Origin of the sequence: Bradyrhizobium sp. NBAIM18 (assembly GCF_020193825.1) — a bacterium.
GTDB lineage: Bacteria > Pseudomonadota > Alphaproteobacteria > Rhizobiales > Xanthobacteraceae > Bradyrhizobium > Bradyrhizobium yuanmingense.
The window spans coordinates 342,402-457,744 of the sequence record NZ_JADYVO010000003.1 but is presented as its reverse complement, the minus strand read 5'-3'; the positions used below and the strand labels follow the sequence as shown (position 1 = coordinate 457,744).

66 protein-coding genes, 9 pseudogenes and 1 riboswitch (1 of these 76 only partly in view) are annotated in these 115,343 nt (G+C 58.2%); of the genes and pseudogenes, 42 read left to right on the top strand and 33 right to left on the bottom strand.

Going from position 1 to position 115,343, the window contains the following annotated elements; genetic code table 11:
- The 4 genes from I6F17_RS09455 to I6F17_RS09440 all read left to right on the top strand — a co-directional run.
- A protein-coding gene (locus I6F17_RS09455) for a hypothetical protein (RefSeq protein ID WP_225131419.1) crosses the window boundary here: on the top strand, nucleotides 1-443 show its 3' portion. It extends 97 nt beyond the left edge of the window; the window shows 443 of its 540 coding nt (coding positions 98-540); its start codon lies off the left edge, out of view; the stop codon is at nucleotides 441-443.
- 130 nt (nucleotides 444-573) lie between these two features.
- A complete protein-coding gene (locus I6F17_RS09450) occupies nucleotides 574-1,002 on the top strand; it encodes a CDP-alcohol phosphatidyltransferase family protein (RefSeq protein WP_225131420.1) in 429 nt (142 codons plus the stop codon).
- Nucleotides 1,003-1,337: 335 nt separating this feature from the next.
- Nucleotides 1,338-2,123, top strand: coding sequence for a formyltransferase family protein (locus tag I6F17_RS09445; protein WP_225131421.1), 786 nt, complete (start codon nucleotides 1,338-1,340; stop codon nucleotides 2,121-2,123).
- A 382-nt stretch (nucleotides 2,124-2,505) separates the two neighbouring features.
- Entirely contained in the window at nucleotides 2,506-2,898 is a 393-nt protein-coding gene (locus I6F17_RS09440) for a GntR family transcriptional regulator (protein ID WP_225131422.1), read from the top strand.
- 135 nt (nucleotides 2,899-3,033) lie between these two features.
- Here the strand turns inward: I6F17_RS09440 and I6F17_RS09435 are convergent.
- The 3 genes from I6F17_RS09435 to aepX all read right to left on the bottom strand — a co-directional run bounded on the left by I6F17_RS09435 (nucleotide 3,034) and on the right by aepX (nucleotide 6,746).
- Nucleotides 3,034-4,187 (bottom strand): IS3 family transposase gene (locus I6F17_RS09435; RefSeq protein WP_225131423.1). Its coding sequence is split into 2 segments (ribosomal slippage): nucleotides 3,034-3,938 and nucleotides 3,938-4,187, totalling 1,155 coding nucleotides; the frame shifts between segments, so codons are not numbered across the junction.
- A gap of 609 nt (nucleotides 4,188-4,796) precedes the next feature.
- Nucleotides 4,797-5,570, bottom strand: a complete 774-nt coding sequence (locus I6F17_RS09430) for a phosphocholine cytidylyltransferase family protein (RefSeq protein ID WP_225131424.1) — start codon at nucleotides 5,568-5,570, stop codon at nucleotides 4,797-4,799.
- A gap of 321 nt (nucleotides 5,571-5,891) precedes the next feature.
- Nucleotides 5,892-6,746 (bottom strand): phosphoenolpyruvate mutase, encoded by an 855-nt coding sequence (aepX, locus tag I6F17_RS09425; RefSeq protein WP_225131442.1) that lies wholly within the window; start codon nucleotides 6,744-6,746, stop codon nucleotides 5,892-5,894.
- Between the two features lie 140 nt (nucleotides 6,747-6,886).
- On the opposite strand from aepX, the gene I6F17_RS09420 reads away from it, so the two are divergent.
- The 3 genes from I6F17_RS09420 to I6F17_RS09410 all read left to right on the top strand — a co-directional run bounded on the left by I6F17_RS09420 (nucleotide 6,887) and on the right by I6F17_RS09410 (nucleotide 12,607).
- Nucleotides 6,887-7,525 (top strand): LuxR C-terminal-related transcriptional regulator, encoded by a 639-nt coding sequence (locus tag I6F17_RS09420; protein ID WP_225131425.1) that lies wholly within the window; start codon nucleotides 6,887-6,889, stop codon nucleotides 7,523-7,525.
- A gap of 1,678 nt (nucleotides 7,526-9,203) precedes the next feature.
- Entirely contained in the window at nucleotides 9,204-9,560 is a 357-nt protein-coding gene (locus I6F17_RS09415) for a hypothetical protein (protein ID WP_225131426.1), read from the top strand.
- A gap of 1,217 nt (nucleotides 9,561-10,777) precedes the next feature.
- Nucleotides 10,778-12,607 (top strand): prolyl oligopeptidase family serine peptidase, encoded by a 1,830-nt coding sequence (locus tag I6F17_RS09410; protein ID WP_225131427.1) that lies wholly within the window; start codon nucleotides 10,778-10,780, stop codon nucleotides 12,605-12,607.
- 171 nt (nucleotides 12,608-12,778) lie between these two features.
- Here the strand turns inward: I6F17_RS09410 and I6F17_RS09405 are convergent, their stop codons facing one another.
- Nucleotides 12,779-12,949 carry a hypothetical protein gene (locus I6F17_RS09405; protein ID WP_225131429.1) on the bottom strand — a complete coding sequence of 57 codons (171 nt, stop codon included), beginning with the start codon at nucleotides 12,947-12,949 and terminating at the stop codon, nucleotides 12,779-12,781.
- Between the two features lie 801 nt (nucleotides 12,950-13,750).
- Here I6F17_RS09405 and I6F17_RS09400 point away from each other — a divergent pair.
- The 3 genes and pseudogenes from I6F17_RS09400 to I6F17_RS09390 form a co-directional block, all read left to right on the top strand.
- On the top strand, nucleotides 13,751-14,017 hold the full coding sequence (locus I6F17_RS09400) for a helix-turn-helix domain-containing protein (RefSeq protein ID WP_225131444.1): 267 nt from the start codon (nucleotides 13,751-13,753) through the stop codon (nucleotides 14,015-14,017).
- Nucleotides 13,992-15,281: a type II toxin-antitoxin system HipA family toxin gene (locus tag I6F17_RS09395; RefSeq protein ID WP_225131430.1), complete on the top strand. Its 1,290-nt coding sequence runs from the start codon at nucleotides 13,992-13,994 to the stop codon at nucleotides 15,279-15,281. The genes I6F17_RS09400 and I6F17_RS09395 overlap by 26 nt, the downstream gene beginning before the upstream one ends.
- 53 nt (nucleotides 15,282-15,334) lie before the next feature.
- Nucleotides 15,335-16,497 (top strand): annotated as a pseudogene (locus tag I6F17_RS09390) (IS701 family transposase); the annotation flags it as partial.
- Between the two features lie 248 nt (nucleotides 16,498-16,745).
- Here I6F17_RS09390 and I6F17_RS09385 read toward each other — a convergent pair.
- The 4 genes and pseudogenes from I6F17_RS09385 to I6F17_RS37720 all read right to left on the bottom strand — a co-directional run.
- The gene (locus I6F17_RS09385) at nucleotides 16,746-18,938 is read right to left on the bottom strand and encodes a hypothetical protein (protein ID WP_225131432.1); all 2,193 of its coding nucleotides are present in this window, start codon (nucleotides 18,936-18,938) and stop codon (nucleotides 16,746-16,748) included.
- Nucleotides 18,939-19,377: 439 nt separating this feature from the next.
- Nucleotides 19,378-19,752, bottom strand: a complete 375-nt coding sequence (locus I6F17_RS09380; protein ID WP_225131434.1) for a hypothetical protein — start codon at nucleotides 19,750-19,752, stop codon at nucleotides 19,378-19,380.
- Between the two features lie 385 nt (nucleotides 19,753-20,137).
- Nucleotides 20,138-20,659: pseudogene (locus I6F17_RS09375) on the bottom strand (GSU2403 family nucleotidyltransferase fold protein); the annotation flags it as partial.
- Nucleotides 20,629-20,937 (bottom strand): annotated as a pseudogene (locus I6F17_RS37720) (GSU2403 family nucleotidyltransferase fold protein); the annotation flags it as partial. The pseudogenes I6F17_RS09375 and I6F17_RS37720, both read right to left, overlap by 31 nt.
- A gap of 368 nt (nucleotides 20,938-21,305) precedes the next feature.
- Here I6F17_RS37720 and I6F17_RS09370 point away from each other — a divergent pair.
- Nucleotides 21,306-21,961, top strand: a pseudogene (locus I6F17_RS09370) (Wadjet anti-phage system protein JetA family protein).
- Here I6F17_RS09370 and I6F17_RS09365 read toward each other — a convergent pair.
- On the bottom strand, nucleotides 21,958-22,341 hold the full coding sequence (locus tag I6F17_RS09365; RefSeq protein WP_225131436.1) for an isocitrate lyase/phosphoenolpyruvate mutase family protein: 384 nt from the start codon (nucleotides 22,339-22,341) through the stop codon (nucleotides 21,958-21,960). The pseudogene I6F17_RS09370 and the gene I6F17_RS09365 sit on opposite strands and share 4 nt — an antisense overlap.
- Before the next feature lie 672 nt (nucleotides 22,342-23,013).
- Here I6F17_RS09365 and I6F17_RS09360 point away from each other — a divergent pair.
- The 5 genes from I6F17_RS09360 (at nucleotide 23,014) to I6F17_RS09340 (ending at nucleotide 32,464) form a co-directional block, all read left to right on the top strand.
- Nucleotides 23,014-23,214, top strand: coding sequence for a helix-turn-helix transcriptional regulator (locus tag I6F17_RS09360; RefSeq protein WP_225131446.1), 201 nt, complete (start codon nucleotides 23,014-23,016; stop codon nucleotides 23,212-23,214).
- 759 nt (nucleotides 23,215-23,973) lie between these two features.
- Entirely contained in the window at nucleotides 23,974-24,180 is a 207-nt protein-coding gene (locus tag I6F17_RS09355) for a cold-shock protein (protein WP_036030656.1), read from the top strand.
- Between the two features lie 4,233 nt (nucleotides 24,181-28,413).
- A complete protein-coding gene (locus I6F17_RS09350) occupies nucleotides 28,414-28,647 on the top strand; it encodes a hypothetical protein (RefSeq protein WP_225131438.1) in 234 nt (77 codons plus the stop codon).
- Nucleotides 28,648-29,907: 1,260 nt separating this feature from the next.
- A complete protein-coding gene (locus tag I6F17_RS09345; protein ID WP_225131440.1) occupies nucleotides 29,908-31,206 on the top strand; it encodes a glycosyl hydrolase family 28 protein in 1,299 nt (432 codons plus the stop codon).
- A 331-nt stretch (nucleotides 31,207-31,537) separates the two neighbouring features.
- Nucleotides 31,538-32,464: a pectinesterase family protein gene (locus I6F17_RS09340; protein ID WP_225131449.1), complete on the top strand. Its 927-nt coding sequence runs from the start codon at nucleotides 31,538-31,540 to the stop codon at nucleotides 32,462-32,464.
- 1,147 nt (nucleotides 32,465-33,611) lie between these two features.
- Here I6F17_RS09340 and I6F17_RS09335 read toward each other — a convergent pair.
- Nucleotides 33,612-35,438, bottom strand: a complete 1,827-nt coding sequence (locus tag I6F17_RS09335) for an NEL-type E3 ubiquitin ligase domain-containing protein (RefSeq protein WP_225190419.1) — start codon at nucleotides 35,436-35,438, stop codon at nucleotides 33,612-33,614.
- 704 nt (nucleotides 35,439-36,142) lie between these two features.
- On the opposite strand from I6F17_RS09335, the gene I6F17_RS09330 reads away from it, so the two are divergent.
- On the top strand, nucleotides 36,143-37,861 hold the full coding sequence (locus I6F17_RS09330) for an NEL-type E3 ubiquitin ligase domain-containing protein (protein WP_225126334.1): 1,719 nt from the start codon (nucleotides 36,143-36,145) through the stop codon (nucleotides 37,859-37,861).
- Nucleotides 37,862-39,131: 1,270 nt separating this feature from the next.
- Nucleotides 39,132-41,381 carry a hypothetical protein gene (locus tag I6F17_RS09325; protein ID WP_225126336.1) on the top strand — a complete coding sequence of 750 codons (2,250 nt, stop codon included), beginning with the start codon at nucleotides 39,132-39,134 and terminating at the stop codon, nucleotides 41,379-41,381.
- Nucleotides 41,382-42,347: 966 nt separating this feature from the next.
- Here I6F17_RS09325 and I6F17_RS09320 read toward each other — a convergent pair.
- Nucleotides 42,348-43,928, bottom strand: a complete 1,581-nt coding sequence (locus I6F17_RS09320) for a carbohydrate porin (RefSeq protein WP_225126339.1) — start codon at nucleotides 43,926-43,928, stop codon at nucleotides 42,348-42,350.
- Nucleotides 43,929-43,957: 29 nt separating this feature from the next.
- Here I6F17_RS09320 and I6F17_RS09315 point away from each other — a divergent pair, with 29 nt between their 5' ends.
- The 3 genes and pseudogenes from I6F17_RS09315 to rocF all read left to right on the top strand — a co-directional run bounded on the left by I6F17_RS09315 (nucleotide 43,958) and on the right by rocF (nucleotide 47,240).
- Nucleotides 43,958-44,386 carry a hypothetical protein gene (locus I6F17_RS09315; RefSeq protein WP_225126341.1) on the top strand — a complete coding sequence of 143 codons (429 nt, stop codon included), beginning with the start codon at nucleotides 43,958-43,960 and terminating at the stop codon, nucleotides 44,384-44,386.
- Nucleotides 44,387-44,929: 543 nt separating this feature from the next.
- Nucleotides 44,930-45,953: pseudogene (locus I6F17_RS09310) on the top strand (glycosyltransferase family 4 protein).
- A 309-nt stretch (nucleotides 45,954-46,262) separates the two neighbouring features.
- Complete coding sequence (gene rocF, locus I6F17_RS09305) at nucleotides 46,263-47,240, top strand: arginase (RefSeq protein WP_225190418.1); 978 nt, start codon at nucleotides 46,263-46,265, stop codon at nucleotides 47,238-47,240.
- A gap of 362 nt (nucleotides 47,241-47,602) precedes the next feature.
- Here the strand turns inward: rocF and hemN are convergent, their stop codons facing one another.
- From hemN to nodD2, 7 genes are all read right to left on the bottom strand, one after another.
- Nucleotides 47,603-48,940, bottom strand: a complete 1,338-nt coding sequence (gene hemN, locus I6F17_RS09300) for an oxygen-independent coproporphyrinogen III oxidase (protein WP_225126354.1) — start codon at nucleotides 48,938-48,940, stop codon at nucleotides 47,603-47,605.
- Nucleotides 48,941-50,707: 1,767 nt separating this feature from the next.
- Nucleotides 50,708-51,433: an outer membrane beta-barrel protein gene (locus tag I6F17_RS09295; RefSeq protein ID WP_225126357.1), complete on the bottom strand. Its 726-nt coding sequence runs from the start codon at nucleotides 51,431-51,433 to the stop codon at nucleotides 50,708-50,710.
- Nucleotides 51,434-51,918: 485 nt separating this feature from the next.
- Nucleotides 51,919-52,164: a hypothetical protein gene (locus I6F17_RS09290; RefSeq protein WP_225126359.1), complete on the bottom strand. Its 246-nt coding sequence runs from the start codon at nucleotides 52,162-52,164 to the stop codon at nucleotides 51,919-51,921.
- A gap of 988 nt (nucleotides 52,165-53,152) precedes the next feature.
- Entirely contained in the window at nucleotides 53,153-53,515 is a 363-nt protein-coding gene (locus tag I6F17_RS09285) for a NolY (RefSeq protein ID WP_081493935.1), read from the bottom strand.
- Nucleotides 53,516-54,917: 1,402 nt separating this feature from the next.
- Nucleotides 54,918-56,057 carry a branched-chain amino acid ABC transporter substrate-binding protein gene (locus I6F17_RS09280; protein ID WP_225126361.1) on the bottom strand — a complete coding sequence of 380 codons (1,140 nt, stop codon included), beginning with the start codon at nucleotides 56,055-56,057 and terminating at the stop codon, nucleotides 54,918-54,920.
- Nucleotides 56,058-56,347: 290 nt separating this feature from the next.
- The gene (locus I6F17_RS09275) at nucleotides 56,348-57,061 is read right to left on the bottom strand and encodes a MerR family transcriptional regulator (protein WP_338129103.1); all 714 of its coding nucleotides are present in this window, start codon (nucleotides 57,059-57,061) and stop codon (nucleotides 56,348-56,350) included.
- 992 nt (nucleotides 57,062-58,053) lie between these two features.
- Nucleotides 58,054-58,980 carry a transcriptional regulator NodD2 gene (gene nodD2 / locus I6F17_RS09270; protein ID WP_225126375.1) on the bottom strand — a complete coding sequence of 309 codons (927 nt, stop codon included), beginning with the start codon at nucleotides 58,978-58,980 and terminating at the stop codon, nucleotides 58,054-58,056.
- A gap of 741 nt (nucleotides 58,981-59,721) precedes the next feature.
- Between nodD2 and istA the strand changes: the two are divergent.
- Together istA and istB are read left to right on the top strand one after the other, a co-directional pair.
- Nucleotides 59,722-61,020: pseudogene (istA, locus tag I6F17_RS09265) on the top strand (IS21 family transposase).
- Nucleotides 61,020-61,817 (top strand): annotated as a pseudogene (gene istB, locus I6F17_RS09260) (IS21-like element helper ATPase IstB). Before istA ends, istB begins: the two co-directional pseudogenes overlap by 1 nt.
- A 130-nt stretch (nucleotides 61,818-61,947) precedes the next feature.
- On the opposite strand, the gene nodD1 reads toward istB, so the two are convergent.
- Nucleotides 61,948-62,892: a transcriptional regulator NodD1 gene (gene nodD1, locus I6F17_RS09255; protein ID WP_225126378.1), complete on the bottom strand. Its 945-nt coding sequence runs from the start codon at nucleotides 62,890-62,892 to the stop codon at nucleotides 61,948-61,950.
- Between the two features lie 831 nt (nucleotides 62,893-63,723).
- Between nodD1 and I6F17_RS09250 the strand changes: the two genes are divergently transcribed.
- The 14 genes from I6F17_RS09250 (at nucleotide 63,724) to I6F17_RS09185 (ending at nucleotide 80,439) form a co-directional block, all read left to right on the top strand.
- Nucleotides 63,724-64,356 carry a NodA family N-acyltransferase gene (locus tag I6F17_RS09250; protein WP_036015444.1) on the top strand — a complete coding sequence of 211 codons (633 nt, stop codon included), beginning with the start codon at nucleotides 63,724-63,726 and terminating at the stop codon, nucleotides 64,354-64,356.
- The gene (gene nodB, locus I6F17_RS09245; RefSeq protein WP_036015442.1) at nucleotides 64,353-65,012 is read left to right on the top strand and encodes a chitooligosaccharide deacetylase NodB; all 660 of its coding nucleotides are present in this window, start codon (nucleotides 64,353-64,355) and stop codon (nucleotides 65,010-65,012) included. Before I6F17_RS09250 ends, nodB begins: the two co-directional genes overlap by 4 nt.
- 17 nt (nucleotides 65,013-65,029) lie before the next feature.
- Complete coding sequence (gene nodC / locus I6F17_RS09240; protein WP_225126380.1) at nucleotides 65,030-66,397, top strand: chitooligosaccharide synthase NodC; 1,368 nt, start codon at nucleotides 65,030-65,032, stop codon at nucleotides 66,395-66,397.
- A 50-nt stretch (nucleotides 66,398-66,447) separates the two neighbouring features.
- A complete protein-coding gene (nodS, locus tag I6F17_RS09235; protein ID WP_346769960.1) occupies nucleotides 66,448-66,981 on the top strand; it encodes a nodulation methyltransferase NodS in 534 nt (177 codons plus the stop codon).
- Between the two features lie 69 nt (nucleotides 66,982-67,050).
- Nucleotides 67,051-68,760, top strand: a complete 1,710-nt coding sequence (nodU, locus tag I6F17_RS09230) for a nodulation protein NodU (protein ID WP_225126384.1) — start codon at nucleotides 67,051-67,053, stop codon at nucleotides 68,758-68,760.
- A gap of 1 nt (nucleotide 68,761) precedes the next feature.
- Entirely contained in the window at nucleotides 68,762-69,682 is a 921-nt protein-coding gene (nodI, locus tag I6F17_RS09225; RefSeq protein WP_225126386.1) for a nodulation factor ABC transporter ATP-binding protein NodI, read from the top strand.
- Between the two features lie 3 nt (nucleotides 69,683-69,685).
- Nucleotides 69,686-70,474, top strand: a complete 789-nt coding sequence (locus I6F17_RS09220) for an ABC transporter permease (protein WP_225126388.1) — start codon at nucleotides 69,686-69,688, stop codon at nucleotides 70,472-70,474.
- Between the two features lie 298 nt (nucleotides 70,475-70,772).
- A complete protein-coding gene (locus I6F17_RS09215; RefSeq protein WP_346657021.1) occupies nucleotides 70,773-71,348 on the top strand; it encodes a carbamoyltransferase N-terminal domain-containing protein in 576 nt (191 codons plus the stop codon).
- Nucleotides 71,345-72,457, top strand: a complete 1,113-nt coding sequence (locus tag I6F17_RS09210) for a nodulation protein NodZ (RefSeq protein ID WP_275969515.1) — start codon at nucleotides 71,345-71,347, stop codon at nucleotides 72,455-72,457. The genes I6F17_RS09215 and I6F17_RS09210 overlap by 4 nt, the downstream gene beginning before the upstream one ends.
- Nucleotides 72,458-73,180: 723 nt before the next feature.
- Nucleotides 73,181-74,017, top strand: coding sequence for an SDR family oxidoreductase (locus I6F17_RS09205; RefSeq protein ID WP_036015438.1), 837 nt, complete (start codon nucleotides 73,181-73,183; stop codon nucleotides 74,015-74,017).
- A 181-nt stretch (nucleotides 74,018-74,198) separates the two neighbouring features.
- Nucleotides 74,199-76,016 carry a nif-specific transcriptional activator NifA gene (gene nifA / locus I6F17_RS09200; protein WP_225126390.1) on the top strand — a complete coding sequence of 606 codons (1,818 nt, stop codon included), beginning with the start codon at nucleotides 74,199-74,201 and terminating at the stop codon, nucleotides 76,014-76,016.
- 508 nt (nucleotides 76,017-76,524) lie between these two features.
- Nucleotides 76,525-77,388, top strand: coding sequence for an electron transfer flavoprotein subunit beta/FixA family protein (locus I6F17_RS09195; protein WP_225126402.1), 864 nt, complete (start codon nucleotides 76,525-76,527; stop codon nucleotides 77,386-77,388).
- Between the two features lie 1,165 nt (nucleotides 77,389-78,553).
- Nucleotides 78,554-79,777, top strand: a complete 1,224-nt coding sequence (locus I6F17_RS09190; RefSeq protein WP_225126404.1) for a GFA family protein — start codon at nucleotides 78,554-78,556, stop codon at nucleotides 79,775-79,777.
- On the top strand, nucleotides 79,774-80,439 hold the full coding sequence (locus I6F17_RS09185) for a 2OG-Fe(II) oxygenase (RefSeq protein ID WP_225126406.1): 666 nt from the start codon (nucleotides 79,774-79,776) through the stop codon (nucleotides 80,437-80,439). The genes I6F17_RS09190 and I6F17_RS09185 overlap by 4 nt, the downstream gene beginning before the upstream one ends.
- 632 nt (nucleotides 80,440-81,071) lie before the next feature.
- Here I6F17_RS09185 and I6F17_RS09180 read toward each other — a convergent pair.
- From I6F17_RS09180 to I6F17_RS09155, 6 genes are all read right to left on the bottom strand, one after another.
- Nucleotides 81,072-81,269 (bottom strand): hypothetical protein, encoded by a 198-nt coding sequence (locus I6F17_RS09180; protein WP_036015433.1) that lies wholly within the window; start codon nucleotides 81,267-81,269, stop codon nucleotides 81,072-81,074.
- A 307-nt stretch (nucleotides 81,270-81,576) separates the two neighbouring features.
- A complete protein-coding gene (locus I6F17_RS09175) occupies nucleotides 81,577-82,869 on the bottom strand; it encodes a peptide ligase PGM1-related protein (RefSeq protein ID WP_225126408.1) in 1,293 nt (430 codons plus the stop codon).
- A gap of 137 nt (nucleotides 82,870-83,006) precedes the next feature.
- A complete protein-coding gene (locus I6F17_RS09170) occupies nucleotides 83,007-83,405 on the bottom strand; it encodes a hypothetical protein (protein WP_225126411.1) in 399 nt (132 codons plus the stop codon).
- Nucleotides 83,406-83,502: 97 nt separating this feature from the next.
- On the bottom strand, nucleotides 83,503-83,853 hold the full coding sequence (locus tag I6F17_RS09165) for a hypothetical protein (RefSeq protein WP_225126413.1): 351 nt from the start codon (nucleotides 83,851-83,853) through the stop codon (nucleotides 83,503-83,505).
- Between the two features lie 497 nt (nucleotides 83,854-84,350).
- The gene (trpD, locus tag I6F17_RS09160; protein ID WP_225126415.1) at nucleotides 84,351-85,364 is read right to left on the bottom strand and encodes an anthranilate phosphoribosyltransferase; all 1,014 of its coding nucleotides are present in this window, start codon (nucleotides 85,362-85,364) and stop codon (nucleotides 84,351-84,353) included.
- A gap of 3,642 nt (nucleotides 85,365-89,006) precedes the next feature.
- Nucleotides 89,007-89,246 carry a hypothetical protein gene (locus tag I6F17_RS09155; protein ID WP_225126424.1) on the bottom strand — a complete coding sequence of 80 codons (240 nt, stop codon included), beginning with the start codon at nucleotides 89,244-89,246 and terminating at the stop codon, nucleotides 89,007-89,009.
- Nucleotides 89,247-90,484: 1,238 nt separating this feature from the next.
- Between I6F17_RS09155 and I6F17_RS09150 the strand changes: the two genes are divergently transcribed.
- Nucleotides 90,485-91,318, top strand: coding sequence for a YopT-type cysteine protease domain-containing protein (locus I6F17_RS09150; RefSeq protein ID WP_225126426.1), 834 nt, complete (start codon nucleotides 90,485-90,487; stop codon nucleotides 91,316-91,318).
- Nucleotides 91,319-92,735: 1,417 nt separating this feature from the next.
- On the opposite strand, the gene I6F17_RS09145 is transcribed toward I6F17_RS09150, so the two are convergent.
- The 3 genes and pseudogenes from I6F17_RS09145 to I6F17_RS09135 form a co-directional block, all read right to left on the bottom strand.
- Nucleotides 92,736-94,316 carry an acyl-CoA dehydrogenase family protein gene (locus I6F17_RS09145; protein ID WP_225126429.1) on the bottom strand — a complete coding sequence of 527 codons (1,581 nt, stop codon included), beginning with the start codon at nucleotides 94,314-94,316 and terminating at the stop codon, nucleotides 92,736-92,738.
- Between the two features lie 724 nt (nucleotides 94,317-95,040).
- Nucleotides 95,041-96,682 (bottom strand): annotated as a pseudogene (gene groL / locus I6F17_RS09140) (chaperonin GroEL).
- A gap of 84 nt (nucleotides 96,683-96,766) precedes the next feature.
- A complete protein-coding gene (locus I6F17_RS09135) occupies nucleotides 96,767-97,081 on the bottom strand; it encodes a co-chaperone GroES (RefSeq protein ID WP_036016041.1) in 315 nt (104 codons plus the stop codon).
- A 1,027-nt stretch (nucleotides 97,082-98,108) separates the two neighbouring features.
- Here I6F17_RS09135 and I6F17_RS09130 point away from each other — a divergent pair.
- On the top strand, nucleotides 98,109-98,756 hold the full coding sequence (locus I6F17_RS09130) for an FkbM family methyltransferase (RefSeq protein ID WP_338129104.1): 648 nt from the start codon (nucleotides 98,109-98,111) through the stop codon (nucleotides 98,754-98,756).
- Nucleotides 98,757-99,774: 1,018 nt separating this feature from the next.
- On the opposite strand, the gene I6F17_RS09125 is transcribed toward I6F17_RS09130, so the two are convergent.
- The 4 genes from I6F17_RS09125 to I6F17_RS09110 form a co-directional block, all read right to left on the bottom strand.
- Complete coding sequence (locus I6F17_RS09125; protein WP_225126442.1) at nucleotides 99,775-100,941, bottom strand: acyl-CoA dehydrogenase family protein; 1,167 nt, start codon at nucleotides 100,939-100,941, stop codon at nucleotides 99,775-99,777.
- Nucleotides 100,942-102,777: 1,836 nt separating this feature from the next.
- The gene (locus I6F17_RS09120; protein ID WP_036016028.1) at nucleotides 102,778-103,497 is read right to left on the bottom strand and encodes a carbonic anhydrase; all 720 of its coding nucleotides are present in this window, start codon (nucleotides 103,495-103,497) and stop codon (nucleotides 102,778-102,780) included.
- A 31-nt stretch (nucleotides 103,498-103,528) separates the two neighbouring features.
- On the bottom strand, nucleotides 103,529-104,236 hold the full coding sequence (locus I6F17_RS09115; RefSeq protein WP_225126445.1) for a thermonuclease family protein: 708 nt from the start codon (nucleotides 104,234-104,236) through the stop codon (nucleotides 103,529-103,531).
- A 1,821-nt stretch (nucleotides 104,237-106,057) separates the two neighbouring features.
- A complete protein-coding gene (locus I6F17_RS09110) occupies nucleotides 106,058-106,762 on the bottom strand; it encodes a nodulate formation efficiency C protein (RefSeq protein ID WP_225126457.1) in 705 nt (234 codons plus the stop codon).
- Between the two features lie 980 nt (nucleotides 106,763-107,742).
- A riboswitch (cobalamin riboswitch) is annotated at nucleotides 107,743-107,947 on the top strand.
- Between the two features lie 100 nt (nucleotides 107,948-108,047).
- Between I6F17_RS09110 and metE the strand changes: the two genes are divergently transcribed.
- Nucleotides 108,048-110,393, top strand: coding sequence for a 5-methyltetrahydropteroyltriglutamate--homocysteine S-methyltransferase (metE, locus tag I6F17_RS09105; protein WP_225126458.1), 2,346 nt, complete (start codon nucleotides 108,048-108,050; stop codon nucleotides 110,391-110,393).
- Nucleotides 110,394-110,907: 514 nt separating this feature from the next.
- Here the strand turns inward: metE and I6F17_RS09100 are convergent.
- The gene (locus I6F17_RS09100; protein ID WP_225126460.1) at nucleotides 110,908-111,468 is read right to left on the bottom strand and encodes a hypothetical protein; all 561 of its coding nucleotides are present in this window, start codon (nucleotides 111,466-111,468) and stop codon (nucleotides 110,908-110,910) included.
- A 1,453-nt stretch (nucleotides 111,469-112,921) separates the two neighbouring features.
- Here I6F17_RS09100 and I6F17_RS09095 point away from each other — a divergent pair.
- Together I6F17_RS09095 and I6F17_RS09090 are read left to right on the top strand one after the other, a co-directional pair.
- A pseudogene (locus tag I6F17_RS09095) lies at nucleotides 112,922-113,180 on the top strand (IS3 family transposase); the annotation flags it as partial.
- 155 nt (nucleotides 113,181-113,335) lie between these two features.
- On the top strand, nucleotides 113,336-113,626 hold the full coding sequence (locus I6F17_RS09090; protein ID WP_225126552.1) for a hypothetical protein: 291 nt from the start codon (nucleotides 113,336-113,338) through the stop codon (nucleotides 113,624-113,626).
- Nucleotides 113,627-115,343: the final 1,717 nt, after the last annotated feature.

Below are 115,343 nucleotides of genomic sequence, written 5' to 3'. Positions count from 1 at the left end.
CCATCGGCCTGTGCGCTGGGGGTGCCTATTATTGGACTAGCGCCGAGGCACCTCCCGGGACGTCATCGGCGCGTGAAGCTGCTCAGACGACAGGCTTGTCACACGAAGAAAAGGAAGCTCTCTGGGAGATCCGATTGGGACAACAGAAGGCGAGTGATGAAATTGAGAAGGCAAGTGATGGAATTGCAGAGCTCAATCGCAACATGGGTGCGCAGCAAGCCGATTTGAAGCGGCTGGCCGACCAGATCGAGGCATTGACGGCCAAGATCGAGTCTTTGCAGAATTCACCGGTCCCTACATCTGTGCCCGAGGCTCCTTCTCCACCAGCAGCCCGTCCGGTATCGAGGCCGGTGAAGAGAATGGTCCAGCCCTCTAAGTCAGAAGGCCCAATCTCGGTCGGGGGTGCGCCGCTAATTGCTGATCCCAGCTCCGACCAGCGTTGATGCACTCCATAGTGTTGTCGCGGTCGCTTCAGCCTTCCGGCCGGTCGGCCGAGCCTCAGTCGATTTTTCTGCGTCTCTTGAGTTCGACAGATCAAAAGGTCGAGGACTGCTTCAACCAGCAGTCCGACGAATGGCTATTAGAACTGGTAGTTTGCGGACCTGGCGGACCTCGCCCAATTTAAGCGCAGTTGCGGTGCGCAAGCGGCCGCAAGGGCGTGAGATTTCGATCGCCTCGGCGGAAACAGGTGCGATGATCGCATACCTATCTGACCGCGCAAACGCCGTTACCGCCGTGGGGATCCTCTGTTCTGGTGCAGCGATGGGGTTAGTAGCCAGAGGACACCAGGAGGCGGGAGTAGCGCTCGGACTCTGGGCGATTATCGCTGATGATGTCGATGGCGAAATTGCCCGGCGTACCAAGAATCGAACGATGGCCACCAAGGCCATTGGTAAAGCTCTCGATGCGTTCCCGGACCTCATCTTTGGACAGTTATCCCGGCAATTGTCATCGCATCTTTCATCGATTTGCCAGCATCTGCGGTATTCACAGCGTTCATGATATTGATCGACGCTCTTCGCCTGGCATATTTTGACTATTTCGGATTGGACCATCGCGGTTATTCGACCGGTCTACCTCTCTCTTACGCTTTGCCAGTGCTCGCGGCGATCTTGATAGTTGACCGCACAATTGCGCCGCTCGAGCTAGGTGTCGTTCTTCCTGCCGTCTTTGTACCGCTATCGCTGCTCCACATCGCGCCGTTCAAGGTCAAAGCCTCAGGCACTCTTGTGCATGTCATCACCATCTGCGTAGCGGTCACCGGGTCCGCCGGACTGCTGATTACGAGTAGAACGGGCACATAATCGGTGTGGCCTAGAACGCGATAAGGCTGAGAAATGTCGAGCGTAATTGACGGCGTGGTATTTGCCGGAACCAGGGGACTCGCGACCCGCTGTCTTCTGTTTGTCATCGAGACCTGCGGCAAAGACCACATCGCGGGCATTCTCGGCGCTTCCCGGTACGAGAAAACATGGTGGCGGCATGAAACCAGTGAGGAGCTTTGGCAAGTCGCAGATCGCTTCGGGATACCGTTCTTCGAGTCGATAGACGATGTTCCTCCTCTCGGAAAATTTCTCGTCAGTATCATGTGGAACAAAATCTTCTCCGCCCGAATCCTCGCAGGCTTTGGTCGAGGAGGCATTAATCTTCATCCAGGCCCGCTCCCTGAATATCGCGGCAGTTTTGCGCGGACGCATGCCATACTCAATGGCGAGAAGAGCTTCGGGGTGACTGTCCACTATCTTTCAGAGCGAGTGGACAGGGGCGATATTATCGGTGAGTTGCAATTCCCAGTGCTGCCTTCAGAGACAGCTCTTTCTTTAGATACCAGAGCCCAACTTTATGGCTACGCGCTGTTCTGTCAGATGTGGCTGCGCTTGTTGGACGGATCGGCTACCCGTCGCTCCCAAGACGTGTTGATCGCTCAAGATAAGCGCAAGCCTTGCTTCTATCCCATGCGCACGATGACCGCACTCTTGGATTCGTCGGACGTTCCACGCAGCGCCGAAGAACTCGATCGGCTCTATCGCGCGCTATATCTTCCACCACGGATTGAGCCTCCGAAGTGGCTCGTGGAACGAGTCCTGACCGATGAGGTTCGGACGCTCATTCGTGGTGTTTAGCCTCTAAGGGTAATGTTTGAGCTTGGCGCGCAGCGCGGCAGGTAATCCGGAAATCCTGAGATCGCGCTTTTCGAGGAGGTCAACGAAGGCCAGTTTGTTGCCAGCACACTGCGGCTCCGCGACCTGACCCTGATCTTAGCTCTGGAGGGCGTCTGGAGCATCCAGCCTATCGAGAGGTGCCGGCGAGCCGGCGACCCGACCGCCTGGGCGCCGGCTTAGCACGCATGAGGGGGCTTGCTGTGTGTGGAATTTGCGGATTCATTGGACGGATTACCGATAAATCAGTGACCGAACGGAACCTCGCCGTCAGCAAGATCGTCTCCAGCACGTTGAAAACGCTCGGCGTGTCAGGCCGAAGCCTGAAGCACGGACCATTTGATCTATGTATCAAGGAAAGCGCTGGGAATTTGTTCGGTCGAACATCGAAGAAGCTATCGCGTCGAGCCGATTTCGGCCAGGCGAAAAACGTCCGAACGACGTCGAGCGTGCTCTCGAATATGGTGTCAACCGGCACACCGTAAGATACGCCATTCGGGCACTTGAGCAGGAAGGACTGCTTCGTGTCAAGCAGGGGAGAGGCACCTTCGTTGTCGAACATTCAACAGCCTATCTTCTCTCCTCTCAAACCCGGCTAACCGACAATCTCATCTCGCGAGGCCGCTTGGCTCGTCGTAAGATCCTGACTACTGCAACGATACCGGCAGACGAGCGGCTCGCCGGCTACCTTGACTTGCAGGCCCGTGACGATGTGCCTGCGCATCGACACGCTGAGTGATCAGGACGAGATTCCAATCGTCATTGCGCATAGCTACTTTCGGCGAAACGCACTCCCGGACTGCTGGACAAACTCTCTGGCGCCAACTCGATCTCAGCAGCTCTCTGAGCTGCTGCCGGTTTGATGGACACGGGGTTAAGCTAATCCCACCTTGCGCTCGAACTCAACCGGGCTGAGATAGCCGATGGTCGAGTGCCTGCGGATCGTGTTGTAAAATCGTTCGATGTAGTCGAACACATCGGCTCGTGCCTCGTCTCTGGTCCTGTAGGTTTTGCCTTCCGTCCGTTCGGTCTTGAGCGACGAGAAGAAGCTCTCCATCGCCGCGTTGTCCCAGACATTGCCGGAACGGCTCATGCTGCAGATAATGCCGTGGTCAGCTATCAAACGCTGGAACTGCTCGCTGGTGTACTGACTGCCCTGGTCGGAGTGGTGCAACAGTGCGTCGGGCTTGCCGCGTCGCCAGACGGCCATCAGCAGGGCATCGGTCACCAACTGAGCTGTCATGGCGGCGCTCATCGACCAACCCACCACCCGGCGTGAGAACAGGTCGATCACTGCTGCGACGTAGAGCCAGCCCTCGGCCGTCCAGAGATACGTAAAGTCGGCGATCCATTTCTGGTTCGGCCGCTCGGCAATGAACTGCCGGTCAAGGAGGTTCGCCGGCACGGCCTCGAGCTGTCGATCGCCGCTGTCCTTCGGCAAGCGCCGGCGTCGCGGCCGCGCCCGCAAGCCTTGCAGCCGCATCAGTCGTTCGATTTGGTGGAGGCCACAGTCCGCCGCATCGGCAAGCAGATCACGCCACACCCGGCGCGCACCATAGGTGCGGTCGCTCGCCATGAAGCTTGCCTTCACCTTGCCGCCGAGCTCTTCGTCGCTGCGGGATCTGGCACTGGGCGAGCGATTCAGCCAGGCATGGAAGCCCGACCGCGACACCCCCAGCGCATCGCATAGCCATGCCACCGGCCAGATCGCCCGGTGCTTCGCGATGAAGACGAACTTCATGTCGCTTCCTTCGCGAAGAAGGCTGCGGCCTTTTTTAGGATATCCCGCTCGGCCTTTAACTTGGCGACCTCACGGCGCAACCGCTCGATCTCCTGCTGCTCCGGCTTCATCTGCCCGTGGCCGGGAAAGGCCTGCACCGGATCGGCGCCGAACTCTTTCACCCATTTGCGCAGAACGTACTCATGGACATCCAGGTCGCGCCCGGCCTGCGCCACCGACACCCCACGCTCCCTAACCAGCTTGACCGCCTCGATCTTGAACTCGCGACTGAACTTCCGTCTCTTCATCGTCCACCTCCGGCTTCATGAAACACCTAATCTCGGTGTCCATCAAACCGGCAGCAGCTCACTCAGGCGCATCGGAATTGACGACTACTCGCAGCAATGGGTGACGATCAGTGCGCGTCTGCCCTCCGCCCAGGAGGCGCGCCTGCTTGAAATGTCCACTTCGGCGCCGGTCTTTGTCAAAGAGAGCCTTGATTGCTCTGGCCGTATTCCGATCAAATTTGGCGAGAACGTACTTTGCTCGCCAGAATCAGCTTCAGCGGAGCAGTCGCTTGCAGGAAGGTCTCGATCCGGAAGAGCGCAACTCAGCAAATCGAAGTCATCTATCTCCTCCAAGGTCTAGGTCTTGTCCCATTCCTGCGGTCAAAGCGGCTGGGCGCGAAATGACTGTTTCGCTAGCACCATTGCTTGGGATGTGTTTCACATTGTATGCCGGGACGAGTGCTCGCGTTCTGCTAAAACAATGGGCGGCCGCTTTGATTGCGGCCTCCGTCAAGCTTACGGTTCTGGGCCGTTCTTACCCGCCCGGCGTCAGAGGCAGCCATGAATGTCGAAGACGCGCAGCGACAAGCCTTCCGTGACCGTCTTGAACTTCATCCCTGGGCGATAGGATCAAACGTGGTCGGCTTCTGCGAAGATGCGCTCGGCGGTACGCAGATCTTCCGCGTCATCGATTTCGTACCACCTGAGGCCATCGCATCTCACCGCAGCAAGCAGTAGGCCTCGTGTTTCCACGAGATAGGAAAGAAGCTCCTCGGTGTAGGCCTGGGTAGCTCCGGCCCTGATCATATCGTCTAGGGCCGGAATGACCTCTGTCCGCAGAGTAGATGCGGACAGCCGTAAGAGATTCATCGTCTTGTAGAGAGGGGGGCCACCCGCGATAAGATCTCGCGCTGTTTGTTTCAACCGAAATTCTGAAATGAAGCCAAGATCGGACAACAGGACCGCCGATCCCTGCATCAGCTCATGGAAGGGAGCGACAGCAGCCGCGTTGGTCGCTTCAGTGATGATCAGCTGCCGCAATACATTTTCCTCGAAGAAGACGTCGCCCTCAAGAACGAAGTAATCTCCGGAAAGGAGTGCGTCACGCGCCAGCCAGAGCGAATAGGCGCTCCCAGTACGGTCGTAAACCGAGGATTCGACGTAGTTAATCGTAACACTGCCAAAGCGGCTGCCGCAGGCATCTTGGATCGCCTCTTTGCGATACCCCACAACGATCGTTACGTGTTCCACGCCAAGACACCCAAGGTTATGTAGCGCGTTGTGCAGGATGGGGGTGCCATGGATTTGGACTAGAGGTTTTGGGCTTAGCTCCGTGAGCGGCCGTAGACGAGAGCCCACTCCAGCGGCAAGAATGAGAGCGTGCTTGGGAATATTCACAGGCATTTCAATTCGCTTTCTTCATCCCGCCTATCGCTCTGCAAGCGTCGTGAACGCCTCTGTTAAGTGTCAGGTGCCGCAGACTTGTGAGACCACCCCAGAGATTGAAAGAGGCAGGCATGAATTCTGGTCGGCGTATATACTTGCATCAGCCGCTGTGTGTCCTTCCTTGAGCCATAGGCAAAGCTGTTTTGCCATGTGGAGAGCCTCTCCAGGAGTTTTACGTCGCTGCTAGTTCCATGACGCTGAGCGGGACCGACGAAAGGTGAGGGGACTCATCGGCAGATTTTGAACAAAGGAAGCTTCAGGTGACAAACCCTGCTGCCACTAGCGGGGCTGCAGATGCTTTTCGGCCACGGCGAGTTCGTCATACCTCAGGAGCTCGAATATCTCGCTGAGCGGTGCGATCTGAGGCTCAATGCTCGCAACGCTCTCTTGAGCTGCGATACTATCGCAGACGCGCCGCATCGCAGCTGCCGCAGCTCGCATGGAGTGATTGGCCCAGACGACCGTGGAGATGCGCGCATCCCGATAGGCTGAGACTGGCGTTCGATAGTATGTGGTCGGAACGATCACGACAGGTAGCCGGTTCCGCCACTCGGTGACGAACGAAAGCATCTCGTCCGCCGTACTCTTTCGTGAATGAATCAAGATAGCATCGGCTCCCGCGTCGGCATAAGCGTGAGCCCGCAAGATAGCTTCGTTCAATCCGTGCCCGGCAATGAGCGCCTCGATCCTGGCCACGAGAACGAGATTTTCGGCGACTGCATCCTTTACAGCCCGCAGACGACCGGAGAATTCATCGATATCGGCGAGCGGATGCCGCTCACCAATGAGCGAGTTCAGCTTCGGGAAGCAGCTGTCCTCAAGCGAGACGCCTGCCGCTCCAGCCTGACGAAGTTTGCGTGCGAGCAGGCGAGCATTGTTGAAATTGCCGAAGCCGCCATCCCCGTCAACGAGCACAGCTAGCTCTGTCGAGTCCACTATGCGCTCGACGCTCTGGACGAGCTGGCTCCATGAAGCTTCATTGGCATCACGATAGCCCAGGGAGCTGGCAATCGACAGACCAGACGCCCAGAGCCCCTTGAACCCTGACCGCTGTGCGATTGTGGCGGACAGGCCATCATGCGCTTCCATCAGAAACGAGAGCTCATCATTCGAGCAGACCTGGGCACGAAGCATTTCGGCAGGCGACGGCCGCGCGCATTGATGACCTGCGGTGGGCCGAACGGCTTGTGGTTGATACTGCATGCCTAAATCCTGGAAAACGAGCGATTGGCACCAATGTCACTGCTCATATCGTTTCGGCGTGATGCCGCTCAATGACCAGCATTGGTAGTTTATTTGGGACCGCAAAGGCTTGCATGCTCGCCATAGGAGGCGCGCCGAACGCAAAGCTTTCGCTATGGATTGATTGGCGTCGTGCCCAAAGGCTGGAAGAAGGGTTTTGGATGCAAATGAATGACCTTTCGTTCGCGAGCCTGGAGCTGCGGCCCCCAGAGAGAATTGCCCCCCACTCCTCGGGGGGAGCGCTTAGTGAAAGGGTGATATCCGGCTCACATAGAGTTGACGCAAATATCGAACAGCCACGATTGTCGCAAAGCTGCTGTGAGGTTGACGACATACGTTGCAGCCTGTCGGCAGGGCTGCGGCGGGATGGCAGGTTCGCGCGAATGGCGTGGCAATCGCCGAAGAATTTGTCCTGCCTCGCCGACAGTTTGCTGGCGCCACTGAGTGGTATGGCATTTGCTGATGCTTTCCTGTTCTCTGGACTACAGGAGAAATTCATGGCGGATAGGCAAGAAGTTGTGCTGTCGGAACGGGAAAGACAGTGTTTGCGATGGATCGAGGAAGGGAAGTCATCCTGGGCTATCGGAGTGATCCTGAACGTGAGCGAGAATACCGTCAACTTTCATGTCAAGAATGCGCGGCGAAAGCTGGAAACGTCCAGCCGGACTTAGTGCGTCGTCAAAGCGCGACGTCAGGGTATTATCTAAGGTAGCGGCATAGGTTCCGTTGCCCCTAATGCAGATTTGGCGAAGTGTAAGGGGCGACTTTGAGTTGCTCCGGCGGAATGCGAAGCGAATTGCGCGCCCGCAGCTGTTTAGGAAGGGTGTGCTTCTATTTCGTCGCCGATCGTCACGGGGCGCCGTGGACCACCAGGCGAGGTGAGATCGCGGCGCAAAACGCTCTTGAAAGCTCGAGGGTCTGTCGGATCCCTGTGTTAACGTTCTGATCGATCCGTCCCCGTGCTGCGGACGCGGCGGTCGTATGCGTGTGCCAAATTGGGAGGCGATCGTAGCGGTTTAGGTACTAAAGTCGTTGTCATCGGAAAGGCGGTGTAGACGGCCTAGGCCGGACACGAAGACGGTAATGATAGTCCGTGAACCCATTCGAAAGCGTGCTGCTGTTAGACTTTGCCCCATACTCTAGCGCTCTGCGCGCTACCAAGTGCGGGCAATCCTCACGAAGCGTAGCTAGCTCAATGAGCTACCTCTTCGCTGACCTCCAATGCGAATGTTGGGTTCTTCCGATGATGTAGCGGATTCGAGATAAGCTAAACATGTTTGCGGCGGAAGCCGCGATCCGGATGTTTCTGGAAAGGCAGGCGACTCCGAAGTCAAGCTGGCTGAGTTGGACCACGACCAGAGGGCGCCATCAATGATGTGCAAAATTGCAGTATCGACGGGCCTTGAGGAGGAGGCGAGGCGTGGAACGCGACTACAAATCGTTGCGCAATGTAGAGCTCATATGCATTCTCCGCGAGGTGGGTACGACAGGTGCGGAGCCATTAACGACGCACGCTCCTGCCAAACCGGTCAAACATTCGAGTTTGTAATTTCGTTCCTATCGCATAGTGGGGGGCCGCCCGCATTGTTTGTGCCGCAGGCAGAGTATCAAGCCGACCACATCGGAGTATCCTCATGACGGTATGAACACGGGCATGTAATCGAAGCGCATCGTATAACCGTGCAGGCCACACCTGATAGGGCCAAGGTTGCGGGCCGGGACAGCTTGAAGGAAGATTCTCTTAAGGTTTCTACTTGGTATTCGGATGCGCGATGATGCGCGAGGGGCGGACCACGTCAGGAGCTCTATGATGCCCGTCTATATCGTGGGGTCGAGCGAGCAAGATCTTCTGCATCCAAAGGATTGACTACTCCATAGACTCGTCATTCCGCGCTCGCGCCATTTGTGCCGATCAGAACGGTCACCTCGCCACGGCGCCTGGGTCTTTCCAGCGTCGAGGCCCATTGCGCGTCGCCGGCTACTACGGCAACGCTCCGCTTGCACTCATCAACTCGATGAAGCCAAACGTCGTCTTGCCTCAATCCGGCATCTCGTCGCCTCATCCGCCACGTCCGCCTTGAAGTCCTGGTTGAATGCAGCAATCCGACCATTTTGCTCGGCTGGTCAGCTTCCGGAAAGCTGGACCTGCAACCGTGGCGTAGTGGAGATATATCTGGGTTGATCTGCGACTGCATCGAACGCAAACATCGTCAAAGGAAGTTACGAGATGGTTCGAATCCATGACGGCTCGACACCGAAACGTTGGACTCGACCAATACATCAGGCGCGACCCAGTAAGATAAAACCTTAGGCCAAGCGGACTTTGACCTGCACCTGCACGACATGCCGTTGGAGCAGGAGCAACAAGGAGGTGCAGGTCCTTCCGATGCCGTTGGGTCGGGCGAGGTGAAGGACCGTCTCGATGCGGTCAACCAGGAGCCCGAGTCCATCATCTCGGTCTCGGCTGGACCCAACGAGGCTCAAATCCCCTTGTATCAAGATTATGCCTCGGCGCTGACCGCCTATAACGAGATCGATCCCGCTGATGCCGCTTTGAAGGAGGCTGCCTATGGAGCCGTGAAGTCGGCCTTTGGCGCTTTAGCGGCCCCACTGAAGCATACACAGGACAGACTCTGGGATCTGCCGGCGGCGACAGCTTCACGCCATGGTCATCGCGGACAAGAGGTCGGTGCCCGAGAGGACTGACCGAACGAAAAGCATAGCACAGTGGATGACAGGCTTCTGTAGCAGGACAGAGGAGCAGTCCAGGTCTTTGGCGCTGACGCGGTTCTTGCGGACGGCGCAGGCCTAGGAAATCAAGGCATCATGCGAGCGGATGATCAGGCAGCAGCGGGCATTCTCGATCGAAAATCTCGCCCTTGATCTCGTTTGTGTCATAGGGCTTCGATGAGGGCCACGGCTCGTGCGTCGGTCCCCGCCCGGTGGATCAGGATCGTTTAAGCTGGACCGTAGCTCCCTCAATTGCTGCTGATGCCCAGCTTCATTCGCCATTTTGTTGCGCAGAAGAACCTGATCTGGTGCTTGTATGTTGTTTGTTGGCTCAATCCCAAGACGTGTTGCAGCGTAGGCGTTTCTTGGGCATTTTTACTCTCCTCTTCTCGAGCGCAATTCTCCCGGCAATCAGTTAACGAATCGAGTTATCGGCGTGACTTCGTGTGTTGCGCAAGAAAAAAGCTCATCCAACTCGGCAATGCTTGCAGCCACGGGTCGGAGATCGCCGTGCATACCACCCTTAGCGTGATGTCGATCTGGCTGCTGATCAATGCGCTGATCTTGTCCTGATGATGCCCGTCGACAAGTCTGCCCGGTGACGCCAGCCAGGAGAACCTCGCATGCGGAGGTAAGCAGCATCGCTGCGTCCCAGTCTTGCCACTGAAGATCGAAAAATGCTGGCGCTGTCTCACAGGCTGTCCGCCGACACGCTGTGATGTCCGTTTGGCAACCAATGGCGGCAACGGAACATGGTCGTGCAGCCCCCGAACGCTGAAACTTGCGACTCCTTAGCCGGCACGCAGCTTGCAGTAAGCGGCGCATGACATAGCGCAAGCCGCGCTATGTCATGCGCTTGCACGGTTTCCGCCGGGTCTGCTTGACGCGCCAGGGCCGGCCAGCGTGGCCCGCCGATCTTATCGGGAAAAAGTCCATGAACACGCCATCACTCTTGTCCGCGGTGTTGCCTTCGATTGCTAGCGCTACGTCCACGGCGTTTTCGCATGAGCGAACGGATGCGGCGGTGACTGACGACCCATTCCTTTGGCTCGAGGAGATGGAAGGACCAGGCGCGTTGGCTTGGGCTCGCGGCGAGAACGAGAAGACGCTCGGGGGGCTTCAGTCAGATCCTCGCTATCGGCGCTTCTACGAACAGGCGCTCTTCATCCTGCAGGCTAAAGATCGGATCGCAGATGTTCCATCCGCAGGGCGGTTTGGAGCAGTTCTGGCGAGACGAGAATCAGGTGCGCGGCGTCTGGCGGCGCACCACGCGTGAGAGCGATCGTAGCCAACACCCAAAGTGGGAAACCATCCTCGACGTGGACGCTTTGGCCGCCGCCGAAAACAGAAATTGGGTCTTTCAAGGTCACAGCTGCCTTCCGACTGAAGGGCGCCGTTGCCTGATTAGTCTTTCCGATGGCGGAAAGGATGCCGTGTCCATACGAGAGTTCGATCGCGCGGCCAAGACCTTCGTCGCGGACGGCTTTCGTCTCCCCGAGGGCAAGCAGGACGTCAGCTGGGTCGATGGTGACACTCTCCTTGTTGCACGGGACTGGGGCGAGGGGACTTTGACGCAAGCCGGCTACGCTTTTGTGGTGAAGGAGCTCAAACGTGCTCAGCCGCTCAGTGAGGCTCGCGAGATCTTTCGGGGCGAGCCCACCGACGTTGGGGCGTCCCCCTTCGTGCTTCGTGACAGCGATGGTCATATTCATGCGACCGGCGCCGCCCGCGCAATCAGCTCTTTCGAGTCCGAGTATGTGGTCTTCCGCCCCGATGGGCCCGTCAAGCTCAATCTGCCGAAGAAGGCCGAGATCGCCACGCTCGCTTGCGGCCGCCTGCTTGTGAAACTTGATGAGGACTGGACACCGTCCGAGGGCATCCGCTTCACGGCCGGCTCGATGATCTCGTATGACCTCGATGAATGGAAACAGGATCCTTTGCGCGCCAGACCATCGCTCGTCTTTCAGCCTGGGCCCCGGCAGGCACTGAGCGAGTTCACTCACACAAGAAACTTTTTGATTCTGACGATCCTTGAGAACGTTCAGAGTAAAGCCTTCCTCTACAAGTACGACCAGGGAGCTTGGTCGGCGACACCGATCCCGCTGCCGGAAGATACAAATGTCAGCCTGTCAGCCACCTACGATGAAGCCGACCGGGTCATATTCACCGTCTCGAGCTATCTCAGACCAACCTCAGTTTGGTCTTTTGATGCCGAACGCAAAAGCTTAGAGGAATTGAAGAAGGCACCCTCTGCCTTCGATGCGTCGAACCATGTCGTGGAGCAGCTCGAAGCCATTTCGCGTGATGGCACGTCAGTTCCCTATTTTCTGGTGCGGCCCAAAAACGCAAGGTTTGACGGCACGATCCCGACACTTCTCCATGGCTATGGCGGCTTCCAGGAGTCGCAACTGCCCTCTGATCTGGGATCGATGGGGCGGATATGGCTCGAACAGGGCAATGCCTATGTCGTTGCGAACCTGCGCGGGGGCGGTGAGTTTGGTCCACAATGGCACCAAGCGGCCCAGGCGGCAACGAAGCAGACGACATGGGATGATTTCATTGCCGTTGCCGAGGACCTGATCCGTCGGAAGATCACGAGTCCACGCCGGCTGGGCGCGATTGGCGGCAGCCAGGGCGGCCTGCTCGTTGGCGCCGCGATCACCCAGCGTCCCGAGCTCTTCAACGCGGCGATCATCGAGGTGCCGCTATTCGATATGCTTCGATACACCAAGCTGGGCGCGGGCGCCTCCTGGATCGGCGAGTACGGTGACCCCGCCATTGCCGAGCAGCGTGCGTGGATCGAAGGCTACTCGCCATACCAGAAGCTGGTGGCGGGCAAGACCTATCCCGCTCCCTTAATTCTTACCTCCACCAAGGACGACCGCACGCATCCAGCGCACGGCCGCAAAGCTGCCGCGAAGCTCGCCGCGCTGGGCCAGCCTTACTTCTATTACGAGAACATCGACGGCGGACATAGCGCTGGCGGCCAATCTCGTGGAAGATGCGCGTCAACTCGCCCTTGAATACACCTATGCATCGAGGCGGCTTTGTTCTGAGTAAGATCGGCGGACGGGCTGATCGAAGCCGATAGACTAGAGACAATTGGTTATCTCAACTCCTCACGTTGCTCAGCTGAATTCATGGAACGCAAAGGCGAGAGAGCTGATGAGGGTGGGCGGACTCGATGAAGCTCGTCAGATGCACAAATTACCGGTCTGAACAGCCTCCACCGCTGTCGAGCGGATTTCCTGGCGTCCCAAGCACAACATGACGAGCTGGAAGTAAGTTGCTAGATGGGCTTCCTTGAGGATTGTCAATCCGCGCCATGCCTGCATTGAGCTACGTGACATGCCCTGATCAACCATCTATTTCTCGTACGGCGAAGTCGCTACGCAAGCGGTCACGGATGCGACCAATTGCTTATTCCTCCGCGCAGTCGCCGTCAGAGGCCACGGCGACGCAGGAACGGCAGATCCAATCGACGCACAGCGTGACGCAGCAGTCGCCTTGGCTGTCACCCCGGCTGCGAAGCGCGCGCGGCACTTAACTCAGGTAAAGTGCTATCGTTCTCACGCAGCATAGATCCAAATCGACAGCGATTGTTGATGGGTCTGGAATGATTGTCTTTCCGCGGTGAGAAAGAGTTCGCGCAGGGTTGCACAATATTGTCTGCCAACTGCACGAGCGGGCGGTATGACCCCGACACATTTATCGCGATCGTCAAAACGTCTATTAGGACGCTACCTCATTCGCCGAACGTGAGGAGGTCGCCACATCGAGTGGACGCCAAGGACCATGTTTCGATCGAGGGGATGAGCGGGGATTCCCTCGGGTCGTCATCGATTTCCAAAGAACCGAGTTGGTATTGGCAGCAGCAGAATTCCCGATCGGTAACTTTCTGGGTCGCGCCACCCGGCCTGGGTTAAAGTTCCCGTTCGGTAACTTTTTGTTCTTCAGATTGGAACCGCGCTAAAAATTCCCGCTCGGTAACTTTTCGCTGGACATCCGCGGTTTCCGCTCCTAAAGTTCCCGATCGGTAACTTTACGACGAGAGAGCTATGAACACGCCTCCAAAGGGCACTCCCCCCTCAGGCGGAAACGAAGCTCCTGGCGAGACCGGTGTCGCGCGCCAAGCCGCCGAATTCGCTGCAGCATTCGGTCGCCTCATCCAGGAAGAACGCAAACGCCAGGGCCTCCGGCAGGATGAGCTGGCCATGGTGAGCGGGACAGGAAAGCGCTTCATCGTTGACCTCGAGGCCGGAAAAAGCACCTGTCAGCTCGGGCGCAGCCTGCACGTGGCAAACGTGCTCGGGCTGCGCATCCAGGATATTCTCAAGGATGCCCAAACCCGCCGCGCGAACACTTCCGAGACACCGGACATTCCCGACAGCGACGAGGAGGAGCCTCATGGACCGTCTTCCGGTCTACTTTGAGACGCGAGAGGTCGGCTGGATCACGACCGCCGACGAAGCGTCAGGCTTCACCTATGCCGAATCCTGGCGCGGGCTGACCGGCGCCTTCCCTGTGTCGCTCACCATGCCGCTCTCGCGGGCGTCGCACGATGCCTCGGCAATTCTGCCATGGGCGGCAAATCTGCTGCCGGAGAACGCAACTCTCGGGATCGTAGGTCAGATGCTCGGCAAGTCGCCGGCCGATGTCATCGGTCTTCTTGCCGAGATGGGCCGCGACACCGCCGGCGCGCTCTCCGTCGGACAGCCTGGCACCGGGCTGATCGCCGGAAAATGGCGAGAGATCCCCGACAAGGCCGCGCTCGAGCGCATCCTCAATGAGCTACCCCACAAGCCCTTCCTCGTCGGCGAAGATGGCGTGTCGATGTCGCTTGCCGGTGTGCAGACGAAGCTCGCCGTCGCTCTGGATGGCGACACCCTGTACATACCGATCGACGGTGCGCCATCGACCCACATCATCAAGCCCGATGGCGAGCGCTTACCTGGCGCCGTCCAGAACGAGGCATTCTGCCTGACGCTCGCGCGCATGATCGGAATCCCGACGCCGAAGGTGACGACCGGGACGGCAGGCGAACGTAGCTACCTGCTGGTTGAGCGCTATGACCGCCGTCATGACGGCAAGAGGTGGCGGCGGCTGCATCAGGAGGACTTCTGCCAAGCCCTGGGCCGACCGCCAGCTGCCAAGTACCAGAACAACGATAGAGGCCTAAAAGGACCATCATTAGCCGACATGGTCGGCGTGACCCAGCGCCACATGACAGCACAGGAGACCGCCCGCTTCGTCGACCTTGCCATCTTCAATCCAATGGTGTGGAACACGGATTCCCATGCCAAAAATTACTCGCTGATGCTATCGGCGCGCGGCGCCGCCATGGCGCCAGGCTACGACATCGTCTGTGCGGCGCCATATCCGAAGATCACACGCAACATGGCGCAGAAGATCGGCGGGCAGAAGCAGGCTGATCAGCTTGGACGCAACCACTGGGAGCGCTTCGCCATCAACTGCAAGCTCTCTCCAACACAGACGATCCGTCGCGTCTCCGAGATTGCTCAGGCCGTGACGCACCATGCAATGGTGGCCAAGGCCGAGGTCGAAGCCATGCCTGCCCGCGGCGATCCCGTCCTGGACACGGTCGTCGAGGCGGTGATTTCGCGCGCACGCGGCTACCTAGAGCGCCTGAAGCAAACGGAGCCAGCGCCGAAAGGCGCAGCAGCCCTATCGCCCTAGCATTACAGTTGCTATTTTCGGTGAGTTCTGAATCCATGGGTGATCGGGATCTGATGATTGGTGGTGCGTCGGTTGAAGATACGCTGACGCTGTGGGCTTCCTCGTTGCGAGATGCCAAGCAACGCATCCGTCCGCTGTTTACGCAGGAGCGGGTGGCGGCCTCGGCGTGGCGGTTTCTCGACGGACTGTTGGGTAACTTGCCGCGCAAGACGGGTTGGATGCGGGCTGAAGCGGCCGGCGATCCAGGCCCGTGGCGCCAGCAGGCGATCCTGGGTCGGGGCAGTGGGATGCCGACGCGCTGCGCGACATTGTTGCGTGAGTACGCGCTGGAACGCTTGCCGATGAGGACGCGGTTCTGGTTATCGATGAGACCGGGTTTTTAAAACAGGGCAAGGCATGGCGCGGCGTCGCACGCCAGTACACTGGCTCGGCGGGCAAGATCACCAATTGCCAGATCGGAGTGTTCGCCTCCTATGTGTCGCGGCATGGCCATGCCTTCATCGATCGCACGCTCTACCCGCCGAAGGAATGGACGGACGCCCCCGCTCGCCTGAAGGCACCGCATGTACCGAGCGATGTGGGCTTTGCGACCAAGCCCAAGATCGCGCGTCGAATGATCGCTCGTGCGATCGCCGCAAAGGCGCCGTTCTCGTTCGTGGCGGCGGACAGCGTGTATGGCACGGGCGAGATCGAAACCCTGCTGCGCGAGACGGGCAAAGGCTATGTTTTGGGTGTTGCTTCCAATCACGTGTTCCGTTCCTGGGGCAAGCCGCAGCCTGTCGCCGGCACCGCCTCCGCGATCCCGCAGAGCCTTCCAAAGAAGGCCTGGCCCCGCCTGTCGTCCGGCAGAGGGACCAAAGGTCCGCGCTGGCACGACTGGGCCTATCTCGAGTTGGGCCGATCTCGACGTCAGTGAATACAACGACGACCTTGCCGGGGAATGGACGCGGGGTCTTCTGATCCGCCGCAACATCGCCGACGGCAGCTTGGCCTTCTTCTCCAGTTGGTGCCCCAAGGGCACCTCCATGCTGAAGCTGGTGTCGGTAGAAGGCCATCGCGGCCCATCGAGGACAGCTTCGAAACCGCCAAGAACGAGCTCGGCCTTGATCACAACGAAAGCCGCTCCTGGCATGGATGGCATCGCCATGTCTCACTCGTCATGCTGGCCTTCGCCATGATGGCCGTCATCCGTCATCGGGCCAATGCTGAGCCAGCGTTAAAAAAACGCGACGCCGGCGCACCAAATATCGTTCCTGATCCGCTGGTCGATCCAGGAATCCGTCGCATCGCTATCAAGCTCGCTCAACGGCGCATCTCGATCGACCGTGTTCTCGCATGGTCGCTCTGGCGGCGAGCTCACCAGGCCGACGCTCGCCGCGCTCACCTCAGACGAAAAATGCAACTGTAATGCTAACTTAGATGAGCCCAGAGCCTCTCTTCGCGAAAAGCCTAATCAGTCTCAAATTATCTGACGTCGGACAGGTTGCCAACTCCGTTGTTCAACAAGGACCTACAGAATGCAGGCGTGAGCTTGCCGCGGTGGATCACGACGTTTTCGTGCCCCATCGCGGCTCGCGCGCTCTGCCAGTGCCGATTGTAGCCGCGCTGTTCATTGGATTTCACATGGCAAGCGGCGAAGTCGGCGTCAGCCGCCGTCGCCAACTGCCACGCATGTACCGGCCGCTTCGTATGGATGTGCACCCACATCGGATTCGCCGCCGCACCGTTGCGCAGTGCCTTGGGCCGCAGCTTAATCTCGAACAGCGTCCCCGGATCGCCGCTCAACGCGCGCGGTGGATCCGGAGGCTCCAACTCCCCGGCCGCCCGCAACCGTTCAAGGTATTTCTGCGAGGGAAAGCCGTAGCTCTTCATGCAATCGATCATGATCGCGGCTCTTTGCCTCTTCAATGAGTTTGCCTGTCCCTGCACCTCGGAATACATCGTCTTGAGCCGGACTATCTTGTCGTGCACTTCGGGCACTTGCGCAGGCGTGAGCAAGCCACTTCGACGAGGCTCCTCCAACGCGGCTACACAGGCTTCGATCTCGGCGGCCTGTCTGTGGAGGCGCTCGACGACGATATTTAGGACGTGGTCGGCGTCCTCGGGTTTCATCTGACGCGCTTGCGAGACGGCGCTTTGCTGCGCGGGCAGATCGAACTGCAAAAGTTCGTCCAATCGCTTGAGCAGTCCCGTCAGCGCTTCTCTGGAGGGCGGAGCCTGCCACATCGTCAGGTTTCCGCTCGCCGACGATGACGCCCGCGCGCGGGCCTCCTCCGCGCTCGCGAGTTTCTTTGTACCCAAATCCGAGAGTACGATAACCTTGCGTGTTGAGCCCGTGCCAGCGTCGGACCCGGCGAGCTGCGGCTCAGCGCCCCCAGCTGTCGAGCTCCCCTCGCCTGCGGCCGCTGCGCGCCTGCCTTTGCCCTTCCTGCGCGCTGCAGTGCCTTCGGCCACCCCGGCAGTATGTTCCGGCAGCACAGCCCAAGCCGGCGGTTCAATCGTGGCTGGCGTCTTTGGCTGAAGTGCCAGCAGCCGCATGACTTCGTCCGCTGTAAGCCACGCACCTTCCACTATCTGATCCAGCAATTCTAACGGAAGATCGGCTCCCGCTCCGGCGTCCGTCAGGCTGGCAACCATGCCGCTCACTCCTGACGCAAATTCCGAAAGCCGCTCCATGACTCCTTCCAGAACGTCGCGGTGCTCAGCGTCAAGCGGCGCTCCGTTGCGGTTCATCACGGCCTCGGCCGTCGAGGCGAATGCCGGAACAACATCATCGATGAAGGTCCCGAGCAGACGCACCCGGCCGTCTCCATCGATAAGGGCGTCTCGCACGGCTGGTCCCAACCTGCTCGCTAGGGAGAGCTGCGCGAGAGTGATCTGCGATTCCAGATACTTGTACTTCGTATTGAGTGCATAGCCGGTATGCAGTCGTAGCGCGGCCTCTTCGGACTTCCGCAACTCGGGCGTGCTGCTTGGTAGGTCGGCAGTAGCCGCGCAGACGGACTGCATCCGCTCCGAGCGCAATGCCCTCTTTCTCCACCACTCCATGCAGTGCTCATAGTAGGGCTCCACGCCTGAAAGCACGCGGTTCAGCTGGTCAGGCGAAGCGGTGCGGATGATCCTGCCGAGCAGGAGTGCTGCTTTGTGTCTGCTCTTCTCCAGGTCATCGAAAATCGCAGCAGCCACGGCGTTACCTTCGTCGGCCGCGCCCAGCGTCTCATCGCGGAGCTGGCGAGCCCGATCGTCGGGCAGAATGCGCACCGCCAAACCTCGGGGCAGAGCAGCGTAGTAGTCCAGAACTGCTAAGCCTGCCTTGACGACTTGATCGATCAGCTCTTGCCTCTCGGACAAGGTCCGGCCGCGCGTGGCTGCCCTACGACAAGTATTAAGGTCCTCAAGCAGGCTGCCCAACGTTCGCTTTGCTGCCTTAACCTCATCTCGTGTTGGCGCCACGACATCCGAAGTTGGTTGCCGGTTCACGAGCGGCGCGGTTCTATCTTGAGGCCCGGAGCGCATCCGCTCCACGACGGCCTCGAAAGATTGACTGCGTTCCCCAGGGACGAGGCCGAACTCCAGGCTCGAACTGCTCGATACCCCAGTGCTGTCGGCTCCTGCAGCTCCAACGTACGATTTGCCAGCTCGGCCGATGCCCGTCATATTTTATCTCCGATAGAAGAGTAGCCTTCCTGGCTAGACCGCTTCGCTGACGAGTAGCTGACCAAGAGCGTTTTTCCCGATGCACAAGCCCATGTCGCCTCGGGTCCACTTCCATCGCAGCTGCTGTGCTGCTGAAGACAGCGGATGCCGGGATAAACGCCTCAGCTGCGGGATCATCACCTGCAGTACATGACCGCAGCCTGAAGCGCGAAATTTTCGCGAGCGCGCGGGGGGCAGCACACCGCCACTCGACAGCCTTGCATTGGGGGTTCATTTTCCTCTGGAAATTGCCCGCGATCGGCGCAGCAATGGGCGCGCGGACATTTCGGGCGAAAATCCGTACGCGGGACATCGCGCATAATCTAGTGTCCTAAACCAGAAGTTATGGCCTTTTAGGCCTTGGCTGACACAGAAGCGTTCGATGGAGCTGAGAATGTCGTCAGCTGATTTGGTCCATCGGAATGGGCTGGGTCGGCGTTGTGCTGTTCGATGAAGGACGTGATCTCAGTACGTAGCTCCGCCACGCTGTCGTGCCATGGCGCTTGTAGTCGTGACTGTGGCGTTCCACCTGACCAGGTCGCATGCGGAACGAGGGTTGGCTCCGATCCGGCGCCAACATCTGCGGCTTTTCGCCGACACACAGCACGATGGCGCGCTCGGGCGGGACTACGTAGAGGCCGACGACGTCGCGAACCTTGGCGACGAAGTCAGGATGGTTTGAAAGCTTGTAGGTCTCGAACCGATGTGGCTGCAGGCCGAAGGTGCGCCATATCCGCTGTACCGTCGAGACCAACAGTCCACTGGCCATCGCCATGCTGCCCGAGCTCCAGTGAGTGGTGTTGGGCGGTTTCGTCTCAAAGGTGCGGACGATTACTGCCTCGATCCGGGCATCTTCGATCGTGCGCGGCGTCGCTGGTCGACCCAGGAAACCGTCGCATCGCCATCAAGCTCGCTCAACGGCGCATCTCAATCGACCGTGTTCTCGCATGGTCGCTCTGGCGGCGAGCTCACCAGGCCGCTGACACGCGGCGCGCTCACCTCAAACGAAAATTGCAACTGTAATGCTAGGAACAGACGCATGTGACGACAAACCCGAGCCGCCTCACCGCCGGAAAACGTGGCTGCACATCTGCGCTCAAGGCTTCCGGGGCCGTCGCCGATGATGGGCGAGAGAGCCTCGTCGACATGTCGAATTGGCATCACGGCGTTGGCGACGCCGTCGGATTCGCAATTGAAACGCGCGCCAGAAGACCTTCCTTGCCTCCCTTAAGCCCGTACTCCTCTGCCGGCTTGCCGCCGAGTTTGGCCGCTTCGGCGACGCCCTTCGCGAGCATCTCGAAAGTGTCGTCCGAAAGACGCAGGGCGCCAACACCAAGCCGTCGTCGCCATCTGGCTCCGCGTTCCCACGCTTCCATCCACGCAAAGCCTAGGTCGCTACTACGTTTGACGGCATTGAATGCTTGAATGAGCGCGCCAGCCTGGTTGATGTCCTTTTTGGCCTTATCCGCAAAGAACACATTCCGTTTGGTCGCGATGATCAGTTTGTGGACGGCGTAGCGCTCCGGGGCCGGTACAAGGACTGGCACGCCGGCGTCATGCAAGACAACAGAGCGGATGGGCTCATGGATCAGGTAGTCTAGGAACCGCAAAACCTGCGCCCCTACAGACTGCCACAATGAAGGCATCTGCGTCAGCCTGGAGGAGTAGTCCTCGTCGCCACGGTTTGGTGTAAGGAATTCGACCTTGAAGCCGGTGGCATTGGCAAAACCCTGAACAGCTTGGTTTCATCGGGCGAGAATGAGGGCGCACATGTCGGATCCACCTTTTTCAGGATCTCTTCGATGTCGGGCATGCTTTCATCGATCCAGATCGAGATGCCGTAGAATTTCGCGATGTCCATATCCTCGGTCGTCACGAGCTCGTCGGGCAGCTTGAGGCCGACTACGCCGCTGTATGTCCGATAGGCCATCGAACCGACGAGCGTGGCGCGAAGCCGAAAAGTCCCGCGCGCGCGAGTTCGTTGACGACGAGACCTTCCATTTGGGGAGGGGCAGGGTAGCCGGCCCGCCTCAACTCCGCTGCTAGCTCGCGTCGCGCGCTATAGCCAATCATAGTGCGCTGGAAAGCTTCCGCGTGTTTGGCAATCTCGGGATCATCGATCGGAACGACATATTTGAGGGTCGTCTTCGCCGGTCCCTCGCCACCGAGGGCGCGTAGGTCTTCTAGTAACAGTATTCGCGGTTGGCTCGCTCCTTTTTTGAGAAAGGTCCGGTTTTCCGGAGCGGCTCGCGAGCCTCAATAAGGATCTCTCGCAGCGATTCGGCGGCTTGATCGTGCAAATCCGCCTCAACGGAGGCCGTTGAAAAACTGAGGCCCGAGATCATCGACCGCAAGCAGCGCGAAGCCGCAATCGCCGTTTGCGAGGCGCGCAATCAGGCCGACCAGTTCACTAAGAGCTTGCGGACCATTCTGGCCGATCTGAAGCGCGTCCGACGGACCGTCATGGAGTCGAAAACAGTCGCTACCCGGCTGGAAGCCTTTTTCGAGGAGTTCGTCGACTCCTGCTGAAGGAGTTCGAGTCCATCCTCACCGGTAACCATCCGTACCGCTTCCGCAGCGCCATTGTCGATCGCGCGCGGAGGATCTCCTACACCCCGGAAACCATGCAGGTCCTCGCCGAGGAGTACACAGCTTCCAGCATGGCAGCCGACCTCGAGGACGGTCGAATGGCCGCTGCCGACGACCTGCTGGCCATCGAGAGCATCTTCGATCAGATCGGGGAGATGTTCGACAGGATCGAGGCCTTCCGCAGGCAGCTCGAAGCCCGGGTCCGCAACACCATTAATTACGCCGACCGGGGCGGGCAGGGACTCGTCGGCCGGGCGGCGGACCTGGTGCGACGCCTGGATGCCCTACTGCGGGACGGCAGGCACCACAAGCCGACAATCGAATGGAGCATAACTTCGTTCAATCCGTGCCCGGCAAACAGCGCCGCGATCCTGGCCACGAGAACAAGATTCTAGGCGACTGCATCCTTTACAGCCTGCAGACGACCACAGAATTCATCAATATCGGCCAGCGGAGGCCGCTCACCAATGAGCGAGTTCAGCTTCGGGAAGCAGCTGTCCTCAAGCGAGACGCGCGCCGCGCCAGCCTGACGAAGTTTGCGTGCGAGGAGGCGAGCATTGTCGAAATTGCCGAAGCTGCCATCCCCGTCGACGAGCACAGCTAGCTCTGTCGAGTCCACCATGCGTTCGACGCTCTGGACGAGCTGGCTCCATGAAGCTTCATTGGCATCACCATAGCTCAGCGAGCTGGCAATCGACAGACCAGACGCCCAGAGCCCCTTAAATCCTGAGCGCTGGGCGATTGTGGCGGAAAAGCCATCATGGGCTTCGATCAAAACGAGAGCTCATCATTCGAGCAGACCTGGGCACTAAGCATTTCGACAGGCGAGGGCCGCACGCGTTATTGACCTGCGGTGGACCGAACGGCTCGTGCTTGATGCTGCATGTCTAAATCCTGTAAGCCGACCGAGATTGCCACCAATGTCGCTGCTCATTTCTTTTCGGCGTGATGCCGCTCAATGACCAGCATTTGGTAGTTTGTTGGGACCGCAAAGGCTTGCATGATCGCCATAGGATTGGCGCCGAACGCAGAGCTTTCGCTATGGGTTGATTGGCCTCGCGCCTAAGGCTGGAAAGAAGGGCTTCGGATGCAAAATGAATGACCTGGGTTCGCGAGCCCGTGCTACGTCCCGAGAGAGAATTCCACTCCTTCGGGGGAGGAGTGCTTAGGGAAAGGGTGATATCCGGCTCACATAGATTTAGAGCTCACATAGATTTAGACGCAAATATCGACAGGCACGGTTGTCGTAATGCCGCCGTCGGATTGGCGACAATGTCGAAAGCCCGTCGATAGGGCTACAGCAGGATGGCAGCCTCGTGCGAATGGAACGGCAATCGCCGAAGAACTTGTCCTGATCCGCCGATACTTTGCGGGCGCCACTGAGTGGTATGGCATTTGCTGATGCCATTCCTGTTCTCTCGAATCCAGGAGAAAATCATTGGCGGATGTGCAAGAGGTTGTGCTGTCGGAACGAGAAAAACAGTGCTTGCGATGGATCGATCAGGGGAAGTCATCCTGGGAGATCGGAGTCATCCTGAACGTGAGCGAGAACACCGTCAACTTTCATGTCAAGAATGCGATGCGAAAGTTGGAAACCACCAGCCGGACGCAGTGCGTCGTCAAGGCGCGGCGTTTGGGTCTTCTTTAAGCCGCGGTTTCGGTGGCGCTGTGGCGAAATACAAGCAGACAGCGATGATAGAGGTGCTGATACTAAGAACAGTGCGTGCTTCCATGTCATCGCTGATTGTTACGGTGAGGCGCAACGCGGACAAGGTAATCAAGCTAACGGCGCACGCGCATCACACTCTTGAAACTGGGCGGTCGGTGGGGTCCCAATGTCCGTCCTCCGTTTGCCGGCCTAGCGGCGTATACGTGTCGCAAGCTAAAGTGTGGTGGATCATAGCGGCTGGCGTGCTGAAACTGTGATCACCCAAACGCCGCTCGGACTGCGCGGGCCGGACCTTAAGTCGGCAATGATGGTAGGCAGACGCATTTCCAAAACACGTTGCTGGTAGACGTTGCACGAACTATGACTCTGCGCGCTTAACCAGTTCGGGTGATTCTCACGAAACGTTGCTGGCTTAGTGACCGATACTTCGCGGACCATCAATGCAGACGTCGTGTTTTTTGACTATTGGGGCGTGTTCGATGCGTGCAACTCTCTTGTGAACCGTTCGCCGCGGCAACTGAAGCGAAGGTCAAATCGTCATCCGGATCCACAGGCATCGAAGCGAAGTGCGGTCGCGTCAGGGGCTTTCTATCGTTTGCATATTGGGCGACAGCTAGGCGATCCGACAGAAAGATGAGACGAGACCTTCGCATCCATGCCGCGATGTTTTTTGCGGCTGCTCTTGATGGCCGGAAGACTCTTCGCTAGATCACAACGGTTCACTATGGAGGTGCCGACGTGGCAATGGGTATTGTGAAGTGGTTCAATCCGACCAAGGGTTATGGATTCATCAGGCCCGAGGATGGAGGCCCCGATGTCTTCGTGCACGTCAGTGCCGTGGAAAAGGCCGGTTACACCACTCTCGAAGAGGGGGCCCGCGTAAGTTATCAGCCCAAGGCCGGGCGTACGGGCAAGATCTCAGCTGAAGATCTCCGGGTTGGCTGATCCGAAAGCCGAATGACGTCTCGGACGAGAGCGGGGTCTTTGTCTCGGGGTGATGAGGATAGTTGTCAGCTAATGGTGAGGTCTTGCTGACGTGACCACTCCCCTTTTCAGCTGAAGCAACATAGCCGAGGCGTGCGCTGTCCAGGCATTGGGATTGCGACACCGGTGAAGCGCTGTCGGCGCAGAGCCGTCAGTCCCGTGAAAAATAGTTCTCGGTGCGGGCTGATAGTGATTGTGGTTCGAGTGCGCTGATTGTTTCATCACGAGAGCCGAGCTAGAAAGGCGCGTCAGCATAGCGCCGCACCGTGCTCTGGCGCAGAGTCTGGCGCGTCTGCGTTGCCTGAACTGCCTGCTGAAGATGGTCCGGAACTTCTTGCCTGGCATGCGCCGCCTGAGGCACGAACTCGTCCTGGACCTCCATCAAAGCCGTCGGGCTCGACGCGGAGGATTGTCCACGCTCACCTCGTCTTCTGTAAACAAGGACAGCACCGCTACACGGGAAACCTTGCGAGAAGCTGACGGCTTTGCCGGTGGCTGCAAGAAAAGACGATGCGCCAATTTCCGCATTCGGTCTTGCCGGCCACCATAATCCTAAACGCAATTGTTCAAGACCACTTCCGCCAGCTTACCAATGTTTTGTGAAGGCACTCCACCATTCCACAGAGTGCCCGTAAACCCCGTTTCATGAAGTGATTTACGCGAATTCGACCCACATATACTTCGGCATGGTTATCCGCCTCAATCCACGTGAGAGGCGTGCCAGATCGTGCCATTCTTGGACTCACAGATCTCACCGTTCAGTCACTGAAGCCCGGTCTGTATATGGACCGGAAGACGCCGGCCTTTGGCTTGCGCGTCCGCAAGAGTCGAAAGACCTGGATCGTTCTCAAACAACCGCACCAAATCCGGCTGAGTCACTATCCTGACTAGAAAGTTGCTGAAGCACGCCGCCGCGGCTTTTCCGCTCTCGGTACTCCCGTTGGGAAAATGAAACGTCAATGACCTGGGTCAAGAACATGCTGCTTGATTGAAGGAGCCGATCGATAACGCAAGCGCCAAGGAGGGCGGAGAGACATCGAGAATGATGGGGGCGGCTAAGGCGCCCATGAACTCATTTTCGTGCTTTGCGTTACGACTCGGATTTGCGCCTGCAGCAGGATCGTACCATACGCTAGCTTGCGAGTAATCAGCGGAGTTCGGCCTATGCGCGCCGCGACGTCGCGCCCCTTGAGGCGGTCACTCTGCACGCTAAAGGTCCATTAGGAGTACAAAATTCCACTGCTGAGCAACTGACCCCCTGGAATTGGTAGAGCCAAGTAGGATTGCCATCTTTCGCAACGCGGCTTTTGTTGTCGATGCAAAGCTTACTGTCCGCGATACTCAGAATAGTAATTCCCATCGCTGCTTGGGATCGGCAGGGTTGTAGACTGCAAGCGTCAGCGGTACTTCCGGAGCGATGCGATCGCCCTTCCTGTGCGATTGCGAGCTTACCTGCACTTGAGTTCAACGTTGATCCGCGAATGTCGGGTTGCAAACATTTTGCGTCCTGATGGACATGGAGACAGAACAAGATAGGCCGCACTTCACAAGTATACACAGCCCAACCGAGGTACAGCAGCGTTTTGGAAGAAAGGCACGGTGCTTGCTTGGGTGCGGTGAGCGTCACCGGTCTTGCAGGGACTGTGATGCTGGGGCGGGCCTGAGATGTTTCAAGGCTATTTCGGGTCCGCCCCGTTACTGCTCGCGAGGCAACATGGAGCAACGTGTTCGAGCGGCTTCAGCGGCTATCGCGTTCGCTCATGCGCTCGGTCGCGAAGTCCTCAGCGTATACGAACATGAAGGCCGCAGGTACAACAGAATCAGAGTCCGCGTAACCGGGAGGAGCATAACAAACGGTTACGACTTCGAAAGTGAATGCCACATCGCCGGTACGCTACCGAGCATATATCACTTCGGTGCGGAGTCGCATTGGCTACTGAGGCCCAAGTGCCCAGGAGTCTACAGCGGCCTTGATTATTGCACCTCAACCCCCTTCTCCGTGAGAGTAACGGACAATGGTGTCCAGATAGTCGATTGGCGGAGGAATTCCTTCACATACAACGTCTGGTGGGTGGTCCGCGCAATAGAAGGAAGCCGACGATGGAAATTGTGCTAGCAATTGGCGCTGTACTCGTTTTCACCGCAATCACGGTCGCTTGCCTGTGGGCGCTTGGTGCCCGGCGTGGCTGAGTATCTTGGTGAATGAGCCCGATGGAGAACGGGTTGTTACCATGCCGCTCCTTCTCGTTGAATTTCTGTGCGGTCCGGATTGGGCTGACGGACCCCCAAGCGGTCGTGCTGTTGTGGGTGTTGATTGTGTGCGGATGCCGCCGGAACAAACGGGTGCGGACTGCTCGAAAGCTATACGGCTGCGTGGCCTAACTCGCGGCCCGCTCTCAGGGCCGCGCGTTTTTGAGCGGATCACTCTGCAAGCTTAAGGTTCAGTTAATTCGGAGAGTAGGGCAGGTCAGCGGTTGGCGTGACAGCACCGAAACGCCCATCTTGAAGGCCATGATCTCACCGGCGCTTCCTTTGTAAAAAAACAAGGCAGTCACCATAGCTCAATACGTGCGCTAGATTGCGTCTATTCAGTGGAAGCGGCGTGCCGCTGACTTGAATACGCCGATGGCTGTCTTCGCGATGCTTTGTGATGCGCGTGATCTGGCGAGGTGCCATCTGGCTGACTCCGGTTAACTTCTAAAATCATACAGTTCGTCAGAAAGACGCGACACTCCCAGCTTAAGTAGGCCATTTCCCAATGGACCGCGAACGCGTGCGTTATTCTCGCTTGCTGATCGTCCCATGGAAGAACGGCAGGCAGCCACGACGGGCGGTCTCGCCCCAGTGATCATCGTGCGATTGCTCTCTCGTCGGTTTTCCTCGGCTGCTGATCCCACCAACTCTCCCGCTCGTTTTTATCCATTCGAGCTAAGCCGCGGATAAAGGATTATGGATTCCGCTACCGGGTTCGTTGTCGGCTACAATTGCCTCCCTCAGTTCTTCGTCAGTGAAGAACTCGGGGACAAAAAATCGCGATCTGTTCTTTGACGGACGGTTGGCGTGCGCGACTTATTCCGCGAGACATGGATCTTCGGACGGCGGTCTCGCTCCCGCAATGAGCAGCTCCACCGTGCTCGCGGGAATCAATTGCGGGAGATTTCGGAGGTCTTGAGCCTCTCATCGGGCAAGCAAGCGAGAACGCGCGATGAAGAGTGAAACCGAAACGCTGTTGACATTCGAACATTGTCCGGGCTCCAGATCGGCTTGAGCTTGGCGTATTCGGACGCGGGTGCTTGACTCACTGTAGGCTCGACTGTTCAATCTCCCGCGCCATCCAAGATGCCCATGCTGACTGAGGGTGAGACAGTCCGTTCCGAGCGGCGCAGTTGCGTAGCATCGCGACGTAGGATGCAAGCGGGCCACGAACTGATCTTCGACCAGGCTGGGCCAAACGCGGCTTCGGAGTTCAAGCGTGAGATCAGTATCGTGAACAGCCGTGGCATCAGATTGCGAGGAGCCTCCAACGCTCTTCTGCATTGGGGATCGACTGCCGATCAGCCGCACAGCACCGTCACTCTGGCGTTAACGCTCGCCACTGTGGCTCACGCCACAACGTCCTGCGCAAAAATGGTGGGAGCACTCTGGCCGACATCGGCTGCCGGAGCGAGCGCTGCTAAAGGCTCGTGGTTGCGGCTTTCGCTCTCTTGCTCAAGACATCGGTTGTTTCAGTCGCGGCAAGTAGGGTCGCCGGCAGCCAGATGGCGCGAAAAAACCTACATGATTCTGTCTATGAAAATGCTCGAGGGCATTGGCATGTCGGTTGCTTGAATGTGTGACGGCACCAATTTGGCCATGATATTCCTTCAGCACCCGATCCAGGTATTCAATTGAAACGTGCCCACTTCATCGATGGCAGACGTCTCCTGATGCACTTTCCAAAGCGCGTGCCAGCATCGCGAACTCTGCTACGTTCGGATTGCCGTTTGCTTTGCGGGCCAGAATCCGGCTGTCCTGCAACGGGCTCGCGACCAATGGCGGTCCTCAACAAGATGGCGCGCACCGGGGTTAAGACGTTACGCTTCTGGACGATCGTTTGCGCCACCTTTAACCCGTGGCTCAAGCGCCCGTATCGGCGAGATGCCAAGCCTGGGTTCTTGGAGCTAAGCGCCGGCCCTGCATCATCGGTGGTCACACATGGTCAATGAGCTGTTGCAGGACGATTGGGATCCTGAGAAAATAGTCAGGCAGAAGGACGAGCTCACGGTCAAGCTGCTTCGTGCCCAAGCGGTCGTCGCCGAATGTAAGGCAGGACTGGCGGATTTGGAGCGGAGGCTTGAGCGTCGAGCGATCTCATTGCCGATCGATGAACGCCACCGCAACTCTGCGGCAAACAATTCAATACGTGACGCGCTACCGCGCGAACCGTGAAGCATCGATGATCCTGTTGACCAGGAAGCTGCCGTGGCGTTTTCCAGGCGATCATGAGACCATTGAAAGCTGCCGTAACCCACGTTAACGGCGAGAATACCGACCGGCTTGCGAGGCATCATTTTACGGACCCGCGCGGGCGAACTGGCGGCCTGCCGTTATGCCTGGCGTGTTGTGATCGCGGTGCGTTGGGCCGGCGGATGGGGCGCGGAGTAACACCACATGCGGGACGTCTCCCTGCGGTGTTGACCAGAGCCTCCTGTCTGGAGGGCTGCTCACGCAGATGTCTGGATTGAACGTCAAGAGCTGTCCCCCTTACTCAGGGCCAGTTCGGTCGTTTTATCCATCTTCCCGGCCGTAACCTCGTCAGCTCTTCGAAAGCTTCTCCGAATACGGATAAACCCATTCGTCCTGGACGGGAGGCGGGCGTGCACTCGCACAATTTCGACCTATCCAGTGCTGCCCCTCCGCCATCGGTACAGCACGCCGGACTAAACGATCAGCAGCCGAAACTGGCGAAAGAAGATGCCTTTGAGCCGCAACTGAATACAGCGCGCGTGGCAGGCCTTGCCTCGATGCCGCGGTCGCAATCCGCCGTCGAATGTGTCGCGCGCGGATCATGATTACATTCACGAGATGGTGAGCGGTCCAAGTAGTCGTCGGAAACTCTCACCATCTACGGCTGAGAAGTATCTTCAGATGCTTTAAGGGGGCGGATTTCCCCCGTGAGGGCGGCCAGTCGCTCCAGGCCAGTGATGACAGTACACTAGACCAGCTCGCCAACACGGTGTTCAAGGAGAACAAGCACACAGGTATGGCTTTCCAGACGCTTCAAGAACAGCGTGGAGGTTCAGCAGCAGCAGTCGGGGTCAGGCGCGCGTGAGTGCCGCGGCTTCGCCGGGTACTGGGCGTACACCAATTGCACCCAGTGAGGCTGATGCGCCGCTCATCGAAATCCTTATCAAGAGCAAGCACTGGGCGCCGACGGCTTTCTAGATGCAAAAAAGCCGAATCCGGCGACCCGCTTGAGTGGCGTGAGAAGGCCGACCATTGACGAAGTTGTCGGATTTTGAACCATCGCATGACGCTTCGTGCTTTTTGCGCATCTGCAAAGTGCTGCTGCGCAGGTGCACGGTCCGGGCCTCTGCTGCGTCTTATAAATGTCATCTTGCGCGCGCCAGTGACGCGCGCGGCGGCTAGATCGAGCCAGCGGCTCCATACCGATGGGGCGTGGATGCCTGACAAAGCACGAGGAGGTCGATGACAAAGCGTTTTCGCAACTTGGCCCTATTGTTCATACTCACCTCCATCGTTGTCTTCCCCGAAGCGAAAGCGCAAGACCGCCGGACTATCACCGAGCCTGTTGCACCTCATACGGTGTGCGAGCGCCTCGTGCCGTCTGGCAAGCAAGATACGACCACGTTGCAAAATGCCATCGACCAATGTCCTTCCGGGGCCGCCGTGTATTTAGGGCGTGGCGAGTTCCGGTCAGGCCCCCTCGAGATGAAATCGGGCGTGACGTTATGGGTCGGACGCGGGGCGACGCTGATCGCCATCCCCGAACCTGCTGCTTACGACAAGGGCCTCGGACAATGTGGTCGTATTGCGGAAAAGGGCGGCGGTTGCCGGCCGTTCATCAGCTTTTCTAAAACGCGCGGCGGCGGCATCTACGGAGAAGGCATCATCGATGGTCAGGGCGGCGCAATAATTGGCGGCGGCGCGGAAACCTGGTGGCAGCTAGCGCGCCGCGCTCAAGCCCAGGGCGGCAACCAGAACGCCCCGCGCTTGATCCAAATCGATCATGCGCAGGACATCACGTTCTCTGGTGTCACCTTGCGCAACGCTCCCAACTTTCACGTCGCGATGAACCGGGTCCAAGGTGCCACTTTTTGGGGCCTCATAATCGATTCACCGGCGGATGCGCGCAACACCGATGGCATCGATCTTGGCGCGAGTCAGGATGTGACCATTACCCGCAGCTTGATCCGTACGGGTGACGACAACGTCGCAATCAAGGCCGGCGACAATGGATCGAGCAGCCATATCTCGATCATTGATAATTATTTCGGCTGGGGGCATGGCATGTCGATCGGCAGTGAGGTGAATTCCGGGGCCAGAGACATATTGGTGCGTAATCTGACGCTGGATGGTACGACGTCCGGCCTGCGCATCAAGAGCGATGTTAGCCGAGGCGGTCTGGTCGAGAGCGTGACTTATGAGTACGTGTGCCTGAGGGGCAACCGGTGGCCGCTAGCTTTCGATACAAAATATGATCCGCGCGCACAAGGCACGAGAATTCCGGTCTATCGGCGAATCGTTCTCCGTCATGTGCATGGCGACACCGGTGTGTTGCTGATGCGCGGCGTAGACGAGGAGCATGCACTTGACGTGACACTCGAAGATGTCCGATTTGCCGATTCCGCCACTTGGCAAGTTGAACATGCGAACGTCACCGCAAATCCCTCTGACGTATCACCGCCGCTGCCCGGACGAGCTGAAAAACCGCTGCTGCGCGGCTCGGAGGTATGTTCCGGGGCGTTCCGCAACAGCGATCGGTAAGCGCTACATCCGGCGCCGAACTCGGGTGGTGAGTTCAGAATCTGCGCCAAGATTACTGGTGTTGACGAAGGTCGGCCTCACGTCCGGACTTGTTTGCAATTGTCTGACGGTTTGCAGGGCCGGGAATGCGAAGGTGACGTGGAGGTTCTGATTTGGCGCGAAAAAATGAGTTGCCCATGTGCGGCGGCTATCTCGCAGAGATAGGCTCTGTCGACTGCGTCGAGGTGCCGCTGACTCAACGAAGTGTAGGATTATGCGTATTTTCGTTCACCCTGCTGCACTTCTGACGGGATGTTTCTGCATCTCGTCAGCATACGCTCAGCCACTGTTGGTGTCGCATGCCGAGAATGCAGCCTATCACTCCGTGCAGCAAGCTATCGACGCATTGCCGGCGGAAGGCGGAGATGTTCGGATCGCGCCGGGTATCTATCGTGAGAAGGTCAAAATCTCCAAATCCGGTGTTCATCTCTCAGGGACTGGTAGCAAGCCGGAGAATACCGTCATTGTGTATGGCGATGGCGCGATCAATGTAGGAGGAACCGCCCGGTCGGCGACGCTGGATGCCACTGGCGATGACTTCCGGCTCGAGAATTTGACCATCCAGAACGACTACTCTCTCAACCCGGCCAATCCACCCTCGCAGGCGGTTGCACTATCCCTTACCGGAGACAGGGACGTCGTTACGCGCGTCCGCCTGCTCGGCGCCCAGGACACGCTGCTTGCAGGCAAGGGTCCAAACGGCAGAATGTCACGTCAATACTTCTCGAACTGCTACATCGAAGGGCATGTCGATTTCGTATTCGGCAACGCCAAGGCCTGGTTCCGGAAATGTGAGTTGCACGGCATCGCCAACCAGGCGGTCGTCTTTACCGCTCAGAGCAAGGCAGCACCGAACGAGGACAGCGGCTATGTTTTTGATCATTGCACTCTAAGTGCCGACCCTGCCGCACGCGATATCGCGCTTGGCCGACCCTGGCGGCCGTACGCCACAGTGGTCTTTCTGTCGACGAAGATAGATGCGCAGGTTATTCCCGAAGGTTGGCGCGAATGGGATAGGGGCAAGACCAACAACTTGAGCACGAGCTATTATGCCGAATATAGATCCTTCGGGGTCGGGGCTAACCCCTCAGGCCGCGAACCTTACTCCCATCAACTGACCGATGTGGAAGCCGCGAGATGGTCCCTGACAGCGTTCTTCGGGGGTGCCACAGATTGGCTGCCTGCGGAACCAGATCGATGGAAGACAAAACAACGCTGACGGTGAGGGAGCGACGGCGATCCTCGGATAAATGACGGAGAGCGGACATGATGGAGAGTGGTATCCAGCAACCAAACTGCCGGGGCGTGAGAGGGGCAGGGCGTCGGCTGTCACTCCAAGCTTAGAGGAGCTCGTTAAGACGCTCCATCGCTCGCGGCGGGATGCGATCATCCGGTTATCCCGCCCTTATTGGCAGCCTGTCCAACTACCCGTCGAAGATTGGCGCCAATGGGCGTAAATCGAATGTGAGGCCAACATCGCAGCTCGATTTAATCGAATGCACAAGCGAGCGCAGAAGGTCATTCTTCAGCTCAGATGAAGGCAAAGTCGGCATAAATTTCTCGTCAGGCGCCGGCCGTCGGCATTCAAGATAACACGGTCAATCGACTCCCTCTCATGTCAAGTGCCGCGCAACATTTCCAGGTGTGCCGATGGCCGTTTTCATCAAGGAGAGCCCTGATGCAAGAGCATGCGTTCATCACGGCAAGCAGACCTGCATGGGGCCGGTGACGGGGTTGTAGCGGCTCTTCCGTCGTCGGCGGGCTTGCCCAGCGAACCGATTCAAATGGCTCCGATAGCCGGGCACCGCGATTACCCAACGCCCCTTAGGCCAGCGGCATATTGCAGCGGGCGTCTCGCGCGATCCGCGATGGGGTCTTTACGGGCATACGCGTAGCCCTGTCGGCGGTGCCTTGAAGCTTGTTCCCGAAGGAAGGTTCCGAACCGTCTTTGGAGCAGGATTACCAGCACATGGTTGATGACGGGCTGTTGCTCGATGTGCCGGACACGTTTGACGAGTTGATGCGCCGCTGCGCGAAGATCGAAACGCGCGCGAATAAGCCAGCTTGAACTCTTAACATTGCAGGCGTGTCCGATAAATGTGTACTGGCGTGCTCCGCATGGAGAGTTGGTATGACTGACGATCCAGTCGTTGCGCATAGGAGTCTCAGTAGAGAGCTAGCAGCCAGTCTACTCCAAGCGTCGACCTGACCTACATCAAACGGCAGCATGACAGACAGGAGCAACGCCGGTCTCTCGATGGGCACTCCGCTGCACTCGCTGCGCATTACGCGTTCCTCTGGGCCCCCAAACCGGTGCACGAGAGGAACGACAACAAAATTAACAGCATCCTACGGCAGAGGAGGCTTCAGAGCGCGAGGCCGTGCTCATTGAGCACCTTATCTCTTAGGGCGCCCTTGATCTCACGGGCGATTTCTTTGCGAACTGCGGCACCCAACACTCGCTTGGCATCTTCGACGAGGCCAGCTTCAGCCCCGGTCAGGCCTTGATCGGCGAGCTGTTGCTCCATTCGGCTGTCGAACTCCTTTCCCATTGCACCAATGAGCTGGTCCTGCGTCTTGGCATGCTCTTCAGGTGCGATGCGGCGAATCACATCGTCCCAAGGCTGCCAATCCATTGCCAAATAGTCGGCAAATTCGGCCGCCTCGCTCTCCCGCACGGATGTCTCTGCCCTGTCAACGTCAGAGTCGGTAACGCCGGAGACTTCAAAGAAGCGCATGTCCGGCGCGACGTGTTGTAGTCCCAGCCGCTCGCGCAGTTTGCTCTGATAGGCAAGAAAGACTTCAACGGCGTCGATGTCTTCTACGTTGTCGACCGAGGCGAGCGAGTGAGCCTTATCGCGCGCGATCGCCTCGAGCGCGTCCATGCGGAACATGACGCGCCCCAATTCGATGAGATCGGCAAGCCGTGCCTTGTTGTCATAGAGGCCGTTCTCGACTTCCGCGATGAGGCGCGCGGTCTGCATTCCGTTCCAGGTTAATGTTCTGCGGTCCTCGCAGCTCTGGTTGGCATCCCATGCCAGTTGAAAGTACTGGGCACGCAGTTGCGGGTTTTTTGCCGCCTGACGCAGATCATTGGCCACCGATTGCCGGAACCCTTCATTGCCAGAGCTGACGGACTCGAACAGCTTGGCGAGGAAAAGCCCGTATTCCCGAGCGCCCGGCTCTTCTGCAAAGTTCTGCCAAGCGGCAAGCACCTCCCGATCGTCCTCCTGTGGATTGCCCTTCAGCCATTCTGCAACTGTTTCAGCGAGAGCGTCCGCCTGCTCATCTGTCCAGGACGATTCACTTTCGTCGTCGTGCGAAAGGTGGACAGTCGGGCCGACATAACCCTCCGCGCCTAGGATTGTCCCCAGGTTCGCCAGCACCTGCTCAGATAGCGGATTTTCAGTCAGAACTAGGGTGCCACCATCGCCCAAGGCGGTCAGCAGGTCCTCGGGCAGACTGGTCAAATGGTTTTGGCTTACGTCGAGAAACCGGAGCGAAGCTGGGAGAGCCGGCGGCAGATCCGTCAGTTGATTTTGGCTTACGTCGAGAAACTCGAGCATAGCAGGGAGCGCCACCGGTAGACTCGTCAGCTGATTATCGCTGACGTGGAGAAATTGGAGCGAAGCAGGGAAGGAGTCGGGTAGGTTCAGCAGCCGATTGTGGTTGGCGGAAAGAAATTGGAGCCCGGCAGGTAGGACGGCAGGTAGGCTCTCCAGCCGGTTCGAGTTCACGTCGAGGCCTCTGAGCCCGCCCGGGAGCGCGGGCAGGCTGCTCAGCTGATTGCCACTAACATCAAGACGCTGGAGCGAAGCCGGAAGTTCGTCAGGCAGATTGGTCAGCCGGTTGAAGGGCACATCGAGCACGACGATTTCGCTTGGAAGTCTGGGCAGACTGGTAAGGGACAGCGACTGGAGATCCAGCATGGCGTCTTCACCCATAGCATTGACCCGCCTTGCCGCTTCGTCCCGGTCCTCGAGGAGACCCACGTGCTGTTCAGAAGCCCAATTCTCAAGGGTCTCGTCTGCTTCGGTCGCCGCATGGGTTGAATGCCCGGAGCTTGCTGCGAAACCGGTCACGAATGCATCCCACTGTGCCGCCCCCCGCCCGTCTTCCGCCCCCTCTTGTTGGGAAGATGCAGAAGGAATGCCTCCGTCGGGCCGAATCTGTCCTGTCTCAAAAGGATCCATTTCACCTCCCTTACCACACCGGGCCAACTCAGCCCGTGACGACACCATCTAGGACCTAGGACACTTCTCTTTCGACAAGCTGACGGCCCTATCGCAGTCACCGCAGCGATGGCATCGAAGCAGGCATATTTTCGGTGCAACGATTTGGAACAGTGAATCCATGGCGGCCCGTTAGCTCCGCCTACACGTTTCCGCACCGACGCGGCAGCGGCTTAAACATCGAGCCCGGGGCGCGGCAACGGTGCGTTACCTCAATGGCAGGCAGGGATCCCTTTTCGGCCGAGTCCGTGAAGAACGAAGAGCGGCAGGCGCTCGAACGCTCACGTCCGCGGCCCGTCCTTTCACATGCCAAGGCAATCGGTGCAACGCTGGTCTTTGCTACGGGTGGCAAACCGAGTGACTTGGGCGTTTTTGCAGCGAGACTCGTCAGCTGATCGACAGGTGGCCGTGCTAGCGGCAGAACGCTTTCACGTTAGCGGTCCTCTGGATCTATCGGCCAACGGAATGGCAGCAAACGTTGCAGCAGCAGCGATCCATTCGCCGCCTCCAAATCGTGTGAAGCTGAACCGCCTTCGCCAGGGCGGGCCGCCGCGGGCGCACGTGCGCCCGCTCGAATGATTATTGCGCCAGCGCGCAAACTCCTGCTCCGCGGCCTTGCGCAGCGGCACGCGGATTTCTTAGTTTCTGACGAGGCAGATAAGGTGATGGACACAGGACAGGCACAGCGGAGCGCAGGTTCTGCCCCGGATAATTTTGAGGAAGGGGAGCGGGAAAGCTACCTCGGCGGCTTCAACCGCGCCTTGGCAAATTTGGTCGAAAGCTTGACAGGGTATCGGACCCCCAGCTCCGCGCGCGCGCGGATCCTGGACGAGTGGGTTGGCGAAGAGGGGCAGGGCTCAGCGGAGAACCGCGGACAGGGGCGCTCGCGAATCAGGGCTGCGGACAACATGCGCTCGCACTTGGTCGATTTGTCATCCCTGTCCTTAACCGCTTTGCCCGACGCCCTGCCGCCGAGACTGCTGAACCTCCGCGCCATGCACAACGAGCTAGGCAGCCTGCCCGCTAGCCTCCCACCTGGTCTCCACGAACTTTTAATTAGCCACAACCGGTTGACCAGTTTGCCGGACGCTCTTCCGGCGAGCCTCTATCGCTTAGAGGTGAGCGATAACAGGTTGACGAGTCTCCCAGATAGCCTCCCGGCGGAGCTGGGGATCCTGAACGCAAACAACAACCGACTGACTAGGTTGCCCGACGCTCTCCCGAGCAGCCTCACCTCGCTCGAGGTTAGTGGCAATCAGCTGACCGAACTCCCCGAGTCCCTCCCATGGCGGCTCGTTGAGCTCGATGTCAGCAGCAATCAATTGGCCAATCTCCCCGAAACCCTTCCGAGCTGGCTTGAATCGATCGATGTCAGCGGTAACCGGCTGACCAGCCTGCCCGAGGATCTCCTACCGGGGAGTTTGAGCCATCCGCTGCAGAACGTCGAGTTCGGTAATAACCCATTCCCGGACGAGGTCCGCGCTCACCTCGCGGCCCCCCATCTTGAGCAGCTGCCTCTGGACGAGGCTGCCGCGCACTGGCTCGCGGACGATCCGACGGCGCTAGCCGAGTGGCAGCACTTTGCGGATGAGCCTGGCGCCCAAGACTACGCTAGGTTCCTAGAAAGGCTACGTGGGACCGTCAACTATGGCAATCACGAGTTTCGGCAGGCCGTGGCGGACGATCTGCGGCAGGCGGCGACCAATCCGAGATTGCGCGAGCAGTTTTTCACACAGGCTTCTGAAGCCAACGCGAGTTGCGAGGATCGTGTTACTCTGCACTGGAACGGTATGCGGAGCGCGCGCCTTAATGCTGACGTCGAGGAGGGGGTGTATGATGATAGGCTCGGCCAACTCATCCAGCGCGGCCGCGTTGCGTTCCGCCTGGACGCGCTGGAAGGGATCGCGCGCGACAGGGTCAACGCGCTCCTCGCTCTCCACCCGGACTTAGACGACGTTGAAGTCTACTTGGCCTATCAAAATCTTCTTCGCGAGCCGCTGGAGCTGATTCACGTCGCCCCTGACATGCGCTTTCTGACGGTTTCTCACGTGACATCTGATGATGCGGCGCGCGCACTGGACTCGGTTCGCGAGCAAGAAGCGAACCAGTTTACTGACTACATGGCAACCCGCTGGCAACCGTGGGAGACGGTGCTGAGGCGAATCGCTCCTGATGAATATGAAGCGATGCAGGACCAGCTCGTCGAAGCCATGGGCGAGGAGTTTCAAACCCGCTTGGATCAGCGACTGGCCGAGCACGGTCTTCTAGGCGATCCGGATGCCGAGCGGGTGCTCGGAGCCCAAGTCCGAAACGAGCTCGCCACCGAGATCAAACGCGATGTCATGCACCGTGTGCTGGCCGAGCGTGGCGGCCTCGAACTCTGAGGTCTCATCACGCGAGATATATCTATCAATGCTCTGTGGCGGAGCCAAAAATCGGTCAAAGCCTCGCCAATTGCCGCGAAGGTGCTTTTGCACGTTGGAAAAATGCGGGCCTTTCGGTCTTGGCGATCGATGAAGGCGCGCCCGCAAGGCACATATCTGCGTCAGCTCAACAGCTCCTCCGGACCAGAGTTCCATCAGTCGAAAAGATGTTGAGCAGACCAGACAGGGCGCTGCCGCGGCCAGCCAGATCGTTTGACGTGGGAGTTAACTGTTCGTCAGATCTAGTTGAATTCGAGTCCTTCCAGCGAGATCCATCTCGCCAAGCAAGTGTTGGAGTACCGTATTCGTAGCTTACGATGGCCAATCCGTCATCCGCGCGAAGTCGTTCACGCGCCTGATCGAGGCGCTTCCAAGACTGCTCGACAAGCCTTGCGGTTCCGCAGTCAAGGGATGAATGAAGTCTGCCGGATTTTGATTTGCCGAGCTGGCTTGCCAAGCTCATCCTCGAACTGCGCGCTGCCTGTCCGCTCCCGAGCGCCGAGAGGCGCTCGGGATGACTGCTGAGAACTCAGGACAACCTGCACATCTTTTTGAAAAAGCTGTCTGGGCGATTTGATATCTGAAACTCGCTGTTCGTCTCGTCTAGGCGACTACGCTCCCTCAAGGGCAGCCCTATGTGATCCACGTCTTCCGGGAAGCGGGGGATACGCCGTAAGCCTTCGAAAGGGACGTTCTGCATTCGAGCGAAAGCGCCGGACCTGGTAAACCGCAGTAGGCCAATTCGGTCCCTCACAAGCGCAGCCGAAAGCAACAAAATGGAAGTCCAGGTTACCAGAACGCCCCCGGTCTGCGTCCATGAGAGGTCGCTGTCCGTCATTGAAGAGCACCCGCAGGATAAGCTCAGCGCCAAAGTTGATGCGAAGGAGGAGAAGATGCTCGTCACGCCATGACCTTAGACATTGTTAGCGGCTGAGTGAGTTCCGGGCCTGATGCTTGAATTCCTCACACGATCGACAGGACGATCCATTGGTATCATCGGCTTACGAAATTCGTCGACTGAACAGGCCGGGCGAAGAGGTGCGAAAAAATTGGAGCGCCTGTCGCCAGGCAGCGGCCGATGCGAGGCCGTCAATCGCGCAGCAATGTCCTGATCTCGTCAGCTTTTCGAAAGGTTGCGGCTACAACAATCCACAATCTGTTTCTTGCTAGACGATCTGCTACGAGGCCGTACCGATTGCTGTCGGGCCTATACAAACATGAGGAGAGCAGGGTGGATCCGGTTGACCCATTCTTCGATTCAGGAGCCTGGATGCGGGAGTACGCCGCCCTGCAAGAGCGGACCGCGCAGCGGGGAGACAACCAAAGGGAGCACGGTGGTTTTGAACGGCGGCTGGAGGATTTGAGTCTCGATCCGTCAGATAAAAGCAACTCAAGCTCGCCTGATCGGGCTCCCGCAGGAGGGGGGCGAGCAGTCCGGCGGGAGGATTTCGGCGGTTCGATGCGGATGCCGCCGGACTCCGCTTTTAGGGAGAGTGCGCTGGGCGGCACGCGGCGGAGCGTAGACATTCCCAGCTTCCAGCTTCCCGCTTCGGCGCAAGTGCCGCAGTCCGGCTTGCGAGATGATCCGTTCAGCAGCGCGCGCTACAGCTTTCCAGACGCAGAGTCTGCCGCGTCGGCCAAGAGCGGAAGAAGCGGCGGATTATGGTCACGCTTCAAGTCGGGAATCGGTAAGGCTTTTGGCGGGAGCAGCAGCGAAAAGTACTCGCGCAATGCGAGACAGGGGGATGCCTTTTCCACGACTTTTCGCATTGACTATGCTCGCCAGCCAGGCCGGACGCGCGCTGTCCCAGAGGAGGACGAGGTGCTGATAAGAGATTTCAGAAACAAGGCCGCGGGTAACCTCACCGACGGCACGATCAAGAATGCCGCAGCCGATTTGCGCCATTTGAGCGCGCGCCTGAGCACCGCCGGCAGGCCCTCAATTGCGGATCGAATTCAACGGGAATCAGAAAACGCGCAGCAGGACAACCCGGAGGTGGAAAACCATCAGCTGGAAGCTGAGCTGGATGAGGATGTCGATACCTACGCAAAGGACAGAAGCAGACGCATCAAAGCGGCCTTGAAGAAGCTCCGTGAGGTCGGTGCCGGAAACGCGCTGGCGCCTGATCTCCGCCGACTGGCCCCTCACCGCGCGGACGCAATCCTCATCGACATGTGGTCGGCGGCGGAAAAGGCGGCGCACAGGATCGAGCCGGAGACGATCGACAGGCAAGCTCGCCGCATGTATAGGCTAAGTGAGTGGCTGCAGATGCATGATCGGCCGGCAATGGCTGGCAGACTTTCCACCCCAGCCCTTGACCGGGATGTCGAGGAATACAGGCGCGAAACCAAGGACGGCAAGATCAAGCCTGATCTAGTCAAGCTTGGCCAATACGAGCAAATCCTGGAGGCGAACAGGGCGCTTGGATTGCCGCCTCCTGAGGATCCGGGCCAGCCTTCTTGGGAAGCTGCTCGACAGCCGCACTCACTGCAGGAGCCTCCTGCAACGCCAGCCACCCCGAGCGCGGGAGCCTGGGATTGGCTTGGCGAGCAGATCCATGGGCCCACCACATCGATGCGAGCGCCCAGCGATTGGCAGGCCGGTTCGTCGCAACAGCTTCCCGCAGCCCCGGCAACGCCGAGCGCGGCAGCCCGGGATTGGATTGGCGAGCAAATCCACGAACCCGCCTCACCAGTGCCAGCGCCGCACTGGGCCGCGCAAGCTCATCCGCCGCTCGAGCTTCCTGCTACTCCGGCCACCCCGAGCCAGGGAGCCTGGGCCTGGCTTGGGCAACAGATGCAAGAACCCGCATCGCCGTCATCGGTAAGGCCCCGATCCTCAAACATCTACGGCGGTCTCGACTCCTTCGTTGATCTGGATCCACCCACACCGCACGATTTGCGTGACGATGCGCGCTCTGCGCCAGCACCTGAATTTGCAGCCACCTCGTGGTTCGCAGGACCGCCGGGGCCGGCTGCGGAGCTGCGGGATATCGGAGCGATCGTTGGCGCCGACTGGCGCCACGGCTCCAGGGCGGCTTCAGACGTGTTGATCGACGTATTGAGCAATATCAATCTGCTGCCAAACCAGTTCGGGCCAAGTCAGTTTGCGATCAATGGGGAGCGCTATTCCGCGACTGTCGGGCCGGAAGGCCCCATGGATGTTCGCCTGATCCATCACCCGCGCGCTGGCGGGATAAACGAAGCTGGCCCATCGCAGCCCCTCTATCGTCCCCCGCAGATCGTCAGGGCCGCGCGACCCGACGAAGGTACAGTCGATCTTGGCTATTTGATTCGGGGCGGATGGGAGCACCGGGAGCGATTCCTGCCCGATTACCTTGTCCGCGTCCTTGAAGGCCAGCGCATCATGCCGGAAGTTGGGCGCCCGACCTATTTCGCTATCCGTGGAGTGCCTTATAGGGGCGAGTTGGTGGAAAGCGCGGGACGTCGGCGCGTTCGCGCCTATCCCGAACGTGGCTGAAGAATCAAACTTGGCTGCATTTCCAAATGCTCGGCGGGCAGTTCGCGCGCGGCCTTCGCTCACGTCGCGCTTGATGGGCCATGCATCCAGTCGATGTAGATTGCAGAGCTGAGGCGGGACGTTGGCGATGGTGCTGGCGGTCGGTTTATCGTGCTACAACTCCAATGCTCGTACTCAGACACGAGGTTGGTCTCGAAGACGACTGTCTCTCGCCAACGCCGTGTGCACCCCGATCGATAGGGCCCTCCTGCGACGCTTACCCGAGGGTTCCTCCCGAGAGCTCTGCTCTGCGTCGAGCTCCCCTCGAGAACTGCTCCTCGTCAACAGTAAACCCTTCAGGATCAACGAAAAACGAGAGGCCCAGGGGATCCTCCCATTGCCGCTGAACCTCGTCACGTAAGTCCTTTCGAGCTGCTGAAGCTCCTTTGAAGGAACGGAACATGGCAATGCTATGGATTGGTCGCCCAGATGATCCAGTAGGCAGCGAAGCTGCTCTTAAGAAGCTGCTCTGGACCGACAAGGACCTGTCCTTCGTGGAGAGCCGACGGTACGGGCGTATTATCCTGCCCACCCTGATGCTCCTCTTGCCGGTTAGCCTCGTGCGGCACGCGGTTCTGCACAGGGGCGCCATCGATGCGTGTCCGTGGGTATGGCGTCTTGGAGAATTGATGAGAGTCCGGTTCTGTGGGGGAAGAATTGAGATTAGCGCGAGTGCGCCTTGGACGCACGATGGGCACGACGCCCCCCGTCGAGCGAAAGGTCCGTAGATACTTTAATGCTTCAACGAGTCTGTTGCTATTCGCGTCCCCGCTGAACTGGCGCACGTCACCGCCGGGTCAGCGACTTTCCGTCAAGCCGAGCAACAATGCTTGGCTAGCGCAGATGCGGCGGATCCTTTCAAAGAGATCGCCAAGCTCAAGTCCCTCGGGTCACGAGGAGTTGGTAGCAGAATGGCGGTTGCGATGATCAGAAGAATACCAACGTAGATAGCAACAGATTGAGCGCGTCTTTAGTCTGGGGAGTGTGCGTGATGCTTGTCGGGTTATGAATGTATGACAGCCCCACCCCTGCATATATTCCCGGAGCGAGATGGGCGGTATATGTTGCGGTGATTGCTGTTGTTTCGCGATGCGCAAGCTGCCCTTTGGCGAGGGCAGCATCCACCGCAAAGTTGCTCCAGCTCGTGTTGCTAGCAACGAGTGCAATCAGATCACTGGGCCGACTGTCAAATGCTCCCCTCGCGTAAAGACGAAGCTCGCAATACCGGCTGATCCTGTTCAGGTCCGGCGGAGCTTCCATAATGGAGAAGCCGCCATAGATGCCGCGAGATGGGATCCCATCGGGGTCGTTCTGCCAGAACTGCCTGTCCGCAGCGATGTAGTGAAAGTTATTCCCGCTTTCCCTCCCTCGCTTGGGATCCGTCAAACTCGTGTACCGGCTGCTGTTGAAACCAACGCCCGCCCGCAGCCAGGTATCGGGTACGCCGGGAGCTGCCTTGCTCTTGTAGCCGGCTTCATCAATGAGAAGAATGCCTGCGTGGGGCGTGCTCCAGTTCAAACCCGTGGGATTCTCCGTTATCTGGACATAGGGACCATCTGGACTAATTGAGCGCTGGACCGAGGCCTTGTTGTACAAGGCACGGGCAAAATTGTACTTCAGGTTGACCGCAGGCGTCGGTGCGGCATTGGTGCTCATGCCCCCCTGGAACAAGGCAGACATGTTCGATCCTGTAATCCCTCCGAACAATGTGCCGGTGAATTCATTTTGGTTTCTGAGATAGCCAAGTTTGAGTTCTAGCGTCCTGTCGAAGAAAGTCTGGTAGTAGGCGAGCGTATTGAGCCCCACTCGATCTGGTCCCGCGCGATCCCACGTCCAGTGTTGCTGCTCGGCCCCTAGTACAATTTGTCCGTCGGAAATGCCAAACCGGCTGAGATCGTAGGTGACGATCATGAAGTTTGCCGACGCGAATGTCGGATTCTGGCCCATATAGAGCTGGTTTTCGATCGTGCTTCTGGCGGCATTCGGCAGCAGGTTGTTTGCAAAGCTGTTGTGTGTCCAGCCGATGTAGCCGATGCCGACATCTGCAAGCGCCGATCTAACGCCGCCCTTGTCCTGATCGATCGTGTCCGCAGCGCCAGGTATGTTGAACCACACCCCTTTTTCACGCAGATTATCGTACCGTGCGAAGGGATCGACCGTCTTTTGCGTTCTTGTCTGAGCAGCTCTGTCCGCACCAGCGTGCTTTTCGAAAGGCGCACCGGGACTTGGCGCTGGCGCCGGAGCAGGAGGGCTGATTGCCGGGTCCATCCGGAGCTTTTCGGCCGGATCAGAAGCCTTTCGTCTTTTGCTGGCCTGATCCACAGGGTGGCTACTAGGATCAAACCCGCTGGCGGTTTGTGCCAGTATGGAATTGTCGACCAGATAAGCTGCGAGCGAAACTGCGATAACAAGCCAACGTTGCTTTCCCCTCGGCTTTAAATGGATGGAAAGTGCTCTGGCCGCCGGGTATCCCCACGGCAAACTCGTCTCAAGAAAGTAATCACGCACGGCGCACCTTGCTTCCATCTCTGCCGGCCATGAACAGATTGCGCAGCGGCCTGATTGGCCAAGAGCTCAGCGTTTTCGCGTTCGAGAGCGAGGGAGGCGAGCTGGATCTCGATCGTTCCGACAAGAACCATCCACGCTTTGTAAAGCTGTTAGATCGCGACACGATGATCTGCTTCGCAACCATGCCTATGAACGACGCCGGTGCGCCGAGGGCCAGCCCCGAGCGTTGGTTTCATCGAGATGCTAAGGAAGAGCGCGCAGCGCCTCGCTGTCATGGATACAAAAACGTTGCAAATGTCCAGCTTGCTCACCGTGAGTCAGCCGATTTGGCGGTGAGGCCAGGCTTCACGAAGCGCTTCATTGGTATCGTTGTCACGGAAACACGAGACAGTCGCCAAGCTCGCCGAGGCGCCTTTGAATTTGCGCGTCCGGCAATCACACCACAAGGTCTAACCTGATGGCCCAGGAGGCCGGAGGAATCAGCCATCGAGCAACTTTGCCGCCTACCCGCGAGCAGGTTACTGGCTCTGTTACCGCGGCTCTCACGGCAAAATCTGTGTTGCATCCGAGTCCCTTGACGTGCGCGGCGTTCGTTGATCACGCTTGCCATGTATCCATCATCTCAAACAACCCGCCGGAATTGGGAGTTGAACAGTTTGCAATGATAGCTGGTCCAATCGGCCATTCCGGCTCGGCCGCTCAGCCGTTGTGCCTATGTGGCGTGTGCCGGATGAAGTTTGTGATGTCGCAAGACGGAGTCTCGCAGTTTTGGTGACGCCGCTTGTCCTCGTCGTTTCAGCGCACAACTTGATCGATCTGTTCGGCAATCGCGTGTACTCAAGCCCTGCGAGGACTCGACGATCGAACTCGACGGCTACGGATATCGCTGGTTTCGAGTCGACGAATGAGCGCACTCCGACGGATGTACGCGACCTTCGCCGGGCCCGTGACTGAATCTCGTCGGTCTGCCGCGGGCAGCAAGCGCCATGTGGGAGTTACTGATGAAGATAGCTCAGATTGCTTCGCTCGCCGAAAGCGTCCCACCAAAGCTCTATGGTGGAACGGAAAGAGTGGTCGCCTGGCTCGTCGATGCACTCGTCGAACTCGGGCAGGATGTCACCCTCTTTGCGAGTGGCGATTCCGGGACCCCCGCCACACTTTTTCCGGTCTGGCCAAAAGCACTTCGCCTTGGGGACCACGCTCAGACCCGAACGCGGCTTTGGCTGCCCAACTGGAAGCAGTTTAGGATTGCGCAGACCAGTTCGACGTGATTCACGCTCACATCGACTGGCTACATCTGCCCATCCTCTATCGCGCAGGAGTGCCATTTATCACGACGATGCACGGCCAGCTGGATCTGCCGGGATTGCCGGCCGTGACCAGCAAGTTTCCAGAAGCTTGCTTCGCATCCATCTCGGATAATCAGCGCATTGCGCTCGCCAGCGCAAACTGGTGCGGAACGGTGTATCACGGTCTGCCCCTCCACCAGTTCGGCGCCTCATTTGCTGCCGGATCGTACCTGGCGTTTCTCGGGCGCTTGACCGCCGAAAAAGGCCCCGAAGATGCGATCCGCATCGCGCTCGCCGCCAGGATGCCGCTTCGGATTGCCGCCAAGGTCCGTCGCGCCGAAAGTGGGTATTTCAGAGAGAAGATAGAGCCTCAGATTGACGGCAAACAGATCCTGCTCGTCGGCGAGGTAGATGACGATTCGAAACAGCCGTTCCTTGCAGGAGCCGCTGCTTTGCTCTTCCCAATCAGGTGGTCCGAGCCGTTTGGATTGGTGATGATCGAGGCGATGGCCTGGGGAACGCCAGTCATTGCTTACCGGTCCGGTTCGGTGCCGAGATTATCGAGGAAGAGGTGACAGGCTTCATCGTCCAAAACGAGGATGAAGCAATTGAGGCTGTGTCGCGGCTTGGGCAAATCGATCGAGGGCGCGTCCGCGCGCGCTTCGAAGAGCGCTTCACGGCAGAGCGAATGGCACGGGATCACTTGCGCCACTATCGCGCCCTCTTGGTCCGGTAAAGCTGGACATCCTATGTATCGCTTTTGGGTCAACGGCTCTGTGATCTACACCAAAATCGGTCGGGTCGGCGCTCCTGAACACTACATCAGAAAGTGGTTAGATGAAGCAGGGATCTTTCTTCGTTGGTAGGATACCTTGACCATATACTCATCGGCCACCGAATTTAGCGGCGACGCTCGGCCATGCCGGGTTGGGACGTGGATTGCGGTATCTCCGTGCTCAAGGGCGCGACCTCCAGGCGTGATGATCGAAGCCGGCACCTTTGGCTATCCGCGCTGGGTCAACCTTGCTGATGTCAGGAGGCAGCCGTGACCGATCGGACCATGACGGATCGAGCCCGGCGCATCGCCTTGCTCGGTGCTCCCATCGACATGGGGGCTTCGCAACGCGGCACCTTGATGGGGCCCGCGGCGCTGCGCACCGCCGGCCTTGCGACATTGCTGGAAAGCCTTGATTTCGAGGTCGTCGATTATGGCGATCTGTCCATAGCCGACGTCCGGGACCTCGCCGACAGGCCGCCCGAACAGGCCAATCATTACCGCGAGATCCAGCGCTGGACGCGCGTCCTCAGCCGCAAAGGCTATGAGATCGCGACATCAGGTGCGCTGCCGATCTTTCTCGGCGGCGATCACACGTTGTCGATGGGGTCGGTCAATGCGATGGTGCGGCATTGGCAGGAGCGCGGCCGAGAACTGTTCGTGCTGTGGCTCGACGCCCATGCCGACTACAACACGCCGGAAACGACGATCACCGCGAACATGCACGGCATGTCGGCCGCGTTCCTGTGCGGCGAGCCCGGCCTTGACGGCCTGCTCGGCGACGATCCACGCGCTTCGATCGGACCGGACAAACTCGATCTGTTCGGCGCGCGTTCGATCGACAAGCTCGAAAAGGAGCTGATGCGTTCGCGCCGGATCAGGATCGTCGACATGCGCCAGATCGACGAGTTCGGTGTCGCCGTCCTGATCCGCCGCGTCATCGAGCGCGTCAAGGCCAGCAATGGCGTGCTGCATGTCAGCTTCGATGTCGATTTCCTCGACCCCTGCGTGGCGCCGGGCGTCGGCACCACCGTGCCGGGTGGTGCCACCTATCGCGAGGCGCACCTGATCATGGAGCTGCTGCACGATTCCGGCGTGGTCGGATCGGTCGATATCGTCGAGCTCAATCCGTTCCTGGACGAACGCGGTCGGACCGCGCGCACGGCGGTCGAGCTGATCGGCAGCCTGTTCGGCCAGCAGATCACCGACCGGCCGACGCCGAGCAATGCCATCGCACCAGGCGAGTGATGGCCGCCATGCCGGCAGCACTTCCCACCAAGACCAAGCAAGAGCCGCCCGCCCGTCCATCCTTGTAGAGCCGTCCGCAGCCCAAGCGTTCGGCAAGGCTATTGAGACGAGCGCCCGGACTTGCCACTCCGGCGCGGCTAAAGGCCGGGCCCTCCCGCGCAACCGATCGAGGGGGCCGGAGCGGCGGAATCCGCTGCGCTCCTCTCTTCAATCAGCTCTCTTCTGATCAGCCCTCGCCGATTTGAGGCTATATCGAACACCGCCGCTCCATCCTCGAAATCTGGCCTGTCTGTCGGAGGCGCCTCTTCGGATCATTCCCTCGCGAAGAGCTTAGATGTTTAGAATCTGCTCACATGCGTGGCTTAGCTAATAGGGGTACGGTCGAGATAAGTGTCGAATGCGGCAGCAACTGCACGAACGACAAACCGATGCTCCTGCTTGACACGAATTAAACCCTCTTCAATGTCCACTATCCCGTCTTCGGCAAGCATTCCCAGCCGGCCTGCAGAATTGAGAAGAGGAATCGGATCAAATCCGTGAGCAGCACAGATCGCTGGTATGTCGGCCTGCAAATCGCACATTAGACGCTCGATGATTGCGGCGCGGAGGCGATCTTCGGCCGACAGCCAATAGCCTTTTGAGGTTGCCAAGCGGCCGGCCCGAACGTGTTCGTAATAGGAAGTGGTCGCGATCTCGTTCTGGACGTAACCCTCACGCAAACGGCCGATCGCGGACGGACCTAAGCCGATTACGGTTTTGCAGGTATCAGCCGAATAACCGAGGGAGTTGCGGCGCAGTCGACCAGCTTTCTCCGCCAGGGCGAGCTCGTCGTTGGGCAGGGCGAAATGGTCGAGCCCGATCTGGTGGTAGCCGGCCGAGACCAGGGTATTTGCAATGGCCGCGGCTTGCTCAGCGCGGGCAATATTGTCCGGCAGCGCCGTCTCATCGAGATGGCGCTGACGTTTCATATAGGAGGGGACGTGAGCATAGCCGAAAACCGCAAGCCGGTCTGGCCGCATGGCCAGAGCTGTCCGCGCGGAGTCCACGCAGGACCGCACCGTTTGATGCGGTAGTCCGAAGAGAAGGTCGAAATTGATGCGGCTTATCCCATGCTGGCGTAGACTTTCGACGACAGAAGCCGTTAGCACCTCGCTCTGCAGGCGGTTGACCGACCTTTGAACTATAGGATCGAAGCTTTGCACGCCGATGCTCGCGCGGTTGATCCCGGCTGATTGTAACGTTTCGACCATCTCGGGCGTGACCCCACGCGGATCGATTTCTATGGCGATGGTAGGTGATTTTCTGAACGCAAAGCGGTGCCGCAGGAGTTCCATCAAGGCGAGAAAGTCGCTCGGTGCAATGGTGGTCGGCGTCCCCCCGCCGAAATGCACGTCGCTCACCGGCAGAGCGCGCGGCACTTGCTCTGCGACCAAGCCTATCTCCTCTCGCAACGCTGCCAAGTAATTGCGGACCGGTCGCTCGCTGCGAGTGAGGCTTGTAGGGAAGCCGCAATACCAACAGATAGAGCGACAGAACGGAACGTGGATGTAGAGCGATACGGGCTCGTCGGGCGGCAGTCGCCTCAGCCATGTCTCACAAGTCTCGGCACCGACCATCGCGGAGAAATCCCGTACGGTTGGATAGATGGTGTACCAAGGCAGGCGAGCATCGCAATACTTGTTCAGAAGGGAGGTCTGCAAGTCCTAACTTTCCAGTGCTCAGGCCAGCATAAAGCTGACGAATACCCTCTCTAATGTCTTTGCGATATGTCAAACCCGCCTAGTGGTTTCTGAGATCTGGTCCCGTTTTCGACGCTACTGCAAACGCGGCTTAGGGGCAGGGTGAGGGAGTGAGAGTCGCTCGTTGGCGGCTATCTGAACGTTTAGCGTATGAATTTCTCGTGCGAGCACGCTCGAAGCGGCTAGTCGTGCCCGACGAGCCTGCGCAGCGTTCAATCGCTCATACAAGGGCACGTCGTTTCCGCATTCGCTGAGGGCTAGTTATTTTTGCGACGAAAACAGGGATTGCAGCTCTCACCAGAAGCAGCTGAGCTTGCCGCAGATTTTCAAACCGGGTTTTCCAAGCAAAAGCCGATCTGGTTGCTCACAGGGTTCAACGGATGCCTCCCGTCAAAGGCCGGCGTGCCACGGAAGACAAGTTGCTTGATGGATGACAGCGAGAGGAGCGCAATAGTACAACGTGACGCGACGTGCGATTCGAGTCCGTCGGCGCAGCCGACGAAAACTCGCTTTGATCTCTAGTATCGAACGCATAAGCCTCAATTCCGCCACGCTGCTTGTCTCATTGCCACAAGCATCATCACGGATGTACTGATGATGTTGGGGCGAACCCGGCGCACTTTCAGCCCCCCGGCCGAGTGCGTCGGGGCGCCTTGGTTTGGCGGCGTCTCGTTGCTGTCTAATGCAGCTCACCAACTCACAATGACTGTGGACGTTCTGCTGATGGCAAAGCGAATTCTGGCCAGACGCATCAGACGTAACACTATCTGCGATGGTCTATTCTGCGTGACCAACTAGGTTGTTTTCTTTCGAACATAGCCTTTGCAGCTATCGATCGGCGCCAGATCGCGCATACCGTTAGCCTTCATTCGCGTCGCGTCGATGTGATGCACCTGCAGCTCTCGGTGTCACATAGGCCGCCTGGTCAGGCGTCGACCATCCAGTCACTATGTTCTCGATGCTGCGAGCTCGAGCCGTCTATGCAGGACCGGGGAGGGGAGATCTTGCGCCTCTTCATTGCATGAATGCGTTCGCATCCTGGTATTCCAGTCCATTCACAATGGATCGAGGAAGTTTGTGGTTCGGTAGACCAATCGAGCCTGCAGATGCTCTTGCGCGAATGCGAGCTGAGCCTACCCAGGTGTCGAGGAGATTGCCGCAACCGCTTGATCAGCCGAAAGTGGGTGCCCCACCCGACCTCTGTTGTACAATGCGGTGGCATACCAATGAAAGTTATTAGAAATGCAGTACCACGCGCCTCGCCAACGCTCGTACAGAGCAGCGAGATGATCGCGAAGAGCAGAGAAATCATGCCTCAACGATCTTGGCGAAGATCTTCGCCGTTTCCACCGAGCCTTTCATAAGTTGTGCATCAGGTGCGGCCTTGTTGCGTTTCCGCAAGGGGGCTTAAGTGAGGATGGCGCGGCCGGAGCTGCAGTCAGGTCAAGGTCCTTAATGAGTGTCGTGTGTAGACCGTCCCATCAACTGCCGAACTTTGTACTTGACTGGGCTGGAATAGGGCTGCGCTTTTGGCCCTGAGAGGGCCGGACTCGAGGGGCCGCCGAGGTAAGCTGCATTTCTTGCTGTAAGTCACCTCGTGTCCCGGCTTCGCAAATGGTGCTGTCGCCTTCCCTACCAATGTCATGATTGCCGTTTTTGTGGGATCAACTCGCGAAAGAACCCCGACCGCAGGCCGGGGTTCCGATTCACGCAACCGCGTAGAGGTCTCTATCTAGCAAAGGGCGAGCCAAACTTGTAATTGAGCCGTGCCGTGATGAGATCGACATCCTGGTGGACGCGATCCGTACCAAGAGCCGCTGGGAAGCTGATGTTGCTGCGCTGCATGAAGAAGTGGTTATACTCGACGCCAGCTGACCAGTTCGGCGTGAGGCTGACTTCGGCACCGGCGCCCAGCACGCCACCCCAACGCACATCGCTGCTTTTGCCAATCTCGGTGCCAGTAGCCACTGAGTTGATCTGATAGGTGTTGCTGGTCACCGCAGCACCACCCTTGCCGTACAGGAGCACGGCATTGAACGCGTAGCCGATATGGCCCGTGAGTAGACCGAATGCATCTGTTGTGGTGCCCACGGTGTTTGCCGGAAAGGCGGTGCTGATATTGGAGCCGTTGAAGTCGGCCCAGTTGCCCTGACCTTCGATGCCGTAGACCATGTTGAAGATGTGCCAACGATAGCCAATCTGGCCACCAATGGTCCCGCCAGTCGAATTATGGCAGCCCTCGGGAGTGGCGCCATTGAAATCCCAGCAATTGTGGCTCGTTCCCCAGCCGCCATTTGCACCGATATAGTAGCCGGACCAATCGGTAATCGGGGCCGCGGCAGGCAGCGGTGCCGCTTTGACCTTGACAGGCTGCCCGGCCAGGTCCGTGCCGAAGGAGGGAGCGGCGGCAACGAGTGCGCCGATGGTTGCAGTCAGAATCAGAATGTTTTTCATTCGAGTGTCGTTTCCTTTCGGTGCCCCCCGGCGCCGTGCGTTTAACAATATGAACGCGAATTGCTGTAACTGCCGCACAACATGTCTTGGAAAGAAATGTGTCCAATCGTACGCGGCGTTAGATTGCGGAGCGCGCAAAATGCCGCTGCTCCACATCCATCGAGACGCTGCGGCCCGGCAGTGGTGCCTCGCGGGGCCCTTCTTTGGACACGAGCCGTTCATGATGACGTCGATGCGACTGCAAAGTTGGGAGGTGCTTGGCTCCTTCTGTTGCAAACCGGCAAACCGAGGCCGCGCTTACACACTTTGTGCATGCTGACGGCTCAGACAGATCGGTAATGAAGGCCTTGATTACGGGCGCGCCGGGCAGAGCCTCAGTAGAGGAAAGTCTGCTCGACCACGCTCTGACCCGATTTGTCTATCGCATAGACCCGTTTAGATGCGTTTACCAAGCCAGACGCTCCCAGCGGTACGGCTGCAAGCGCTCATTGCTCCGTCGACGGCGCGAGTTCAGCACGCAAGTTGCGTATCGCCTCGTTTGCCAGATTCAGAGTATTCCGTTCGCCTTTTCTTATCGACCACTCAAGGTAAGTGCGCAATCGTCTATGAAGGACGGCCTTGAGATGATGTGCCAGCAAGGGATCCTTCTCGACGAAGCCCCAAGCCTTGTCAAATGCGACGCTCACGACAGCATCTGGCACCTGCACTTGGTCGGAAGAAAACTGATCCATCTAAAACACTCCTCGACATCCTGACGCAAGGGAGTACCCTCCCAAAAGCTAACCGAGATTTCGTGACGTGTAGCAAGCAAGACATCAGCGTGCAGACCCCCGATCGAGCTGCTCTCGGTGCTTCAGGGAAGTTTATAGATCGTTGTTGAAAGTCGGATGACCGAATGTCGTATTGCCAGGCGCAGTCGAATAATTCTGAAAGGAGTGAAACGAGCAGGGATTCTAGCGCGCTTCTTTACCGTAGTGCGCTGTTGATTGGTGTCGACAATAAATTGTGGATATTCTTCCTGCAAACGGAAGATCCGCGCTAGGCCAGTCACGACTAACCGGACGTGAGCGGCCCAACCGCAATATTGTGATCTCGGAAAGCTATGTGAGGTTCTCGGATACGGACAGGTGGTGCGCGCCGCGTCTCAGCGCCACCAGTGCGCGGCGGACAATATCGGGGTGCCTCGCGGAAAGATTGCTAACGTGCGGAGTGGCTGATCGCCCTGTTCCGAGCATTAGCTTTGAAGGGTACCACACATCCAACATGTCGTAGCTACCTGATCTGGTAGACCTTGATCGGAAGAAGAAGCACCACATCCCCTAGGGCTGCTTTGGGAATCGTATCTGATACATGTAGCGAGTTCGAAGGTCGGCGCAGGGAGCGGTCGGAAGCGGCGATAGCCGTCCGGTGTCTCGAACGTATGTGTTGGGTTGCGCTTCCGCGCTATCAGCTCTTGGTGGCCACAGGCGTCGAGGAACAGCAAGGTCTTGCTAGATCGAACGTAACTGTGTCGTCCGCGGCGCGAGATAAAGCGAGCCTGCTCTCGAACGTCGTCGCGAGCAGTTGTGATATAGAAAGCCAGCGGAAGCGACCCGCTTATGGACGGGGAGCCCATAAGCCGCATACCCTCGATCTGGTGCGGACGACATTGGCACGATTGTCAGTCCAGCGATAAACGTTCGGTCAGCGCCGTCAACCCAGAAAAAGCCAAATGAAAGTTCAGTCCGCCGCCGCACGTGAAAAAATCAGCTTGGCGATCGTCATCCGATTGACGGAAGTTCGTAGCGCTGCCGGTAATGCCGCCACAGTCTGATCGAAGAGGCGTCCCAAAAAATGAAGGTCCTCGGGGTGGTAAACGCCACGGTCTCGCGACAGTCGCATTCGCCCGTCATCGGTGCTCGTATCACCACGCTGGCCGAGCTCCAGCTCCGCCGTAATCATTTGGCCTATGAGTGCATTGAGCAGTCGGATCGCTTCGAGCTCGTTGCCTTCTTCGCGCATGAGCGCGGCCACGATGTCGAGTTGCAGGTCGATGCGATCCTCGAGATCCTGTATGCGTGAATTGGAAGGGTCAAGTTTCACGGAATTTCTCCAAAATGGTGAAATGCAAGACAGGCGGAATAAGGGTATCTTTTCCCGTTCGCCAGATGCCGGATGCGTCGGCCGACGAATCGCGCTGCACGGGAGGTGCGCACGGTCCCCAAACAGGGCGGCACACATCTCCCGCGACAGGATTGCAAAGGCGAAGTGAGCGAATATGGAAAAGCCGACAAGCGTTGTAAGTGGCCCGGAAGTCTATTGGAGCGTGATCGAGCCGTCCAGCGCGTCGGATAGCTGCAGTGACCCCAGTCGGGGTCACACAGGTGATTGTACTGCCTTGCTTGGAGCCGCGGCGACACGGCTGGATTGTTGATGCTATCGGCCTGGTCAGAGCGAATAGTCCGGCCCGCACCGGTGCAAAGGACAGTTCACCTGCCCAAGTTCTATGCTGCGGACGCATTTACCTTCGCCGAACAGTGCGCGTGAAAGCTGTTTTCTTGGAGCCGCCGAGTATCATGGCAAAGGCGAGAGACAACAACGTGATAGATTGCGCGCCCGCCTGCGGTTGCTCATCGCACTGCATTGGTGCCCCGCGTGTTTCGCTGTCAAACATTGCGTGATGCAGCCACGACAGACGCGAATTGAGCTGCGACCAACCTGCAAAGAGCCATTGTCACGAGACATTCGTGGACTGTTCTTTCCGTAATCCGGCGTCGACTTATGCGGTGTTTGGGTTGAATGAGTAAAATCGAAAGTGTTGATGGGATGCATCCAGTTCGTTGATAGCGCCCGCGAGCAGCCTCACCGCCTTCATGGGAGCCGGTTAACTGGTTCTTCCCGCGGTCTGGGCTCAGAGCATAAGGGATGTCGGGCAGGGTTGCTGATCCGTTGATCACCGATCATGGTTGACAAAGAAGAAGTCGCAGGGCTGCACGTTTGCGAATAGCTTTGAAATGGAGCCGAAGAAGCTCTGCAGTAGTCCCGAGCCGAAGAGACAGACATGCAATCTCGGCGCCGACGATCCACCAGCTGTGGTTACCCGCAATACCCGGCTATAGCCTATGTAATGGGTCCTGATTGCTTCATGCCGTCCCGCTCTCTCTTCCCTGCGTGGATCCGAGCTTGCGCGATATGATCGGTACAGGAGAATGCGTCAATGGCGATCCGGCTGGTCATGCCTTCAGACCCGCCAGAGCTGTAGTCGACCGCTCAGCGGTCCTGTGCTGCCGGACGGATCAGGACAACGGGGCTGCTATTTGTCTATCATCGGACGTAGCACCTCCGTCAGCTCGACCCTAGCTAGCTCTGCGAGCGCCGCAGCGAACGCGAAAAACGCTCCGAAAGCAGCAAGTATAAAAGAGCTAGCGAGTATCGCTGCGATAACGTTCTGAGGGCGTCTCGTCATTCGTGATACTTTGCGTTTGGAGCCGGCGGTGCGTGCCAATCAGTACTGCTTGACACGTTCAACATGGCCGTCGCGCCAGCGGTAAACTAAAAATCCAGAAGCCGAGTTGTCTCCCTTTTTGTCGAACCGGACCGGGCCAATCACGGTGTCGACCGGCCATGAACGAAGTGCGCTGGCGACCCGCGTAGCATGGAAGGAGCCGCTCCGGTTCACCGCCTCTGCCCAGGCTTGCACAGCTGCATAGGCGTATAGCGTGTAGCCTTCACCGGACAGGCCGGAAGCTTTGAGTCCGGCGACAACGCCGGCCGCCTTGGCACTCCCGGCGGGATTGGGCATGAAGGTAAACAATGTGCCATTCCCAGCGCTGCCGGTAATCGCCCAGAATTCAGAGGTCATCAGCGGATCGTTTGCCATGACTATGAAGTCTGCTTTTGCATCTGATGCCTGGCGCACAAACAATCCGATTTCGGTATGATAGCCGCCGATATAGGCGACGCGCACTCGATCCTTTTTCATTCTTGAGACCAGCGCTCTGAAATCCCGTTCACCTGCAACATAGCTTTGCCGACTGACTTGTCGTCCGAGTCGATGAAGCTGGGCTTCAACCACGTCGGCAATGCCCTTTCCAGCAGTGCTCTTGTCGTCGATCACCGCGATGTTCTCGTTGGGATGGCTCACGTGAATGTACTCGGCGGCAACGGTCCCCTGTTGATCGTCGCGACCGCAGATCCGAAAGACAGTCTCAAGGCCGCGCTCTGTTAGCTGAGGAGTTGACGAGCCTGGTGACACCTGAACGATGCCTGCTTCAGCGTAGATGTCGGAGGCCGGGATCGACGAAGAGGAACAAAAATGGCCAACCACCAACAGGACGCGCTCTGTCGCGAGCTTATTCGCAACTGCGACAGCTTGCCTTGGGTCGCAGGCGTCGTCAGCGACCCTCAATATAACTTTGGCATTATCCGGAAGTAGGCCCGAAGCGTTCAAGTCCTCAACCGCCGCAGCTGCACCATCGCGCATTTGCGCGCCGAACGCGGCGCTGCTTCCAGTCATTGGGCCAGCCACGGCGATCTTTACTTCAGAACCGCGCGCAAGCGGGGCGGCGAGAGCGCAGAAGAGAATCGCCGCACTTGCAACAGAAGCGCGCTGCGTATTTGCAATTGTATAGCCTTCAATGCTCACTGAAGTGATCCCAAGTGGTTGTGATCAGACACCCCTGCAGGTCAAGGCTGCTCCAAGCCAAACGTGCGTTGGCTCGACCAGCTTCCAATTTCCCTAGAGTCTACAATTTGACGTTACGTGCGGATCAAGCGGGTTTGAGGGGCATGGGTGCGTCAGGAGCGCGCATCGGCGGGCTATGACCATCTGTCCGGTTAAGCCGATAAAGTTTTCAGCCCGCATCAGAGAGCGGCCCATCAACCTAGCGTTGTCAGGTTGCCGTCAACCGACGTGTGGAAACGGCCATGAACGGGTCAGTACGGCTGATCCTCCAACCCACCAAGGGCAAGATCGAGATATTGCATCAGGCAGGGATCCCAACCAGCCAGAGCGCGGGGGGAGCTCAGTCGTGCAAGTACCTTCAGGATCATCGAAACGCGTGAATCGGCACCGGCGATTTCGCTGATCAGCGAGCGTGCCGCAACCGCGACAGCCTTTGCGCGCTCACCGCAAGGGTGCTCGCTCCGATCCATGCAATCGCGAAGGTCGTCACGGATTCGCCGCCACCGGTCCTCGCGCTCTGACGCCAAATTGCAGATGCATGGGGACGTTTGACTACGCGTCTCGACTCGCGACATGGCATTCAGAGTGGCAGGCAGCTCATCCACACTTACTTGCGCCTCGCCGTCGATTGTCATGTTGCGCAAACGGTCGCGCAACAGAGTTGCTCGAGCGACTTGAAGTTCTATGCGCTCTAGATGTTTGCGCAGCAGGTCCGTGAGAGAGGTCGTGCCCTCCATGGCTTTACGGATCTCGACGAGTGAGAAGCCAAGCTCACGCAGCGCGCGAATCTGGTGAACCCGCTGCACGCTATCCCGGTCATACATCCGGTGGCCGCCGTCAGTACGCTCTGTGGCTGCTAGGAGTCCTGTGTGCTCATAATGGTGCAGCGTGCGTACCGTTACTCCGGTCGCCTCTGCAAGTTCGCCAATGCGCAATCGGCGCCTTCTTGGTGTAGGTCTGTTCATGTTGTTCAATTTTGAAGCCTACAACCTGACGTCACGTATGATTCAAGCGGCCTTCTAAGCTCCAGCTGAATCGTCTTCCATTCCAGCGCGAGAGTGGTGACTATCCTTAGAATGGCGGCGGATCAACCCTGGGGGGAAAGGGTGATCAACAACTTCGACAGGCGTGCCAGTTGAGCCTCGCCAGCCGCTGTACGCTCCAGGATGAGCTTGGCGATTGCCGTACGATTTTCTTGACTCCGCATCGATGGGGGTAGCGCGTCGACGGCGCTATCATAAAGTCGTCCGAGGGCAGAAAGCTCTTCTGGATCGAACACGCTGCTGCATAGCTTCAACCTTCAGCTCCTTGTTTGAATTGCGTCCAGGGCAGCGCACGTCGTCAAGACGTTGGGCTGCGGTAGGGCCAAAAGAAGTCATACCTGCGGCGCAGAGCGAGGGAGAAGCGGTGTACTGTAGAGTGATGCCATAGGGCCACACGCGAGCGCGATGCTTGCTTTGACAGCGCGGCAGAGCCGCGCGATATGTATGCTCGACGCCCTCTATGCTCACAACGCATTTTGTTGCGACGCCAAATAGGCCGATCGCCCCCATCCATGGGGAGCAACTACTAACTCGGAGCGTTGACGACAGGAGCCCCGTGCCGGTCCTGCCTTCTCGAGAGACGCGCTTGGCGGTCGCGGTTGTAACTTTAACGCCTGGCCTAAGCGCGAACGTGCTGCTCCGTCTCCGTCTCCGTCTCTAAAGTCAGACCAACACTCTGCGGTTGTGACATCGCGCCTAACGCCAACGCGCGAAAGAAATCAAGAACGTCTCATGAACCGCGCGCCCGGAGGGTCTTTATCCGCGACAGGGAGAGCAAGCCAGGCAGGTGCAATTGTGTGTGTCGAGACAAGTGTTGGAGTGTGAAGTTCGTAGACTTCACGAACATCCTTACGGCAACGGCGAGACGGATTGTGCGAACTTCCCGGCACTGCCCGCTCCTTCCGGAGTGCTGGTCACGGGGTGCTCTTGTGCAGTGCCATGCGCGTGGCCTCCTGGAACAATATTTCCCGTATCCACAGGCTTTCCGGGTCATTGTTGTGAATTGCGGGCCATTGAACCGCTTCAGTGAAGACGGGGAATGGATCCGGAAGCTCGACAATCTGAAGAGGCATGGTCTTTTGGAAATGCCTCACGAGCCCTAATGGCATCGTGCCTATGCGGTTCGTCCCAACAAGGAGGGGCGGGATCATGCTGAAGCTTTGCACGAGAATGTCGATGCGCCGAGTAGGGCTGAGATCGATTAATAATGATTGCTCACTTGGCGTGTGGGGCGCACCTCCGTGCTTAACTGCAACGTGACCCATCGACATATATCGATCGAATGTAAGCCCGCGTTGTAATTCCCTGTTCGTGCAGCAACCTACGCAGACGAGTCTCTCCTCGAATAGGGCCGCCCTGGGGTGCGCGCTGGACATGAGAGAATCTGGCAGGATAACAAAATCGACTTCGCCCCGGCGGAGGAGCTCCTCGTGCTCAACGGTCGGCGCTGCCAGTTCGAAGCTGACGGTGGGAGCTTCTCGCGTGACGCGCTCCACGACATTTCTTAAGAATACAATTGTTATGAAATCAGGAAGGGCGATCCTGAATCGCCGGCTCGATCGAGCTGGATCGAACACGTCTCGCGCAATAACTGAGAGTTCGATGTGCACCAGAGCCTGGCGTACAGGGGCTGCGAGCCCTTCCGCGCGCGAGGTCAAGACAAGTTCGCGCCCCCTCATCCCAAACAGTTCATCGCCAAAATATGAGCGCAACCGGGCAACGGCTGCGCTCATGGCCGGCTGACTGAGATTGATCCTGCGTGCCGCTGAGGTGAGATTGCGCTCAGTTATCAGAGCATCCAGCGCGACGAGAAGATTTAGATCCAGACCTTTGAAACGCATCTCTTCTTATCCGGCGCAAACGTCCTTGCTGCGAAAAAACGTCCGGTGGCGGCTCCATCTGGAGCAATCGTCCTGGCTCGCCCGAATGGACATCGGCTCAACCCTGCCATCACGATAAGGAAGTCGCGAAATGACCACAAGAATGGAGAGCAAGCGGTAAGCCGATCGGCCGCGGCGGGAAAGCTTCAGGACCCTCCAAGCTGATCCGTCTCGCCGGTTTCGGCCGACCACGTAGCTGGTCCGTTCAGCTCGCTGATGGCAGATCATCCCAGCGTCCGTGAGCGCCGTGAGCTCCCCAAAGCGCTCCGTCGAGGGCTGCGTCCTGCAGCGCTAGTCGCGACGGTCAACCTACAACCTGACGCAATGTGCGATTCAAGCCATTTTATTAGCCAAGCTAAACATTTGTGATGGAGGCGTGTTCTATCCGCGATAGTGCCAGGGGTAGCCCTGAATGCAGCGCGGAGACCATCAAACCACACCTGGGAAGTCACCTCGCTTACAACTGGAAAAGTCTTCGCAACGGATCGCTGCATTGTGAGGTCGTGGCAGTGTCTCCCCAGGAGACGACCAGGAGACGCGGAAGCGAGGAAAGGGACCGAGCACGTCGAAGGGCCCATAGCGTGCTTGGGATATTCGGAGTCGCAGCTTGCGGTAAGCCTAACTGTCGGGCGACATGGAGAATTGACCCCCTGACGACACGAGGAATTGACCCCCTCGCGACACGGTCAGAACGGGGGGTTTATGCAGCGACTCAGTTCAGGTCCTCTGCGGTTCAAAGATCCGCGGAGGGAGGCCATGCTGGAGCCGGACGAGGTTTCGGCGATACTCCGGCTCAACGAGCTGGGGTGGGGTAGTAAACGGATTGCCCGGGAGCTCGGGATTAGCCGCAACACGGTGAAGGACTACGTGGCGGCCGGCGGCTGGACGCCGTATCGGCAGCCGCACCGCAAAAAGGCGCTCGATGGCCAGGAGATCTGGCTCAAGGAGCGCCTGCGGCAGCACCACGGCAATGCCGACGTGATCCGCCAGGAGCTGGCAGCCGAGAAAGGCATCATCGTCAGCCTGCGCACGGTCGAGCGGGCCGTCCAGCGCTATCGCCAGGAGCTTGCGGCCGAGGCGCGTGCGACGGTGCGGTTCGAGACACCGCCCGGCAAACAGCTGCAGATCGATTTTGGCGAGCGGCTGGTCGAGATCGGCGGTAGCAAGGTTCGCGCCCACCTGTTCGTCGCCACGTTGGGTTACTCGCGCCGGCACCATGTCAGGGCATTCCGCAACGAACGGCGAGAGAGCTGGTTCGATGGCTTGGAAAGCGCCTTCGTGAAGTTTGGCGGCGTGCCCTAGGAGGTGCTGTTCGACAATGCGCGTGCGCTAGTCGTGGAACATGATGCCGCGACGCGCACCGTCGTGTTCAATGACAAGCTGACCGCGTTTGCCAAGCACTAGGGCTTCCGGCCACGGGCCTGCGCGCCATATCGAGCCCGCACCAAGGGCAAGACCGAGAATGGCGTCGGCTACGTCAAGCGGAACGCGGTCGCCGGCCGCACCTTCCGGAGCTGGGAGGCCTTTGAGGCGCACCTCGAGGCTTGGACACGGGAGATCGCCGATCTACGCCAGCATGGCACGACGGGCGAAGCACCGATTGAGCGCTTCAGGCGCGCTGAGGCGCATACGCTGAAGCCCATAGCCGGGAGGCCGCCCTTCCAGGCCGCACGTGAACTGATCCGTCGCGTGCAGGCCGACTGCGCGGTCGAGATCGATGGCAATGCCTACTCTGTGCCATAGCGGCTGATCGGCGAGACGGTGAGAGCGACGATCGTCGATGGCGCGGTGCGCATCCATCACGGGATCCATGAGGTGGCCGTTCATCCGATCTGTGTTGGTCGGCGCCGTCGCGTCGTCAACCCTAAACACTTTGAGGGCCTGACTGGCTTTAAACCGAGCCATGCTGGCGAGCTCGCGTTATCGCCTGTCGCGCTGCCATCGCCGACGCTGCTGCGGCCGCTCGGGGAGTATGAAGCGATTGTGGGAGGGGGCTTCTGATGCGAGCCATTGTCTCCAAGCCCCTTAGCGATATGCTGACGCGTCTGAAGCTGACGGCTGTCCGCGACCAGCTGGATGGATTGCTGGATGAAGCAGGCCGGCAAGAGCTAAGCCTACGCGAGACCCTGGTGCTGCTGTGCGAGCGCGAGATCGCCCGCAAGGATGAGCGGCGCGTCGAGATGACGCTCAAACTTGCTCGCTTCCCGTTCGTTCGCGATCTGTCGGGCTTCGACTTCTCGGCCCAGCCCTCGGTGGATCCCAAGCAGATACGCGAGCTTGCGAGCGCCCGCTGGATTGCCAATGGCGAGAATGTGCTGCTGCTTGGACCGCCTGGCGTTGGCAAGACGCATCTTGCGGTCGCTCTTGGCCGCGAAGCAATCCTGGCTGGGCATTCCGTTCAGTTCGTCGCAGCCACGACTGTTGTTGCGCAGCTTGCTAAAGGTCACAGCGAAGGGCGGCTCGAGGAGCGACTCGCGCAATTTGCCAAGCCAAAGCTCCTGATCATCGACGAGCTCGGGTATCTGCCCTTTGAGCCCAATGCCGCGCATCTGTTCTTCCAGCTCGTTAGCCGTCGCTATGAGAGAGGCGCGATCCTGCTTACCAGCAACCGCAGCCTCGGCGAGTGGGGGCTCGGTCTTCAGCGACCCCGTGGTCGCCACCGCGATCCTTGATCGTCTGCTGCACCACATCACGTCATCACGATCCGCGGTGACAGCTATCGCTTGAAGGAGAAGCGCCGCAGCGGACTGCTGCAGAAGCCCGCTGCACCAGAAGCCAAGTCGGAGAAGAAGTCGTGAAGCAAGCCGCTCGCTCGCTACAGCGCTATGACGGGCGCGCTTCGCGAGCGGCTTGCTACAGTCCTGCAAACAACAAGGGGGTCACTTCCTCATGTCGCTGGGGGGGCAAATCCGGACGTCGCTTGACAGCCTAACAGCGCCTGCGAGTTGGAGGCGTTTGCTCACCAGATGCCATGTTGGATGCCTCCTCGAGCAATATTCGCCGCATCCAGATGCTCGCGGGATCGGTATTGTGGAACGAGGGCCACTGCACGGCCTCTGTGAATATGGGTAGGGGCAGAGGCGGTTCGATGATCCGCAGTGGCATCCGCTTTTCGAAGTGTCTCGCCAGTCGTAAGGGCATCGTGCCAATACGGTTCGTGTCTAACAATATGGGCGGAATCAGGCTAAAGCCCTGCACGACGACCTCAATTCGTCTCCTCAGACCGTGCTCAAGCAAAAACCATTCTTCGAGGTTCGGTCTCAGTGCTCGTCCGAACTTGGCAGTAACGTGCCCCATCGAGATGTATTTCTCGAACGTAAGCTGTCGGGATAGCTGCTTGTTCGCCCGGCATCCCACGCACACGAGAGTCTCCTCGAACAGCGTCGCCTTAGGGTGCGCACTCGACATGAACAGTTCCGGCAGAATGAGAAAGTCGACTTCGCCCCGACGGAGCAGCTCATCGGGTTCATCGGAAAATGGCAGCAATTCGAACCGCACGGCGGGAGCTTCTTGTGCCATGCGGTCCACAATTCTGCGGAAGAAAACGATCGTCATGAAATCTGAAAGAATGACCCTGAAGCGTCGACTCGACTGAGTCGGGTCGAACGCGTCGCGTGATATGATTGAGAGTTGGATGTGCAGCAGGGCCTCGCGAACCGGACCTGCAAGCGCCTCCGCGCCAGGTGTCGGGACGAGCTCGCGACCTCTCATAGTAAATAGTTCATCGCGGAAATAGGTGCGCAGCCGTGCGATCGCAGCGCTCATAGCCGGCTGGCTCAGGTTAATTTTGCGAGCCGCCGCTGTGAGGTTGCGTTCCGTCATCACGGCGTCGAGCGCAACGAGAAGATTTAGATCGAGTCCTTTGAACCGCATGTTGTCAGTCTATCCATCGTGTGGATGTGTTCTATCGAAACAATCTATTTTACCAAATTGCGGGATGTTGGATAGCAAACTGAAGTTTGAAAAAGTAATTAGGCACACCACAATGGTTTATCGTCGTTTAGGTGAGCTCAGAGAAAAGCGCGTAGACGTGCGAGCGCACCGCCCCATCCGTTTCATGGGCGTCTATACGTGCGGCGTGCGAGCCGTGTTGCTTCTCCGTGCGAAGCGCGCTCGTTTCGACGCTAAGCGGAGCCTGATAAACGTTGGTATGCGGATTTCATCCGTTTCCATATTTGGGGTTTACTCGCGTACAGTTGAGCGCGCGTTCAGTCTCATTCTAGGGTGTGGGAATAGCGGCAGGCGCAGATTGCGGATGCCAAGAATTCCAGGCGCCTTTCCAAATGGCTCGCCTGTCCAGTGCATTCGGGGCGTGTCGAAGATGTATGAAAGCCAGTTTGATCTGATGCCGCTCCGAAGCGCCGTCGATGAGGGCTGCGCGTCGGTGGCCTGCCCTCAGAGATCAAAGCGGCGGACATCGATACGACAGGAGGCGCAAAAGCTCTTTGGTGCAGACAGGTTCTGGCTAGTCGAATCGCATCGTGGGCATCTTCCGATATATAGCACGCAGGGCATTGGCCGGATGAGAAGCGCGAACCGAGCGCTCGCTGCCTCGCGAGCATGGGCCAGCGGCGCTGTGCAGGCGAGCGGTGCCGAGGTCCGACACAGCAAGTCCGCGCATCTCAGTTTTGATTGGCGGTTCCGCGACTAACGAGTTCACCCGACCGTCTCGCTCTTAATTCCACTGGCGCAAGGAAGCTTGCCATGAACATTGCCGTGTCTCCGGCTGCGGAACGCTCTTCTGCGCGCGCTCAAGTGCAGTGGAGCCTTCGTTGGGAGAACGAGCTGCGGCTCGCCGATCATGCCGAGCTCGCGGAGTTCTTCCGCAAGAGTTATGGGCCGACGGGCGCGTTCAATGCGCAGCCCTTTGAGGGAAGCCGAAGTTGGGCCGGCGCAAGACCGGAGCTCCGTGCAATTGGTTACGACGCGCGCGGGGTAGCGGCCCATCTCGGGCTACTACGTCGCTTCATCAAAGTTAGTGAAGTCGATCTCCTCGTAGCAGAACTGGGGTTGTATGCGGTGCGTCCGGATCTCGAAGGGCTCGGAATAAGCCACGCAATGCGCGTGATGTATCCAGTGCTGCAGGAGCTTGGCGTTCCATTCGGCTTTGGCACGGTTCGGCCGGCGCTTGAGAGACATATGACGCGACTGGTCGAAAGGCAGGGGCTCGCCACCCTGATGCATGGCATTCGCGTCCGCTCCACGCAGCCGGATGTCTATCCCAATTTATCGCCGACCCGCCTCGAGGACGTGGTCGTCGTGGTGTTTCCGCTGGGACGCTCGATAAGCGAATGGCCGGCCGGGACTTTCATCGATCGGAACGGGCCTGAGTTGTGACAGAGCATTCCACCCCATCCACTGTCCGCTGCGACTACGCTGACGTGAGCGGAAGTCGAGCTGTCTATTTGACCTTTGATGACGGGCCGAACCCATTTTGTACGCCAGAGGTGCTCGATGTGCTGGCGCAACATCGGGTTCCGGCGACATTCTTCGTCATCGGCACGTACGCGATCGAGCATCCTGACCTCATCCGACGAGTGATTGCGGAAGGGCATGAGGTTGCGAACCATACGATGACCCATCCTGATCTATCCAGATGCGGACCTGCGGAGCTACAGGATGAAGTGCTGACCGCGAGCGAGGCGATCCGTCTGGCGTGCCCGAAGGCCTCGCCCAGGCATATGCGAGCGCCTTACGGCATATGGACGCAACAGGTGCTCGCAATGACGGCGAGCGCTGGTCTCACGGCTCTGCACTGGTCGGTCGACCCGAGAGATTGGTCCCGCCCTGGTGTTGATACAATTGTGAATTCGGTGCTGGCGAACGTTCGCCCGGGTGCAATTGTGCTCCTGCACGACGGGTATCCTCCCGATGAGGAGAGACTGTGCACCGATACAACGCTGCGTGATCAGACCACGAAGGCGCTGGCATCTCTGATTCCGGCACTACAACGGCGCGGGTTTGTAATCCGTCCACTCCCTCAACTCCACTGAACAAGAACTGGCACCCTATGGACCTGCTCGCGACAACCAGTGCTGCCGCTGTTTCAAGTTATGCGCTACTCTCGACTGTCTATAAGAGCGTGCAAGCGCTTTATGCCCAGCCGACGATCAACTCATCGCTACAGGACAGCCTCGGACAAGCCGAGGTGGTCCTTCCCTCTGTGGACGTCATCGTGCCGTGCTTCAACGAGAATCCAAACACGCTTGCCGAATGTCTGGAGTCGATTGCCAGTCAAGACTACGCCGGAAAGATGCAGGTCTATGTGGTCGATGACGGGTCTGCAAACCGGGACGTGGTCGCGCCTGTACACCAGGTATATGCCAACGATCCGAGATTCAATATCATCTTGTTGGCCAACAACGTCGGAAAGCGCAAAGCGCAGATCGCCGCAATACGCAGCTCATCCGGGGATCTGGTTCTCAACGTCGATTCCGACACGATTCTTGCTGCCGACGTCGTCACAAAGCTTGTATTAAAGATGCATGACCCGGAAATCGGTGCGGCGATGGGTCAACTCATAGCAAGTAATCGCGACCAGACCTGGCTGACCAGGCTGATCGATATGGAATATTGGCTCGCGTGCAACGAAGAGCGCGCGGCACAGGCGCGCTTCGGTGCCGTCATGTGTTGCTGCGGCCCATGTGCAATGTATCGGCGTTCCGCACTCACCTTGCTTCTTGATCAGTACGAAGCGCAATTCTTTCGTGGGAAGCCGAGTGATTTCGGCGAGGACCGCCATCTAACGATACTCATGCTCAAGGCGGGGTTTCGAACCGAATACGTCCCAGACGCGATAGCAGCCACAGTCGTCCCGCACAGTCTTGGGCCATATCTGCGTCAGCAGCTCCGTTGGGCCCGCAGTACCTTTCGAGATACGTTTCTTGCATTGCGCCTGCTGCCAGAGCTCGATGGATATTTGACCCTAGATGTTATCGGGCAAAATCTCGGCCCACTTCTCCTCGCCATTTCAACACTTACTGCGCTTGCACAGCTCGTGATCGGTGGCTCTATACCCTGGTGGACGGGATTGACGATTGCTGCAATGACTATGGTCCGGTGCAGTGTGGCAGCGCTTCGTGCCCGCGATTTGCGGTTTATCGGCTTCTCGCTCCACACACCGATAAATATCTTTCTTTTACTACCATTGAAGGCTTATGCGCTTTGTACATTGAGCAATAGCGATTGGCTATCCCGAAAAGTTACCAATGTGCCGGCGGAAGAGGAGAAGCAGCGTGTCATCCTGCGCCCCAATGCCGGACGAGGCGCGGCTAGTGTAGGGATGGGGCCTACTGCCATTCATACTGCCATTCAAAAAGGGGGCCTCGCGGCCACGGAGAGTGTTTCCGGTCGCGAACGCTCGACTGCCTACAAATAAGTGGTCGTCTCATGAATCTGGACTCGAACCATCAGCTATTAGAGCGAGAGTTGGCTGTCGACGACCCATGGCGCCTTGACAGCAGTTCGTTCGAGCAGGAGCGATACGCGCAAATGCTCCGGATGTCGTGTGGCAACGGAGATGCTGCGTCTGCCCTCGAAGTAGGATGTGCAGCCGGTGCATTCACGGAGATGCTGGCGCCGCTATGCGAGCGACTTACCGTTGTGGATGTCATGCCGCAGGCAATCGAGCGAGCGCGACTGCGGACCAGTAAGTGGTCACATATTACTTGGGTGACCTGCGACATTCAGCGGTTCTCGACCACTGAGCAGTTCGATTTGATTGTCGTGGCCGAGGTTCTTTATTACCTCAAAGACGTGAGCGAGATGCATGCGGCTATCCGCAACCTGGTGAGTATGCTTGCGCCAGGTGGCACTCTGATTTTCGGGTCAGCGCGTGATGAACTATGTCAACTCTGGGGGCATGCTGCTGGTGCCGAAACTGTGATCGCTCTCTTTAACGGGAGCCTATCAGAGGTCGAGCGTCGGCACTGCTGCACCGGATCGGCAAACGAAGACTGCTGATCGTCCGGTTTCGGAAGCCAGGCGCGTTGTCAGAACAATCAAACGTCGGTCATTAGGCCAGGAGGACGTATGCGCATCTGCGGAATAAAGCTGACACATGACGGGGCAATTGCTGTCGTCGAAGACGGGCGGCTTCTTTTTTGTGTTGAGCAAGAGAAGCGCGGCAACAGTCCACGCTATCAGTCCGTCGACAATCTCGATGCAGTCGTGCGCGCCTTGGCGGAGCATGGCCTGGAGCCGCGGGATATCGATCAGTTCGTCATTGACGGCTGGGACGGGGAGAGTGAATCGCAGTTCCAGCTCCTAAGCGGAGCGGTGCAGGTCGCGCTGAAAGGCGCGCCATATGTCGAGCGTCATGCTGAGGGCCTCCTTGATCCGGTCGACGGCGTTGGCCTCCTCCTCGGAGGCAAGGAGTTTCCATATAAGAGCTACCCGCATGTCACAGGCCATGTCGCGTCGGCATATAGCACCAGTCCCTTTGCAGCCGAGGGACAGCCCTCGTTCTGTCTGGTATGGGATGGCTGTATCTTTCCACGTCTTTACTATGTCGAACCGCGCGGAGCTCGGTTCATCGGATCGCTGTTTCCGATGATTGGCCACGCCTATGCTGCCGCGGGCCTTCACTTCGGGCCATACCGGCAGCCGAACCGCTCCAATTGGGATCTGGGCATCGCCGGCAAGCTGATGGCTTACATCGCTCTTGGCTCCGTTGATGAAAGCATCGTGGAAGTGTTTCAGGAGCTTTATGAAACACGCTTGGCGGCCGACACGGAGCAGGCTCGCCGCTACCGCGAAGACATCAACAATGCGGAATCGTCTCTTGCAGCTATGCACGCGTTCTTCGAGGCAAGCGCATTGCGCCTGGCCACCAAGCGAGCGGAGGACGTCCTCGCCTCGTTCCATGTGTTTCTGGAACGTCTTCTTGTTAGGGAAATCGCGCTGCTTCTGCTGAGATATTCGTCGCTTCCGGGAGCGCGAAATCTATGTGTCGCCGGAGGTTGCGGTCTCAATATCAAATGGAACAGCGCGCTTCGCGCGACGGGATTATTCGATGATGTCTGGGTGCCCCCGTTTCCGAATGACAGCGGCTCGGCAATCGGCGCGGCGTGCGGAGCCATGGCAGCGCAGGATGGCTTCGGGCCATTGCAATGGTCAGTTTACAGTGGTCCTGCCCTCCAGGAGAGCGTGGTTCCGTCGGACTGGGAGGCCGCACCTTGCAGTCTGAGTGAACTTGCGTCGATTCTTGCCGACAATAAGCCCGTCATCTTTCTTTCCGGGTGCGCCGAACTTGGGCCGCGGGCGTTGGGAGGTAGAAGCATTCTTGCAGCCCCAACATGCCCTTCAATGAAGGATCATCTCAACGAGATCAAACGTCGCGAGCACTTCCGACCAGTGGCGCCGATCTGTCTTGAGGATCGGGCGCCGGAGATCTTCAGCCCGGGCACGCCAGATCCTTACATGCTGTTCGATCACCAGACCCGGGCGAATTGGCGCGACAAGGTCCCGGCGGTGGTCCACCTTGACGGCTCGGCGCGGCTGCAGACAATTTCCCGCAACTCTCCTCACGAAATTGCCGCGCTTCTCGTCGAATTTGAGCAACTCACGGGCATTCCGCTGCTCTGCAACACGAGCGCCAACCTCCACGGACGAGGATTCTTTCCGGACGCTGCGGCAGCTTGCCAATGGGGGCGTGTCGACCATGTTTGGTGCGAGGGCATGCTCTGGAGCAAAACGGTCGCCAGGAAGCCATCGTCCGCGGAACGACTTCTGTCAGCCTAAGATGAATATGTCCACTGTGGCGATCGACCTTGCCGGTGTAAAGAAGTCATTTGGCGACAAGCTTATCGTCAACGACCTGTCGTTCTCGGTTGCGCGCGGAGAGTGCTTCGGACTGCTTGGGCCGAATGGAGCTGGCAAGAGTACGATTGCGCGCATGCTCCTCGGCATGATTTCGCCCGACGGAGGCAAGATTACAGTCCTCGATGAGCCTGTGCCTTCCCGCGCGCGTGCGGCGCGTGTGCGCGTCGGGGTGGTGCCGCAGTTCGACAACCTTGAGCTCGAGTTCACTGTGCGAGAGAACCTGCTTGTGTTTGGCCGCTATTTCGGCATGAGCACTCGCAGGATCGAGGCGGTTGCACCCTCGCTGCTTGAGTTTGCGCGCCTTGAAAGCAAAGCGGACGTGCGTGTCTCCGAGTTGTCCGGTGGCATGAAGCGGCGGCTGACGCTGGCGCGTGCCCTGATTAATGATCCAGATCTACTCGTGATGGACGAGCCGACCACTGGGCTGGATCCGCATGCACGCCACCTGATGTGGGAACGCCTGCGGGCCCTGCTAGCGCGTGGCAAGACGATCCTCTTGACCACTCACTTCATGGAAGAGGCCGAGCGCCTGTGCGATCGGCTATGCGTGCTTGAGAGTGGATGCAAAATCGCCGAAGGCAAGCCAGACGCCTTGATCGACGAGCATATCGGCTGCAACGTGATCGAGATCTATGGCGGTGATGTCAATCAACTACGAGAGCTGATCAGGCCTTATGCGCGCCATATCGAAGTGAGTGGAGAGACGCTCTTTTGTTACGCGCCATATCCGGAGCAAGTGCGCGTGCACCTGCGCGGGCAAGCGGACCTTCGCGTACTGCAGCGCCCCGCGAATCTCGAAGACGTGTTCTTGCGGTTGACCGGGCGCGAGATGGAGAAATGAGCGATGGATGAAGGTTATGCATCGTTGATGCCGGCTAACGCGTACAACTGGATCGCGGTATGGCGACGAAACTTCCTGGCATGGAGGAAAGTCGCGCTTGCATCGATTCTCGGCAATCTCGCAGACCCCATCACCAATCTGTTGGGCCTTGGCTTTGGCCTCGGACTCATCGTGGGACGGGTTGAGGGGACTTCGTACATTGCCTTTCTGGCGGCTGGTATGGTCGCAATCAGCGCGATGACATCAGCGACCTTTGAAACCCTGTATGCGGCCTTTGCTAGGATGGGTGTCAAGCGCACCTGGGAGGGAATTCTGTTCACACAGCTCACGCTCGGAGATATCGTTCTAGGTGAGTTGGTGTGGGCGGCCAGTAAGTCCGTTCTAGCCGGGACAGCAATCGGGATTGTCGCTGCCGCGCTGGGTTATGCATCCTGGTCGTCCATTCTTTGTGCGATACCAACAGTCGCCCTTACCGGCCTTGTCTTCGCCAGCCTGGCAATGGTCGTCATATCTCTTGCGCCAACTTACGATTACTTCGTGTTTTACCAGTCGCTCGTCCTTACGCCCATGGTGTTTCTCTGTGGCGCGGTCTTTCCGACGAGCCAACTGCCCGACTCATTTCGGCATTTTGCCAGCTTGTTGCCGCTCGCACATTCGGTCGACCTTATTCGTCCAACGATGCTTGAGCGCGGCGCCGACAGTGCCGCCCTGCACGTAGGTGCGCTCTGTGTTTACGCGGTCTTGCCATTTCTCGCGTCGACAGCACTATTTCGGCGGCGCCTGCTGCGTTGACGTGAGTTGAGCGAAAGGGAGAAAGTCAATCGATGCAGTGACATGAGTCCTTCCGCGGTAGCTCGCGAGCGGCCTGGTCTGTTACAGCGGCTTCTGCAACGGCCTTAAGAGGCCGTGATCAAGCCAGCTCTATGGCCGCCTGTTCGGTCTGCATCGGACGCCAGCACCCTATTTATGAGCGCCTGTCGCTATGCGCCGAGACAGACCTTGTAAAGTCGTGTTGTGCTGTCTGGCCCGCGCACCGGCGGAGCGTGACTGTATAGGTTAGTTCGGTGGGACGGCAGTTGGCCTTCCCGTCATGACGATGGAGAACGGGATGTTGTGCCCGGGACTGAGTTGTGACCTTGATAAAATCCATGAAAGCTCTCCGGAGCTGCCGAATAGATCTGTTCACGATGGCGCTGCGGTTCTTGTGCAGGATCACCGCGTCATTGCTGCTGTCGAAGACGAGAGTCTCAACTGTGTCAAGCCATCCAACAAGCTCCCTAGCAACTCGATCCGATACTGCCTGTCTACCGCAGGAGTCGAGCTCGGGGAGATCGACCGCATCGCGTTCTACGCGACTGAAGCTTATTGCAAAACCACGCTCGAGCGTCCTGTTGTGTTTCAGCCGGTTACGTTAGACGCCAAACTGTTGCTGCGGCAGCTGCTGGCAGGGGAGTTCGGGGCAGAGATCGATCCGTCCCGAGTTTCCCTGGTGAAGCACCACGAAGCGCATGTGGCCACGCCTCCTATGCCTGCATGTGAGGGGGCCATTCCATCCGACGCGCAGGGAGTATTGGGCATCGGACTTCGGGCAGGTCGATGCAACACCGCTGAAGAAAGGACAGAAAGTGTTGAGAGGACGCGGCCATCACGGATAGCCCTGCTATGAAGTTCTACCGACGCAGCTCGCCGGCACCGCGATTGCAGACTGTGACGCCGGGGGAGAAGAGACCCGAGATGTCTGTATCGATGTCTTTTGTCCAACCAGGAGCGCGCGAAAAGGAAATCGAGATGGTTAGCGGTGCGATGAATGATCGGTTCGTAGTGTCCCGGCGACGTACGGGTTTTGGCGACTGTCTGTGGTCCCTGGCGGCAGCTTGGCGTTTTGCAAAGCAGACAGGGCGGACGCTAGCCATCGATTGGCGGGGGTCTTGCTATCTTGATGAACCATTCACCAATGCCTTTCCGGTCTTCTTCGAACCGGTTGAAGACATTGCCGGCGTGCCGGTGATTTGCGACGACGACATCAACAAACGTTCGTTTCCGGGACCATTCTTTCCGGTATGGTGGAACAAGCCATCTATCGATTGCGTCTACCGCCCGGACGAGCAGATCTTCCGTGAACGCGACCAACTCGATCAACTGTTCCAAAGTCAGAGCGATAGTGACGCCAACACGGTTGTGTGTGATGCCTGCCTGATGTGGCGCTGCGATCAGGAGGCGGAGCGAGAGATCTTTCGGAGCATCAAGCCGCGAGCTGCAATTCAGGCTCGGATTGATGCTATCTACCGCGAGCACTTTGAGCCGTACAGCGTGATCGGCATTCATGTCCGGCATGGCAACGGTGAGGACATTATGGGGCATGCTCCCTACTGGGCGGACGCGGAGCGCGCCTTTCGACAGGTCTGTAATGCCATTGACAAGGCGAGGGCGTTACCACATGCGAAGCCTGTGAGGGCGTTCCTATGCACGGACAGCGCGCTCATCCTTGAGCAGATGTCGGCAATACTTCCCGATGTTTTTGCGATTCCAAAACAGTTCCAGGCGCCTCACGCCGGCCCGTTGCACAACGCCGCCCTCGGAGCCGAGGGTGGCTTTTCTGCCCTCACTGAGATGTATCTCCTTGCGCGCTGCGACACGGTGATCCGTTTTCCCCCAACGAGCGCCTTCACGCGCTATGCGCGTCTCTTTGCTCCACGCGTTATAGAGTTCGAGTTGAACGATCCGAGCAGGTTGATCTTGGTCGAAGACAATTCGCAAGAGCTCGTAACTTCATGAAAGTTGTAGCGCGCTTGATTGACCTGATTGTCGCTCTTTGCATCCAAGAGTACTGCCAGTTCTTGTACAGGCAACAATCGTCTGCCCAACGTGATGCTGTTGGCGAGAACTTGCAGCGAAGAGCGGAACGAAGCGACGGCCGGGTGCCCTGGCTTGAGCCATGACGTCGATAACAACCGCCCTAAAGTGCTGCGCAGCGTTAATCAGACGGAACACGTCGTCGTCATGCTTCGGTAAGCGACAAATCGGAGCTGATCAGTGCTCGAGCGTGGATGAACATATCAGTTCGCCAGCTCGTGCCTGGAGCCAACCCGTCCAGCGATATCCCGAGTTCTGCCCAGGGGTGCGACAAACAGAATCGACGAATGACAAATCTGACGTGCGAGGCGGGTACGTCAGTTTTGGAGTTAGCACGGCAAAATGTCCGTGGTCGCTCCCGAGCGGTCGTTGACTTCGGTGAGGCGGCGACAAGCCGCAGCTCATTCGGTTGCGCGATCAAGAAAGCGAGCGCGGTCCGTCCCCTGTGATGAAGCAGGCGAGTGTGCTAGAGAGCTTACGTAGCTGATTTGCCATTGTTGTCACAAAGCACACCCACGGCTGTCTGAAATCGGCCAAGTGTTCGGCGTGCGCGACGTTAGGACGCAAAATGGAGGTGATTTATCTGCACCGCAGTGGCGCAAATCCTGCTAATCGTCCGCTGGCCTAGCAGTAGAGGAGGCGGCCTTGGATCTCGATCTGCCGAATGACAATCTGATTAGAGAGCCGCTGGCCGAAACACATTTGGGTTGCCTCGTTTACGCCGATAAAGCGCGTGATAATCGTAGAGAACAAAAGACGATGTTGCTCACCGGGGCATCGCGCGGAATTGGTCATGCCACTGCCAAGCTGTTCTCGGAGGCGGGCTGGCGTGTCATTTCTTGCGCGCGCCAACCTTTCGACAGCGAGCGATGCTCCTGGGAGGCAGGGAATGACGATCATTTCCAGATCGACCTCAGCAATCATCGAATGCTGCCGCGTGCGATCACCGAGGTCAAGAAGCGCTTGGCTGGTGCGCCCTTGCACGCGCTGGTGAATAATGCCGGGGTCTCGCCGAAAACGCCCACTGGCGATCGGATGACGTCGCTGACCACGTCAACCGAGACCTGGATGGGGGTGTTTCATCTTAATCTGGTAGCTCCGATCCTGCTCGCGCAGGGTCTGTTTGACGAGCTAAGAGCCGCGTCAGGAGCAATCGTAAATGTGACTTCAATAGCAGGCTCACGGGTGCACCCATTCGCCGGTAGCGCCTATGCGACGTCGAAAGCGGCGCTTGCGAGCCTCACACGCGAGCTGGCCTATGATTATGCGCCGCATGGCATTCGCGTGAATGCGATCGCACCCGGCGAAATCAAGACCGACATGCTATCGCCGGACACGGAAGCCCGTCTCGTGCCAAGTATCCCGCTGCGCAGAGTGGGGACCCCGGATGAAGTGGCCAAGGTCATCTTCTTCCTGTGCTCGGATGCGGCGAGTTATGTCACGGGAGCCGAGGTGCCGATCAATGGCGGGCAGCATTTGTAAAGCCGCCGCTCTGGCGACGCAGCTGACGTGTCCTGCAGCGGCACGTATGTTCTCCGCTGACGACGCGCACGATCCGCAAAAAGTGAAACGAGGGCACATTGCAAGTTTCGTGTCGTGCCATAATAAGGTGTCACGGTTCTATGTCATCCCGTCAACACGTGGGGCTAGATCAGAGAGTGACATGCAAAACGAAGCTCGCCAATCCCAGCATGACTCCAGGGAGGATAATCAAGACAACGGAGACAGGCTCATGCTGCATATCCCATCCTCGGGCGAACGACCTACCTCGCAACCGGAGCCGGAGCGTAATCCCTCGGGGCAGCCGTCGTATGAGAGCGCGCTGGCCGGCATCTTCAAAATATCGAAAGTAGTCAGCGCTCCTGATCGGCTCGAAGTCACGTTGGCCAAGGTCCTTGGCCTGCTGCAATCGTTTGTGCAGATGCGACACGGCATCGTCTCACTATTCCGCGATGACGGCATCCCGGAAATTACCGTTCGCGCCGGCTGGAGCGAAGGCAGTGACGAACGTTACCGCACGTGGCTGCCGCAGAATGCAATCGCCCAGATCGTAGCGACAGACGGGCCTCTTGTTGTCGAGAGCGTAGCCGGCGAGCCGGCCTTCAGCGCTGCCGACCGGGAGCTTCTCGGCGCCTCCGACAGCGTGCGCGTATCGTTCATTGGGGCTCCTATTCGTATCGAAGCGAGGGTCGTTGGTACGCTGACGGTAGACCGTATCCAGGACGATAGTTCCAGTCTTCGGCTCGAGTACGATGCGCGGCTGCTCGCTATGGTCGCCGACTTGGTGGGACAAACAGTGAAGCTACATCGCTTGTTCGCCTGCGATCGCGAACGATTGTTAGTGGACAAAGACCAGCCACAGAAGGTAGTTGAGCTTGGGGTGGTCGCTCGCGAGCGCAAGAAGCTTCACGCCCACGGGATTATTGGCGACAGCGCCGCGCTGAGCGGGCTGCTCGAGAAGATTGCGGTTGTAGCCAAATCGAACAGCACGGTTCTGCTGCGTGGCGAATCCGGCACCGGCAAGGAGCTCGTAGCCAAGGCAATTCACGAGTCCTCGTCCCGTGCTAAACGACCGTTCGTTAAACTGAATTGCGCGGCGCTGCCCGAGACGGTCCTGGAATCGGAATTGTTTGGCCATGAGAAAGGTGCCTTTACCGGTGCGGTCAGCTCGCGCAAGGGGCGCTTCGAGCTTGCTGACAAAGGGACGCTATTTCTGGATGAGATCGGAGAGATCTCAGCTCCGTTCCAGGCGAAGTTGCTGCGAGTTCTGCAAGAGCAGGAGTTCGAGCGCGTCGGCAGCAATCACACGATTAAGGTCGATGTTCGAGTCATAGCTGCGACCAATAAGAACCTTGAAGAGGCTGTGGCAAGGAGCGACTTCCGCGCGGACCTCTACTATCGTATTAGCGTAGTTCCCTTGTTGTTGCCGCCGCTGCGCGAAAGACGCACTGATATTCCGCTGCTAGCCAGAGAGTTCCTCAGAAAGTTCAACAGCGAGAACGGCCGTACGCTCACCCTGGAGGCGAGTGCGATCGATGTACTGATGAACTGCGGGTTTCCGGGAAATATTCGCGAACTCGAAAACTGCATCGAGCGAACAGCGACGCTGTGTACCGGGCCGTCGATTGTGAGAAGTGACTTTGCATGCTCCCAAGGCCAGTGCCTTTCCATGATGCTCTGGAAAAGCACATCGAACGACAAGACCGACGTGGCGGTACCCATGCAGCCGATGCCTGCAAAGTCCATTATTCCGCTAGCTCAAACGACGTTGCCACCGCAGTCTGTCTGCGAATCGGCCCCACTGGCACCTGCCGGCACAGTTCTCGTTGGTGGTTCGAGCATGACCGATCGCGAGCGTGTCATTGCGGCCATGGAAAAATCTGGCTGGGTGCAGGCCAAGGCAGCGCGCCTACTCGGACTAACCCCGCGCCAAATCGGCTATGCGCTGCGAAAATACGGAGTTGAGATAAAGCGGTTCTGAACAACCACATCCGCCGGAACTTCTGCTGCCAAACAGATAGTTGAAGAATGATTCCGAAGAGGCAATCTACGCCCTCTGAAGGGAATGGGCCGGCCTGCGGCGACGACGTGGCGCGCGCGCAACATGGATTTGTGCGCCATGAGTTACAGAGCCTCACCTGCGCACCATACAATCGCGAACCGTCGGTAGCTCGAACATGTAATAAGCGACTATCCCTATTCTGCGGACGTGTGAGCGGCAATGCTTAACCGTCGATCGGTCCGATGCCCGCAGGTGGTTCGCGGCAGTTAGCCTGCGAGCATTCCTTGCGTCTCTCGGCTGGCGTGACGAGCGGAACCGCGTTGTCGGTGCCCTGACTTGTGTCGGCATTCGTTCGTCAGGAAGAGCGGGCTGGAGCGACTTATCGCCCGTTTTAAGCCCTTGTGACAGCGAGCCGATTCCGAAACGGCGGCGATGGTACAACACTTGCTGTTCTCTTCGTAGCTATCGCAACTGTTGGAGCAACATCGTGCACAATGTCGTCTGCATCAAACAGGTTCCGGACTCGGCGCAAATCCGTGTTCACCCCGTGACCAATACAATCATGCGCCAGGGAGTGCCGACCATCATCAACCCATATGACCTCTTCGCGCTCGAGGCCGCGCTGGAGGTGCGCGATCGATTCGGCGGCGAAATTACCGTGCTTACCATGGGACCGCCATCGGCAGAAGAGTCCTTGCGAAAGGCGCTGGCTTATGGTGCTGATCGCGCCGTCCTACTCACCGATCGCTGCTTTGCGGGCTCCGACACACTGGCCACAACGTATGCACTTGCAACCGCCATCCGGAAAATCGGTAAGGACTATCGCCCGACGAATCTCATTTTCACGGGAAAGCAGACCATCGACGGCGATACTGCGCAGGTAGGGCCCGGCATCGCAAAGCGAATGGGCGTAGTGCAGCTAACTTACGTCGCGAAGATCCGATCCTTGGACCTCGCCGCTCAAACGATTGAAGTGGAACGACGCTGCGAAGGAGGTGTGCAGGTGTTGCAAACCAAATTGCCGTGCCTCGTCACCATGCTTGAGGCGACTAATCAGATCCGGCGCGGCGCGATGGCGGATGCCTTGCGTGCAGCGCGTGCCCAAATCGTGAAATGGAGCGCGCAACAAGCCGGTGTCGAAGACACCTCCAACTGCGGCCTCAAGGGCTCGCCGACGGTCGTTAAGCGTGTGTTCGCTCCCTCTGCGCGGGCCGAGAGGGCGGCGCTGGTTGAGGCCGCTGAGCAACCGGCGCAGGCGTTGATAGACGCAATTTTCTCGCTTCAACCGAAGCTCGAAGCCGATCTTGCGGCACTTGCTCGTGACGCTCGATCCGGAGAGTCCAGGCCATGATAGTGGATACGCCCGAGGAATGTATCACCGCCGCACCCGTGTCGGAGAGCGCACAACAAGTGCCGACGCATCTCGGCCAGCTACCAATAGCGTCTGCCAATGGTATCCGTCGATATCGCGAGCAGCGGGGCCGCATGTTCCGTAGACCACCGCGCGGGATTGTCGGGGCACAGACAAAGGGGCCTGCGCATGTTCCAGGGTCCCGTTCGGCCGTGTTGGAGGTCGTGGAAGGCCATTGCTTCTCACGTAACGGGCACGAGCCAAGACTGAATAGTCAGCGACCCGGGTCACCGTACTAGCGCTGCCGTCTGCACGCACAAAGCGCTGTCGCTGGCTTCGGAGCGCAGAGTCAACCTATGCGTCGCCTTTGAAGCAATCTCCGCGATTGAGCAGACCTGTACGCATGTGAGCGGCCGCTGGCTCTTCGCTGTTTGCTTTCTGACAGCGGCGCGCAGGCTCTGAAGTTCGATACACTCGCAATGAGGAGGCGTCACGACCGTTTTATCAACTTGGTCAGATCCTACGGAGCGAATTCAACAGTTGGCATGATGATTGCTGTGAGCCACCAAGAACTTAGAGGCGGTCATCGCGAACGCGAAGAACGGGCGAGGGTCTCTGTGAGATGCTTTGTGCCGCCAGCAGCGGTATGACACCAGCCTCCAAAGGACTTAAGAGCATCATAGGTACAAATTGGAGACTACAATTCTGTCCCAGGCTGACAGCGGTTCGACGAAATGGCGGGAGCAGCAACCGCGAGGCTTTGATCCATTCGCCCAACATCGCGAAAGCTGCAAGCGCGCCGAGCGGCCAGGCACGCCACTCGCGCACGCGACATTAGCATCAAAATGGCGTGGGCGGCGCAGTATCCATTATGAGTCTCCGCGCGAATGCTGGTCGTGGCGGGCGTTGCGGCGTCGGACTGCTCGTGGACGGGAATCCGATCGGATTCCCGCCGCTCCAATACTGAACGCATTCCTTCAATGCTCATGAGTTGGACTGAGCATGGCGCTGTCTGCCATCGCGAAGGAAACTACCGAAAGTTCGCCTGGAAGGTGAACGCGATCATTGGCCCTTCGAAGCCGATGAAACCCAGGACGGTTAATGGTTGGCCCGGACACGAAGTTGCTCCGTCAGGGACCGTTCGCTTCTCATCTGCAGGGGTCACATGACATCTCAAGCGTCTCGAGCTGCAGCGGATCAGCCTCCGAAGATATGCTGCGAGTACCTGACCGAGCAAGCGCGAGCCTTGTTCGGCCCGCATCCGTTCGCCACGCAGATGTCCGAAGATCAGGTAGCCAGTCTGCTGCCCGAATATCTGGCGATGTCACAGGCGTTCCCGTACCTGCAGGCGGGGTCCCAAAGGGACCTCATATTTGATGCAATGCGTCACAATCGGGATATTGCGCGAGACATTGAGCTGACCAGCGTGGTCGCGAACTTTATCTGTTGGGATGAGACCGGTGGCCATGGCCGAATTCTCCAGGGGGGCAAGGCCGCGCTACCGGATATTCTGTTGACGAAAAACTTTCACTCCAACCTGTTGAAAAAGGATGCCTCCCAACTACTCGGCCGAGCAATACTGCCCAACTATACCTCTAGGACGAAGCAGTACCTGCATTCTCTCTATGCCGGATTGTCCTCGAAAGACTCCCTCGTTCGTTGCGCTTACATGGTAGCTTTTGAGCTACATGCTGCGGACATGATCCAGTCGCTGTGGACCACTCTGGCCAAAACCTTTAAAGCGCAGCCGGACGATCTTGAGTATTTTCGCAGCCATGTCGGCGGAGAAGATCCCGCGGAGAAGTACCACGGAGAAATGACAGGCCGGCTGATTGGTGAACTTGTGCAGCCTGACCGTAGTGGTCGCTTTTTGGATGAATTCTTTAGGGCCTATCGGATCAGCGTCCAGTGGTGCCGCGATCTCATCGGAATTGCGGCGCGCACGGGAGATGATCACTCGGAGATCCAACATCATGGCCGTTGCCATTGTGGCTCTATCAAGTTCTACGTCAGAGCGCCGCGAGAGCTCTCTGGAGTTCGATGCAATTGCTCGATTTGTCAAATGTCTGGGTTTATCCACTTGCTCGTAACTGGCGATAAGCTACGCATCGAGCGCGGTGAAGAATTTCTCACTACGTATCAGTTCAACAAGAACATTGCTCGGCACACGTTTTGCCGGCTCTGTGGGGTAAAACCATTCTATAGGCCGAGGTCGAACCCATCCGGGTTCAGCGTGAATATTCGATGCCTGGATAGAAGCACGATCGCACGCGTAAGAATAACCGAGTTCGATGGCGAGCATTGGGAGCAAGCATTCGTCTCAATGCACCAGGACCCGGAGTCCTGCTTCGAAGATCAAAGGAGTGAGCTCGCATGGCGCGCACAATGAGTGATAAATCCCGCCTGCTTTCAGAAGAAGTGCTGACAAAGTACCGCGTAGAGCTGTTGGTAAAGGGGACGGCCGTGATCGCTCCCCAGATATTGTTCACCCAAGCCGACTTGGCCAAGATCGATCAGCTGCAGGCTGAGATTCCGGAAGAAGAAGTGCGGGAGGGAGATGCCGGCGACTTCCACAGCGTCTTTGTGAAGCGCGTGAGGGTAGCTCCACCCGGCCACAGGCCTAGCAACGTGAGTGGTACAGCTTCAGGGCAGATCATGGAGCTAATTGAAAGTAAAGACCGCAGCTTCGCGCTGAGACAGATCTTCGGGGCATCCTCAGATTACGTGGTTCGCCGATGCCAAATGCATCGTATGCCGCCCGGGTCCTTTGTTGGCATCCATTTGGATGCGGAGAGTGATCCGGATTTCGAGTACTCGGTGATTGTGCAGCTAGCGAGAGACTTCGACGGGGGGGAGTTCGTGGTATATCCTACTAGGCACGAACAGCACGTATTCCGACCGCCATTTGGCGCCGTGCTTGTCACAACCTGTAAGGTCCGGCATGAAGTAAAGCCGGTGTCGAGCGGGGAGCGCCGATCTCTCGTCTACTTCTGTTCAAAACGCGGCGGCGCGAACCGCCGGATCATCGAAAGTTCCGGCGCTCGGCTATGAGGTAGCGCGCCTGATATGGTTCTCTGAGAATCGGGTGGCGGGCGAGTTCTCCGGGAACTTATTACATTTCTCATCTTGTGGTCAGCTGTTGTCGTAAGGTCTGCGACAATTCTGGTCGGAAGCCTTGCTTAACATTGATCCATGTATAGGCCACTACGCGCCTCCGAGCAAAGATTGCTCGGTGATTGTGGCCATCTTCGTCGCTAGGGTGAGACCAGGGAGGCGCGTCGGCGCTGCGCGATGGTGTATCCCGGACGGCCTGGGTTTTCGCAAGCGGTAGTGGCGAGCCTCTCGCGTTTCGAGATGCGTCTCTTATCGAGCTGTCAAGGCCGGGCACGCATCAGGGCCGGGTTCAAGGAGCGTACTGCCAAGCCTGATGTGGACTCTCTTCTGAGATTTGGACGATGGCTCGCGTAGAACCAGAAGAAGGGCATAGCCGCGTGTCTACGACACTGGCAGCGATGCAGCAGAGTTCAAAACTCGGGCGAGCGGGTCATCCTTCGCACTCCGTCGTCTGCGCGCCTCGCGGGCGGACACGCATCGTCGCAAGCCAGGCGAATCCCTCCGCCGATGAATCCGACCTCTTGAGAGTATGCAAGTCGACTATCATCAAGGAAAATAAGTGGCACAGCTCAGCTGGTCAGAAGTATGCTACTGGTGTTGGCAGCCTCAATGAGCATCTGCGTAAGAGCTCTAGGCCAGGCATCGCTGTTCAGCTTTGCGATCAGCCGGTTGACGAAGGTCTCACTCGCCATAACCCTCACCCGAAGATCGGTTCCGCGCTGTTTCACTTGCAAAGTCACTGGTTGCAAGCGCAGCCGCTTGAGCATGACTCTAATATTCTGCAACGTGGGATTGATGGACGCAATGCGCCTGGCCGATGCCGTTGCGCAGGATAGCCCGTTGCAGCGAGCGGTCAGCTGGGCGAGAAATATGTCCCGCGCAGGGGCACGATCAGGATCCGACGTTTGGCATTAGCGATCACAGCCTAGCCTCTCGCCGTGTCCGGCGTTGAAGCGAGAGCAGCCGGCCGCAGCGCCGAACCCATTTGCTCTGACTTTGCTCCCTTTTATCTAGGGGCTGAGAAAGCGCTGATTTGGAACGGGGCAGTGAATTGAGCGTGTGAAGATGTTCTCGCTAGGAACTCAAAAGCCGGTGTTGCTGATCGTGGGCCGCGGTCCTGTCGGGCGCAATCACAACGCACTCCACGGTACCAGCCTCCTCGTCGGCGGCAAGCGGGATCACGCCCGCCTTACGTGTGCGGTCGAATAGGAATCCTTCTTTGAAGAAGCGATCATGCGCCGCTTGAAAGGATGGCGATCGCACATTTCTTACAGATAGAATAACGTTGCGGCTGGAATAGTCGAAGCCGAGCAGCCGGATCGCAATGTTGTGTAACACCGATCCGCCACCCCAGCGGCCGTTCGCTTCATTGAACAGCAACCGTCCGTCTTTTGTGAAAATGGCGTCGATGTTGATCATTCCGCGATAGCCCAGGTCTCTCGCTAGTGCCACAAATCGGTAGGCATGCTCCTGCGCAGTCAACCATTGCTCGTTCTCCAGGTCGCTTGGAAGCTCAAGCCCCGTCCAGGTGAGAGCCCGTTCGGACCGATCTGTGCTTTTACGCAGGCGTATGTTTCCACTGTTGATAAAACCGATTGATGCATCATCCTGGATTGCATACTCGAGATAAAATAAAGATCGGGCCAAGTGGTATGATTCCACGACCAGCGTCTTACACGATGCTGTTGTGATCTCAGAGTAAAGCGCGTCAGGATCAAGCGACGGCCACGAAATCATCCGAGTATCTCTGGCTCCAGGTAGCGGATCGCTTTTGCTGCCGGTCAAGATGACATTTCCGACTCCTCCAGCTCCATTATCCAACTTTACAATGACCCTGCCGGTCTCGGATTTGAGGGCAGTGACCGCTTTGAATAGTCCATTTGGGTCCGTCGCGACACATCCATGAGGGAGCGGAAGTGCGACGCTTGTTGCCAATTGACGGAAGTGGCTCTTGCGATTCAAAAGATCAGGCCCGCGCTGCAGAGCGAAGTCGTACCCGGTCTTCGATATGCCAAGTTTGGCCGCCAAGCGTGCGACACCTTCAGTAAAGTAGCAGGGATTCAATCGCCAGGCGGATTTCTGACGAATATGTCTTTTGAGCCGCTCGACAACGGGCTGGGACAGCAACGTGCAATCATCGAGGATCGTCGATTGGCGGCTCGCAGGTACAACAAGGCGAAGACTCGATGCATCGAAATCGAGCGTCGCGCCAATGAAGGATAACAGATCCGCCGGGATCACTACGGGGGAGACGATCAGGTCGCCCTCCTGAGCAAACCACGCTGAACGGTATGCCGAGCTGGCGGCCAGCGAACGTTGAGCCTTTGTTAGATGGGCGCCCGACATCTGAGGCGTACCGGCATTCATAATTAGGATCCGCGGCATTCGCGACCTCCGGGCATCTGGACTTGATCAGGATGGGATGGTCATGGCAAGCATGACAGCCTTGCCACCCCACCGTCCGGGTGTTTCAACTTGCTGCTCCAGCATGCCATGCAATAACGTCAGATGCCGCGCTGGTCACGCGGAGTAAGACGCCGGGTCACTTCGAAAACCTGCGCAGGCCCACCGTCTGTCACACCTTTGCGCGATCGAGACGCCACGTGCGGGAAAGCAGCTTGAAGGTAGCGGGTTCGGCGAACTGATTTTGTGCGCTGCTGCGCCAGAGGAGGGGCTTGCGTCAGCTTCAGGAAAGCAGCGCCATCTAGGTGCTTCGGATTGAGTTCTACCTCGATCAATTCTGTCGTTATCGGCTCTCTGGCGGGGCGGTACGCGACCGCCACTTCGTCCAGATCCGAAATGCCCCACCATTGAAAGTTACGTGCTACCCTTAGCGCCGCAATCGGAACTCGCTGCAAAGTCCTCTCGACCGATGGGCCATCGGGCGTAAGGAGCATGACCATCGACCGGTCCGCGGATCTGACCAGCTGAGGCATCCGAAGTCCTTCACACCCATGTAGGTAACACCTCAAGAGTCTACGATTTAACGTTACGTCAGATTCAAGCCCCTTTTAGCGGGCCAATGAGAACGTGGCCAAGCTCATGCTGCCCGAAGAGGGCCCCCGAGGGGCTGGTGTCGCAAGCATTCAGCGCTGCCCTGAGGGGGAAGCTTGTGGCTGAGGCCTTGGAGGAGCGATCCGGCGAACGCGCCGGCGGCGTGTCCAACGCATGACCCCAGTCGGCCAGTTTGGACGAAATGTAGAGTTGGTCAGGGTGCGTATGCAGGCCATCACCATCGATGGCCAGTCCGCGGCGAGATGAGCGGCGCTGAGCAATCGCCATCGGAATCACCGCTGAACGAGCGAGCAGCTCGAAGCCAAGCTTGGCCGCAAGCTTTTTGAGCGTGGGCATAGAGCGCAACGCCGGCCTGCCAGTGTCTCTCCGTGTGTAAACGGCATCCGGACCTAATGTTCTCTCAGGAGAACACGCCGCTTTGCCTCCAGAAGATGCCCATCCAGCGTCTCGTGCAGCGCACGCCGCAGCTCCGGCGGGATCGAGCTATCTGTATCGATCAATTCCCGAAACTTCCGAATGATGTGTTCTATCGTTGCGATAGTTCCAAGTGTTTCAATCCTCTGCCAGGCCATCTTCGCTCGTCTCCTTTGGCGCGTTGCGCACGCTTCGTCGCGGGTCCTCACCTCAGCAACCGGGGCTCGAACACCCTTTAGTGCACCAAATGTTGGCTGTCGGGCTGAGTGTTCAGCGCGGAGCTGTTTTGACAAGGACTTGCGCAAGCGGGCGCTCCATGAGAAATCGGCACAATTTACGCGCATTCGCGGCTGCAACAGGTTTCTCGCGCGTAAGCTGCACTATTGATCGCCAGGATGCGGCATCAACCAGCTCGGAGGTCAGGCGTTTGAAACCGCGATCAAGCGATTCAATCGAGCGGCTGCAGCGCCCCGATCAAGTGATTCTTGTCCAAGCGCCACGCCTTCCTGTAGGTTCGAGGCCCGCCCGGCCACCACCAGTGCGGCCGCCGCATTCAGAAGGGCGGCATCACGAAAACGACCTGGCAGGCCATCAAGCACTTTTTGTAACGCAAAGGCATGAGCCTCGACATCACTGCACTCCAGCGCATCGGCGCGGTAGCGGGGGAGCCCGGCTTCCTCCGGCGTGACTTCGAACGTGCGGACTGTACCCGCCTCAACCGCAGCAACAAAGCTTGTGTCGGTGAGGGATAATTCATCGAGCCCGTCCGAGCCATGAACAACCCATACCGAATCGGCACCAAGGTTCTTCAAGACGTGCGCCAGAGGCTGCACCCATTCGGGAGTGAACACTCCAAGGATCTGCCGCTTGACCCTGGCTGGATTCGACAGAGCCTCGATTAGATTGAACATCGTGTGGGTTCCAAGTACGCTCCGGATCTGCCTGATGCGCTGCATCGCCGGATAGTCGGGTGACGCAAACATGAAGCCAATGTCGGCTTCGTGCACACAACGTGCAATCGCCTCAGGCTTGAGATCGACCTTTACTCCGAGGCGCGCCAACACATCTGCGGTGCTTGAGCGCAAAGATACCGCGCGGTTGACATTCTTGGCGACGGGAACGCCGACCCCGGCGACGATGAACGAAGCGCACGTCGATACGTTGAGCGAACACATAAAGGTATCGCTCGTGCCAGCGATATCCATGGGGTCACATCGCGTCTCGACCGTGGGCAGTATATTTCGCATTGCGGATGCGGCGCCCGTGACTTCTTCGATCGTTTCCCCTCGGACCCTCATCCCAATCAACAAGCCACCGATTTGCGAGGGAGTTGCGTCGCCGGACATCATGCTGTCAAACGCTGACGCGGCCTCCTCGCGGGTCAGAGTGGCGCCGGTGGCAACTTTGCCGATGATCGATTTAAGCGGTTCCATCGAACTTTACACGTTCCTTATCCAATCTAGCGTCCGTCCGTTCAGCCACACGCGTCTTCGCAACCGGGTACCCTGGTGCAGCTGCCGGTCTATCCGCACTCGCTATGCCGCACGAGTCCTTGAGGCGGGCAGTCGGATGAACGTGGCATCCGTGGCGACGCTACAACCTGACGCTACGTCAGGGTCAAGCTTTCTCCATTCGATGGTGCCCTCGAGAGGACATCGGCGGCTAGTCAGAGCACTGAGTTGCTTGATGCGAGGATAATAGCTCTGTCTCGCGCCCGCTTGCCGTCGATGTTCCGGCCGGATCACAAGGCCTCGCTTTCCGGTGCCGCTGTGGCGGAGCCGCAGAGCGGCCTCCGCGCGTGCTATGAATATAATCGATGCCAATTCCAGGCTGAGCTTAGCTGGCTCTACAAAATGACCCCACCTCACTATAATGAACCTGCGCATGACAGCCTCCAAGGAGCGATGGACGCGTCCGTTGACCGGCCCCGCATGAGGTGGTGAGCCGTTCGGCGAACCCTCGTGTGACGTGCTGCACGTCAAGCTGGGACGACTTCTGGAGAGGAGTCGGACGGACAGCTCGCAGCATCTTCACTTCGATCCGCTGCTCTTATTGCCGATGTCCCGCCCGGAGATCACGTAGCGACATTGCTGACTGAGACGATCTTGCTTGGATCTGAGGCAGGCAGTAATAGCGGTACGATCTGGTATGTGACTGCTACAAAGGCGAAACACGTCTCCCATGCAGGCCTCTTTCTCTTCTGCGGTCGGCGTTCGATCACGCGCGTTGACCGGCGCAATCATTACAGTTGCCATTGCCAGGCCTAGGGCGATATCGCGGTAGTAGAGTCTGAGGCGCGGAGCCGACTGAATTCGTTGTTTTTGAACCATGACATTTCTTCAGTTCGGAGGAGCTGATTATTGTCTTTGCTGCCCGGAACGCATCACCTGCAAACCGGGAAACAGGCGGATCTGCTTAGCTGTCTGCAAGCTCGTTGCTCTACGTTTGCCGTTCTCACTGTACGGAGCTCGTCATTTGTCTGGGACGACGGGAACGGCACCTTCCATACCGGCAGAGCCTTACGAAAGAGGTGAGGTACGAGCAGTTGCGCGCACCAGATGAACGTCTTGGAGTTGCTGTGATTGTGGAGCCACTGCATGCCTCGATGCCTCGAGGCGTTCTTGAGTCTGCCTGACATGACCTGAGGTACTATGGTCAGCTAATCGCCGGCGGATGAGTGACGGCGGACTCGCCACGATGTCGGCTCGACGCGGCCCTGGCCAGCTCTGGCGAAGCATAGAGATCAGGGGGGCCAGATGTGTTTATGTCGTTGTTGATGATGCATTCGGCCTTGCAAGAGCGACCATTATGGCGCGCTGAGACAATGTTTGGTGTCATCGCGCTTCTGTTCCACTTTATGGGAAGAGGTTGGGCGGGGTTATCTGTGAGGTAGGTTCCGTCTTGCGTCGGGTCAGCGGAGTCTGCGTTGATCGGAGTCGGGTCGCGCAGACGTCGTAACGCGCGATTACGTCCAGCAGAAACAGGAATAGCATTCGATGAATCGCGGGCCGGCTCGCATCTGGATGATGTTAGGCTCTCTCTTCGGTCGTCCCGGGCGATTGTAGATGTTTGAGGCATTCCCAATGCTCGTGAACTGTCAGGACTCGACTGATTGTCAGAGGTGATCCACACCTGTCCAGAACCCTACAATCTAACGCAGCGTGCGATTCAAGTCTTTTGGTGGGAGCAATGGTCTGAAGCTGTCGGTGACTGTGCATCCATCGTACGAGCATCGTCTGCAATGCGCATTCAGTCGTATCTGAATGATTGCTGTGGACTGGGACTGACTGCTTCGGCAGCCGGCGTCACGAGCGTCGCTCCTACGTGATAATACGGAGCGTCGGTGTCGCAATTCCTTGATCTACGGATTGCATGCTCTCGGCATGAATCCGAAAAGTAAACTGTACCAGCCCGATCACTGGCGAGGCCGCGCGGAAGCAACGCGAAAGAAAGCGGCAGCGCTCATTGACGGAAAAGCCAAAGACAGGCTGCTTAAGATTGCCTTGGAGTACGACAAGTTAGCGTGGCGTGCCCACGTGTGGCAGATGCGCAAGAATGAGGACGATACGTAGTCTGAGCAAGAGCTGCTACGGTCCAGAAGGCCTCAGCCTGTCGATCTCTAGCCGACGCAATGGCTAGGTATGTATCGCTCAGCAAGCAAGTCAATGCCGCCTGTACGGTGCGTTGAGAGAGCCAGAAGGCAAGGCGCCTGACCGTCCTATGCCACACGCACGTCAGGGCCGAGCCGGCCGCCTGCCAAACGTTTCCTCAGGTCATCTTGTTTCGTCAGCTTCTCGAAAGCGAACTTTCACATAAGGGCAATACGGCCACTAGTCCTCACTTGCAGTCGATCCGTCGCGCCTCACTTGCAAGCCCGGATCCCACTCGCCGCGGACGGTTGAGCTGCTACAGGTCAATTTGGCACTTCGTCGCGCTGCAGCGGCACATCAGTGTCGCTAATTCGAGGCATCCGGGTCATGCGTCGACATTTCCTTTGCACCCGCCGGAGCAGCCGCACTCTATGTCCAGGTAGCAGCGCGAGGCGCCCTGGCATCAGTTTGTTCGCAGCCGTGGCGACCCGCGGTTGCGAGAGGCGCCAGAAGTCCATCGCGCGGTTGCCATGCGCGAGAGTGTTTCAGAAGAACGCTGCGATGACTAAGTAGATCCCGGCCCAAAGCAGCGCATTTATGAGGAGTGCGGCCAGAGGCCACAAGTTCCACCTTTTCTGGGCTCGCCGGGAGGGACGATCGGCGCCGAAATGCTTGATCAATGGGCGCCTTGTTGCGCGCCAATGTGTCATTTCGTTACGCTGAGCGCCGGTGAACAGAAAAATGCCAAGCTTTGCATGCCCCCTATCACTCATAAGTTAGCAGTCCTCTTTTCATGGTGCATCAGAACCGATGTTCGTTGCGGCGACGATTCGGCCGATTCATTGCTCGTGCATCCTCGCTACAGCGAGGTCGCGTTCTGTCAGCACAGCAAGCGACATGCCACGAGGTAGAAGTGTCTGCAGCGCTTTTGATGCGGTGGGTTGGTGACACGGAGCCGTTGTGCGACGTCTGAGTCGCGACATTCATGTCGGAAACAACACCCGGATTAGCGGCAAAGGATGAGCGGTTCGCGAGCGCCATGCCGTAGACAACGTGTTAGGAGCTGCAGCTCAGTGATGCGGAAAAATCGGGCGACATTCGCAGTTGCAGTCGATGAGATCGACTAATCATAGTTTCTGACCGTTAGCTTACGACCAAGATAGCAGGCGATCCGCCGGATGGTTCATTTGGAAGAACGGAGCATGCCGGCGTCCGCGGCTATGTGTGTGCCGATTTGGAAGCCATAAAACTGAACCAATTTCACATAAATGGCGCATTAGGCCTGTTCAGCCTTGGCGAGGAGGCCGTCGAGTGATCAAGTACTCTCTCGCGAAGCAGCAATGTAACCCCGATCTATCTGGTGCCACTTCTGGTTTTGCGAGCATCATGAGATCTAGATGTCGTCGCCAACAGGGGAGCGTGCCATGATGAAGACCAATTCATTGAAGACGAGGTGACGCGTCAAGAGTCGCCGATTTCGTCCGCTCATGCGGGATGTGCGGTTCTGCCGGCGATGAGCAGTGAATACTGCCTGGCATCGATGACAAACTGTTTCGCCTCGGAGAGACTTAATGATGGACTTACATAAGTAGCGGCAGGTGCAATCGCCGGCTCGATTCGCCCGACGTGCAGATAGTGGTACCGCTCATGCTCAGACAACCGGCGGCCCGATGGCGCAATACGTCTTAGAGGAATAATCAGAGGAGAGTGAGTGATGATAGACATCTACGGCTTTCGCGGATGGCGCGCTGTAGATTGGTTTAGGAACGTTGGGCCGAGGACCGAGCAGGTTAACTTGTTACGAGACAGCGTCATCTACGTAGACTTCAGGGCTATCCGAGAAGCAAAGGGGCGGGCGTGCGAGCGCAGATGATAGACAAGCTGGAGGCCGGCCGCGTGCAACACGGCCGGTTCGCTACTGCTCCAGGGTCAGGCCCTTCCGGTCTGTTCCTTGTGCAGGGGCCTTGTGGGTGTGAGCTCAAGATAAGTGCGTTCGTCCGTCCTGGCTGGGAGCATGTCGCTGTTTCGACCCCGCGGCGTTGTCCGAACTGGGACGAGATGTGCTTTGTGAAAGACCTGTTCTGGGATGAAGAAGAGTGCGTCATGCAACTGCATCCGCCACATTCAAAGTACGTGAATAACAGCCGATATTGCCTTCACTTGTGGAGACCCACTTATCGAGACATTCCGATGCCGTCCCCGAGCTTCGTAGGCGTCGTTGGATTAAGTCCCTCAGATGCGGCAACGTTGTTCGCGCGAATGAACGCGACAGCATGACGGGCTGAGCTAACAAAATGCAAGCAGAAGGTATGGTCGAGCGGGTGCACAAGCACCGGTTCGGCTTCCCGAAATGACGTGTCACATGCGGGTGTATGTCGGGCTCGCTCGACTGTTGCAGTGTTCAGGCGGGCTGAACCTGAAATGCCGCCGTCAAACACGAGCGGCTAACGGCACACTGATCGGCGAGAGAAATGTCTGCGCCACTTGTTGTGAGTGAACAAAACCGTAACTTGGGTTCAAACCGGGTTTTCGGATCTGTGCTGAAGGTACGTCAGCGGCAACAACAGCATCTCACTGGCCGATGGCCGATCACGGGGACGCGAATTGCGCACTCTTGGAGGCGAAGTTGTGCCGACCGAGCGGCGCAACACGATAAAGGTGAGATCGACCACCAAACCGACGGTCGCGCTGTCCAACGTAGCCATCATCCTGACTGCATCTGCAATTCCAAGCTCGCCCTCCGTAAGTGTGCAAGAGTAACTAGCCGTTCGGCCACTGCCTGACACCTGCAGCCCCGCTCGTGAGTGGCACTGTCGTGCAACCAATTGGCCGTCGCAGCGGTAGCTTCCCCAGGCTTGTTGGTGGTCAGCTCTTCGTCAGTTTGCTGCGATATCATCCGCAGCAAGATGTAAGCAGCGCGCTCTCCCTGAGGACGCGTGCGCCGAAGAAGCAGGTGAACCAGCATGTATAATCGACTCGATGGCCAATACACACGCGCTGATCAAGCCGACGGATCGATCAAGCCCGAAGACAGTAGCGAATTTGCGCAAACACTCACTGAAGTCGCGCGACGAGAGAGCCTGCCGTCCGGCGAATTGATCGACAGAATGGGGCTCTGCTTCAGCAAGCCACATACCTCAGAGTCAATCGTTTATAGTCCAAGCAACTCGCGCCACAGCTCCTCTCTGTCCTCCAGCTCGGAGTTATCCTCTGCCGATAGCCCTGTCCGCGCTCTATTCGATTACAGGACCGCTGAATTGCCCGAAGCCAATGTCAACGGAATCTGTGTTGGATTGGTAGCGGAGTGGCTCCTTAACCTCCCAAGCAGCCCGTCATCCCGAATGAGGGCTCTGCTCCCGGACACTGAAAAGCACCGCTCAGCGGCAAGTCGGCAGGAACAGTACGAAGAGCTGAAGGCTCAATTGAAAAACGATGGCGCGGAAGGGTCTCACAACCTCCAGGCAAAAAGCACAACGTTACGCGACGCTGGCTTAGAGCCGTCTGCTGAAGAGACGCGATATAGGTTTGATACATCTTCGTGCATTGACCAGATCGTGAAGGAGCTCACCGAGGATGCGTCCATGTATTTGGTAAGCTTGCGTTTCGCCGCAGGTGGCGCCCACATGATTGCGACAGTGACGTCGAATGGAACGACGACCCTCTTTGATCCTAACTATGGGGAATTTTCTGTTCCGTCAGATGAGGTCGGAGAGTTATTCAAGAGTCTTGCGGAGCGCTACAGGAGCCCCCCGAACAAAATGTACATATCGACTGTCGTCACACAAAGGGTGACGTGAGGACTTCCTAGGTTGCAACGGACCTTACCCGATGCCCCCGCACGGAACCTCATCGGCCGGTGCGGGACAGCCACGTCGCCTAGATGGTGCACTCGACGCGGTTCTTCGGATGTTGGATCGGTGCTCTCGACGGAAGCTCTCTGGAAGTAGTGCAGAGAGGGGAGAATGTTCAGGCGATATAGGTCGTCCGATCACCCAAGTTCGTGAGCCAGCGTCTTCGCCGCCTCAAAGCCCTTGCACTCGAGCAGGATCGAGGGCCCGTTAGGCTAACTTCCTCGTGTGGGTTCCGATGCCCGGCCAATCGCGCTCAGGGCCAAGGTCGGTGACCAGGCATCCACAGAGCTGGCACAAGCTGTAGTTCGACTGCTTCGGAATCCTCGCCAGCTCTTCTGTACTGATTCGCCAACCAAATAGCTGCAGCCGACGACAACCGCATGCAGTCGCACCGGCGCCCAAACGGAGTCCTCACTCGCCACGAGCTCCCGCGCCTTGTTGCGTCGCTGCACTTCCCGTAGCGTCCGGCTTTGGTGAAAACCTGAGCCACGATCTAACTCAGTGACAACACTATGCACTGCGTCGTTCCAAGCCTCACGGTCGAATGTTTCCGCCGAGCTGGACTACGTTTGAGAACTTACTTGCCGAATAATGCGAGGTGAGATCCTTCTCCTCGACGGAGCGAGCGCATGCGGGCATTGAGCTTGATCTGGAAGACCGCCGCCCGGTAGTGTGGATCTGATCCCAGTCTCACGTCGGAAGCAGCGCGGGCGCGACTCGGCGCTGGTCGGACTGGATGTATCAGATGTTCTCTCTGCCACGCCCGCACCACTGGTTGAAGTTAGCAGAAACGTGACTCGGCGCCAAAATCCCCACGCATACTCGGGGCAAGCGCTGTCCCTACCACGTGCTGCTAACTTCAACATCGATGTAGACGGGCGAGCTTTCCGAAACCTGACGAACCCGACGCCGTGCATCAAGCGAAAGCGGCGTGTGCGGGGGAAGCCCTCCCGTCTTGAACCCCGCCACCCGCCTAGCGGAAGTTTGACTTAAAAGTATCGTTGAGTACAGACGCAAGCTCCTCCTTTAAGAGGTCGTGAAAACTCGCATATGCCATGTGCCAGCGAGAAGGTGGCAGCAGGACGCTTAAACCACACCACGCCTATCGATGTTTGCAGCGCGCGGCGAATCGAGGCGGCTCAGCCTTCTCGAGCGCCAGCCCCGATCGGGGAGCGGTATCGGGTGCTCTTTAACGCGAAAGCCTTCGCTGCCGCGGCGTGCCGCCAGGAATGAGAAGGTTAGGCCCTCATAGCAGCGCGTGCCGCATGTAGACGTGACAGTTTTCACGGACCCTTCCGCTTACGGAAGTTGCGCGTTGCGCGCGGAACCACCGCGTGGAAGGACGTCGGACATGCGGAAGATGTCAGACATACTGCACCAATTTAAGGTAGTCGTCTGTGAGGACAGGTGAGCGAATGGAGCAAGCCGCATCGTGAAGAAAGGTGGCGAGTGTCCTATTAGCCCGACTGCGAGTTTCGACAGATTGTCGTGCCGGCACGCGAGTGCGGAGAGATGTCAGTTCAGAACTGACCAGGTCAGCCGCCGCTGCGGCGCAATCTGACGCTGAGAAGCAATCAGCAGACATGACAGCTTTTGCCAGTCCCAATGTGGTGAGCCAACCCGCATAGATCAGCACGGCACCGTCAGTCTCATTCAGCCCGGAGAGCTCGTCAATTGCAGCAGCATGGACTGATGCCGCCCCAATCGACCGAAACAGATCGGCTATTTCGTCGCGTGTGGCTTTAGAGAGGAGGCAACGGCCGAGATGCGATAGGAGCGCCTCAGTCGGACCTTCGAAGATGCGGAGGATGCGAGCGTCTCGGTAGATTTTGGCCAAAGGCGTTCCCTCATCGTAGCCGCGGCCGCCTAACAGCTGGACGCATTGATCGGCGACAAGGCCGCACCACTCTGAGGACAAAACCTTCGTCGCCGACGCAAGGTGGACGTTCGGCGCACCGTGCGCTGAAACAAGTCGGCAGGATGCTGCTAGCATCGCCTTCACTACTTCCCGCCGCAGCACCATCTGTCCAAATAGCTGCTCGATGTAACTGTTCTCGATCATGCGTAGTTTACCAAGCCGACGGTGGCTTGCATAAGAGGCGGCTACCTGGATAGCGCGCTCAAGGGCTCCAAGACCCATAGCAGCCACACCGATGCGGCCGCGGTTCATACTAGATGCCGCCGCACCCCAGCCGTCTTGATCGCGAGAGAGCACGTAAGAACGGGGCATCTCGACGTCCTGGAACTCCAGGGTATTCTGAATGATGCCACGTAGGCCGAGTGTACGATGCTCGTGCGTGACCTTTAGGCCTGGAGCCTGTCTGTCAACGAGTACACCAACCAGCCGACCTTTCGCATCGGGTCCTGACGCGCGCGCAAAGCAAACGATCCAGCGAGCCCAGTCAGCAAGGCCGATCCAGATTTTGCGGCCAGAGATACGCACTTTATCTTCGTGCATGAAAGCCGCAGCCTCTATATGTCTCGGGGCAGAACCAGCTCCGGGCTCCGTCAAAGCGAAAGCGCAGAGATCGCCGCTTGTTGCACCCCGAATGATATGGGCTTGTGCGGGTATGTGCGATGCCGCTTCGATGCAGGGCAAAGCTAGGAAGTTATGGATAACGAGGGTCGACGCAGCGGAGACATCGAACGATGCCGTGGCGGAGATGAGGTCGATGGCCTCTTGCAAAGAGAGAGCTAATCCGCCGTGCTCTCCTGGTGCGGTGAGCCCGAACAGTCCATGCCTTGCCAAGATGCTGTGTAGGGTCGGAGGGAAGGCTCGGCGGTCATCGGCGTCTGCGAAATTCAGCTGACTGAGCTCAGCGATGAAACTGGAGTATCGTGCAGTTGCATGCCCTTCAGCTAAGCGTTCCTGCGTCTCCCCGAATTGAGCGTAAACTTGGGTGTACATGGCCATAAGACCACAATGATCCTGACCGCGTTTCATGCCAATTCATCCGAGAGGCTACCTTGGCCAGACATTGGTATAGTGTGGATGCAGGCGCAGTATAGGCACATTGCCAAGGGCCGGAGTGTCTTGCGGCCGCCCCGCCGGCGAGTTCTTTTGCAAAGCACCCCACCATTCCCATCGGATACCCTATAGATTGGACGCAAAGCAAGCCTTGCGACTTTAGTGTGCGATCATTCTAAAGCATGTCATGCCCCGAGCTCCGCAGCAGGGGAGTTGAGGGGAGTCCCGTCCGCGATGACCAAATGAGGCGCAGAATAATCGGCGCACTTTCCGCAAAATACCTTGTGATTTTTGAGAATGTTCTCCGGGTTCAAACAAGCCCTTAGGCCACAAGATGTAAGTGCGAAACGTCACGAAAGGCATTTCGTCGCTTCCAGTTACGCGACAGGAAAAGAAAGTGGGCAAGGAGGTCGAAAGCGGGCAGGCGGCGCCGGGTCTACCGCACGCCAAGGGTTCGAACATTTGGATGAGCAGAGGCAGCTTCGTGCGTCAAAATAGCCGGCTCCATCGTCGTACCGGACGCGGTACTGTCGTCGCGAAGCACATGAAATTTGAATCGGGGTCCTGCCGCTGCGCACATTAGATAGGCCGATGGGCCGGACCTTCGGGGGCTGGCAACGGGCTACCGGCCGCTCCATGCAAAAAAACCCTGACGTTATTGCCAGGGTTTCGCATGTCATCGAGAACTTGAGAAGGTGGATCAGAAGTCCATGCCGCCCATGCCGCCGCCCGGAGGCATCGCGGGGCCAGGGCCGCCCTTCTTGGGCAGCTCGGCAACCATCGCTTCCGTTGTGATCAGCAGCCCGGCCACCGAGGAGGCGTTCTGGACCGCGATGCGCACGACCTTGGCCGGGTCAATGATGCCTTTGGAGAGGAGGTTGCTGTACTCGCCTGTCTGCGCATCGAAGCCAAAAGAGTACTGCTCGTTATCGAGCACCTTGCCGACTACGATCGAACCGTCTTCGCCGGCATTGATCGCGATCTGGCAGGGCCGGCCAAGACAGTGCTTTTCGCACGATCTCGACGCCGGTCTTCTGGTCGTCGTTCTGTATGCGCAGGCCCTTGAGCTGCTCGGAGGCACGGAGCAGGGCGACGCCGCCGCCCGGAACAATGCCTTCTTCCACGGCCGCGCGGGTCGCATGCATCGCGTCATCAACGCGATCCTTGCGCTCCTTCACCTCGACCTCGGTCGCGCCGCCGACGCGGATCACCGCGACGCCGCCCGCGAGCTTGGCCTGACGCTCCTGGAGCTTCTCACGGTCGTAGTCCGAGGTGGTCTCCTCGATCTGCGCCTTGATCTGGGCCACGCGCGCCTCGATGTCGGCCTTCTTGCCGGCGCCGTTGACGATCGTGGTGTTCTCCTTGTCGATCATCACCTTCTTGGCGCGACCGAGCATGTTGAGCGTGACGTTCTCGAGCTTGATGCCGAGATCTTCCGAGATCGCCTGGCCGTCGGTCAGGATCGCGATGTCCTGCAGCATGGCCTTGCGGCGATCGCCGAAGCCCGGAGCCTTGACGGCCGCGACCTTGAGGCCGCCGCGCAGGCGGTTCACGACGAGGGTCGCAAGGGCTTCGCCTTCGACATCCTCGGCGACGATGACCAGCGGCTTGCCGGTCTGCACCACGGCCTCAAGCAGCGGCAGCAGCTCGTTCAGCGAGGAGAGCTTCTTCTCGTTGATGAGGATGTAGGCGTCGTCCATCTCAACGCGCATCTTGTCGGCGTTGGTGACGAAGTAGGGCGAGATGTAGCCGCGGTCGAACTGCATGCCCTCGACCACATCGAGTTCGGTCTCGAGCGACTTGGCTTCCTCGACGGTGATGACGCCCTCGTTGCCGACCTTCTTCATGGCGTCGGCGAGGAACTTGCCGATTTCGGCATCGCCGTTGGCCGAGATGGTGCCGACCTGGGCGATCTCGTCGTTCGAGGTGACCTTCTTCGAGTTCTTCTCGAGGTCGGCCACGACAGCTTCGACCGCGAGGTCGATACCGCGCTTGAGGTCCATCGGGTTCATGCCGGCGGCGACCGACTTGGCGCCTTCACGCACGATTGCGGCGGCCAGGACGGTCGCGGTGGTGGTGCCATCGCCGGCAGCATCCGCAGCCTTCGAAGCCACTTCGCGCACCATCTGGGCGCCCATGTTCTCGAACTTGTCGTCGAGTTCGATCTCCTTGGCAACGGCAACGCCGTCCTTGGTGATGCGCGGCGCGCCGAACGACTTGTCGAGCACGACGTTGCGGCCCTTTGGACCAAGCGTGACCTGTACGGCATTGGCGAGAATGTCGACGCCGCGCAGCATACGATCCCTCGCATCTACTCCGAACTTGACTTCTTTGACTGACATAGAGAATTCCCTCAGTTCCGTTTAATTCATCCTTCAGCGCCCCGGTGGGCTCTGCTCAGGAGGGTGAGCTGTGCCAGCCCAGGATTAGGCGACTTTCTTCTTGGAGAACACATCGGTGAGAACGCCCATAATGTCGCTCTCCTTCATGATCAACAGGTCTTGCCCATCGATCTTGACCTCGGTGCCGGACCATTTGCCAAACAGCACCCGCTCACCGACTTCGATGTCGATCGGAATTAGCTTGCCAGCTTCGTCGCGGCCACCGGGGCCAACGGCGACGACTTCGCCCTGGGAGGGCTTTTCCTTGGCAGTGTCGGGAATGATGATGCCGCCAGCGGTCTTCTCTTCTGCGTCGATGCGCTTGACCACGACGCGGTCGTGAAGCGGACGGAAAGTCATAGAGGTCTCCTGAGCGTTTGAACAAGTTGAAGTTAGGCACAATGTGACAAGTAGACTGTAGCAAGAGTCAGGCCAGAAATGCGCTGAGCGATCTATCCTTCCAGTTCTGTAAAAGCATTGCCCGGCAGCGTGTGTGTTTGTCCGGAAGCAAACGCGCTGAGGTGCACAGCCCACTCGGGTGTTGTGAAAAAGACATTGCGCTTCTTCGAAACACCCGCAGAGAGCCCCGGGACACTTCAACGTGGCTCAGGCGGCGGTTGCACTGCTCGAGAGGCCTCGGGTTTCGACGACGTCGGGATCGCACATAATTACCTGACGGTACAATCTAGCAGTGTGGCCGGAAGCGTGCGGTCTACAAGCTTTATCGAAGAGCGGCTCGTCCAATCTACCGTAGTCGTGCATGCGAATATGTATGCAACGATCTCGAAAGATCAGGTGCTGTTTCTTGTAAGCGGTGGCGTGCTCCAAGGCAGGTCACCATCGAATTGTACCGGATTGCCCGTGTCCAGCCGTGGCAGGGCGCTCAAAGCCTGCCGAATCGACCCTGGTCGTCGGTACGCCGACAGCACTTGAAGAAAGTTGCACGCGCAACGAAAGCTTGATTGCACCGAGCAACGCGTGCGTCCCGGCTTTCGCCGACTTCGTTCCTCGCCCACGAGCGCCGGGAGCTACTGGCAGCGAATCTGAGATGGCGGCCATCAGTCGGCCGAGCACATTCTGCGCAATTGGCATCCATATCTGACAGGGGACGCTCAAACGAGGGCGCTCTTTCGGCAACTCGAAAGAGCTAAGACGACGATCTGGCTCACTGAGGCCGCACTTTCCGACAATAGGTTCGAGAATTGCAGCGCGAGGGATAGCCTCTCCGGTTGATGCCGATGGCATCCAAACAGCTTCGTGGATCAAGAGGACTGGCGGATAAATGAATCTTATACCTTGATATACGTTGTGCGGCGGCTTCCGGCGTGTGAAGGCGGATTTGAAGTCGAAATTTCACCAGATCTCCGCGCACCATGGAAAAGCAGCTGTGTCGTCCGTAGAAGTACATCAGCACATCGTCTCACTTCTTCAGAAGCCGAATCCAGTCATCCTGGATATCGGCTGCAATGACGGGACTGATACGCAAAAGTTCCTAGAACTGTGCCCACAACCCCAGCTCTACTGCTTTGAGCCGGACCCTCGAGCGATCGCGCGCTTCAAGAAGAAGCTCGGCCCATCCCTCAATAGGGTGAAGCTGTTTGAGATCGCCATCAGTGATCGAAACGGAACGATCGACTTCCATCCAAGCAATGCAGATGGCGATGCGAAAGATTGGGACCTATCCGGTTCAATACGCCGTCCAAAAAACCATCTTACCGAGTACGATTGGGTCCGGTTTGATCACCCTGTCTCCGTTGAGACACGGCGGCTGGACGACTGGTGCAGCGAAGCCAAGCTGGACGGAGTCGATTTTATCTGGATGGACGTTCAGGGAGCCGAGGCCGACGTTATCGCCGGCGGTATGCGGACCTTGAGCAACACGCGGTTCATCTACACCGAATATAGTGACCGCGAGCTCTACGAAGGGCAGTTGTCCCTGCAAGCCATTCTTAACTTGTTGCCATCATTTGAAGTGGCGGCTCACTATCCGCGCGCAGTGGAAGGTGATGTCTTGCTCAAGAATACGCGTGCCTAGCGGCTACTCAAATCGAGCGTCTCATTCACGGCCTGACCAGCGGACTCTATGCTGGCCGCAGCTGCACAACGTTGATCATCAAGGCGAGCGGTTATCGCAAGCCGGACAGGCAGTGTGGCTGCGGTTGCGTGCACGTTGGCCGATCGAGCGGGAGCGGCCAGCGCGCTATCGCAGCCCTCGGATCCACGCCGTCCTGAGGAAGGCAGGGCCGTGGGGCTAGCGTGGCGATCAAACAGCCGATGTAGCAGCACGGCGCTCGCGCGCTCATGGCGCCGCTACGTCGGTTCGGCTCCACCGACACTCGCCAGGATCTAACGCCGATCACGCCGAACCTGATCGCGTGGCTTCACCGGCGCAGCCAAAATCGGGCCCGGCTTGCCGATATCACTCAATCCAAACGGCATAGGGCTAGCTGTATTGGCGGGCGCCATGGATTTCTTCAGCCGCAAGAGAGCCGCCCGGGCGAAGCGCGACCTCATGCGGGCCGAAGCGCCTCTTCCGCGCCGTCGACGCCGATTCGCCAGCAGCGGCAAGAGCGGATTGATCGATTTTCCGATCGGGGGTGTACAGTACGCTTCAGATTAACGTCCCACGGCCGTTGCCAGCGCTGGCGTGCCGCATCGATGAGCCGCAAGGGTAAGTGATAGGATAGTGGGCCATGGAGAGCTTCTTCCGCGCCGTGAGCCCCAAGCGGCAAGTAGGCAACCGGTGCGAGAGTCGAGCCCGCTTGCGTGGTGGTTTGGAGAGTTCGTGAGTTGAACCGCGAGCCGTTGCGCAGAAGTTCAGGTGTATCCTGGGCGGCCACGTCAATGATCGGGGCAGGGGCCAAGAGATTATAAGGGCTCGTATGTTTGGACAACAAACGGGTAGTCCAGGATGTGGAGGGGCATCAAGAGAGCCCAGCGGTGTCTTTGTTCACATTGAAACAAGGGGCCATGTCCTCAGCGGCAGACCACATCATCACGCAAGTGCAGTAATCCGCCGGCGTGGCGTGTGGCTTGCCCATGCGTGCCCCACTTTATGGGAAGCCCGGTTGTATTGCACTTCCCAGCAGGGCGCGGCCAGCGCTCTGGAGCGTTCCCTCGTTTAAAGCTGCGTGCTGGGCAACCACGAAGCTGTCGCACATGGCGCGGGCTAGATTGCTGTTGCTATAGAGCGCCTCAGTCCCAGCAAGTCCGCTCGCAATCCTGCACACCTCTGCCCCCTGCCGCGCGGCGTTCGTCGCGGCGAGTCGCATTAGCGTCGTGGTACCAAGATTTACCTCACCCTTGAGCGCCTCCTTCCACAGCTCCTCCGTGGCTTCGTAAAAGAAGGAACGAGCGGAACGTAACATGGCTTCGGCTTTGGCGATTTCAAGCTGGACATAGCCGCGCTCAGCCATCACGGGCGCTCCAGTGATCGAGGCACGGGTTTCGGCCATGGCGATTACGTCGTCTATTGCGGAGCGCGCAATCCCGATGCCGACAATGGCATGCGCCTGCGCGGCGAAGGCGACGGCCGGATAACGATAGATCGGCCCATCAAGTGTCGGCGGACCGCCGCGGATCAAGGTCCATTCCTCTGGCACAATGACGTCGCTGACCACGACATCGTGGCTTCCGGTGCCTTGCAGTCCGATGACGTCCCAATTGGGCCGAATTGTCACCTTCTCGGCCGGCATCACCGCTACACGCGGGAGGTCACCGCTCGGATCGTCTTCCAACGTGATACCAACTCCTATCAAATCCGCCTCGGGTGAGCCGCTAGCGAATGGCCACACGCCGTTCACGATAAATCCGTCGGCGCATCGCTTAGCGGGTTGGAGCGGGAAAAGCGCACCCGCCAACACCACGTCAGGTCCATTGGCGTACACTTTGCGAAGGGTGTCGTCGGGAAGAGCAGCGAGGTAGCGAGCTCCATCCCCGAAGCTGGCGACCCAACCGGCGGAGCCGTCGGCCTCGGAAATGCGCTCGACCAGCCGACAAAAATCGGCTGGCGTTCGCTCCTCACCGCCGAATCGCTTGGCAGCCATAGCCCGATAGACGCCGACGCGTCTGAAGCCGTCGATGATTTCTTTTGGAATCTTCTGCGCGCGGCTAAACTCGTTGCGACGCGCACGGATGTCGACGAGTAGCTTCGACAGATCAGCCCAGGTCGCAGCCGCGGCGTGGGTCCCGGAAGTTATCTTTTCTGGTAGAGCGTTCATAGATCATCCTCCGTATCTTGAGCCGATCATCGCCGCGAGTCATTCATATGGACTGGGCGTATGGCGAGGCCAGGTGATTTGGCACCCGCTGGGCGGCATTCTCAAACCTGTCGCAGTTGATATCGAATGCATGAGATTGCATGGGGTAGCTTCCCAAGTTAAGCGGCCGGAGGCCTGAACGAGATGTAGCTGTTGTCGCTGGCATTGAGGCTGGCCGGCAAAGCAGCCGGTACGCTGCGGCGGCATCGATCCGCCTTTGCCGCACTGACTCTCCGGCGGTCGATCGGGGGCTGCGGTGCATGTCTTCTCCACATGAACGTGTGGTCACACTTGGGACAGGCCGGGTCGAACCAAGTTTGGAATTCTTGAGTTGTGCTTGGTAGAGCGCCCAAGCCTGCGGCCTCTTGCCGGCCTTCCCAGCAATTGACGTGCCATCAAGCATGGCTGCCGACTTTGTCTGAATCGCGCGAGATCACTCGGCCGTGCCATGCCAGCACGATGCTCGTGTCTCCGTGTTTTCTTTCAGGCACAAGATGTCATTAACTCAACAAGCCGCAAAGAAAACCACAGAGGCGGACCTCGACCGCCAACGACCGGGTTCAACGTTCCTGCTTAAGCTTAAGTCCCGCTCCGGTCTCCTGACGCCACCAACAGCCCAAATTTGCTGCTCGTGCGACTGCTGGTGAGCGCTTGCTTAGAAGCTGACCTCCAGACCGCAGGTGTTCAAGAAACGCACGGCGGCTCCAGACGCTGTAATTGCACGATTAACTGTGGTTCGAGGTGACTGCAAGAGTGCCCCGCTCATGCAAGCGAAGACGAAGCGTTTCGAACAGGTTTCGGGGGCTTTCCGGGCTTGCCAGCAACAGAGGAGCCTGTCCGCGTTCTGTCGTACCGAACGCAAGAAGTTCGTGCACATTCCTGACTGGCCGACCCTCTTGCGGCCGCTGGCGGCTCTTTCTTCGGCGGTCTACCAATTCTTCCGATCTTGGCCGAGCTTGCCAAATTCCTGCGACAACTATGCGCGCATCACGAGCGTTGCGACAGACCAGGCACGGCACGTTCTGAAGCTAGTGCTCTGTTCCCATAAGCGACTCCGTGGTTGAAGAGCCTGATTCCGGAAGCGCGGTTGCCAGATGATTTCCGTCGGTGCGCGCAGTTGAAACATGGCTGCTGGCGCACCGAAGTCAGCTGTGCAGATAGAACTCGAAACATTCGCTAAGTCTCGCCGGTTTCTTTTCGTGTCGAGCTCGTCATGGAGGACGGCGAACGAGACGATCTAACGAACGATTGATGCGCGGCTGGCTTTCCGATGGTCGCGGTCTCCCAAATGGCTGATGCAGGAGGGCTGTCCGGTACTGATGCGGGTAGCATGCTGCTTTACAGCCCCAGGCCGTGCAGTCTTGCTGGTTGTACTATGTGATCCTCGGCCCTGGCTGAGCTCGGTTATAAAAGCAGGACCGTGGATGCCTTGCCCGCTCGGAGCTGAGAAGCTCTCGGGATCGTCGCGTGCTCTGGAGTTCAGAGCCTGCAATGCTTCGCGATGCGATCTGCTGCCTGAACACCTCCATTGGGTTGGCGGTTCAACCAGGAGGCATGAATGCTGCCGGACGCGTTATGTGTGTTTCTTGATGCTGGCCGCGCGTTGCCAACATGAGTGCGTATAACACGAGAAGAATTAAGAGGCCGCGCATATCTAAGGGTTCCTGAAGCGATGACAATTGTGGAGCGGATAGCATCCGGCGTATTTGTTGTAGACGATGGACCAACAAAACGGCGCGGAACAGAAGCGCTGTATCAGGCAGCAGACGATTTGCCGGGAGTGTGAAGGTGCTGGCATCAGCTCACAATATCGACCTTGCCGGTGTCGATCCGATACAGGCCCCCGACGACCTTCAGTCGGTTCTGCTCGACTGCGGCGTTCAGAATCGGACCCGTCGATTTGAATTTGCTGACGTTATTGATCACATTTTGTCGGGTTGCTTGGGCGAACGCGTCGCCGGCTTGGTCGCCAGATGCTTTCACTGCAGGAGAAAGTGCAGTGACCAGGGATGAAATGTGCCCCGGCGGCCGCTTATCTTCATGGAGCGACTTGATCGTGGCGTCTATCGCACCGCAATGATCGTGGCCAAGTACGAGGATCAGCGGCGTGTTGAGTATGGCAACCGCGTATTCCATACTGGCGAGCGTATCATCGTTAGCGAAGTTGCCGGCGACCCGGCAGACAAACAGATCACCTAGTCCGCTGTTGAAGACAAGTTCGGGGACCACGCGGGAGTCGGCGCAGCTCAGAACCGCTGCATATGGATTTTGTCCCTCAACCAAGACCGGCCGCTCGCGCCTGAAATCGTCGACTCGTGATGCGCCCTGGACATAACGATCGTTCCCCTTCAGCAGCCGACTCAGGGCAGCATCTGGCGAGAGCAGGTTGTTTGGCTTGGGCGGGCCTTTTGCTTCCTTCGCGTCGACAATCTTACTGCCGAACCGCAGGAAAGCTGTCGAAGCAGCAAAGAGCAACAGTGACCGGCGCGAACGCGCGTGCTTGTTTAAATGGGACATGTCTTGAGATGGGCTGCTTGCATGTGTCGCCTCATGGCACGGCCTTACGCCACCCGGTGGCTTCGGCTTCCGCTTCGCTGCAGAGCCAGCGTTCGCCGCGCTTCTTCGTCATGCCGATTTGTTCGTAACCGGGTTGCCCTGGCAGGTAATAAATGCGCTCGCCTCTGCGCTCGACAGTGCCTTTTATCAGGCACTCGGGGGACGGCGGTTCCGATAGCAGGACGGATCCAAGCAGGACTTCCTGAGCGTCGACCGGAACCGACGTCGCGCCCACGATAATCGTACCCCTATTGCGGCGAGGCCAGTCCCAGGGCGCGATGAACGCGCCGGACCACAGCCCCGCATGGGCTGTGCTGGCCGCCAACTCATAAACAAGGTAGGTATGGTGAGATGCACCAGCCGATAGCGCCAAGCCCGAGCGTACCATCCAGGCGTTTATATCCTCGCCTTGGATGAAGCAGCTGCCGAGGGCTCGCCGATACTCATCGACTCTTTCGGTATGACAATCCCACGTTCGCCCATTCGAATGCTTGATGAGCTCGTCGCGAACAGCTACGCCGCAGGCCCATTTCCGGCCCTGTGCGTCGAGGCAAATCTGATCCGTCTCAGGAGCTTCGATGCCTGAGAGACGAACGGTCGTTTTCTCGATCTGGATTGTATTGCCGTCGAGGATGCGCGGAGCACCGCTGAGTGTCGCGGCGAAAACCGGAGATGTGATGAGAGCGATCAATGCGAACATAATTCCGCGGTGCTTCATCCCGACAATAACCTTTCGCTACTGATCCATGTTCACGCACGATACGGTGCCGATACATTCGATTGCTCGACCACAGATGTAGATTCCGCCGGCTTCGATGTGTGCTTTATGAGAGCTTAGCGTGAGACCGAGCCTACGACCTGACGCTGCGTAAGGATCAAGAGCTTTCTTCCCGTGCGTGCGGCGGTGTCCTTCGAGCATCGGCGGCTCTCTCACCGGAAGCGTACTGTACCGTTGAACCTAAGGAGGAGATCCTCCGCGTGGCGCCGAACTCGCGATGCTGGACAAACCCGATCCACGGAATGCTGTGCTCCTCCTTGCAAAAAGTGAGCGACTATGAAGCGTCGGCGCTTGCGGCTGAGTCAGGCGTTGAGGAGCAACCTTGCCATGGTTAGTGATGACTTCCATCGGCAAACCGGACAGTTCCGACGAGGGCGAGGAAATTCGCCCCAAAGTCTTGTCACGAAAAAGATGTTCACCTGGTCTGGCTCGCTCTGACCGGGTTAGACAAAGACGCGATGGAGTTCAGCCTCAACGCTCGCCGCGTAAATGAAGCGTTCTTGTTCGAGCAAACCGCGCAAATCCGTTCCTTGTTACGCCAGACGAGATGATCGTTGATACCAATCGCATTATGGCATTTGGCTCCTCCGCGCGGCACCATCGTCGTTGGTGCTACTGCCCAGACGTGTGTACAAGAATTGAACTGTTTATGGCTCAGGCGGCGCTACGGGCCGCCGCTCTTTGGTAGTGACGGTTCCCCGCGATCTCAAGTGGCTTACCCAGGAACGCTGGCATCAGCGCCCGTTTTCTCCAGGAATTGGAAAGGCTGCGATATCGAGCCGCGGGCTTTGCCGTGGATGCACCCGGCGTGGGCAAGCTGCCGACGTGTGCGGACAATCGCGAGTGCCATCCTGATGCAATTCAGTGTGAGGTTTCAGTCCACAATACGTGTTTGCCCATCGCGCACTCGGGGCGAATAGCTCTGGTGCGGTTTAGCCGACTCAAGCTACACATCGTTCCTTAGCACCTCACTACATAATGGGAATGAGATGGTCGCAGTCGTTCGGGAAGTACCGGTCTCATCTTACGCGCTTGAAGTAGATGGCCAACTCAGAGCCGAATTCGCGACCAAAGACGGTGCCACGGCAGGTCGAGCAGAATTAAAGAAGCGGTTTCCGATGCTTAAAATCCGGGTCTATGACGTGCAGACGAATGAATGCGAGGAAATCTAGGGCCGAGTCAGTTCGGCGCTCAACGTGCTTGCGTACAGCTCCGGAGCTTCCCGCCCTGCGCACTCGGAAATGGGCAGGCGCTCAGCGGGTATGCCGGGGTTGCTACCAGTTTAACTTCCTCGCCCGTTTCGTCTCAGCATAGGTCCCTAGTGCCGGGTCAAAGTCGCTTGGCTCACGCTCCTGCGTATGCCGCAGTCACACGATGCGCGGCGCGCACGCCGAGTCGGCTTGGGCCGGAGGCATCTACAAACTCTCTACTGAAGAATGCAAGAGGTGGTTCCCCCCAGCAACTTGGTGTGCTCTCACTGGGTGGAGTGCAGGCGGCAAACCACATCTCGCAAACTAGTACGCGCCGCTAAGCTCGACACGTGGTGGAAGAACGCAATTGTGCTGCTCGACCTTCCTTACGGCGGGCCGAACTGCTGCGAGAAAGGCAGCGGGACTGTTGCGGAGCCGTAAACAACGCAACTGCAGAGCGCGTATGTCTTGCAGTTGGTACGAGGCGTTCGACCGTACGGCAGCTGCGGTGCGATGTTGCCCTGCGCGACCGTCTGCTAAGGCCTTCGCTCTCCTAGTCTTCCTCTTCCTTTGGCTCGGTCCGTTGGAACCAGGAGCCCGGAGGAAATTTCGCGATGCGCTTGGCAAAAGAGGATTGTGGCTCCCAATCTTGGCCTTCGCTCTTCTCGAAGGTGATGACCCCGTTGTGTGTAAAATAACGTGGTCCTTGGATATCGCAATTCACCAAGAGCAGAATGCGCCATAGATCGCCTTTCTCGTTCGGCTTGTCATTCTGCTTGGGTAAGTAGTCGACCCGAACAGGTTCAATGATAGTGCATCGGCCCTGCCGCAGAAGATCGCCGAGCCGGCCTTGCGGCGTAGTCACAAAGTTGAAGTTACTTGGATCATGCAGAAAGCTAAGATTTGCGTCCCTTTCACCATCTGCGACTTCTTTGGCGATCAGCGAGAGCGCTAGGGCACGCCAGCCCAATTCCATCGGCTTCGCATAGGTTGACGCAAGCTCAATCGTACCGTCGAGCGCGACTTTCCAGGTGATAGCGTACTGTTCGTCTGATTTGTTGTCTCGGTGCCTGGTCCACGAAACGAAAACATGGTCGTTTTCGCCAAGTTCAGCGACCCCCCACATCTGAGGGACGAACTGTGCCACCTTCGAGACATTGGAGATGATTTGTTCTATCGTCTCACCATCTTGCGCTCGCCACGTTGACTTGAGTCTTTCGACAAGTGGGTTGTCGCTGGCGCGAATAGTGTTACTCATGGCAGCCGGCCAGGCTAGGCAGATTAGAAGTCCGCCCATGCGAAGCCATAGCGCGGGTCTTCCCGACATTCTCTTCATAACCCTCGGCCTATCACGTTTCATCCGTACATCTTTCAAGGCGGGCAACCTTGAACCTGCTATGAGCGAGCGCAAGAAGTTTACGGAGACGCGACGGGGCACCCGCGGCTGTCCCGCGCGGGCAGGCGCTCCCCTCTATGTCACGCGCCGCTAACTTCCATAGCCAGCGACAGCGTCAATTGGCTGAGCTGGACATCCCCAGCAGAAGAGACTGGGCATGTCGAGGGGCTTGCATTCTTCGTGCCAGGCAGCAGGCGGAGATTTGCACGGGTTTTATGTCCCTATTGTCGACTTTCCGACCTGCGCACGTTTCGATGTTTCCATTCAGTGTATCGGCCGTAGTTTGTGCATCCTTGTCCCGCACAGATAGTTTGCGGAAGAGGTGAACGCCTCGATGCCAAGTGCCTGATGAGATTCGACGGTGTGTTTGCCGTCATTGAACCGGGTGGTTCGCTAAAGTTGCCGTCGGCGTTCGGCCTACATGATGGCTGGCGATACGAGCCGAGAAGTCTGGCTGGCACGAAAATCAACCTGCTCGCCGCGTATGTTGCTAGATTGCGCCTCCTGCCTTGACGTGTTCAATGGGGATCCTCTAGTCGAGAAAATAGCTGGCCAGCGAATGTGCTGGGCGAACCGCTGGAAATCGGAAGCCGCATCGAATGCATTCTGCTCGAAACGGCGGTAATCGCCGCTACGCGGGCTGGTTTTGTCCCTTTCATTGATGGGGCGGGCGGCGTCGCCTCAAGGCAGCTCCGAGTCGCACTCCGACATCCGACAAGGACATCTCTGATTGCGATAGCTCTGTTTAGAGAATCATAGAGATGGACGGTCATTCGCCTAGTAGATGTCGCAGATTAGCGTGGCACATAATCTGAGAGGTTGACGGAAGAGTCCTCCTGCCGATAATCCAAGCTCGTCGAGGTTCTCCGAATCCCACTTGATCCGGAGCTAAGAGGGAAGCCGGTCCAAATGCCGGCGCTGCCCCCGCAACTGTGAGCGGCGAGCTACTGTCCAACGATGTCACTGAAGCCCGCACGGCTTTGGGAAGGCCGGACAGCAGCGATGAGCCAGCGAGCCAGGAGACCTGCCCCGACGATAGATTGGTCCACGGGCGGGGTGTCTCGGTGGTGCGCCAAGCAGCCGTCGCGCGCGCGACTTCCTCTGCCTGCGTCCGCCATGGCCTCTGTCCCCAACAGGGGTTAACACTATGTCTCTTCTCTCTCTTCCGGTTGCTACGCTCGGTACGCCACGCATCGGTCCAAGGCGTGAGCTCAAATTCGCTCTTGAAAGCTACTGGGCCGGAAAGATCAGCGAACAGCAATTGCTCGAGGACGCATCCGGCCTGCGCGCAGCGAACTGGGCTCGTCAGAAGTCTCTCGGCGTCACGGTCATTCCGTCGAATGACTTCTCGCTGTATGATCAGGTGCTCGATACAAGTGTCATGGTTGGCGCTATCCCGGAGATCTACGCCTCGAAAGGAGAATCCGTTTCCCTCAAGACGTACTTCGCCATGGCTCGCGGATCACAATGCGACGATCAGGATGCGAGTTGCGGTCTGGGCCCGCGGGGGTCTGGCGCACCCGCGCAGGAAATGACTAAGTGGTTTGATACCAACTACCACTACATGGTTCCCGAGTTTTACAAGGGACAGGGGTTCAGACTTTGCTCTCGCAAACCAATTGAAGAGTATGTGGAAGCAAAGGCTCTAGGCTTTCAAACCCGCCCTGTCATGATCGGGCCCGTCACATTCCTAAAGCTCGGTAAGAGTGCCGATAGCGCGTTCCAGCCCCTCTCCCTACTGGATGATTTGATACCGGTCTATATCGACGTTCTGCATGAATTGGCCGAACGAGGGGCAAGTTGGGTTCAGTTTGACGAGCCCTGCCTGGTCCTTGATCTGGACGAAGCGGTGCGAAAATCATTGCTACATGCCTATAACCGGTTCGCAAAGGAGGGACCGGCTATCAAGATCATGGTTGCCAGCTATTTCGGCGAGCTAGGCGACAATCTGGATACCGCATTGAGCCTCCCGGTTTCCGGTCTGCACTTTGATCTAGTTCGAGCGCCAGAGTTGTTGGATAAGATCGTCGCTGTCGGCCGAAGTGATCTCGTCATGTCGCTCGGGGTCATCGACGGCCGGAATGTATGGCGGTCGAACTTGTCGTCCCTTCGTCAGCGGCTGGAGCCCGCGATTGCGAAGCTCGGCAAGCACCGTGTACAGCTCGCTCCATCCTGCTCGCTGCTTCACGTGCCGGTCGATGTTGAACTCGAGACCGGGCTCACGTCCGACGTCAAGAGCTGGCTTGCTTTCTCTGTTCAGAAGATGCGTGAGCTTGCGATCCTGGCGCGAGCACTCGCTGGCGACCAAAATGTTGGGCTCGCTCTTGCCGATTCGGAATGCGCTGCGACTGCCCGCCGGACTTCGCCGAAGATCCATGATGCCAATGTCGCTACCCGGATGAGGGCGATCGACCAGACGATGCGCAGGCGCGCAAGCCCATTTGCCCGTCGTTCCGAGATCCAAAGGGCGCGCTTTGGACTACCAGCTTTTCCCACCACGACAATCGGATCGTTTCCGCAGACCAGAGAGGTTCGAAATGCTCGTGCGGCGCATGCGCTAGGCGCGATGAGCGACGAACAATACGACAGGTTCATCAAGGAGGAGATAGCCCGCGCCGTACATTGGCAGGAGGACATCGGTCTTGACGTCCTCGTGCACGGAGAATTTGAGCGCAATGACATGGTGCAGTACTTTGGCGAGCAACTCGGCGGCTTCCTATTTACCAGGAAGGGATGGGTACAGTCTTATGGTTCGCGCTGCGTCAGGCCCCCGATCCTGTTTGGCGATGTAGTGCGGTCGAAGCCGATCACTGTGGACTGGTGGCGCTATGCGCAATCACTAACTAGCAAGCCAATGAAGGCCATGTTGACCGGACCGGTGACGATCCTGAACTGGTCGTTTGTTCGCGATGATATTCCTCGAAGCGAGGTCTGCCGTCAGCTGGCGCTCGCCATCCGCGACGAAGTCCGCGATCTCGAGAATGCCGGTGCGGCCATGATCCAGATCGACGAAGCGGCACTCCGCGAAGGATTGCCCTTGCGCCGATCGGAGTGGAAGGCATATCTCGATTGGGCCGGAGAGTGCTTCCGCATTTGCTCATCGGGCGTTGCCGATCAAACGCAAATTCATACACATATGTGCTACTCAGAGTTTAACGACATCATCGGTGCGATCGCTGCAATGGATGCGGATGTCATTTCGATCGAAACGTCGCGATCGAAAATGGAGCTACTGGACGCATTCAGCAAGTACGACTATCCAAATCAAATCGGACCGGGCGTGTACGACATCCACTCTCCACGCGTTCCCGAGGTGGGCGAAATGCAGGAGCTGATGGTACTGGCTCGGACGCGTTTGCAGGAATGGCAGCTCTGGGTCAATCCGGACTGCGGCCTAAAAACGCGCAACTGGGAGGAGGTTCGGCCTGCGCTAACCAACATGGTCGCTGCCGCCCGCGAACTGCGTGCAGCATCTGATCCGCAAAACCATTGATCCCGCGCTCGGGTCTGTTCTCGACCAAGCGAATTTGCTTGTGGTCACTTGCGCTCTCCACAATCTCGAGCAAGCCTTGGGGCCAACCAAAATGCCTGGCCCCAGTTGGTGGTCCGAAGGAGGTGAACCCGGAGGAACGACGCTGACGCGTCGCGCTACTTGGCCGAGAGAGAATAGCCGACGGTTCATCAAGGCGAGAAACATTCGCCGAAAATATGGACTCATATCGACACATTTATCGTTGCTAATTATGACGTGGTAAGCGATCGTTTGGTCTGAGAGTCAAAATCTACACAGAGGTGTGTCGCTCGCGAGTACATTGGGAACGGTTGCGACAGCAATGCGAGGAGTGATGCCGGACGGTCACCGCAAGCCCCCACCACAATCGGTCCGCTCGGACATGTTTCCCGTCAGGCGCTCTCATTCAAGAAACTCTAGATAGTTTCCGACGAGAGGACGCCGAACCCAGTTCCTGCCTCAACTCACGCCAATCTATTGTGCAGGATGGCCGCCGCTATCCGAGCCAGATACGCCAATGCGTCGGCTGCACGGCGACGTGCTCTCCGGTATTCGCGTTGATCCATCCGCCGAACACCCGGCGACAAGGAAAGACCACCCGGTGAATTGAATTGCCCTCGATCACGGCAATCTCCAGATCCTGATCGAAGGGCGGCATGATTTCGAGCCGCTCCCAGATCGAATCGCCATTAGATCCTGGACGAAGTTCATCGCTGCGAGCTGACAAATTTAGACAACCTTGTGAACATTGCGAACATCGCTTGGTTTCCGCGCGAACAGGCTCTGCCCGATTCGACCGGACGGCGCGCGGTATCGATGGCGTGAGCCGCGGCAGAGGGCTATCGGCCGTCGCATCGTTGGTACGGAACACGGTCCGCTCGCGAACCGAAATATTTTGATTTCCGCCGGGAAACAAGGCCTGAGCTTCAGTCGAATCGATCTGGGTCAGCTCAAGACCTCGGCTGTTGGTATTTGTAACTGTTCTGCACGAACTAAACTGGTCTGCAGCTCCAGCAATCCGGCCCGCGGCGGGGTAGATGGTCCGGCTTTCCGTCATGTCACATCTCTTGTTGGTGACACATCTCCGTGTTCTGCAGCGTCATGGCGTGGGTGTGCGGGCGACCTCAGCCGCGCTCTCGCGCGCGTACCACGCGCTCCAGCGAGCGCGCGAAGACGCCGGATTCGGTTGACACCATTAGAATGAACGTAGCTTCGCTCGGAGCCCATAATCGGGCCTGTCCGCAGGTCGATAAAGTAGACGCCATCGCAAGCGGCGCAACTTATCATGTGCAGGTCATCGACCCGCGGCTCGGCTGCGCCCGGAAGGAGTCCTAAAAAGTGATCGCTGGTACCCGGACATGAAAGCATCATGGGCTCAAGTCGTTCTTTCCGCCATGCGTCTGACCTTACTAGAAGATGACTGCTATCAGGACGGAGCCGCCGCAGCATTGATGCGGGTCAAAAGGCCAGTCCATCCGGAGTGGTTGAGCTCGAGCGGCAGCTACGTGCCACAGACGCCCGCGTTGGCAGTCGACATGTCCGAACTCGGGAGTCCGCCAGGGCCTCGCACTCTCTGCAAGACGCCAGCGTGTTGATTTGAGGCGCAACTCACGCTCCAAGGGCTACGGCAGCATTTTTCCTCATTGCTCCGTGCACGCGGATGGTCAAACGATTGTTCGCCTTTCATTGTCGGTAGCCTTGCGGGGCTGATCCCACCCTTAGGGTTTGGCACTGAAGTCCGGACCTGGGCTCGTGGAAACGTGGGCTGCGACAAGCCTTATGATCGGCTTTGCTGTGGCGGCGGCTGGTGGACTGTCGGATGCATGATCGGGGTTCCTTGCCTGATTGCTGCACGATCGCCTGCGCGTATAGTGCCTCGCCGCCGCATATGAAAATTCTGCACGCGCGCGCCTGCAATGCTAGTGCATGTTGCCCTCGATCGTCTCTGCGAGACAATCCTCGATCAAACACTCGGCGGCATGAGGCTCCTGAGAGGCGCTGCCCCTCGGCTCAAAGCGTCGTGCGATAAGGCAGGTAGGACAGACAGGCCATCCCTGTTCTTCGCGACAATAAGCGGCTCGCGCCGCGCTGTTACATCTGGATCTATCTTCGGACGAGCGGACAGACCTCTTGGGGTGCTGCTTGAGGCAGATCAAGTACTCTCGGTGCGAATGGCAGAATAGTAGATAAGCGAACCACGGGAAGAGAGGGGCATGCCTTCATTTAATGTTCGGTTTATTAAGACCGTTTGTGACGATACTGGCGGCGAGCATCGTGCGTGCCAGGCAGCATTCAAGGTCGATGCCGCCTCCCTGAGTGCTGCTGCTCAGCAGGCGGAGACTGATTTTTGCAAGCAAAAGAGTGTCCGCGATTGGACAATCTTCGCCGATGTGTTGGAGCTTCGAACCTCACCTGCATTAGCTAATCCATCCAATCAGCCTTTCGAGGATCCCCAAGGACGAGCTTCTCATGAGCAAGCAAGGGTTTCGCCCTTCCTGAGGTTTCCACGGAAGCGGGACATCTTCACCGACCAAGGCTCGTAGTTCACGGGCGCGACGTTCACCAGCGTGCTCGCCAGTCATGGCATCCCCCTTGCTTGCCCGGCGCGACAACGAATTCGTCGAGCATGCCTATGAGACTGTGTCCGACGCCCGCGTCTCGGGCGGACGATACCTCGCCTTCTACAATGGCCGGCGTCCGCCTTCGAGCCTTGGCGGCGGCGCTCCGGATCAAGCTTACTTCCGGCCGCTGCCATTCCGTGCGGTAGCCTTACTATGGCAGACGCTCCACTTACACAATCGGCACAGATCGGCAGTCGGTCTGTGGAATCCTGAAGGCACGGCCAATACCGGTAAGCGTGACCTTAAATTCGTACGACGAGGGGTCGAGAGTGAAGGAAGTCGTGGTGGGTACGGCCACCAATCATGCGGCTCACGATCGCGAACTCTCTTGCGATCTATTCTCTTATATCAATCTTAAGCTTCGCTGGGAGTGGTATTGTCCGCGTTCTCTCGTCGGCGGCAGCAGGTACGCAAGCTGGCGCACGGGTCCGCCACCGAATCCAGGACCGCTATCTCGGCGAACTGAATGAGGACGTCGAAGGAATTGTGAACCCGTTGCGGGAGCTTAACGTGAAGGTGCATCGACCGATGACCCTTTGCTCGTGCGGTCTCGAAAAGGTGGCTGATTATTTGCCAGAAGCAATGCGCAAGTGATAGTCGCGCCCGAACCACTCAAAAATAGTTCCCCAGCTTACGACGATGACGATCTGCCGTTGTCCAGTCTTTACATAGATATCAACGTCCTTTCGGTCCCTCCTGACGTCGTTTTAGTCAACGACGCCTGCCCCGAACTGGCCCGGATCCTTGAACACAGTCGCTTTCCGGTCATACCGGCTCGGCACCGCCATAGGTGGATCTTTATGGGAGGTCCATTGCTTTACTCTCGACACGGTCCGCGAAGACGGGACGGAGGATTTCTTCAACTATACCGGCGATAAACGTAATCGTCTGCTTCCCGAGGCGGCGCCTCGTAAAGCCATCGCTTGGGAAGCCTGATAGCTGGCGAGGGTGTGCTCGCTAGGACTGGTCAAGGTTATGCTGCATCAACTAGTTGCCAGAACCAAAAAACTGTAGCGTAGGTTCCGCAAAGCCGCAAAGCCGCAAAGTAGCTGAGTCAATTAGATGTACTCTCGCCACGTTTCAGGTCGACGATCGGCGAGTGCGCCTGTCAGCGGACCCTAAGTTGGGACGTGAACACGCTCACATCTTGCGCCACCATCGTGCCCGTGACGGTCTTGACGTATCAGGACGGGAGCTTTCGAATGTCATTTGATCGTCCAGTGACTTTAAGGGAGACTGTTGCTTCGATGTCACCAAACCGATGAACGGCCGGTCTACGCTCGTGCGACAAAAGACACCACATGTTCGATATCTATTTGAACCAAAGACACGATCTTTTGGTCATTCCGACAGGCTTTGGGATCCCCGCGGGATTGGACGGCAATTGGAAGAGAAAGAAGCGGGCGGTTCGTTCCGTGAGCGACGTCATTCGTCAAGATGTACAACAGCGTGGTTACCACCGACGTCGTTTGATCTCGTACCGGTCCAAGGCGACACTTGAGACCTCGTCACACTCCTAGTCAACGCAGCTATCTAATGCTGAACCGTTCTTCGGAAACTTCGGGCAGGATGTGGCCGATGCCGTCGAAAGCGGTGCTTACCGCGGCGACAGCAGGCGGGTGTCGCGCATTGGGCTTAAGGAGGAAGCCTTCTTTTGAGGCGGGGCGCGCCTCTGGAGCTTACCGCAAAATAGGCGTTGTCGGGCTTTTCCTTGGGTCAAGGGCGTGTGCGTGAGTTTTCAGCTGTCTACCTCAAGATGCTGCCGGCCAGCCGCACGGTCGGGCAAGCATCGAAGTCGTTAAGCAGCATTGGCTATCTGTATAGCAGCGGCCCGGAGTGGCAGCTCGTATGAAGCGCACCGCAGCCGCGCGCCCCAACTCGGTATTTTCGGCCAAAGCTGATGCGGGAGGCCGGGTGCTGGATCCTCAGCGAGGAGGGAAGGGATATTTTGAGACGCTCGAACACTTAGATCGGTGTGCTATGCAGGCGTAGGTTGAGCGACAAATCGCGCAACAGCCGAAAGCTGAGCAACCGCCCCTTTGACTTCGCAGGTGGGAACGAACGCGGGCAGAAAGCGCCCCACGGCAAGCGATTGAGCCCACGTAAACCGCTGCCGGCGTGACGGTCAGCCGATCACCCCCTTGCTGATGGTGATGTACTCAACTACACCTCGAAGTTCACATTTGGAAACAGTGGCGTTGTAATGGGTATTGCGAAGTTGTTCAACGCGGCTAGGGATATTGGCTTGATTTAACCTGAGGGATGGAGAATCTGGCCTCTTCATGCACATCAGCGTGGTCGAGACGACGGT

Coding starts and splice junctions, on each gene's coding strand:
- I6F17_RS09185 (WP_225126406.1), top strand. CDS start 79,774: ATGAGTGATAAATCCCGCCTGCTTTCAGAAGAAGTGCTGACAAAGTAC.
- nodC (WP_225126380.1), top strand. CDS start 65,030: ATGGACCTGCTCGCGACAACCAGTGCTGCCGCTGTTTCAAGTTATGCG.
- I6F17_RS09145 (WP_225126429.1), bottom strand. CDS start 94,316: ATGAAACGCGGTCAGGATCATTGTGGTCTTATGGCCATGTACACCCAA.
- I6F17_RS09290 (WP_225126359.1), bottom strand. CDS start 52,164: ATGGATCAGTTTTCTTCCGACCAAGTGCAGGTGCCAGATGCTGTCGTG.
- nodU (WP_225126384.1), top strand. CDS start 67,051: ATGCGCATCTGCGGAATAAAGCTGACACATGACGGGGCAATTGCTGTC.
- I6F17_RS09430 (WP_225131424.1), bottom strand. CDS start 5,570: ATGCCTGTGAATATTCCCAAGCACGCTCTCATTCTTGCCGCTGGAGTG.
- I6F17_RS09210 (WP_275969515.1), top strand. CDS start 71,345: ATGAAGTTCTACCGACGCAGCTCGCCGGCACCGCGATTGCAGACTGTG.
- metE (WP_225126458.1), top strand. CDS start 108,048: ATGTCTCTTCTCTCTCTTCCGGTTGCTACGCTCGGTACGCCACGCATC.
- I6F17_RS09180 (WP_036015433.1), bottom strand. CDS start 81,269: ATGCTCAAGCGGCTGCGCTTGCAACCAGTGACTTTGCAAGTGAAACAG.
- I6F17_RS09215 (WP_346657021.1), top strand. CDS start 70,773: ATGACGATGGAGAACGGGATGTTGTGCCCGGGACTGAGTTGTGACCTT.
- I6F17_RS09175 (WP_225126408.1), bottom strand. CDS start 82,869: ATGAATGCCGGTACGCCTCAGATGTCGGGCGCCCATCTAACAAAGGCT.
- I6F17_RS09170 (WP_225126411.1), bottom strand. CDS start 83,405: ATGGTCATGCTCCTTACGCCCGATGGCCCATCGGTCGAGAGGACTTTG.
- I6F17_RS09165 (WP_225126413.1), bottom strand. CDS start 83,853: ATGCCCACGCTCAAAAAGCTTGCGGCCAAGCTTGGCTTCGAGCTGCTC.
- I6F17_RS09250 (WP_036015444.1), top strand. CDS start 63,724: ATGAACATTGCCGTGTCTCCGGCTGCGGAACGCTCTTCTGCGCGCGCT.
- I6F17_RS09410 (WP_225131427.1), top strand. CDS start 10,778: ATGTTCCATCCGCAGGGCGGTTTGGAGCAGTTCTGGCGAGACGAGAAT.
- I6F17_RS09405 (WP_225131429.1), bottom strand. CDS start 12,949: ATGGTTGATCAGGGCATGTCACGTAGCTCAATGCAGGCATGGCGCGGA.
- I6F17_RS09450 (WP_225131420.1), top strand. CDS start 574: ATGGCTATTAGAACTGGTAGTTTGCGGACCTGGCGGACCTCGCCCAAT.
- I6F17_RS09275 (WP_338129103.1), bottom strand. CDS start 57,061: ATGAACAGACCTACACCAAGAAGGCGCCGATTGCGCATTGGCGAACTT.
- I6F17_RS09155 (WP_225126424.1), bottom strand. CDS start 89,246: ATGTCTATCATCACTCACTCTCCTCTGATTATTCCTCTAAGACGTATT.
- I6F17_RS09135 (WP_036016041.1), bottom strand. CDS start 97,081: ATGACTTTCCGTCCGCTTCACGACCGCGTCGTGGTCAAGCGCATCGAC.
- nifA (WP_225126390.1), top strand. CDS start 74,199: ATGCAAAACGAAGCTCGCCAATCCCAGCATGACTCCAGGGAGGATAAT.
- I6F17_RS09100 (WP_225126460.1), bottom strand. CDS start 111,468: ATGACGGAAAGCCGGACCATCTACCCCGCCGCGGGCCGGATTGCTGGA.
- I6F17_RS09395 (WP_225131430.1), top strand. CDS start 13,992: ATGGACCGTCTTCCGGTCTACTTTGAGACGCGAGAGGTCGGCTGGATC.
- I6F17_RS09440 (WP_225131422.1), top strand. CDS start 2,506: ATGTATCAAGGAAAGCGCTGGGAATTTGTTCGGTCGAACATCGAAGAA.
- I6F17_RS09445 (WP_225131421.1), top strand. CDS start 1,338: ATGTCGAGCGTAATTGACGGCGTGGTATTTGCCGGAACCAGGGGACTC.
- I6F17_RS09350 (WP_225131438.1), top strand. CDS start 28,414: ATGGTCAATGAGCTGTTGCAGGACGATTGGGATCCTGAGAAAATAGTC.
- I6F17_RS09385 (WP_225131432.1), bottom strand. CDS start 18,938: ATGACGGGCATCGGCCGAGCTGGCAAATCGTACGTTGGAGCTGCAGGA.
- I6F17_RS09150 (WP_225126426.1), top strand. CDS start 90,485: ATGTATAATCGACTCGATGGCCAATACACACGCGCTGATCAAGCCGAC.
- I6F17_RS09115 (WP_225126445.1), bottom strand. CDS start 104,236: ATGTTCGCATTGATCGCTCTCATCACATCTCCGGTTTTCGCCGCGACA.
- I6F17_RS09120 (WP_036016028.1), bottom strand. CDS start 103,497: ATGTCCCATTTAAACAAGCACGCGCGTTCGCGCCGGTCACTGTTGCTC.
- trpD (WP_225126415.1), bottom strand. CDS start 85,364: ATGGAACCGCTTAAATCGATCATCGGCAAAGTTGCCACCGGCGCCACT.
- I6F17_RS09125 (WP_225126442.1), bottom strand. CDS start 100,941: ATGAACGCTCTACCAGAAAAGATAACTTCCGGGACCCACGCCGCGGCT.
- I6F17_RS09190 (WP_225126404.1), top strand. CDS start 78,554: ATGACATCTCAAGCGTCTCGAGCTGCAGCGGATCAGCCTCCGAAGATA.
- I6F17_RS09420 (WP_225131425.1), top strand. CDS start 6,887: ATGACCAGCATTGGTAGTTTATTTGGGACCGCAAAGGCTTGCATGCTC.
- nodD1 (WP_225126378.1), bottom strand. CDS start 62,892: ATGCGGTTCAAAGGACTCGATCTAAATCTTCTCGTTGCGCTCGACGCC.
- nodD2 (WP_225126375.1), bottom strand. CDS start 58,980: ATGCGTTTCAAAGGTCTGGATCTAAATCTTCTCGTCGCGCTGGATGCT.
- I6F17_RS09110 (WP_225126457.1), bottom strand. CDS start 106,762: ATGAGTAACACTATTCGCGCCAGCGACAACCCACTTGTCGAAAGACTC.
- I6F17_RS09295 (WP_225126357.1), bottom strand. CDS start 51,433: ATGAAAAACATTCTGATTCTGACTGCAACCATCGGCGCACTCGTTGCC.
- I6F17_RS09220 (WP_225126388.1), top strand. CDS start 69,686: ATGGATGAAGGTTATGCATCGTTGATGCCGGCTAACGCGTACAACTGG.
- I6F17_RS09090 (WP_225126552.1), top strand. CDS start 113,336: ATGCGGCTCACGATCGCGAACTCTCTTGCGATCTATTCTCTTATATCA.
- I6F17_RS09335 (WP_225190419.1), bottom strand. CDS start 35,438: ATGGATCCTTTTGAGACAGGACAGATTCGGCCCGACGGAGGCATTCCT.
- nodI (WP_225126386.1), top strand. CDS start 68,762: ATGAATATGTCCACTGTGGCGATCGACCTTGCCGGTGTAAAGAAGTCA.
- I6F17_RS09345 (WP_225131440.1), top strand. CDS start 29,908: ATGACAAAGCGTTTTCGCAACTTGGCCCTATTGTTCATACTCACCTCC.
- I6F17_RS09380 (WP_225131434.1), bottom strand. CDS start 19,752: ATGGCGATGGCCAGTGGACTGTTGGTCTCGACGGTACAGCGGATATGG.
- I6F17_RS09315 (WP_225126341.1), top strand. CDS start 43,958: ATGAACAGATTGCGCAGCGGCCTGATTGGCCAAGAGCTCAGCGTTTTC.
- aepX (WP_225131442.1), bottom strand. CDS start 6,746: ATGCTTCGTGCCCAGGTCTGCTCGAATGATGAGCTCTCGTTTCTGATG.
- I6F17_RS09330 (WP_225126334.1), top strand. CDS start 36,143: ATGGACACAGGACAGGCACAGCGGAGCGCAGGTTCTGCCCCGGATAAT.